The 86,700-nt window shown below is 61.3% G+C and carries 68 protein-coding genes and 3 pseudogenes; 42 read left to right on the top strand and 29 right to left on the bottom strand.

Annotated features, from left to right (window positions below; translation table 11 throughout):
• Nucleotides 1-311: 311 nt before the first annotated feature.
• A complete protein-coding gene (locus ACFPTO_RS20450) occupies nucleotides 312-815 on the top strand; it encodes a hypothetical protein (RefSeq protein ID WP_377714201.1) in 504 nt (167 codons plus the stop codon).
• 231 nt (nucleotides 816-1,046) lie between these two features.
• On the opposite strand, the gene ACFPTO_RS20445 is transcribed toward ACFPTO_RS20450, so the two are convergent.
• On the bottom strand, nucleotides 1,047-1,565 hold the full coding sequence (locus ACFPTO_RS20445) for an SRPBCC family protein (RefSeq protein ID WP_377714200.1): 519 nt from the start codon (nucleotides 1,563-1,565) through the stop codon (nucleotides 1,047-1,049).
• Between the two features lie 87 nt (nucleotides 1,566-1,652).
• On the opposite strand from ACFPTO_RS20445, the gene ACFPTO_RS20440 reads away from it, so the two are divergent.
• Entirely contained in the window at nucleotides 1,653-2,558 is a 906-nt protein-coding gene (locus ACFPTO_RS20440; protein ID WP_377714207.1) for a LysR family transcriptional regulator, read from the top strand.
• A 467-nt stretch (nucleotides 2,559-3,025) separates the two neighbouring features.
• Nucleotides 3,026-4,114, top strand: coding sequence for a radical SAM protein (locus ACFPTO_RS20435; RefSeq protein WP_377714198.1), 1,089 nt, complete (start codon nucleotides 3,026-3,028; stop codon nucleotides 4,112-4,114).
• 169 nt (nucleotides 4,115-4,283) lie between these two features.
• On the opposite strand, the gene ACFPTO_RS20430 is transcribed toward ACFPTO_RS20435, so the two are convergent.
• From ACFPTO_RS20430 to ACFPTO_RS20420, 3 genes are read right to left on the bottom strand one after another with little or no spacing between them, the layout of a single operon-like run.
• Nucleotides 4,284-5,657, bottom strand: coding sequence for a sensor histidine kinase (locus ACFPTO_RS20430; RefSeq protein WP_377714196.1), 1,374 nt, complete (start codon nucleotides 5,655-5,657; stop codon nucleotides 4,284-4,286).
• Nucleotides 5,654-6,316, bottom strand: a complete 663-nt coding sequence (locus ACFPTO_RS20425) for a response regulator (protein WP_377714194.1) — start codon at nucleotides 6,314-6,316, stop codon at nucleotides 5,654-5,656. Before ACFPTO_RS20425 ends, ACFPTO_RS20430 begins: the two co-directional genes overlap by 4 nt.
• Nucleotides 6,317-6,339: 23 nt before the next feature.
• Nucleotides 6,340-6,657, bottom strand: coding sequence for a DUF4148 domain-containing protein (locus ACFPTO_RS20420; RefSeq protein ID WP_377714192.1), 318 nt, complete (start codon nucleotides 6,655-6,657; stop codon nucleotides 6,340-6,342).
• Nucleotides 6,658-7,139: 482 nt separating this feature from the next.
• Here ACFPTO_RS20420 and ACFPTO_RS20415 point away from each other — a divergent pair, with 482 nt between their 5' ends.
• Together ACFPTO_RS20415 and ACFPTO_RS20410 are read left to right on the top strand one after the other, a co-directional pair.
• A complete protein-coding gene (locus tag ACFPTO_RS20415) occupies nucleotides 7,140-7,583 on the top strand; it encodes a hypothetical protein (RefSeq protein ID WP_377714190.1) in 444 nt (147 codons plus the stop codon).
• A 322-nt stretch (nucleotides 7,584-7,905) separates the two neighbouring features.
• Nucleotides 7,906-9,627: a SulP family inorganic anion transporter gene (locus tag ACFPTO_RS20410; protein WP_377714188.1), complete on the top strand. Its 1,722-nt coding sequence runs from the start codon at nucleotides 7,906-7,908 to the stop codon at nucleotides 9,625-9,627.
• A 68-nt stretch (nucleotides 9,628-9,695) separates the two neighbouring features.
• Here the strand turns inward: ACFPTO_RS20410 and ACFPTO_RS20405 are convergent, their stop codons facing one another.
• Together ACFPTO_RS20405 and ACFPTO_RS20400 are read right to left on the bottom strand one after the other, a co-directional pair.
• Nucleotides 9,696-10,679 carry an aldo/keto reductase gene (locus ACFPTO_RS20405; protein ID WP_377714186.1) on the bottom strand — a complete coding sequence of 328 codons (984 nt, stop codon included), beginning with the start codon at nucleotides 10,677-10,679 and terminating at the stop codon, nucleotides 9,696-9,698.
• An 11-nt stretch (nucleotides 10,680-10,690) separates the two neighbouring features.
• A complete protein-coding gene (locus ACFPTO_RS20400; protein ID WP_377714184.1) occupies nucleotides 10,691-11,101 on the bottom strand; it encodes a (R)-mandelonitrile lyase in 411 nt (136 codons plus the stop codon).
• A 100-nt stretch (nucleotides 11,102-11,201) separates the two neighbouring features.
• On the opposite strand from ACFPTO_RS20400, the gene ACFPTO_RS20395 reads away from it, so the two are divergent.
• Complete coding sequence (locus ACFPTO_RS20395; RefSeq protein WP_377714182.1) at nucleotides 11,202-12,095, top strand: LysR family transcriptional regulator; 894 nt, start codon at nucleotides 11,202-11,204, stop codon at nucleotides 12,093-12,095.
• 99 nt (nucleotides 12,096-12,194) lie between these two features.
• Here ACFPTO_RS20395 and ACFPTO_RS20390 read toward each other — a convergent pair whose 3' ends face one another.
• Both ACFPTO_RS20390 and ACFPTO_RS20385 read right to left on the bottom strand, forming a co-directional pair.
• Nucleotides 12,195-13,634, bottom strand: a complete 1,440-nt coding sequence (locus ACFPTO_RS20390) for a DEAD/DEAH box helicase (protein WP_377714180.1) — start codon at nucleotides 13,632-13,634, stop codon at nucleotides 12,195-12,197.
• Between the two features lie 145 nt (nucleotides 13,635-13,779).
• Entirely contained in the window at nucleotides 13,780-14,019 is a 240-nt protein-coding gene (locus ACFPTO_RS20385; RefSeq protein WP_377714178.1) for a GDCCVxC domain-containing (seleno)protein, read from the bottom strand.
• Nucleotides 14,020-14,311: 292 nt separating this feature from the next.
• Between ACFPTO_RS20385 and trhP the strand changes: the two genes are divergently transcribed.
• Entirely contained in the window at nucleotides 14,312-15,643 is a 1,332-nt protein-coding gene (gene trhP, locus ACFPTO_RS20380; RefSeq protein ID WP_377714176.1) for a prephenate-dependent tRNA uridine(34) hydroxylase TrhP, read from the top strand.
• Nucleotides 15,644-15,843: 200 nt separating this feature from the next.
• On the opposite strand, the gene ACFPTO_RS20375 is transcribed toward trhP, so the two are convergent.
• The 3 genes from ACFPTO_RS20375 to ACFPTO_RS20365 form a co-directional block, all read right to left on the bottom strand.
• Nucleotides 15,844-16,446, bottom strand: a complete 603-nt coding sequence (locus tag ACFPTO_RS20375; protein ID WP_377714174.1) for a cation efflux transmembrane domain-containing protein — start codon at nucleotides 16,444-16,446, stop codon at nucleotides 15,844-15,846.
• Nucleotides 16,447-16,537: 91 nt separating this feature from the next.
• Nucleotides 16,538-17,833, bottom strand: a complete 1,296-nt coding sequence (gene dmeF, locus ACFPTO_RS20370; protein ID WP_377714172.1) for a CDF family Co(II)/Ni(II) efflux transporter DmeF — start codon at nucleotides 17,831-17,833, stop codon at nucleotides 16,538-16,540.
• Between the two features lie 9 nt (nucleotides 17,834-17,842).
• Nucleotides 17,843-18,115 (bottom strand): metal/formaldehyde-sensitive transcriptional repressor, encoded by a 273-nt coding sequence (locus tag ACFPTO_RS20365; RefSeq protein WP_377714170.1) that lies wholly within the window; start codon nucleotides 18,113-18,115, stop codon nucleotides 17,843-17,845.
• A 263-nt stretch (nucleotides 18,116-18,378) separates the two neighbouring features.
• On the opposite strand from ACFPTO_RS20365, the gene ACFPTO_RS20360 reads away from it, so the two are divergent.
• A complete protein-coding gene (locus ACFPTO_RS20360) occupies nucleotides 18,379-18,702 on the top strand; it encodes a DUF4148 domain-containing protein (RefSeq protein WP_377714205.1) in 324 nt (107 codons plus the stop codon).
• Nucleotides 18,703-18,750: 48 nt separating this feature from the next.
• Nucleotides 18,751-19,185: a pyridoxamine 5'-phosphate oxidase family protein gene (locus ACFPTO_RS20355; protein ID WP_377714168.1), complete on the top strand. Its 435-nt coding sequence runs from the start codon at nucleotides 18,751-18,753 to the stop codon at nucleotides 19,183-19,185.
• A gap of 350 nt (nucleotides 19,186-19,535) precedes the next feature.
• On the opposite strand, the gene ACFPTO_RS20350 is transcribed toward ACFPTO_RS20355, so the two are convergent.
• The 3 genes from ACFPTO_RS20350 to ACFPTO_RS20340 form a co-directional block, all read right to left on the bottom strand.
• A complete protein-coding gene (locus ACFPTO_RS20350) occupies nucleotides 19,536-19,724 on the bottom strand; it encodes a hypothetical protein (protein ID WP_377714166.1) in 189 nt (62 codons plus the stop codon).
• A gap of 422 nt (nucleotides 19,725-20,146) precedes the next feature.
• Nucleotides 20,147-22,009 (bottom strand): dihydroxy-acid dehydratase, encoded by a 1,863-nt coding sequence (ilvD, locus tag ACFPTO_RS20345; RefSeq protein ID WP_377714165.1) that lies wholly within the window; start codon nucleotides 22,007-22,009, stop codon nucleotides 20,147-20,149.
• Nucleotides 22,010-22,339: 330 nt separating this feature from the next.
• Nucleotides 22,340-22,561, bottom strand: coding sequence for a hypothetical protein (locus ACFPTO_RS20340; RefSeq protein WP_377714163.1), 222 nt, complete (start codon nucleotides 22,559-22,561; stop codon nucleotides 22,340-22,342).
• Nucleotides 22,562-22,826: 265 nt separating this feature from the next.
• Here ACFPTO_RS20340 and ACFPTO_RS20335 point away from each other — a divergent pair, with 265 nt between their 5' ends.
• From ACFPTO_RS20335 to ACFPTO_RS20295, 9 genes are all read left to right on the top strand, one after another.
• Nucleotides 22,827-23,462: a LysE family translocator gene (locus tag ACFPTO_RS20335; protein ID WP_377714162.1), complete on the top strand. Its 636-nt coding sequence runs from the start codon at nucleotides 22,827-22,829 to the stop codon at nucleotides 23,460-23,462.
• Between the two features lie 74 nt (nucleotides 23,463-23,536).
• The gene (locus ACFPTO_RS20330) at nucleotides 23,537-24,598 is read left to right on the top strand and encodes a DMT family transporter (protein WP_377714160.1); all 1,062 of its coding nucleotides are present in this window, start codon (nucleotides 23,537-23,539) and stop codon (nucleotides 24,596-24,598) included.
• Between the two features lie 118 nt (nucleotides 24,599-24,716).
• Complete coding sequence (locus ACFPTO_RS20325) at nucleotides 24,717-25,145, top strand: SRPBCC family protein (protein WP_377714158.1); 429 nt, start codon at nucleotides 24,717-24,719, stop codon at nucleotides 25,143-25,145.
• A gap of 120 nt (nucleotides 25,146-25,265) precedes the next feature.
• On the top strand, nucleotides 25,266-26,582 hold the full coding sequence (locus ACFPTO_RS20320) for a TolC family protein (RefSeq protein ID WP_377714157.1): 1,317 nt from the start codon (nucleotides 25,266-25,268) through the stop codon (nucleotides 26,580-26,582).
• Between the two features lie 16 nt (nucleotides 26,583-26,598).
• Nucleotides 26,599-28,074: an efflux RND transporter periplasmic adaptor subunit gene (locus ACFPTO_RS20315; RefSeq protein ID WP_377714155.1), complete on the top strand. Its 1,476-nt coding sequence runs from the start codon at nucleotides 26,599-26,601 to the stop codon at nucleotides 28,072-28,074.
• Nucleotides 28,075-28,138: 64 nt separating this feature from the next.
• On the top strand, nucleotides 28,139-31,339 hold the full coding sequence (locus tag ACFPTO_RS20310; RefSeq protein WP_377714154.1) for an efflux RND transporter permease subunit: 3,201 nt from the start codon (nucleotides 28,139-28,141) through the stop codon (nucleotides 31,337-31,339).
• 38 nt (nucleotides 31,340-31,377) lie between these two features.
• Nucleotides 31,378-32,058: a heavy metal response regulator transcription factor IrlR gene (irlR, locus tag ACFPTO_RS20305; protein WP_377714152.1), complete on the top strand. Its 681-nt coding sequence runs from the start codon at nucleotides 31,378-31,380 to the stop codon at nucleotides 32,056-32,058.
• Complete coding sequence (locus ACFPTO_RS20300; RefSeq protein ID WP_377714150.1) at nucleotides 32,058-33,473, top strand: heavy metal sensor histidine kinase; 1,416 nt, start codon at nucleotides 32,058-32,060, stop codon at nucleotides 33,471-33,473. The genes irlR and ACFPTO_RS20300 overlap by 1 nt, the downstream gene beginning before the upstream one ends.
• A gap of 356 nt (nucleotides 33,474-33,829) precedes the next feature.
• Nucleotides 33,830-34,738 (top strand): class I SAM-dependent methyltransferase, encoded by a 909-nt coding sequence (locus tag ACFPTO_RS20295; RefSeq protein WP_377714148.1) that lies wholly within the window; start codon nucleotides 33,830-33,832, stop codon nucleotides 34,736-34,738.
• On the opposite strand, the gene chrA is transcribed toward ACFPTO_RS20295, so the two are convergent.
• Nucleotides 34,716-35,966: a chromate efflux transporter gene (chrA, locus tag ACFPTO_RS20290; RefSeq protein WP_377714146.1), complete on the bottom strand. Its 1,251-nt coding sequence runs from the start codon at nucleotides 35,964-35,966 to the stop codon at nucleotides 34,716-34,718. The genes ACFPTO_RS20295 and chrA overlap by 23 nt on opposite strands.
• A 258-nt stretch (nucleotides 35,967-36,224) precedes the next feature.
• Here chrA and ACFPTO_RS20285 point away from each other — a divergent pair, with 258 nt between their 5' ends.
• From ACFPTO_RS20285 to ACFPTO_RS20260, 6 genes are all read left to right on the top strand, one after another.
• Nucleotides 36,225-36,884: a response regulator gene (locus tag ACFPTO_RS20285; protein ID WP_377714144.1), complete on the top strand. Its 660-nt coding sequence runs from the start codon at nucleotides 36,225-36,227 to the stop codon at nucleotides 36,882-36,884.
• The gene (locus ACFPTO_RS20280) at nucleotides 36,881-38,344 is read left to right on the top strand and encodes an ATP-binding protein (protein WP_377714142.1); all 1,464 of its coding nucleotides are present in this window, start codon (nucleotides 36,881-36,883) and stop codon (nucleotides 38,342-38,344) included. The genes ACFPTO_RS20285 and ACFPTO_RS20280 overlap by 4 nt, the downstream gene beginning before the upstream one ends.
• 31 nt (nucleotides 38,345-38,375) lie before the next feature.
• Nucleotides 38,376-38,678 carry a BrnT family toxin gene (locus ACFPTO_RS20275; protein WP_377714140.1) on the top strand — a complete coding sequence of 101 codons (303 nt, stop codon included), beginning with the start codon at nucleotides 38,376-38,378 and terminating at the stop codon, nucleotides 38,676-38,678.
• A complete protein-coding gene (locus ACFPTO_RS20270; protein ID WP_377714138.1) occupies nucleotides 38,644-38,937 on the top strand; it encodes a BrnA antitoxin family protein in 294 nt (97 codons plus the stop codon). Before ACFPTO_RS20275 ends, ACFPTO_RS20270 begins: the two co-directional genes overlap by 35 nt.
• Nucleotides 38,938-39,083: 146 nt before the next feature.
• Complete coding sequence (locus ACFPTO_RS20265; protein WP_377714136.1) at nucleotides 39,084-39,611, top strand: cytochrome b; 528 nt, start codon at nucleotides 39,084-39,086, stop codon at nucleotides 39,609-39,611.
• Nucleotides 39,612-39,917: 306 nt separating this feature from the next.
• A complete protein-coding gene (locus ACFPTO_RS20260) occupies nucleotides 39,918-40,490 on the top strand; it encodes a cytochrome b (protein ID WP_377714134.1) in 573 nt (190 codons plus the stop codon).
• A 14-nt stretch (nucleotides 40,491-40,504) separates the two neighbouring features.
• Here ACFPTO_RS20260 and ACFPTO_RS20255 read toward each other — a convergent pair whose 3' ends face one another.
• Nucleotides 40,505-40,756, bottom strand: coding sequence for a hypothetical protein (locus ACFPTO_RS20255; RefSeq protein WP_377714132.1), 252 nt, complete (start codon nucleotides 40,754-40,756; stop codon nucleotides 40,505-40,507).
• Nucleotides 40,757-41,392: 636 nt separating this feature from the next.
• Here ACFPTO_RS20255 and ACFPTO_RS20250 point away from each other — a divergent pair.
• Nucleotides 41,393-43,636, top strand: coding sequence for an NADP-dependent isocitrate dehydrogenase (locus ACFPTO_RS20250; protein ID WP_377714130.1), 2,244 nt, complete (start codon nucleotides 41,393-41,395; stop codon nucleotides 43,634-43,636).
• Nucleotides 43,637-43,778: 142 nt separating this feature from the next.
• Here ACFPTO_RS20250 and ACFPTO_RS20245 read toward each other — a convergent pair whose 3' ends face one another.
• Nucleotides 43,779-45,260 carry an MDR family MFS transporter gene (locus tag ACFPTO_RS20245; RefSeq protein WP_377714128.1) on the bottom strand — a complete coding sequence of 494 codons (1,482 nt, stop codon included), beginning with the start codon at nucleotides 45,258-45,260 and terminating at the stop codon, nucleotides 43,779-43,781.
• Nucleotides 45,261-45,562: 302 nt separating this feature from the next.
• Here ACFPTO_RS20245 and ACFPTO_RS20240 point away from each other — a divergent pair, with 302 nt between their 5' ends.
• The 8 genes from ACFPTO_RS20240 to ACFPTO_RS20205 all read left to right on the top strand — a co-directional run bounded on the left by ACFPTO_RS20240 (nucleotide 45,563) and on the right by ACFPTO_RS20205 (nucleotide 55,603).
• A complete protein-coding gene (locus ACFPTO_RS20240) occupies nucleotides 45,563-45,952 on the top strand; it encodes a hypothetical protein (RefSeq protein ID WP_377714126.1) in 390 nt (129 codons plus the stop codon).
• 149 nt (nucleotides 45,953-46,101) lie between these two features.
• Nucleotides 46,102-47,379 (top strand): bacteriohopanetetrol glucosamine biosynthesis glycosyltransferase HpnI, encoded by a 1,278-nt coding sequence (gene hpnI, locus ACFPTO_RS20235; RefSeq protein WP_377714124.1) that lies wholly within the window; start codon nucleotides 46,102-46,104, stop codon nucleotides 47,377-47,379.
• Between the two features lie 61 nt (nucleotides 47,380-47,440).
• Nucleotides 47,441-48,469, top strand: coding sequence for a lysylphosphatidylglycerol synthase domain-containing protein (locus ACFPTO_RS20230; RefSeq protein ID WP_377714122.1), 1,029 nt, complete (start codon nucleotides 47,441-47,443; stop codon nucleotides 48,467-48,469).
• 355 nt (nucleotides 48,470-48,824) lie between these two features.
• Nucleotides 48,825-50,336: a sugar ABC transporter ATP-binding protein gene (locus ACFPTO_RS20225; RefSeq protein WP_377714120.1), complete on the top strand. Its 1,512-nt coding sequence runs from the start codon at nucleotides 48,825-48,827 to the stop codon at nucleotides 50,334-50,336.
• A 19-nt stretch (nucleotides 50,337-50,355) separates the two neighbouring features.
• Complete coding sequence (locus ACFPTO_RS20220; RefSeq protein ID WP_377714118.1) at nucleotides 50,356-51,381, top strand: ABC transporter permease; 1,026 nt, start codon at nucleotides 50,356-50,358, stop codon at nucleotides 51,379-51,381.
• Nucleotides 51,382-51,490: 109 nt separating this feature from the next.
• Nucleotides 51,491-52,432 (top strand): ABC transporter substrate-binding protein, encoded by a 942-nt coding sequence (locus ACFPTO_RS20215; protein WP_377714116.1) that lies wholly within the window; start codon nucleotides 51,491-51,493, stop codon nucleotides 52,430-52,432.
• 151 nt (nucleotides 52,433-52,583) lie between these two features.
• On the top strand, nucleotides 52,584-53,882 hold the full coding sequence (locus ACFPTO_RS20210) for an L-fuconate dehydratase (protein ID WP_377714114.1): 1,299 nt from the start codon (nucleotides 52,584-52,586) through the stop codon (nucleotides 53,880-53,882).
• 137 nt (nucleotides 53,883-54,019) lie between these two features.
• The gene (locus tag ACFPTO_RS20205) at nucleotides 54,020-55,603 is read left to right on the top strand and encodes a Na+/H+ antiporter (protein ID WP_377714112.1); all 1,584 of its coding nucleotides are present in this window, start codon (nucleotides 54,020-54,022) and stop codon (nucleotides 55,601-55,603) included.
• A gap of 163 nt (nucleotides 55,604-55,766) precedes the next feature.
• Here ACFPTO_RS20205 and ACFPTO_RS20200 read toward each other — a convergent pair whose 3' ends face one another.
• From ACFPTO_RS20200 to ACFPTO_RS20185, 4 genes are all read right to left on the bottom strand, one after another.
• On the bottom strand, nucleotides 55,767-57,773 hold the full coding sequence (locus tag ACFPTO_RS20200; protein ID WP_377714110.1) for a c-type cytochrome: 2,007 nt from the start codon (nucleotides 57,771-57,773) through the stop codon (nucleotides 55,767-55,769).
• Between the two features lie 993 nt (nucleotides 57,774-58,766).
• Complete coding sequence (locus tag ACFPTO_RS20195) at nucleotides 58,767-60,860, bottom strand: Na/Pi cotransporter family protein (RefSeq protein ID WP_377714108.1); 2,094 nt, start codon at nucleotides 60,858-60,860, stop codon at nucleotides 58,767-58,769.
• A gap of 965 nt (nucleotides 60,861-61,825) precedes the next feature.
• Nucleotides 61,826-62,503 carry an MgtC/SapB family protein gene (locus tag ACFPTO_RS20190; protein WP_377714106.1) on the bottom strand — a complete coding sequence of 226 codons (678 nt, stop codon included), beginning with the start codon at nucleotides 62,501-62,503 and terminating at the stop codon, nucleotides 61,826-61,828.
• A gap of 75 nt (nucleotides 62,504-62,578) precedes the next feature.
• Nucleotides 62,579-62,953 (bottom strand): NUDIX hydrolase, encoded by a 375-nt coding sequence (locus ACFPTO_RS20185; RefSeq protein ID WP_377714104.1) that lies wholly within the window; start codon nucleotides 62,951-62,953, stop codon nucleotides 62,579-62,581.
• 424 nt (nucleotides 62,954-63,377) lie between these two features.
• Here ACFPTO_RS20185 and ACFPTO_RS20180 point away from each other — a divergent pair.
• From ACFPTO_RS20180 to ACFPTO_RS20170, 3 genes and pseudogenes are all read left to right on the top strand, one after another.
• Nucleotides 63,378-64,492, top strand: a pseudogene (locus ACFPTO_RS20180) (sensor histidine kinase); the annotation flags it as partial.
• Nucleotides 64,493-64,800: 308 nt separating this feature from the next.
• Nucleotides 64,801-64,926, top strand: a pseudogene (locus ACFPTO_RS20175) (L-threonine dehydrogenase); the annotation flags it as partial.
• A 210-nt stretch (nucleotides 64,927-65,136) separates the two neighbouring features.
• On the top strand, nucleotides 65,137-67,485 hold the full coding sequence (locus ACFPTO_RS20170; RefSeq protein WP_377714102.1) for a TonB-dependent receptor: 2,349 nt from the start codon (nucleotides 65,137-65,139) through the stop codon (nucleotides 67,483-67,485).
• Between the two features lie 444 nt (nucleotides 67,486-67,929).
• Here ACFPTO_RS20170 and ACFPTO_RS20165 read toward each other — a convergent pair whose 3' ends face one another.
• From ACFPTO_RS20165 to ACFPTO_RS20140, 7 genes are all read right to left on the bottom strand, one after another.
• Complete coding sequence (locus ACFPTO_RS20165) at nucleotides 67,930-68,358, bottom strand: antitoxin Xre/MbcA/ParS toxin-binding domain-containing protein (protein ID WP_296650009.1); 429 nt, start codon at nucleotides 68,356-68,358, stop codon at nucleotides 67,930-67,932.
• A gap of 390 nt (nucleotides 68,359-68,748) precedes the next feature.
• On the bottom strand, nucleotides 68,749-69,117 hold the full coding sequence (locus ACFPTO_RS25185) for a YunG family protein (RefSeq protein ID WP_465262959.1): 369 nt from the start codon (nucleotides 69,115-69,117) through the stop codon (nucleotides 68,749-68,751).
• 426 nt (nucleotides 69,118-69,543) lie between these two features.
• Nucleotides 69,544-70,176 carry a LysE family translocator gene (locus ACFPTO_RS20160; protein ID WP_377714099.1) on the bottom strand — a complete coding sequence of 211 codons (633 nt, stop codon included), beginning with the start codon at nucleotides 70,174-70,176 and terminating at the stop codon, nucleotides 69,544-69,546.
• A gap of 403 nt (nucleotides 70,177-70,579) precedes the next feature.
• Nucleotides 70,580-72,247: a TnsD family Tn7-like transposition protein gene (locus ACFPTO_RS20155; protein ID WP_377714097.1), complete on the bottom strand. Its 1,668-nt coding sequence runs from the start codon at nucleotides 72,245-72,247 to the stop codon at nucleotides 70,580-70,582.
• A gap of 17 nt (nucleotides 72,248-72,264) precedes the next feature.
• Entirely contained in the window at nucleotides 72,265-73,755 is a 1,491-nt protein-coding gene (locus ACFPTO_RS20150) for an ATP-binding protein (protein WP_377714095.1), read from the bottom strand.
• Complete coding sequence (locus ACFPTO_RS20145) at nucleotides 73,752-75,959, bottom strand: Mu transposase C-terminal domain-containing protein (protein WP_377714093.1); 2,208 nt, start codon at nucleotides 75,957-75,959, stop codon at nucleotides 73,752-73,754. The genes ACFPTO_RS20150 and ACFPTO_RS20145 overlap by 4 nt, the downstream gene beginning before the upstream one ends.
• Nucleotide 75,960: 1 nt before the next feature.
• The gene (locus tag ACFPTO_RS20140) at nucleotides 75,961-76,641 is read right to left on the bottom strand and encodes a TnsA endonuclease N-terminal domain-containing protein (RefSeq protein ID WP_377714091.1); all 681 of its coding nucleotides are present in this window, start codon (nucleotides 76,639-76,641) and stop codon (nucleotides 75,961-75,963) included.
• A gap of 613 nt (nucleotides 76,642-77,254) precedes the next feature.
• On the opposite strand from ACFPTO_RS20140, the gene ACFPTO_RS20135 reads away from it, so the two are divergent.
• Entirely contained in the window at nucleotides 77,255-79,105 is a 1,851-nt protein-coding gene (locus ACFPTO_RS20135; RefSeq protein WP_377714203.1) for an acyl-CoA dehydrogenase, read from the top strand.
• A 171-nt stretch (nucleotides 79,106-79,276) separates the two neighbouring features.
• On the opposite strand, the gene ACFPTO_RS20130 is transcribed toward ACFPTO_RS20135, so the two are convergent.
• Nucleotides 79,277-79,687, bottom strand: coding sequence for a VOC family protein (locus ACFPTO_RS20130; RefSeq protein WP_377714089.1), 411 nt, complete (start codon nucleotides 79,685-79,687; stop codon nucleotides 79,277-79,279).
• Nucleotides 79,688-79,771: 84 nt separating this feature from the next.
• Between ACFPTO_RS20130 and ACFPTO_RS20125 the strand changes: the two are divergent.
• The 5 genes and pseudogenes from ACFPTO_RS20125 to ACFPTO_RS20105 all read left to right on the top strand — a co-directional run.
• Nucleotides 79,772-80,170, top strand: a pseudogene (locus ACFPTO_RS20125) (VOC family protein).
• Between the two features lie 1,626 nt (nucleotides 80,171-81,796).
• The gene (locus ACFPTO_RS20120; protein ID WP_377714087.1) at nucleotides 81,797-83,173 is read left to right on the top strand and encodes a replication initiation protein; all 1,377 of its coding nucleotides are present in this window, start codon (nucleotides 81,797-81,799) and stop codon (nucleotides 83,171-83,173) included.
• A gap of 897 nt (nucleotides 83,174-84,070) precedes the next feature.
• Entirely contained in the window at nucleotides 84,071-84,757 is a 687-nt protein-coding gene (gene parA, locus ACFPTO_RS20115) for a ParA family partition ATPase (protein ID WP_293036554.1), read from the top strand.
• Complete coding sequence (locus ACFPTO_RS20110) at nucleotides 84,714-85,748, top strand: ParB/RepB/Spo0J family partition protein (RefSeq protein ID WP_377714085.1); 1,035 nt, start codon at nucleotides 84,714-84,716, stop codon at nucleotides 85,746-85,748. Before parA ends, ACFPTO_RS20110 begins: the two co-directional genes overlap by 44 nt.
• Before the next feature lie 455 nt (nucleotides 85,749-86,203).
• Nucleotides 86,204-86,700: pyridoxal-phosphate dependent enzyme (locus ACFPTO_RS20105; RefSeq protein WP_377714083.1), on the top strand; the 497-nt coding region annotated here is incomplete at its 3' end.

Genomic DNA, 86,700 nt, shown 5'->3' with positions numbered 1-86,700 from the left:
CCACACGCGCCGCGGCACACTCACGGCCATGTGGTTGAGGGCAGACGTCCAATAACCCTTAACGACTGCAGTCTGATACGGTCGGCCGTAGCCAACCCGTAGCGGTCCTTCAAGTCGCCCGAAAGCGGTCGTTCTGCGTGAAGATCGAGGCCTACCCTAATTGCGACCCTCGGGGTACAGTGCCTATCGTGTTCAGGCGAAGGGGGTAAAAAGAATTGCGCGACCGCACGCCAATGTCCGCTCGGGTTGCCGAGGGATTCTTCAGCGGCTTGGCGAAGGGAACAATGGTAGTTGCGGTTGTAGCAGCCGTAGTGCCAGACGTCCTCGGCGGCGAGTTGCCATTTTACGATCTACCGACCACGCGAAAGCAGTGGGGCTATCTTCTGCTCGTAATTCTGATCGCCATTGTTGGCTTCATCTCCTTCGTCGGATTGAAGCATCGTTCCGAATACAACATGGTTGCGGCACGGACTGAGCACGAGCTAGTACACACGGCCGGTCGCATTACGCGCGTATCGGATCACATTCCGCACGTAGAAATTCGTTTTGACGATGGCCGCGTTGCACTTGCTACATTCGTTACCTTCCCGATTTATGAAGGAAAGTCGCTTTACGTGCGCGACACCGGTCCGTTCGACAGCAGCATGCTGCCACGCCTAATCACGTGCACGAAGACAACCCTCGAGTTGCTTCCGAATCCGGGTTCTCTAATGAGTTATTGGATTTATGCCGTTACGTGCGATGGGGTGGTCTTGCTTAGCTATTCCGACACAATGAACTACCTGCATGCTCAAAAACGACGAGTTGGTCAATGACGTGCGTTCGGCAAGCGTATGACCCAGTGTTGGTGGATCGTCGTAAGCATGATTGGTCGGACGTAAGTACAAGGTAGACAGCCATTTCGACTGACCGAAACTGGCTGTGGATTCAACCGGTTGATCCCTCGGATTGATCAACCAGGGGGGCGATAATAAACAAATAAGAAGGCAGCTGGAGGACGCATAAGCCGCGCGAAAATCAGATCGAAATCCACGCAGCCACAACCCTCACTTCACCTTAGCCTTCAAGGCAGCATCGACCAGGCCGTCGAGCCAATCCTGATGACCGTTGATCATGGGATTGGGGTGCGCAGCACGCAAATCCCGTGCTGGCTTACCCCGTTGCGTTTCCTGTGTAAGTACACGCACGCGGCCGCCATCGAGATCCTCGACCAGCCACGCATGATGCACGTCCAGGCGCGTATCGCCCCCCTCCTCGCCAGCCCAGCCGTGCCACGCCACGCGCCCCGGTCGACCATCAGCCGGCGGCACATATTCGTTGCAGCGCGCCTCAACCGGAAAGCCGAAAGTCTCGAAGTAGAACCGTGCACCGTCTTCCAATGCCGGACCTTTACCGCCGTAGAAGCGGACATGCGCGGCATTCCGGTAATAGGTTGGCCAGCACGACGGCGTACTCAACAGCGGCCAGACGTCGGCCGCGCAGAGACCCGCAACGATAACCTCGTTGGAAGCGAAATTGTCGGTCAAGCCCGGCACATAGCCTTCGGGCCAGAGGATGGCGTTCATTTGCATGTTGCGGCTCCGTGATGGACGGATTTCATGATGGCTATTATTCTGAAATCAATCCAATCGTGGATTTGTATCTCTGCCATCATGAAAGCTGATATCAGAACGCTGGACCTGAATCTCCTCAAGGCATTGGACGCCCTGCTCGACGAGCGTAACGTCACGCGTGCCGCGCAACGGCTTGCACTGACGCAGCCAGCGGTCAGCGGCATGCTCACGCGCCTGCGTGAGCGTTTTGATGATCCGTTATTCGTCCGTACGCAGCGCGGCATTATCCCCACGGAGCGGGCGCTCGCACTGGCGGGGCCCGTCAAGCAGATCCTCAGTGAAGTCGAAAATCTGCTGCGTCCACAGGTCTTCGAACCAGCCACCGCGGACATGGTGTTGACCCTGGCGGCGACCGACTATGCACTGCAGGCGGTCGTAGTGCCGTTTCTCTCTCTGTTGCGACGCGAGGCACCCGGTATCCGCGTGGCCGTGCTCCCCGTGCAGGACAAATGGTTGCATGCACAACTGGAGCGCGGCGAGATCGACCTCGCGCTCGTCACACCGGACGACGCTCCAGCAGATCTGCACGCGAGACGTCTTTTTGACGAGCACTATGTTTGCGTTACGCGCGCCAACCACCCTGCGATTCGACGCGGCAAGCTCACGCTCGATCGCTTCTGCGCGCTCGATCACGCGCTCGTGTCATATACAGGCGGCAGCTTCCAGGGCGTCACCGACGATGCGCTGGCCAGACTCGGGCGCACGCGCCGCGTTGCGCTATCGGTGACGAGTTTTCTCGTGCTGCCCGAGATCTTGCGTCAAAGCGATCTGATCGCCGTTGTGCCGAGCCGACTGGTTGCCCATGCCGATGGCCTCGCGCAAATCGCGCCGCCATTGGACATACCCGGCTTCAAAAAATCCATGGCATGGCACGAGCGCACACATCATGATGCGGCGCATCGGTGGGCGCGAGAAGCGTTGTTCAGGACGTCCGCCACGCAATGAATTAACTGGGCCTGATACGTCACTGCTGTATGTGAAAGATTTCTGACTGGCCTCCGCGATAAGGCCACGCCGTGGTGGAGTCAATCGAGCTATGAGCGGCGCGTGGTGAACCTGAGTGGACGAGCAACAAATGCTGCATCGCGCGCGGCCAGACTTCATGGGCGAGCGCGGATCCGCCAACTGAAGGATCTGCGTTTTCGTCGGGAAACCTTGCAATTGCATTAAATAGTTTTCGTCGAACTCGTGCCTATCAGTACTGCAAATTTACCAATTTTATTTTCTTGATTGACATCAATATATTCAAATAACAGATTGTTGGTGGATGAGCCGATGCTCTACCCTTCCGTCCGCTCTCACAACCACCAAAACAAGCAGATTTACCCTTCATGAATTCCACCCCGCTCGTATTTTTCCCGACGCAACCGAAGCCGCAGGCCGACGACCGGCCGCCGATTGTTGGCAGCCGCGTGGAACTGCAATTGCTGACGACGCTGCACTGCAACCTCAAATGTACGTATTGCTCCATTTCCGAGGGTGGCGTGCTGGAATCGCAGGGCAATGTGACCTATTCGATGGAAGCGCTGGACAATTTCATCCAGAAGCATCTGGATGGGTACGACGTCTATGTCACCTTTTACGGCGGCGAACCGACCTTGAACAAGGCGTTCATGCAGGAAGTCATGACGCGTTATCCGAATTTTCGCTTCCAGCTCCAGTCCAACGGCACCCTGCTCGACAAGCTGCCTGACAATATGCTGGCGAAGCTGTCGAACATCCTCGTCTCGATCGACGGCGGCGAACAAACGACCGATGGTTATCGCGGCCGGGGCATTTACCGCCAGGTACAGAAAAATCTCAGGGAAACCCGCGACCGCATCGGCGGCACGGTGACCGCTCGTATGACGTGGAGCAACGACGCGATCACGTTCGAGGAAATCGACGCACTGGCTGAGGCCTTTGACTATGTGTATTTCCAGTTTGTGGCTGGCGAAGCTTATACCGCGCAAGCCGTCGAAGGCCGCAAGGCCGTTCTGTCGAAGCTGATCGAGCGCTTCTTTGCTTCCACCGAACACGTCTATCCGATCATCCCGCTCATGGGTGCGGTCCGGAACAAGGTCATGCCCAAACGCGCGGCGGAACTGTATGACGGCAAAACCCAATGCCGCGTATCGACGCACATCCTGAACGTGATGCCGGACGGCAAAATCTATCCCTGCCCCGACATGATGCACCTGCCGGAAATGCTGCAGGGCGATCTGAATGGAAACTGGCTCCGGCCGAGTCCGTTGCAGCCGCATCCGAATATGCCCTGTAGCAGTTGCGAAGCCTTTTCCTGGTGCCGCGGCAACTGCATGAAGAATCTTTACATGGCATACGTCAAAGGCGACGAGCGCTACCGCAAGAATGTGACCGACCCGATCTGCGAGCTGGTGCGCTTCATGGGCCAGGAAATCGACAGACACCGTCCGGCGGAATGGTTTGCCGCCTTGCCGCTCGCCGCGCGCAAGCAGATTACCGACTGCGAAGTGTATGAGTATGTCGAAATCATGCCCTGAACACGTCACCCGGTTTGCCGGGTGAGTAACGTACCCGCTTCAGGGTAATAGCGATATCCGCACCGTGCAAGAGTGCCCGGCCGCAGCGATCCCAGTACGGCGATGAATTACGCGCACGTGCTGAAGATCGCTACCGGCAAGGCTGCCGGCCCGCGGGACAGGCCAGTCACTAACCGACTATCGCGCCGTGCCGTCTTCCCTGCTCCGCGACACTCGGTGTGGTCGGCGGAAAACGCAGGCTCACCACCAGCCCTCGATCGTTTTCTCCGCTCCCGAGCGAGACGATGGCTCGATGCTGTTCGGCGATGCGCCTGACAATCGACAGGCCCAGTCCACTACCCGACGCTGCGTGACCACTACCGCGATAAAAACGCTCCCAAACAAGCTCCCGGTCTTCCTCGGGAATACCGGGACCGGTATCGGATACCTTGAGCGTCGCGCAGCCATCTTCGCGATTCACGAGGACGTCAACGCGTGCTTGCAGGCCTGCATAGCGAATTGCATTGTCGACCAGGTTGTTGAGCAAGATGCGAAGACTGTCGGCATTGCCCCTTGTCTTCACGACACCCGACGCAACCAATCCCAGATCGATCTGGTTCATCTCCGCGTACCGCACGCGGTCGCTGATCACGCCCCGCGCGAGTGCGGTCAGATCGACCTCGCTGAAGTCGGGCGTAGGCGATTCGGGCGAAAGTCTGGCAAGCGTCAGCAATTGCTCTGCGAGATGGGCAAGGCGCGCGGTGCCTGTGCGAATCTGCGCGGTGATTGCGTCGCGCTCCGTGGCGCTCGCGGCCCGTGGCAGCAGGTCAGCCTGAAGCGTCAGTCCCATGATGGGCGTACGAAGCTCATGCGCAGCATCGGCGATGAATTGACGTTGGGCCGTAAACGCATGATCGAGACGCCACAGCAGATCGTTGATTGCATCAACCAGTGGTATGACTTCCCCCGGCATGGCCGCCGTGCCGATCGCATGCATGTTGTTCGCATCGCGTCGCTTCAGGTTGGCGGCGATCTTTCGCAATGGCCGCAAGCCGTAACCGATACCAAACCACAAAAACAGCGCAAGCACGGGCACCAGCGATAGCACGGGCCAGAGCAGATGCATCGCAATCTCTGCCACCGCCTCCCAGCGCGCCCGTCGCGCCTGGGCAACCCGTACGATCACGTCGCCATTACGGGTGGCATAGGAATGCCACAGTTGGCCATTGACCGAGAGATCGGCGAACCCGGCGCCAGTTGGCGGCGGCAGGGGCGAATCGCGGTCGCTGCTGAACACGGCCGTCGATCCACGCCAGACCTGAAGCAGCACTGCGTGCGATTGCTGTCCGGATAGCCGGTCCTCGTTGGCGCCCTGCATGCCTCTCAATGAGAGTCGTCCATCGGGTTCGACCACGACGTGCTGCGCAATGCCCTTGAGCTGGTCGTCGAGTAGCTCGTCCAGTTCCCCGAGCGCGCCCCAGTAGGTCGCTGCGCTGGCAAGCAATCCCGCGAGCAGCGCGGCGGGCAGCAGCCAGATCAGCAGACGCCGACGCAGAGATATCACGCAATCTCTCCCATCTTGTAGCCCACGCCGCGTACATTACGAATCGCCCCTGTGCCCAGCTTGCGGCGCAGATTATGGATATGTACCTGGATCGTGTTGCTCTCGACTTCTTCGTTCCAGCCGTAAAGGCGCTCTTCAAGCTGCTCACGGGAAACGATTGTATTCGGATCCTGCATCAGCTCCTGCAACAGCGCGAACTCACGGGTAGTGAGGAATATCTCCTCGTCGCGCACCCAGACCCGATGCTGGGCCGGATCAAGCCGAAGCGATCCAGCCTGTAATGCCGTTTGTGCGCGACCTGCCTGCCGTCGATTCACAACACGCATGCGAGCAAGCAATTCATCGAGAGCAAATGGCTTGACGAGATAATCGTCGGCGCCTCCATCGAGACCGGCCACGCGATCAGGAACGGCATCGCGGGCGGTGATGATAATGACTGGCGTATCGTCGTTTCGCTCGCGCAATCGCGTGAGCAAGGTGAGCCCATCCTGTTTTGGCAGGCCAAGGTCGAGCAGGACGAGCCCGTACGATGTCGTACGCAAGGCGAGGGACGCCGCGTCGCCGTCATGAACCCAATCCACAGCGAAGCCCTCGCCCTGCAGCCCCTGCTGCAGACCACTTCCAATCAACTCATCGTCTTCTACCAGAAGTATCCGCATACACTCGTTCTAATATCGGTACCTCAGCGATGACGGTACTCTTCATTCCACGCGCGACGCGAAACGCGGTCGCCAGTTTGCGACGTGCCGATCGCAGCGCCACCGTAGCTAGTCGCACCAGGATTGGACGCAGTGGCCTGTTGCGCGGCCATGCGCGACTCGGCGGCCTGAATATCCGCAGGATACTGGTTCTTGCTCGACTTGTAACCGGCATCTTTCATTTGTATCAATTGTTGTTCGACCTGCGCGCGGGTTAATGGACCGTTTGTCGATTGAGCGAACGACACGGCTGGTGCGGCGATAGCAAGCGCAAGAGCAAGCGTCTTGATGATCGTGTTCATGAGAAATACCTCCGTGTTTAAGCCCTTCTGGGCGTACTGGAATGCTGGCTCCCAGTGATCACAGTTTGATGCCGCAGAATTAAGCCACGGTTAACGCCCCGCTCATCCCAGGCGTCGGGCGCAATCTCTCAATGACCTGACGAACGTGCCATAAGGGTGACCGATCACCGTTTATCGTATCCACGATGTGGCGAGGGCCTGCGTCCGATAGCGAGTAATGATTCCACTGTTCGCCGTTTCTATTATATTTTTTAAATTTCCTGGTTGTACTTTGAGAATCTGAAATCGACAGCGGTCATAAGCCAACCTTAAGCCAAATAGCCGTACCTTGGTCACCAAATCCATTTGTGGAGCGCCGGAGCTTTCGCGCCGAAAGCATCAGGTCCGCCGTGTTGCGTCAACGGCAATCGCATCAACCGGCGTCGCGCCTGCGGCGGTAGCTCGGACACACGGAATTATCGTAGTCAAATGGGAGGGCGATCATGCTGACGAGGAACGTGTTTCAAACACTTTTGACTGTCTGTCTCTTCGCGGCGTCAGCAGGTGCACTTGCTGCCGAACCTGCCGCGGTGAAGGTCCGCCTTTCAGATGGAGCAAGCGCTGGCATGTCGTTGACGTTGGTGCCGTCCACCGTACCAGCCGGACCGGTCGAGTTCACAATCCTGAATGAATCGCGCACGATGAAGCACGAATTCATGATTTTGCCGTGGTCCGAAGCCGGCGCCGCGCTGCCGTATGATCAAAAGACGCAGCAGGTCAACGAAGCACGCCTGCGAGCACTGCAAGGCGTTGAGGACCTCAATCCCCGGGAGACGGTAACTGCACGGCTCATGCTCAAACCAGGCCGCTATATCGCGTTCTGTAATGAACCAGGACACTTTCGCGACGCCATGCACGCCACATTTATTGTCAGCCCGACCAAATGACTGGTTTTGACAAAAGCCAATCATTTCGCGCGCGCCTGAATTCGACCGGATTGACGCCTCCTGAGCGCCCAGGGGCAGACGGACGCCTTTCAGCCGGACACAGACTCCATTATTCGCACACCGCCCCCAACGCGTTGCGCCTCTGTTGCCTGCAGGGTGCGCTATCGTAGGGAATGTCGTTTCTCGCCCGGTATGGCGCAGTGCGACATTTCAACGGAGGTGCGTCCATGCAGTTGCGTTGGGTGACCGGAAATCGCCGCCAGCCCTTCCGTTTTGGGGCGAGGCGTTGAGTCGCTCGCCAGCCCGAGCGGATACCACCGGCGTGCAGGAAAGGCGCTATCTGCGCCGCGTTCCCGGCATCGCGGTGCTCCTCGGATACCGGCCTCGCTGGCTGATCAAGGACATCGTTGCCGGTATCGTCCTGATGGCCATCGTGGTGCCTGCCGGCATGGGCTACGCGGAGGCTGCACACCTGCCGCCAATCAGCGGCCTCTATGCAACGATCGCGGCCATGATCGCATACGCGCTGTTCGGGCCGAGCCGCCTGCTCGTTCTCGGGCCCGATTCGGGCCTCGCTGCGCTGATCGCGTCGATTGTCGTTCCGCTCGCCGCCGCACATCCTGAACGTCTGATGGCGCTCGCCGGCATGCTCGCGATACTGTCCGGCGCGTTCTGCGTCGTCGTTGGGCTGTTCCATCTCGGCTTCGTCACGGACCTGCTCTCGAAGCCGATTCGTGACGGCTACATCAACGGCGTCGCCCTCACGATCGTGATTGGCCAGACACCGAAACTGCTGGGCTTCGACGTCGGCGGCAGCAGTCTCGTGGAGGGCGTGGCCGGCCTCGTACGCGGCGTCGCCAGCGGCGCAGTCAACGGCGTGACCTGCATGCTCGGCTTCGGCTGTCTCTTCATCATCTTCGCGTGCAAGCTGTGGTTGCCGCGCGTGCCGGGCATTTTTATCGCTGTTGTGGGCGCAACGGCCGTTGTCGAGTGGTTCGACCTTGCGTGGCGCGCGCATGTGGCTGTCGTCAGCAGCTTGCCGCAAGGGCTGCCGCCGCCCGCGCTGCCGCTCGTGCCGCTCGACGACATCATTGCCCTGTTGCCGGGTGCGGCCGCCGTGGCACTGATCTCACTGACCGACATCAGCGTGCTCTCGCGCGTCTTCGCGACCCGCGACAGCGGCAGGAATGTCGATCGCGATCAGGAGTTGGTCGCCCTCGGCGCGGCCAACATCGTTTGCGGCCTGCTGCAGGGCTTCCCGGTGACCAGCAGCGCATCACGTACGCCCGTTGCGGAATCGTCCGGCGCGAAGACGCAACTGACGGGCGTTGTAGCCGCATTGTGTGTGTGCGCGTTGCTGTTGTTCGCGCCGAAGCTGGTTCGCTCGTTGCCGACCGCCGCGCTCGGAGCCGTGGTCGTGGCAGCCGGAATCGGGCTGTTCGAGGTGCGAAGCGTAGTCGGCCTGTTGCGTCTGCGCCCGAGCGAGTTCGTCCAGTCGGCTGTTTGCTTCGTGGGCGTCGCGCTGGTCGGCGTAGTGCATGGCATCTTCTTTGCGGTTGCCCTCGCGCTGCTTGCGTTCGTGTGGCGTGCGTGGCGCCCATACGATGCCGTGCTGGGGCGCGTTGACGGACGCAAGGGCTATCACGACATCGTGCGCCATCCGCAGGCTCGCTGCGTCCCCGGGCTTCTCCTGTACCGCTGGGACGCACCGCTCTTTTTCGCAAACGCGGAAATATTTCGTGATCGCGTTTTACAGGCCATCTCGAACGCCAGTACACCGACGCGCTGGCTCGTCCTCGCGGCCGAGCCGGTCACAGACATCGACGTCACCGCGGCCAGCGTCCTGACCGATCTCCACCAACTCCTCCGCAAGCGCGGGATCGACCTGAACTTCGCGGAAATGAAGGGCCCGGTCAAGGATCTGTTATCCCGCTATCAATTGTTCGACAAGATCGGTGCGGCCCATTTCTTCCCGACCGTGGGTGCCGCGGTGGCGGCGTACGTTGATGAATACGACGTCGAGTGGCGCGACTGGGAAGACTGACGTTGTGTGAGCAACGTTGTCGTCGGCGACCCTACCGGGCGCTTGCCAGCGCGTTGGGTGCAGACGCGTTACCTGCCGACGCGCGCCTGCAGATGTGCAGGGTATCGCTCGCCTTGCACGGGGATGTTCGAAAGCTGCGCATCGATGTCGCCCAGATTGCCGGGCGTTAGCTCGATCGCGGCACCGCCGATGTTTTCCCTCAATCGATGCAGCTTTGTCGTGCCCGGAATCGGCACTAGCCACGGCTTTTGTGCGAGCAGCCACGCGAGCGCGACCTGCGCCGGCGTCGCATTCAGACTCGCGGCGATCTGCTTGAGCACGTCGACGAGCGCCTGATTGGCCTTGCGGTTGTCTTCGGAGAAGCGCGGCACGACATTGCGGAAGTCGGTTTTATCGAAGCTCGTGTTTGCGTTAATCGCGCCAGTCAGGAAGCCCTTGCCGAGCGGGCTAAAGGGCACAAAACCGATGCCGAGTTCTTCGAGCAGGGGCAGGATTTCTTTTTCCGGTTCGCGCCACCACAGCGAATATTCGCTTTGCAGCGCCGCGACCGGCTGCACGGCATGCGCACGGCGGATCGACTCGACGCCCGCTTCCGACATGCCGAAATGCCTGACCTTGCCCTGTTGAATCAGGTCTTTGACCGCGCCGGCGACATCCTCCATCGGCACATCCGGATCGACCCGATGCTGATAGAGCAGATCGATGCGATCCGTGCGCAGCCGTTTGAGCGCCGCGTCCGTCACCGCGCGGATATTGTCCGGCCTGCTGTTGACACCCTTCTGAACGTCACCGCCTTCGAAGCCGAACTTGGTTGCGATCACAACCTGGTCGCGAAACGGCTCCAGCGCCTCGCCGAGCAGTGTTTCATTCGCGCCCTGCGCATAGGCTTCGGCGGTGTCGAAAAAGGTCACGCCCTGATCGAAGGCGGAGCGAATGAGTTCGATTGCGTCGGCCTTCTCCGTTGCAGGCCCATAGCCATAGCTGAGCCCCATGCAGCCGAGACCGACCGCGGAGACTTCAAGTCCGCTCTTTCCAAGCATACGTTTGTACATTTCCCGGCTCCTTAGCTTGCGGTGACACCCGCTTGATACTGCTCGTCCGTAACCTTCTCCATCCATTCGACCGGACTGCCGTTCTGGCTTTCAGCAATGGCGATATGCGTCATCGCCGTGGTGGCGGTCGCGCCGTGCCAGTGCTTTTCCCCAGGGGCGATCCAGACGATGTCGCCTGACCGGATTTCCTCGACCGGTCCGCCATCGCGCTGGACCCAGCCGCAGCCTGCGGTCACCAAAAGCGTCTGACCGAACGGATGCGTATGCCACGCGGTCCGCGCACCCGGTTCGAATGTCACGGTTGCGCCGCCAATGCGGGCAGGCTGCTCGCCTGCGAATGGCGCGTCGATCCTTACCGTTCCGGTGAAATAGTCGGCCGGTCCAGTCACAGACGACTGAGAACCGCATCGGGTGATCTGCATGAGTGCTCCTTGCAATAGTTGCTGCGACGTTCAATGTAGCAACGTGGCTTCTTGCGATAAAGAGCTAAAATCCGCATAAAGCTAGAAGGTGGGCTTATAAATGGCGCGCTCCGATCTCTCCGATATCTCCGCATTTCTGTCCGTCGCACGCGAGGGCAGCTTTACCAGGGCAGCCGCGAAACTCGGCGTTTCACAGTCTGCGCTGAGCCAGACCGTGCGTAACCTGGAAGCGCGGCTCGGACTTCGCCTTTTGACGCGGACAACGCGCAATATCGCACCAACGGAAGCGGGCGAACGGCTGATACAGTCGGTCGGCCCCCGGCTTGACGAGATCGAGGCGGAGTTAAATGCGCTCACCGCCTTGCGGGATACACCGGCGGGCACTGTGCGCATTGCCGCCGGAGAACACGCGACAGAACTGCTTTTGTGGCCGGTTATTGAAAAGCTTCTGCCCGACTATCCGGACATAACGATTGAAATCATCATCGACAACGGACTCACGGACATTGTCGAACAACGGCTGGATGCAGGCGTGCGGCTCGGAGAGCAGGTTGCGAGAGACATGGTTGCCGTTCGGATCAGCCCCGACGTGCGCATGGCCGTCGTTGGCACGCCAGGTTATTTCGCCACGCATCCCAAGCCGAAGACACCGCGAGATTTGACGGCGCATAACTGCATCAATATCCGGCTGCCAACGGCCGGTGGCATTTACGCGTGGGAGTTCAAGAAGGGTGAGCGCGAGTTGAACGTGCGCGTCGAAGGGCAACTTGTCTTCAATAGCGCGACGATGGCGACGAAAGCCGCGCTTGCTGGCGTCGGTCTCGCCTACGTTCCCGAACAACGGGTCTTGTCGCAGCTCGAAAGCGGGCAGCTAGTGCGGGTGCTGTCCGACTGGTGCGCGCCGTTTCCCGGGTTTCACCTGTATTACCCGAGCCGCCGCCAGCCGACGCCAGCGTTCGTTGTCGTCGCTAACGCACTGCGTCGAGGGATCTAGGTTCAGCGGCCATTCGGCCCCGAAGTTGGCACGGATCCTGATTCAGTGCGCCATTACCCGCCAGCCTGTTGCAGGGCTGCCGTTACTCATCTCCATGAATCACGGTTGGCGTTTGCCCCGGCCACCAGCGGGTTTGCCAGCCGGCTTACGTGAGCCCGCAACTGGCTTGCTAGCGGGTTTGCTGCGTGGCTTTTGCACGCTGAATGGATTAGCGCTGGACGGGCCCGTTCCTATACCCTTGGCCGCAGCGCGCTGCGCAGCAGGTTTGCGTTTGTTTTCGCCACCTTGCAGGCTTTTACCGGGCACCTGCGTCGCACCCGATGCAGCTTGCGGCACTTTGGGCTTCTTGGGCTTTTTCGGTTTCTTGATGATCTCGCCCGTCGCGCTGGTTTGCGGCACGCGGTGTTCCGCTTCAAAACCCGGCTCTTCTTCACGGCGCAGCGTTTGCCGGATCAGCGCTTCAATCGCGGCCAGTTGCGGTGCTTCATCGGCACACACAAGTGACACCGCCACGCCGCTCGCGCCCGCGCGGCCGGTACGGCCAATGCGGTGCACATAGTCTTGCGCCACGATCGGCAGATCGACGTTGATCACCAGCGGCAGATCGTCGATATCCAGCCCGCGCGCAGCCACATCGGTGGCGACCAGCATATTCACTTCGCCGGTCTTGAAGCGCTCCAGCGCACGCAGGCGCGCGGGTTGCGGTTTGTCGCCGTGGATAGTGTCGACCGCATAGCCCGCTTCATCCAGCATGCCCGCCAGGTATTCCACGCCATTGCGGGTTTTGACGAATACCAGCGCGTGCTCCCACTTGTTCTCAGCCACAAGGTGCATGAAAAGGTCCGGCTTGTTCCTTTTATCCACCGTCACCACCCACTGCTTGATCTTGCTGGCCGTGGCATTGGGCGGGCTGACGCTGATATTGACCGGGCCGCGCAGAATGTTCGCCGCCATGGCGCGGATATCGTCGGTAAACGTGGCCGAGAACAGCAGCGTCTGGCGCTGAGCGGGCAAAGCGTCAAAGACGGCGTTGAGTTCGCGTGCAAAGCCCAGATCCAGCATGCGATCGGCTTCATCGAGCACCAGCGTTTGCACCTGATCGAACTGCACTGCGTTCTGGCGATTGAGATCCAGTAAGCGGCCCGGCGTGGCAACGAGCACATCCACGCCTTTGCGCAACTTCATCATCTGCGGGTTGATACTCACACCGCCGTAGGCAGCCAGAAATCGCAAGTCGAGGCCTTTGCCGTAAGCGATAAAGCTCTGTAGCACTTGTTCGGCCAGTTCACGCGTGGGCACCAGCACCAGAACACGCACGCGGTTGCTGGACACCGCCGGGCCGTGTTGTACCAGCCGTTGCAACAGCGGCAGCGCAAAACCAGCCGTTTTGCCCGTACCGGTTTGCGCCGCAGCCATGACGTCCTTGCCACTGAGCACAGCAGGAATCGCCTTGACCTGCACCGGCGTAGGTGTCTGGTAATTGAGCTCCTGCACATTGCGCTGCAACGGATCGATCAGGCCAAGCGAGGCAAAAGACATGGACATTTTCCGGGCTAAAACCGCAATTCTAGCGGTTACCCGCAGGGCCGTAGCCCTTGTTGATGTCGCCTGCTTTTACGCTATGGCTTCAACCCGATCTTTCTGCGGCGGCGCGAAATCATTCGCTTTTTCGGAAAGCGGGCGCTCAACGTTCGGATTGAGGGACAGACTTTGCGCAGCACGCGCGTGCGTCTTGCATGGGCGGACACTTGACCGAGCCATACGAACAGAAGACGCAACAGTCGCCAGACTTGGGAGTCAGCAGGGCCTTGCAACTCGGGCATTCGTAGAAGTAGGTACAGGCGTCGGTCGGCATGACGACAACCGACACGTCCCCGCACTTCGGACAGGTCAACGCGGACTCAAGGATCGGCGAGGTTTGCATCGATAGCACCTGCATCTGTATGGAGTGGATATGATAGGCCGTCCGCGGGAGTACAAGCACCGTCGTGACCAAGTCTACTTGCGTCCACAATTTCCTCGCCGTTGAACCGCGCGAACGGAGTGCGAGTTGTATCAATCTGAGCGAGCACGCATGCAGAACGCGCATAAGCCAGTAGCTGATCCGGGCGATCCCGCCACCTTCTGGATAAAAGCCACACTCCGACGCGGGCCGGCACAAGGTGCGCCCAGGAAACACTGGTATCCTTGCGGGTTTTGTCCTGCAGGCCTACGCCATGAAGCGCCCCCAACTCCTCAGCCCCGCCGGCTCGCTACGCGCCTTGAACTACGCTCTCGCATACGGCGCCGATGCGGTGTACGCGGGCCTGCCACGCTACAGCCTGCGTGCGCGCAACAACGAGTTCCGCAACACGGACTTCCTCGGCAAGGGTATCGAGGCGTGCCGGGCCGCCGGCAAGCACTTCTACTTGACCGTCAATCTGATGCCGCATAACCGCAAGGTCGACACCTTTATCAAGGACTTGTCGGGTGCGGTCGCCCTTGGGCCGGATGCGCTGATCATGGCCGACCCCGGACTGATCATGATGGTCCGCGAGGCGTGGCCCGACATGCCGGTCCACCTTTCCGTGCAGGCCAACACCGTCAATTACGCCAGCATCCGTTTCTGGAATTCGATCGGCGTATCGCGGGTGATCCTGTCGCGCGAACTCTCGCTTGACGAGATCGAGGATATCCGCCAACGGTGCCCCGATACCGAACTCGAAGTCTTCGTGCACGGCGCGTTGTGCATGGCGTATTCCGGCCGGTGTTTGCTCTCCGGCTATTTCAATCACCGCGATTCGAATCAGGGCACCTGCACCAACGCGTGTCGCTGGAGCTATCGCATGACCGAATCCACACTTACGCCCGAAGGCGAACACGTGCCGCGCCACGCGGCAGCGGATCGCGTGTATCTGCTGGAAGAAGAAGAGAACCGCAGCGGCGAATGGATGGAGCTGTCCGAAGACGAGCACGGCACGTATCTGATGAATTCGCGCGACCTGCGCGCGATTGAGCATGTGCAGCGACTGGTCGATATCGGCGTCGATTGCCTGAAAATCGAAGGCCGCACCAAGTCGCACTACTATGTCGCGCGTACCGCGCAGCTCTATACGCGCGCCATCAACGACGCGATCTCCGGCCGCCCGTTCGACGCGGGGCTCATCGGCCGCCTCGACGGCCTCGCGAATCGCGGCTACACCGATGGTTTCCTGCAGCGGCATCACTCCGAGGAATATCAGAACTACCTCAGCGGCGCCTCGGGCAACGCGCGTCAGCAATTCGTCGGCGAATGGCTGGCTTATGACGCGGCGACCGGGCTCACGACGCTCGACGTGAAAAATCGCTTTACCGTTGGCGACACGCTGGAGATCGTGACTCCGGATAGCACGCGCGACCTGACCTTGACTCGCATGGAAAACATCGAAGGACAAGCCTGCGATATCGCGCCTGGGAGCGGCCACACCGTCCGCGTCGACATCGGCGAAACCGGGCCGATGACCCTTGTGGCCCGATATACCGCCGATGACCACGAAGTGCAAAACACGTCTGCCAACACCGCTGCGTAACAACGACACTGCATGGCGCTGCGAGTGGACACATTTGCGTCCGCTCGCAGCGCAATCAAAATCGCCACGCTTCCCGGTCCGAATTAACACGGCAACTAAAAACCGTGCGGGGGGAATGAAAAACTGTTAGCCCGGTTCGTGAAGCGTCTCGTGCAGGCAGTGGTCGATGGGAGCGGAGTCTGCGTCGTCAAGGTCGGCGTTCAGATCGTAGCGCTCGCCTCATTTGCTTCTCGCAGGATCTCGACCGCCTCTCTCAGCACATAGAGCCCGATGACAAACCCGACCAGCAGGTCAACCGCACGAAAGCCTGTCGCCAGCACGATGCCGCCCGACAAGAACACCGCGATGTTGGCCAGGACATCGGCACGCGTGCAGATATAACTCGCGCGCATATGAATCTCGCCGCGCCGGTACTTTGCCAGTTGCGTAAGGACGTAGAGATTGACCGCGAACGATACAACCGAATAGGCCAGCATCACCATACCGATCGGCTCACTGCCGGCGTACCAGCGCCGGATCACCTCGGCTATCATGCCCGCCCCCAGTAGCACCAGGATGCCGCCGGTCCATCTGGCGGCATTCCGCTTGAACGCCATCCCGCGTGTGAATGCCATCAGCGCCAGCGCATAGGCAGCCGCGTCGGTCAACATGTCCAGCGCGTCGGACAGAATTCCCACCGATTGCGCACGCCATCCCGCCACGATACCGACCACGAACATCGCCAGATTCAGAACCAGCGCAATCTTGATCGTCTTCCGTTGGGCGGCCGTATTGGACGAAATCCGAGAACACTCACAGCTCATTCCTGTTCCCCGGTTACCGTTTGTCTGAATGTCGGATGCACTGAAACACTTCGCACCACGCTTCCATGAAAGGCAATTTGACTGCCATCGCTCACGTGGCCGGGCGGGCCGGATTGACTTCGACCGTCAAATGCGACAGCCCCTTGAACCGCTTGAGCACCGCGTGATAGAAACCTGGGCTACGTTGCGCGTCTCGTGTGACAACTGAAACCGCCGCACTCATGTGCCCCGGCCCGACGCGCCAGACATGGAGATCGAGCACGGTGTCGCCGTTGTCTTCGATGACATGACGAACGTTCTCGGCCATGCGCCTGTCCAGATTCATGTCGAGCAAAATACCGCCCGTATCGCGCATCAAGCCCCACGACCAGTTTGCAATCACCAGGGCGCCGATTACGCCCGCAAGCGGATCCATCCAGACCCAGCCAAACGTACGCGCCAGCAGAAGGCCGATAATCGCGAGCACGGAAACCGCCGCGTCGGCAATGACGTGAATGTAGGCCGAGCGGATGTTGTGGTCGCGATTTGCGGCCGCCTGTGCATCGTCGTGATCGTGATCGTGCTCCTCGAACGCAATCTGATGCTCACCATCAGGCAACCGGACGATGGCCCTGAACGCGTGCGGCTCGGGAATGTCGTCCGTCGACTCCAGATAGCCACCGTGATCGGCGAATGCGAAGGTCTGTCGCGTGCCATCGGGGCGAATCGTCGTAACTGAAACAGCATCGGCGCTTAGCTTCGCGGAAACCGTTTCGGGCGTAATGCGAAATACCGGCGGTACACAGTCTTCGAAAACCGACAAAGCAATCACGCCCGTGCTGCCGGAGATGCGATGGACTTCGTCTTCGTGACCGTGATCGTCTTCATGGCCATGACCGTGACCATGGCCGTGTCCGTGGCTGTGCCCATGACTGTGGCCATGGTGGTTGCCGCTCAGCAGCCAGACGCTCGCGAGATTGACGAGCAACCCAAGCACGGCGATAGGAATCGCCTGACCGAAGTGGATGGGCACGGGCGAGAGAAAGCGCAGCACGGCTTCGTACCCAATCAGCAGCGCGATCATGGCAAGCACGATGGCGCTGGTGAAGCCTGCAAGGTCGCCCAGCTTGCCGGTGCCGAATACGAAGCGATTGTCGGCCGCGTACCTGCGCGCGTAGGTGTACGCCAAAGCAGCGATAAGCATCGCGCCGGCATGTGTCGACATGTGCAGACCATCGGCGACGAGCGCCAGCGAGCCAAAAAGACTGCCGCCGACAATTTCAGCCACCATCATCGCGCTGCACAGCGCAATCACCATCCAGGTCCTGCGCTCGTTGTCTTCATGGCCCGCGCCCAGAAAGATGTGATCGTGCCCCGCTCCGAAAGCGGAATTTTCAAAACTGCTCATGATTTCCTCTTACTTGAAGTAGCTGCGGACTACCTCAATCAGCTGCTCGGTGCCGCTGCCGTGCTCGTCGTCCGGCTCTGCGTCGACGAGATGCGTTCGGATGTGATCTTCAAGTACCACGGCAAGCAGGCCGTTCATCGCGCCTCGCGTACTGGTAATGAGTTGGAGCACATCCATGCAGCCGCGCTCTTCTTCGAGTGCGCGCTCAACGGCCTCGACCTGCCCCTTAATGCGGCGAACCCGGTTAAGCAGCTTCTGTTTTTCGCGAATCGTATGGCTCACGACCACCTCCTGAATACGGTAGGGGGCTATATTACGCCAGATAGGGTACCGGGGTATAGGTATCGGTTGAACAGAGTTTGATTGGAGCGTTGCCGGTTCGGCTCTTACGCCGGTCATTCGAGGCGCCGGCTCCTGACTTTTTTCTCTTTGTACAGTGCGCCTCTTCCGGTGACGGGCCTGAGGCAAAATAGACGTGCAAGTCACACGTGACCGGCGGCATCGCGCCGCTTGCGTTGCGCCAATCAGATGCGTGGAGATGCATGATGGAAAACCTCCCGAGAAATTGCTCGACGTTCACTGCGATGGCACTGCTGCTGACGGGTTGTGCCGTCGGCACCGCGCCACAAGGCTGGCAACAAGGCGGGCCACATCTGACCCCAACGGAGTGCCGTGACCTGGCCGCGCTTAGAAGCAACGCGCCTCCGACGATGGCGGAACACCAGAGCGAACTCGTGGCCCTGAGGAAAGCGGGCTACAACCCGTCACCATGGGACGACGATCCATACTACCCAGACGATCTACAGGCGGCGCAACGCCTGGTCAATTACTGGTTCGATACAGAGTGCCAGCAGTTTCTACCGCGGTGAAAAACCCCGGAGCCACGACGGAATATTTTTTCAGAAAGGATCTGAAAGATGAATCAGGATATTGTCGCCAGGGCATCAGAAATCATTAATGCGAAAACGGGCTATATTGGCGGCGGCATGGAGGGATATGCTGCTCTTGCGCTCATCGATGAAGACGGCTATCCCACGGCCTCGACATTAACCATCGCAAAAGCAGACGGCATTAAATGGCTTACGTTTGCCACTTCACTCGATAGAGATTCAGTGCAGCGAATTAAAAACTGCAATCGCGCCAGCGTGTGTGTCAACACCAGCGAATACAACATAACGCTTGTGGGAACGGCTGAAATACTGAACGACGCTCAGACCAAAAATGATATGTGGTTTCCGATCATGGGAAGCGAATGGAGCGGCCCCGATGATCCGGAGTATTGTGTTATACGCTTTACTACAAAACGCTATAGCCTTTTTGTTGGATACGAAGAAGTAAAAGGCACTTTATAGTGGGCTGATTCCTGGGATTCAGCGAAAAAGACAAGGCTGGACCAGAACGTCGAGTGACAGGAACTGGCCGCGCTGCACTCCTCGATCGAGCACGACGATGATCTCCGGCTTGCGCTACACCCAATGCCCTCACGTTGCATTGGGTGCAGCAGTTTTGCGTTGAAGCGACGGCCGGGCTTGACGGTCGCCGCTTCAACGCAAGCGTAGTTATCGGCTAGCCCGGTTTTTTGTGTTTCTCGACCGCAACGCGCTGAGTGACGGAATTAGAAGCGCTCAAGATCGCAGGCAACACGTAGGCGCCAGCAAAAATGCTGGCGCCCTCTTTTAGCGAGCGTCCAGCGAACTCAGCGTTAGTGTGGGGTAACGACGATGGCCACGATTTCGTATCCGGGGTCGGCGTGCACGTGCGCAACTTTTTCCGCTTCTTCATACGAGAGAAAACACTTGGCATCTTCAGTCGCCGGCGCCATGCCGATGTCGCCATCCTCGGCAGCGCAGAGGAACTGGTCACCGGTTTTCACGACGTAAACGGTCGTCATGTCTTCCTCCATGGTTTACCGGGAGACTTTAAGTCTAGCAGGCCGGAACGGTTGCAGACGGCTCGCTCTGATTCTGTTTTCCGGGTGTCATTCGACGATTCCGCTTCCCCGTGATTACGGTTTCTTCACAGGCCGTCAAGCATGAGAGGGCGGCCAAACCCCGCAACAAACCGAACCCCGCCGATGCCGATTTGATTCGTAGCGCCACTCCTCCAGCTGCAATATGAATTGCAGTCCAGATTACTCAAGAACCGGAAAGCCGCTCTCCCATCGCAAACAATACGATGCGGCGCGAGGCAAACGAAAGCGGCGAAAACAATTCGCGGATCGCCCAAACGGCGACGGGACCGATATGCGCTACTGGCATATCGATCCCGTCATCCGTTATCGCCCGATCGATGGCGACAGTACCGCGCGGCTCTTTACTTGCGCTTCAGTTGCGAGATATCCCGCACGGCGCCGCGGTCGGCCGAAGTGGCCAGCGCCGCGTAAGCCTGCAACGCAGCCGAGACCACGCGCTCGCGATTCGCCGGCTGCCACGCACGCGCGCCGCGCGCTTCCATGGCGGCACGGCGGCGCGCCAGTTCCTCGTCGGAGACGTCGAGGTGGATCTTGCGGTTAGGGATGTCGATGTGGATGGTGTCGCCATCGTTGACGAGCGCCACCGTGCCGCCCTCCGCCGCTTCCGGCGATGCATGGCCGATCACGAGACCCGAGGATCCGCCCGAGAAGCGGCCATCGGTGAAGAGCGCGCAGCTCTTGCCGAGGTCCTTGGACTTCAGGTACGAGGTCGGATACAGCATCTCCTGCATGCCCGGACCGCCCTTGGGCCCTTCGTAGCGGATGATGACCACGTCGCCCGGCTGCACCTGGTCGCCGAGGATGCCTTCGACGGCATCGTCCTGGCTCTCGTACACGCGAGCGCGGCCGGAGAACACCCACTGCGACTCGTCCACGCCCGCGGTCTTGACAATGCAGCCCTTCTCGGCCAGGTTGCCGTACAGCACGGCCAGGCCGCCGTCTTTCGAGTACGCGTGTTCCTTGCTGCGGATGCAGCCGCTCTCGCGGTCGAGATCCAGCGAATTGAAGGTGGCTTCCTGGCTGAAGGCGACCTGGGTTGCGACGCCGCCCGGCGCGGCGCGATAGAACTTGTGCGCAGCCTCGTCGGTGCTTCCGTTCACGTCCCAGCGCGCGATCGCAGCGCCCAGCGTGCCGCTGTGCACGTTGCCGCAATCCGGGTCGAGCAGGTCCGCGCGCAGCAGCTCGCCGAGAATGCCGAGGATGCCGCCCGCACGGTGCACGTCTTCGATGTGGTACTTGTCGGTCGCTGGCGCGGCCTTGCACAGGCAAGGCACCTTGCGCGAGATGCGGTCGATATCGGTCATCGTGAAGTCGACGCCCGCCTCCTGCGCCGCCGCCAGCAGGTGCAGCACCGTGTTGGTGGAGCCGCCCATGGCCACGTCCAGCGCCATGGCGTTCTCGAAGGCGCGCTTGGTCGCGATGCTGCGCGGCAACACCGACGCGTCGTCTTCCCGGTAATAGCGGCGGCACAGATCGACGATCAGGCGGCCGGCCTGCTCAAACAAACCGCGGCGCCAGGCGTGCGTCGCAACGATGGTGCCGTTGCCCGGCAGGGCCAGGCCGATCGCTTCGGTCAGGCAGTTCATCGAGTTGGCGGTGAACATGCCGGAGCAGGAACCGCACGTCGGGCACGCGTTGCGCTCGGCTTCCTCGGCCTCGGCGTCGCTCACCTTGGGATCGGCCGCCTTGATCATCGCGTCGATCAGGTCGATCTTGGCGATCACCTGGCCGTCGGCCGGCGACTTGATCTTGCCGGCCTCCATCGGGCCGCCGGAGACGAACACCACGGGGATGTTCAGGCGCATCGCGGCCATCAGCATGCCGGGGGTGATCTTGTCGCAGTTCGAGATGCAGACCATGGCATCGGCGCAGTGCGCGTTGACCATGTACTCGACCGAGTCGGCGATCAGCTCGCGCGACGGCAGCGAATACAGCATGCCGCCGTGGCCCATGGCGATGCCGTCGTCGACCGCGATGGTGTTGAATTCCTTGGCCACACCGCCAGCGGCCTCGATCTCGTGCGCCACCAGTGCGCCGAGGTCGCGCAGGTGAACGTGGCCCGGCACGAACTGGGTAAAGGAGTTGACCACGGCGATGATCGGCTTGCCGAAGTCGCCGTCCTTCATGCCGGTGGCGCGCCACAGGGCGCGCGCGCCAGCCATGTTCCGGCCATGAGTCGAAGTTCGCGATCGATAGTCAGGCATGTGTGTCCTCGAATTTTGTGGTTATCAGGATTCGGCGTTGTGTCCGGGCCTGCTCACGCGCCGTTACGCCGTTTCCGGCGGCGGCAGGCAGTGCGCAAGGGGGCAGGAAAACAAGGAATGGTGCGAGAGGGCCGGTAAGACGTCCAATATATTTTTTCGCGTCGATTAGGTCGGAAAAAATATCAATGGCGTGCGAATCAGGCGAGGACGCAGAGGGTTCGCCTGCCGCGTGCGCCGGGCCCCAAAAAGGAAAAAGCCGCGGTCGTCAAACCGCGGCCTTCGATCTCCAGCGTTCGGCGCGCGAGCCGCAGCGCCGACCAACCCGAGCCGTTACGCCTGCGAATCGGAACTGTCGGCTTGCTGGGCGTTCTCGTCGTCCTTCTTCTCTTCCTCTTTCTTTTCAACCACCTCTTCCAGCTTGCCCGCGCCCTCGAAACCCGCGATGGCCGCGGCAGCCTTCGTCAGGAAACCTGCGTCCGGGTCCAGTTTTTCCGTCGCTTCGACTGCGGCCACTGCACCTACAACCTCGCCTACCTTGTCCAGAATGCCCATACGATCCTCCAGTTGTCAGCTTCCATCGCCGCCGAAAGGCGCCTGCGCGCCCGTTGCGCGCATGCCGCCAGCCACCCGCCGCGCGCCTTCGCACACGCACGAATCGTTTTATTCTGGTCGAGCGACACCAGCCTATCAATCACAATCACCCGCGGTTGACAATATTTAACGATTGAAACGTTTCGCAATTATTGCAGTGCACCGACGGGCAGAGCACTGGCGCTGGCATAATCTCCGTTCCGCCCCACTTCTGTCCGCCGTCGTCATGAGTCTGCATACCTGGTGGCTCTATCTCGCCACCGTCTTCGTGATTTCCGCCATCCCCGGCCCCAACATGCTGCTCATCATGTCGCACGGCGCGCAATACGGCCTGCGCCGCACCAGTGCCAGCATGGCCGGGTGCCTCTCCGCGCTCGTGCTGATGCTCTCGGTGTCCGCAGCCGGACTCGGTGTGTTCCTGAAAGCCTGGCCCGCCATGTTCGACGCCCTTCGCCTGATCGGCGCGGCCTATCTTGTCTACCTCGGCATCAAGGCCTGGGGTGCGCCCGTGCACGACGACGGTGCCCACGAAGCCGATTCGCCTGTCGCGGCGGTTGCGCGGCGCCCCGGCGCGCTCTTTCGCAACGGCTTCCTCGTCGCGAGCAGCAATCCGAAGGCGATCCTGTTCGCCGCCGCGCTGCTGCCGCAATTCATCGACGCCAGCCGCCCCACGTTGCCGCAGTTCGGCATTCTGGTCGCGACGTTCGCCGTCGTCGAGGTGAGCTGGTACCTGGTCTACGGCGGCTGCGGCACGCGCATCGGCACCGCGCTCAAGAACCGCCGCGTCGCGAAGGCCTTCAATCGCCTGACGGGCGGCGTGTTCGTGGGTTTCGGCGCGATGATGGCGCTGATTCGGCAGTAAGCACCCCGCTGCCGAGGCGCCACACTGGCCGCCCGCGTAAAATCGCGCACATCGACCGCTGCTTCGTCCCGACCATGAAGTTCCATCAGAACGCTATCGTCACGGCCCTGCTCGCCGCGACCCTGTTCGGCGTCACCACACCGCTCGCGAAAGCCCTGCTCGGCACGCTTCCGCCGTTCATGGTTGCGGGGCTTTTCTATCTGGGCAGCGGTCTCGGCCTCGCCTTCACGATCGCCGTGCGGCATGGGCGCGGCAAGGCAAGCGCGCCGCACGCCGATAGTCTCCTGAAGGTCGCCGAATTGCCCTGGCTGCTCGGCGCGATTGCGGCGGGCGGCATTGCCGGACCGGCGCTGCTGATGCTCGGCCTGAGCACCGCGCCCGCAGCCGCCAGTTCGCTGCTGCTCAATCTCGAAGGCGTCTTTACGGCGTTGATCGCGTGGCTCTGTTTCCGTGAGAACGTCGACACGCAGATCTTCCTCGGCATGGCGGCCATCGTCGCCGGTGGCGTCCTGCTTTCGTGGCCAGCGTCTCACGCCGGCGTAACGCCGGGAGAACTGCTCGTGGCCGGAGCGTGCCTGTGCTGGGCCATCGACAACAATCTCACCCGCAAGGTCTCGACCAACGACGCGATGGTCGTCGCGTGCCTGAAGGGACTCGTCGCGGGTCCCGTGAATCTCGCCATCGCGTTCGCGCTCGGCGCGCACTGGCCCGATGCGGGCCGGATGGCCAGCGCCATGGCCGTAGGCTTCGCGGGCTATGGAATAAGTCTTGTGCTCTTCGTCGTCGCGTTGCGCCATCTCGGCACGGCGCGCACGGGCGCTTATTTTTCGGTTGCGCCGCTGTTCGGCGTGGCGCTTTCGCTCACGCTGTGGCCCGAGCGTCCCGCGGCAACCTTCTGGCTCGCGACTGCGCTCATGGCGCTCGGCGTGTGGCTGCACGTGCGCGAGCGCCACGAGCACGAGCACACGCACGAGCCGCTGGATCACACGCACCAGCACCGCCACGACGAGCACCACCTGCACGAACACGATTTCGAATGGGACGGCACCGAGCCGCATACCCATGCGCATCATCACGCACCCGTGACGCACAGTCACCGGCATTTCCCGGACGTGCACCACCGGCATTCGCACTGAGGCGCATCGAGCGAAGCGAATCAACGCCAGGTGCAGTTTTTCCCAGGAATGGCGCCTCGCGCGCGTGCACAATGCGACCAGGTCCGTTCGGCGCACGCCGTGAAAAGGAGAGGCCGCAATGACTTCGCTCTTTCGGGAACTCAGACTGGAAACGGATGCGGCCCACGCATGGCGCGCGCTGCGCAATCCGGGCGACGCTGCCCACGCATTCGCGGGCGTGCTCGTGAGCTGCACCTTCGACGGCGATACGCGCACCGTCACGTTTGCTAACGGCGCGGTCGTTCAGGAGCGCATCGTCACAATCGACGAAACGCGCATGCGGATCGCTTACACGGTCTTGAGCGACCCGTTCGAGCATCACCATGCGTCGATGCAGATCGTGCCGGACGGGCCGGGTCACTGCCGCTTCCTGTGGCAGAGCGATTTCCTGCCCGAAGCGCGTCGCGAGATGGTCGAGCCGCTCGTGGACGCGGGATGCGCTGCATTTGCGCGCAATGTAGCGTTTCCCGCACAAGAGCGATACAGACGCACGCAATTAAAGTTGTGACTCCGTAGACGTCACTCCGTCTCGCCGTCGCACATGACAGAAATCTCATCTAGCCGTCATGTTCGCACTCCGCCGCAGCCTTAGGATCGCTCGCAACATTCACGATCCTTGTCTTCCAGCATGCCCACACGCTTGTTGATCACGCTGCTGCTGACTACCGCCGTTGCCACGGTCAGCGCGCAGCCAGTGGTTCCACCCGACAGTAACGTCCCCGAGTCACCCACCGCTCAAGCCACGGCCATCCACCGCCCATCGTCCGATGCCCTGTCGCTCGACGACATCCTCGGCCTCGCCGCGCAGGCAAATCCCATCCTGCGCGGCGCACGGGCTGACGTCGATGCGTCGGCAGGCACCTTGATGCAGGCGGGCACGCGCCCCAATCCGGAGCTGTCGTTCCTGCAGGAAGGCTTCGGCGGAACAGAGCGCACGTCGACGGCGCTCGTCAATCAGACCATCGAACTGGGCGGCAAGCGTCGCGCGAGGCTCGATGTTGCGTCGTACGGCCGCGAGGCCGCGCTCGCGACACTCGAAGATCGCGATGCCGCGCTTCGCTCGCAGGTCATCGCGGCTTTTTATGAACTGCTCGCTGCGCAGCGCCAGCTTCAGGTCGCCGAAGACGCCGCCGCCATCGCCGCCCGATCCGCGGACATCGCAGAAAAACGCACGCGTGCCGGAAAGGTGTCGCCGGTCGAGGCAACGAAAGCGCACGTTGCATCCGTCGGTGTCCAGATCGAACGGGATAACGCAAAGATCCGCGTGGATAGCGCTGCGGAGAAGCTGCAGAACGCCACGGGCAGCGATGCGCTGCGCGGGCGCGCGGTTGCGGGCGATCTGGAAAGCGTGCCTGAGGCGGAACCGCTAAGTGCGCTCGTCGCGCGCCTGAACGATTCGCCGCTCTCACGCGCCGCAAAAGCCGAAATGCTTCGCGCCAACGCGGCAATATCGGTCGAGCGTGCAAAGCGCATCCCCGACGTCACGGTCAGCGCGGGAATAAAACGCGTCATCGCGGGCAGCGTGCGCGATAACCAGGCGGTGGTCGGCATCTCCATACCGTTGCCCCTCTTCGACACGAACAAGGGCGCGATTCTCGAAGCCTCACACAAGGCGCAAAGCGCGTTGGCTGCGATGGACGCGGAAAGCGCCGCCCTTCGGATGGCGCTCGTGCAGGCCTACGCGAGCTTCGAAAGCTCGGCTAGGGAGGTGCAGCGTCTGAAGACCGATGTGCTGCCCGCCGCACGGGGTGCACTCGACGCCATGTCGCGCGGCTACGAACTCGGCAAGTTCAGCTTTCTCGACGTGCTCGACGCGCAGCGCACGCTATTCGAGCAACAGTCCCGCTACGTGCAGTCCCTGGCTGCCGTTCACCTTGCCTACGCAGAGCTGGGCCGCCTCGTGGGCACGCCGATGCCGGGCGTTGCCGCCCACGCAATCAAATAATCTGGAAGGAAATCCTATGCCACGCAAAAAGATCGTGGTCGCCGCCACGGCCGTTGCCATCGGGGCAAGCGCCGCGCTCGCCGTATACGCGCTCACGCGCGACCATTCCCATGACGAGACTTCCGCGATAACGGCAGGCCACGGCCACGACGCGGCAGAAGAGGCTGGCCCGCACGGCGGGACGCTTTTGCACGCCGACGACCTCACCCTCGAGGTCGTATTCACGGAGAAGCCCGATGATGCGCGCCTCGTTGTCTATCCGAGCTACAAGGGCAAACCTCTGGCAGCGGGCGCGCAGCTTTCCGGCACGCTGACCCGCATCGACGGCACAACGGAAAAGCTGCAGTTCGCCGCCTCCGCCGATGGCTACACATCGGTCCGGCCGATCGCGGAGCCGCATGTTTTCGATGCTTCGATCAGCGTCGCGTCGCAAGGCAAGACGACAAGCTTTGCCTGGTCGCGCAGCGATGGCGTTGTCGCCCTCACGCCGGAGCAGATCCAGACCGCCGGGATCACGCTGGCCGAAGCCGGACCCGCAGAGATCGAATCGACGGTGCAGGTGCCAGGCGAGATCCGCTTCAACGAAGACCGCACCGCGCACGTTGTGCCCCGGGTCGCGGGGATCGTCGAACGGGTCGCGGTTTCCGCGGGAGAGCGCGTCGAAAAGGGGCAACTGCTCGCGGTCATTGCGAGTACCGATCTCGCGGACCGCAGGAGCGAACTGCTCACCGCCGAGCGCAGGCTCGCCACCGCCCGCACCGCTTACGAGCGCGAAAAGACGCTGTGGCAGGAGCGTATTTCCGCCGAACAGGATTATCTGCAGGCACAGATGCATCTGCGCGAAGCGGAGATTGCCGCGCAGAACGCGCGCCAGAAACTGCTCGCGCTGAATGCTCCGGTCAATGGCGGGCCGCTCAACCGCTACGAACTGCGCGCGCCATTCGCAGGAACGATCGTGGAAAAGCACGCCACGTCCGGCGAGGCCGTTGCTGCCGACGCGAACATCTTCGTGTTGTCGGACCTTTCGACGGTGTGGGCGGAAATGGCGGTGCCCGCGCAGCATCTCGACGACGTGCGGGTGGGACGCGAAGCGACGGTGAAGGCCGCGGCTTTCGAATCCAGCGCGGCGGGCCGCATCGCCTATGTCGGCGCACTGCTCGGCGAGCAGACGCGCTCGGCGCCTGCGCGCGTGGTGCTGACCAACCCGCAAGGCGTGTGGCGGCCGGGCATGTTCGTCAACGTCACGGTCAAGGCGGGCCAGCAATCGGTGCCGATTGCCGTGAGCAGCGACGCGATCCAGGACATCGACGGCTCGCCCTCGGTGTTCGTGCAGACGGAGAAGGGCTTTGTCGCCCAGGCGGTCAGCACCGGGCGCAGCGACGAGCGGGTCGTGGAGGTGACGAGCGGCGTGAAGCCCGGGCAGCAGTACGTGGCGTCCAACAGCTTCTTGCTGAAAGCGGAGCTCGGCAAAGGCGATGTCGACGAACACTGATATTGCATGCGATTCACAGGTGGCCCGCAACTGGCCGCTTCGAAACAGTTCATAGGAACGTTCCATGTTTGAACGACTGATCCGCTTCGCGATTGCCCATCGCTGGCTCGTCATGCTCGCCGTCGCGGCCATCGCGGCGCTGGGTGTGTTCAGCTACCAGAAGCTGCCCATCGACGCTGTGCCCGACATCACGAATGTCCAGGTGCAGATCAATACGTCCGCGCCCGGCTATTCGCCGCTCGAAGCAGAACAGCGCATCACGTACCCGATCGAGACGGCCATGGCCGGCCTCCCCGATCTCGACGAAACCCGCTCCATCTCCCGCTATGGTCTGTCGCAGGTCACGGTGATCTTCAAGGAGGGCACGGACATCTACTTCGCCCGCCAGCTCGTGAACGAGCGGATTCAGGAGGCGAAGGAAAAACTGCCCGACGGCATCGCCCCCGCGATGGGACCGACCTCGACCGGCCTCGGCGAGATTTACCTCTGGACCGTCGAAGCCGATACTTCGGCGCGCAAAGCCGACGGGACGCCGTACACGTCAGCGGATCTGCGCGAGTTGCAGGACTGGGTGATCAAGCCGCAATTGCGCAAGGTGCCCGGCGTCACCGAAGTCAATTCCATCGGCGGTTACGTGAAGGAATTCCGTATCGCGCCCAATCCGACCCGGCTCATGTCGTATGGCCTGACGCTCGCGGAGGTTGTGCGCGCAATCGAACGGAACAACGACAACGTGGGCGCGGGCTACATCGAAAAGCGCGGCGAGCAGTACCTGGTGCGCGTGCCGGGTCAGGTGGGATCGGTCGACGATATCGCCAACATCGTGCTGACGAACGTGGGCGGCGTTCCGGTGCGCGTGAAGGATATCGCCCAGGTCGATATCGGCAAGGAGTTGCGCACGGGCGCGGCGACGTCCAACGGCGAGGAAGTGGTGCTCGGCACCGTCTTCATGCTGATGGGCGAAAACAGCCGCACAGTCTCGAAAGCGGTCGCGCTCAAGATGGACGACGTGAACCGTTCGCTGCCGCCGGGCGTGAAGGCCGTGCCGGTGTACGACCGTACCGTGCTGGTGGAAAAGGCGGTCGACACCGTCAAGAAGAACCTGCTCGAAGGCGCGGTGCTGGTCATCGTCATCCTGTTCCTCTTCCTCGGCAACATGCGCGCCGCGTTGATCACGGCGCTCGTGATTCCGCTCTCGATGCTCATGACGTTTACCGGAATGGTGAACGCGAAAGTCAGCGCCAACCTCATGAGTCTTGGCGCGCTCGATTTCGGGATCATCGTCGATGGCGCGGTGGTGATCGTCGAGAACTGTGTACGACGGCTCGCGCATGCGCAGACACTGGCCGGGCGGCCCTTGACCCGTGAAGAGCGTTTTGCCGAAGTGTTCGGCGCATCGCGGGAGGCGCGCCGCGCGCTGATCTTCGGTCAGTTGATCATCATGGTCGTGTATCTGCCGATCTTCGCGCTGACCGGCGTGGAAGGAAAGATGTTCCATCCGATGGCGGTCACGGTCGTCATGGCGCTGGTTTCGGCCATGGTCCTGACGGTCACGTTCATTCCGGCTGCTGTCGCGCTGTTCATCGGCAACCGCGTGGAGGAGAAGGAAAACCGCCTGATGGGCTGGGCGCGGCGCGCCTACGAGCCGATCCTCGCGCGCGGCCTGGCCCGGCCGAAGCGGGTACTGGCAGGCGCGGCGCTGATCGTCGGCTTGACGCTTGCGCTTGCAACGAGACTCGGCAGCGAGTTCATTCCGAGCCTCAACGAAGGGGATCTGGCGGTCGCGGCGCTGCGCATTCCGGGCACGAGCCTCTCGCAGTCCGTGGAGATGCAGAAAACGATCGAGCGCACGCTCAAGGCGCGCATCCCCGAGATCGAGCGCGTGTTCGCCCGAACGGGCACGGCCGAGATCGCAGCCGACCCGATGCCGCCGAATCTCTCCGATGCATACGTCATGCTTAAACCCACTGATACGTGGCCGGATCCGAAGAAGCCGCGCGAGCAGCTGATCACGGAAATCGAGGCCGTGCTCGAGTCGATCCCCGGCAATGCCTACGAGTTCTCGCAGCCCATCCAGTTGCGCTTCAACGAACTGATCTCGGGCGTTCGTAGCGACGTCGCCGTGAAGATCTTCGGTGACGACATGGACGTGCTCAACCAGACCGGCGAGAAGATTGCGGCGGCGCTGCAAAAGGTGCCGGGCGCTTCCGAGGTCAAGGTCGAGCAGACGACCGGCCTGCCCGTACTGACGATCGAACTCGACCGGGAGAAGCTCGCCAGATACGGCGTGGCGGTCACGAACGTCCAGGACACGGTCGCCGCCGCAGTGGGTGGCCAGAAGGCGGGAACGCTCTTCCAGGGCGACCGGCGATTCGACATCGTCGTGCGGTTGCCTGAGGAACTGCGCTCGGACGTCGAGGCGATCAGGCGTATTCCGATCGCATTACCGATCACGGCATCCGCGGGCACGAGCGGCCCGCTGGTGCAGGCGCCCTATGTACCGCTGGCCGAACTCGCTACGGTTCAGGTCAGGCCCGGTCCGAACCAGATCAGCCGCGAAGACGGCAAGCGCCGTGTGGTGGTCAGCGCGAACGCGCGGGACCGCGATGTCGGGTCGTTCGTCGCGGCGGCCCGCGAACAGATTGCACGGGACGTGCCGATTCCGGCCGGATACTGGGTATCGTGGGGCGGTCAGTTCGAACAACTGCAAAGCGCAAGCGAACGCCTGAAGGTGGTCGTGCCGCTCGCGCTCTTCATGGTGTTCGTCCTCCTCTTCGTCATGTTCAACAACGTGAAGGACGGCCTGCTTGTATTCACGGGCATTCCGTTCGCATTGAGCGGCGGCATTGTGTCGTTGTGGATGCGCGGCATTCCGCTGTCCATTACCGCAGCAGTCGGGTTCATCGCCCTTTCCGGGGTCGCGGTGCTCAATGGTCTGGTGATGATTTCGTTTATCCGCAACCTGCGCGAGGAAGGGATCAGCCTCGATGCCGCCGTTCGCGAGGGCGCGCTGACCCGCCTGAGGCCCGTGCTGATGACGGCGCTGGTCGCGTCGCTCGGCTTCCTGCCGATGGCGTTCGCGACGGGAACGGGTTCCGAAGTGCAACGCCCGCTCGCAACAGTCGTGATTGGTGGCATCCTCTCGTCCACGGCGCTCACATTGCTGGTGCTCCCGGTGCTGTACCGCGTATGCCATTCGATTTCGCTGCGTGACGCATTCGGCGCCCGCATGGCGCGGGGCCTTCGTGGTGAAATGCCGCGCTAGACGCGATACAAGAGACATCGATTTCAAGGTAATAAGTAATGCGAATACTGCTTGTGGAAGACGAGCAAAAAACAGGCTCCTATCTCCGGAAGGGATTGACCGAGGCGGGCTATATCGTCGACTGGGTCGAGGACGGCATCTCGGGTCAGCACCAGGCCGAAACGGAAGACTACGACCTGCTGATCCTCGACGTGATGCTTCCCGGGCAGGACGGCTGGACGCTGCTGCGCAATCTCCGGCGCAGCAGATCCACGCCGGTGCTGTTCCTGACCGCGCGGGACGACGTAGGCGACCGCGTGAAGGGACTGGAACTCGGTGCGGACGACTACCTTGCAAAGCCATTCGATTTCGCCGAGCTGACCGCGCGGGTGAAGTCGATCCTGCGCCGCGGCCAGCCGCGCGACACGAACACGCTGCGTGTGTCGGATCTCGAACTCGACCTGACCCGCCGCAAGGCGACGCGGCAGGGCGACACCATTCTCCTGACCGCGAAGGAATTCGCCTTGCTGTGGCTGCTCATGCGGCGCGAGGGCGAGATCCTGCCCCGGGCCACGATCGCTTCCCAGGTGTGGGACATGAATTTCAGCAGCGACACCAATGTCGTCGATTCCGCGATCCGGCGCCTGCGCTCGAAAGTGGACGATGCCTACGAGCCCAAGCTGATCCATACAGTTCGCGGCATGGGTTACGTGCTGGAACAGCGGGCCGGCGCTGCCTGATGCTCTCGCGATTGCTTCCGAAGACGCTGCGCGCGAGGTTGACGGTTCTCATCGTCATCCCGACATCCGTGGTGCTCGCGCTAAGCGGAATCGCCCTGTATGAAGCGTTGCGCAGCCGGATCGATGCGACTGCATCGGAGCAGATGGAAAGCACGATGGCCGCGCTCAAGGCACATCTTTCCGACGCGCAGTCGACGGACGAGGTCGCGCGCAATGCCGAGGTGTGGATCGATCAGTTGCATGGTCACGAAACCATGGAGATGGCGATCTTCGATATGGCGGGCAACCGCTTACTCAGCACGAGCGGATTTCCGTTATATCCCGAGGCACGATCGTTGAAGGCCGACCGGCCGACCGCGCTCACGCCGCAACAATCGGGAATCCGCTATCTCGTCGCGGTCACCCGCCTCGGAACGGATAACTTCGTGCGCGTGGTTATCCAGTACGACGGTTCAAGCGATGCCGCGCTGTTACGCGCCCATGCGTGGACAATCGTGCTGATCGAGGTCCTCGGCGTCGTGCTCACGGCGGGCCTGGCCTACGGCATTGCCATGGTGGGGCTGAGCCCGCTTCGCCGCCTCGTCGCGCGGGCCGAGGCACTGTCCTCGAGCCGCCTCGCGCAGCCGTTGCCCGAACTCGATACATCGGGCGAACTCAAGGAACTCGAACACGCTTTTAACGGCATGCAGCAGCGCTTGCACGAGTCTTTCACGCGTCTGAGCCAGTTCTCCTCGAACCTGGCGCACGACATGCGCACGCCGCTGACGAACCTGCAAGCCGCCGCCCAGGTGGCGTTGTCCGCACCGCGCACGTCCGATGAATACCGCGAGGTGATCGAGTCGAGCATCGACGAATACCAGCGTCTGTCGAGGATGATCGAGGACATGCTGTTTCTTGCAAGAGCGGAAGACGCGAGCGCGCTGGTCGCAATCAGGACCCTCGATGCGGCCGCGCAGGCACAGCGCGTCGCGGGCTTTTACGAGTCGGTGGCCGAAGACGCCGGCGTCACCATCGAAGTTCGCGGGCAAGCCGAACTCGATGCCGACCTGCTGCTGTTCCAGCGCGCACTGAGCAACCTGCTGTCGAACGCGCTCCCTCACGCGCCACACGGCTCGACGGTGCTCATCGAGTGCGGCGAGGACAACGAAGCCGCGACGATCTCGGTGTCCGACTCGGGCGCGGGCATCCACGCCGCGCATCTCGAACGGATCTTCGAGCGCTTCTACCGGGTCGATCCGTCCCGCCACAACTCCGCTTCGGGCACGGGGCTGGGGCTCGCGATCGTCAAATCGATCATGGACAGTCACGGCGGGCGTTGTGGCGTCGACAGCCAGCCCGATGTGCGTACAACCTTCTGGCTGCGCTTTCCCCGTGTGCAACACGCACAACGCCACGACACTGCCGCTGCTGGATAGGGACAGCCGGGACGGTCGCCAGACGCGCGCCGTTCTCGTTGCCGAACCGCAGCTGGAGCCTGTGCAGGAAGATCGGCTCACAGGTTCATCTGCCCGTCGAAATACCGTGCGTGTCGCATGTGTCGCATGTGTAATTGGGCGGCGAACGCCGGACTTGACAGTTAGTTGCATTCGCATGCTTTATATGCGTTTGCAACGACTTCCTATTGATAATCGACAACGACCATTGCGGTGCTGGGGCGACCGGCGTCAGGCGACGCGCATTGCCGCCGCGTCCTTAAGGTTTCCGTCAGGTTTTCTCTATAAGATCGCGCACCGCGCACACGCGCATCCTGATCGACCTGACACCGCCGAACGTGAACGATACGACAACCGACATCTGGTCCGAGTGGCTGCTTCATCATCGTCATGGTGGCGACGCGTCTTACGAGCGGCATATCCGCACCGAGACGACGAAGTACGCCGATCGTGTGCTGGACTTCGTCCGCCTGAGTCCGCGGATGAAACTGGCCGACATCGGAACCGGCGATGGTCTCGTCGCGTTTCGCGCCATCGAGCGCGCGGGCGACGCCTTGCAGGTGATCATGACCGATGTCTCCGCACCGTTGCTGCAACACACGAGCGAGCGAGCCGATGCGCTCGGCGTTCGTGGCCAGTGCGAATTCATTCAAGGTTCGGCAGACAGGCTCGACGGCATCGCCGACGAATCCGTCGACGCCGTGACGATGCGCGCCGTGCTCGCCTATGTCGCCGACAAGCCTGCGGCAATGCGCGAACTATTCCGGATTCTCAAGCCGGGCGGCCGCTTCTCGATTGCGGAACCGATCCTGCGCGACGACGCGCTCGAAGTCTGCGCCTTGAAGACGATCGTCGAAACGCGCGGGCAGAACGCGGACGACCCGTTTCTTGCCCTGCTGCTTCGCTGCCGCGCCGCGCAGTTTCCCGATACGCACGAAAAGGTCCGAGCGCTTCCCATCACGAATTACGGTGAGCGCGATCTGGTTCGTTACGCCATCGACACCGGATTCACGGCCATTCATCTGGAACTGCACATCGATGTCGCCACCGACGACGCGCCGTCGTGGCAGACCTGGCTGCGCACGTCGCCGCATCCCTTGGCGCCTTCGTTCGAGTCGATATTCGACACGCAATTTACGCCCGAAGAGCGGCAGTTCATGGAAGCGCGACTGCGTCCGTTAGTCGAAAGCGGCCAGCAATTCAACGCCCAGCGCATTGCATACCTCACAGCGCAAAAGCCGTTGTGACAAACGCTGTGCCGATGGCCGCCGCGATACAAAGCACAACGACGATCAGCGGCGGCAGGCGCCAGCGGACCAGAAGAAAAAATGCGCTCGCCGCAATCGCGAAGTCGACCGGCGACCAGACGGCACTAATCCAGACAGGCGAATACAGCGCGTGAGCGAGCAAGCCGACAACGGCTGCATTGACCCCTGCGAGCGCGGCAGCGGCGGACGGTCGGGCGAGCAAGGTCTGCCAGCACGGCACGGCGGCAATGACGAGCAGCAAACCCGGCAAGAAAATGGCCACAGTGGCCAGCAGCGCGCCCGTCCAGTGATTCGGCGGCGTGGCCATGATCCAGCCAAGAAAGGCCGCGAAGGTAAAGAGCGGGCCGGGGACGGCCTGCGCCGCGCCATATCCGGCAAGAAAATCGTTCGACGATACCCAGCCGGTTGCGACCGTCTGTTGCTGGAGCAACGGCAGCACGACATGACCGCCCCCGAAAACGAACGCGCCCGACCGGTAAAACGCCTCGAACAAGCGGACGTACTGTGCGGCACCGCTTTCGTGCAGCAGCGGCAAGCCCAGCAATAGCGCAACAAACAGCGTCAACGCTGCAATGGCGGCCTTGCGGGTCACAGCAAACGCGGGAATGTCGTAAGAAGCTGCGGGCACAACATCGTTCGCCTGCATGCGGCAGAGCGCGAGGCCAAGCACGGCGCCCGCCGCAATGACGGCAAGCTGCGCATACACACTGGTGAGCAGGCTGAGCAACGTAAGGGCGATCAGTGCAATCGCCACGCGGCGACGGTCGGTGCACAAACGGCGCCCCATGTCCCAGACGGCCTGCGCCACGACGGCGACCGCGACGAGCTTCAATCCATGGACGAGTGCAACACCCGTTGGCCCCGCAACGTTCGGCGCCGCGATCGCGAAGGCGATCATCAGAAGCATCGACGGCAGCGTGAATCCGCACCAGGCGGCAAGGCCGCCAGCCCATCCGGCCCGGAGCAACCCTATCGCAAAGCCCGTCTGGCTGCTGGCTGGCCCGGGCAAAAACTGGCAGAGCGCGACGAGATCGGTGAACGCCTCGTCGTCCATCCAGCGACGTCGTTCGACGAATTCACGTCGAAAGTAGCCGATGTGGGCAATCGGGCCGCCAAAGCTCGTCAACCCGAGCCGCAAGAACACCAGAAACACTTCCAGCGTGCGCTCGACACACGACGACTGTCGCGATGACGTCTGCTCCCCCATTCGCTGCCCCCTGTTCATCGCAACTTCGACTCGACGCCAACACTATTCGCCGTGGCCACCGGAACGAGCGCTGGCGAACCCGATCCGGTGTGCTTGACGAAAATAAACGAAGCGAACGAATCACAGCTCAAAAACGCGCGGCTTAAAAGCACGCACCTGCACGCGGACCACTCGCATACAATCACAAACAGCGCAAAACCGCTATTACCGGCATGAATGTTTCCGGTCCACCCCGAAGCAACGCGGTGTCACTTGTCCATGAAAATTCTCCTCGTTGAAGACGACGACCTGATTGGCAGCGGCGTGGAAATCAGCTTGCGCCAGGCCGGATACGACGTCGAGTGGTTACGCGACGGGCGCGACGCCGCCATCGCGCTCGCCACGACGCGCTACGCGCTGCTCGTGCTGGACCTCGGCTTGCCGGGCCGGTCGGGGAACGACCTCCTTCGCTCGCTGCGTGAAGCGGGCGACACCCTCCCTGTGCTGGTTCTGACCGCGCGCGGCACGGTCGCAGACCGCGTCCGGGGCCTCGACGCCGGCGCGGACGACTACCTCGCCAAGCCCTTCGAGCTTTCCGAAATGCTCGCGCGCTGCCGCGCGCTCGTGCGGCGTTCGCAAGGGCGCGGCGGCGAGGCGCTCGTCTGGCGCGACATTAAAGTCGATCTGACCACACATACCGTCACGCGCAACGAGAGCCGCATCTCGCTCACGTCCAAAGAATGGTCCATCCTGGTTCAGCTCCTCACGCATCAGGGCATGCCGCAATCGCGCACGCGTCTTGAAGAGCAGCTTTACGGCTGGCAGGAAGGCATCGAGAGCAATGCGATCGAAGTGCACGTTTCGAACCTGCGAAAGAAGCTCGGCACGGAGTTGATCCGCACCGTTCGCGGCATTGGTTACGTTATCGAAAAACCATGATGTCGCGCTCGATACGCCATCGCCTTTCGTTGACGGTGCTGTCCTGCGTCTGCATCGTCTGGATCGTGGCGGTGTTCGGCAGCTTCCGGCACGCCTCGAACGAGGTTCAGCAATGGGAGGATGCGCGGCTTGTCGAATACGCCTCGCTCATCATCCGGTTCGATCGCGCGGATCTGCACCGGTTCGCGGATATTCCCCTCAATGTGCAGATCGAGCTCGCGAAACCGGACGACCAGGGTATTGCCGAATCCGATAGCGACGTGCTGCCACGACGCGTGCTCTTCGAGGTACTCGACGCAACCAGCAGCAAGATCGCATCTAATATCCCGCAGGACAACGCCACGCAGGACGCGTGGACCGGCGTGCAGCCGCAGCCCTGGACGGCAGACATCGACGGCACCGCGTGGCGCCTCTACGCGCTGCACGACGATGCCACCGGCCGGACGGTGCGGGTGATGGTGGCCTCCAACACGGGCAGCGACTTCGCGGCGGGCACGGCCCGGCAAATCGTCTGGCCGGTACTCGCCGCCCTGCCTGTGCTTGCAGCGCTGCTCTGGTATGCCATCGGTCGCAGCCTCACACCGCTCAAGACGCTGTCCACCACGATCCGCGCGCGCGACGCCGATTCGCTCGAACCCATCGGCATCGCCGCCGTGCCGGCCGAGGTGCGAACCCTCGTCGACGCCATCAATCGCTTGCTCTCGCAACTAAGCCAATCGATCGTGCGCGAGCGCGCATTCACGTCCGACGCCGCACACGAATTGAAGACTCCGCTTGCGGCCATCAAGATCCAGGCGCAGGTCGCACTGGCCGCGAACGATCCTTCGATTCAGCGGCTCGCGATGCAACGCGTCGTTCAGGGCGTCGACCGCAGCGCCCGCCTCGCCGAGCAGTTGCTCCTGCTCGCGCGGCTCGACGAGTACGAGCGCATTCCGGCCAGCGCCGTGATGACGGGCGAACTGGTGGACGAGGCCGTCGCCCGTCACGCCGCGAGCGCGCGCGAGAAGTCGATCGCGATTGCGGTCAGGCGCGAGGGCGCGCGAGCCATTCACGCCGACCCGGTGCTCATCGCCATCCTGCTCGACAACCTGCTCGATAACGCCGTCAAATACGGCACGCCCGAAGGGCACATCGAGATATCGCTGTTCGGGCGCGGCGCGATGCAATGTCTTGCTGTTCGTGACGACGGACCCGGGGTGAGCGATGCCGAGCGCGCACGGCTGACCGGACGCTTCTATCGCGGCGACGCTGTGCAATCGCCTGGCAGCGGACTCGGACTGTCGATCGTCGAACGCATCGCGCAGTACTTCAACGGTGCCGTGCAATTCGATACGGGCCTCGAAGGGCGAGGCCTCGCGGTGATCGTCGAATTCCCCGCAGCGGAGCACGACCTTGACGATACGCAAAGTGCCTCGATTCACGACGGCGAATACGTACACGGCGAGAAGCTGCCTCCTTAATCAAGGGGGGAAATGTACTAACAAAAATTCATTGCTACCCGATATTTTTGTTAGCACAATTATCCGCACGCAAATCGAGTTCGATACCGGCAAGCGCGACAGAACACTCGCCGAACGCGGACTGGATTTCGCGCGCGCCGCCGAGGTCTTTGCTGGTCCGACTGTGACATTGCAGGACACCCGGCAGGACTACGGTGAGCCGCGGTTTATTACAGTGGGCGCGCTCGATGGCCGGATGGAAGTTCTGGCCTGGACGCAGCGTGGCGAGCGCCGTCGCATCATCAGCATGAGGAAAGCAAATGAACGTGAGCAAGCGCAATTCAACCTGGGTTGACCCGGACGACGCCCCGGAACTGACCGACGAGATCTTCGAGCACGGCGAGTGGAAGATTGGCGACAAGGCGGTTCCCCCCAAAGAGGGGAAAGCCGCACTACGCGCCGCAGTCGGACGCCCTGTCGGTAGCCACAAGACTGCCACGACCATCCGGTTTGACGATGACGTCATCGAGGCCTTCCGGGCAACCGGCAAGGGCTGGCAAACGCGCATGAACGCAGCCTTGAAGGACTGGCTCAGGACGCATTCACCGGCATAAGGCGGGGAGTGTGCCCATCAGCCGCAAGCATTCCCGGTCACAAGGTTCTTAATCTTTCGTTAAGTGTCCCTGTGTAGGATCGGAGCCTTCAATCGAAACATTCAATCGAAGCCAGCAATTAAGCACCTCCTTCTACCGGGACCGCCATGCAAGCCACCTTACGATACGACGCCGTCTCACGTTTTTTGCATTGGCTAGTCGTTGCGCTGGTCAGCGCGCAGTTCGTCGTCGGCTGGACGATGCCGGACGTGCATCGCGACACACAACCGGTCGGACTGATCGCCTGGCATCTGATTGTCGGCACCGCACTGCTGGCCGCGATGGCGTGCCGCGTTGTCTGGCGCGCGACGCATCGCCCGCCTGAAGAAGCGTCCTCGCACGCCTTGCGCGCAGTGTCCAGGCTCACGCATTTCGCTCTTTACGCGCTGCTGGTCGTCATCCCGCTGCTTGGCTGGATCAATGCTTCGTCGCGCGCCTGGAGCGTGAGCCTGCTTGGCGCTGTCCCGCTTCCCGCGCTCTCGTCCGCCGGTTCGTCGTTCGGTCATGCAATGGGCGACGTGCATGGCACGCTGGCGTGGGCACTGTTCACGTTGATCTGCCTGCATGTCGGCGCGGCCCTGCTGCATCGGTTCGTCCTTCGCGACCGTGTCCTGCAGCGGATGACACCGTGGTGACCCATTCGTGGTGGCCCGCTCGTTGTGCACCGTCGAGCGGGCCGATCCGCCAGCGACGATAGCAAACCCATACACACGATAAACACAACCAACACGATAAACAGCCGGTTGCCGATTTCACGTCCACCGCACCAGGGCCGGCGCCGAGGGACCACCTCCAGCCCGATCAAAAGCGCTCGAGGTCCAACCAGGACATGGCGCATGGAGAAATCGAGGTCTAAGATGGGGACCCGATCGCGCGCCGCGAGGTCTGCACTCACGCAGATGCCCTTTTGACGCGCGGCTGACCGGAAAGGAGGCAGCATCATGGTGAACGGCTCCGGCACTCGCTACGGTGCGATTGCGCAATTCTTCCACTGGTGTACGGCAATCCTTGTCCTCGTGGCCTTCATTTACGGGCCCGGCGGCCCCGAACAGCGCGTCTACTCGTCGGCGCACGAGTTCGACCGGCGGCTTCACGAGACGTTAGGGCTCTGCGTATTCGCGCTTGCCGTCATCCGTTTGCTGTGGCGGGCTTTCGATACGCGCCCTGCGGCTCCGGACGGTCCACGCTGGATGAGTGTGCTCGCAACCGTCGTCCAGTGGGTGCTCTATCTGCTTCTCCTTGCACTTCCGCTGACCGCCATTACCGGCGCGTGGCTCCAGGGGCATCCTCTGACGCTCGTCGCCGGAATCGAAATCTCTCCTCTGTTCGCAGCATCACATGGTGCGGGCGCAACCTTCGCATCGGTCCACGAGTGGCTCGGCGACCTGATCATGTGGCTGGCCGGACTGCACGCGCTCGCGGCGCTTTTCCACCATATCGTCCTTAAGGACGACGTCCTGACCACCATGCTGCCGCGCTGGTTTCCCACCGGGCGCACACGTTCCAGCCGATAAATCCCGCACGCCGCTCAGAACCGCTTCGAAAAGCCAACGGTCAGGCCGTGCGGAAGGATCTGGACGAACAAGGGTGTATTGATCGTAGTGGACACGTAACCCACCGCCGTGACGGCGACGGCCGAATACTCGATGGCGAGCTGGACGTTCGGGTTCCAGACGCCGCTCCGGTCGTACGCCCAGACATGATCGAAACCAGCGTGCACCGCGATGCTGACGACGCTCAACGCTGCCGGGGCGATCAGCCGTGCGCTGATGCGACTCAAGAATGCCGGTGACCTGGTGGACATGTTCACCCACCCTTTCGTTGCGCATGGCTTGTGGACCAACGATCGCCGCAACGGCTCACGCCGTAGCGGCGATTACCTGTGACCGGTGCTTGTTTGCCATGCAGGCCCGCCCGTTCGCGATGAACGCGCGCACGTTCAGGTTGTAGTGTGGGTATGCGTGCGCACAGCCGCAGAGCCGCACAGCTTGTCGCAGCAAAAAGCGGTCGCGCTGTCCTTTCGAGTGCCCGTGCCCGGGCTCCGGTGTCTTTCCTGCTCTACTGCCGACGCCTGAAGGAAAGGTTAAGCCGGCTTGACAATCTCGCGCCCATCCGACCCATAAACGCACGCTCGTTCTATATTGAACCGATCGATCCCCGGTCGTGAAATCGCGGCAGCGTGCACGCGCTCACCTACAGTCGCCTGCTCCCAGATCCGACAGGCAACACGCGCGCCTTCGCCCCCCTATTTCGGGTCGAAATTGTTAAAAAACTGCGATATTACATCCCACCATGTGAAATTTTCCGGCGGCTCGGCCCCGCCGGGCCCCGAAATCAGGCAAAATCCTCTTGTTTTCGCCGACTGTGCGCAGCCGGTGGTGTTCCCACCCCGTTTTTGGACCCCGCCAAGAAGCCGATGAGTACTCAGCAACCCACAATCGTTTACACCCTGACTGATGAAGCGCCGCTGCTCGCCACCAGCGCGTTTCTGCCCATCATCCGCACCTTCGCTGCGCCGGCCGGCGTGAACGTCGAGACCAGCGATATTTCGGTGGCGACCCGTATTCTCGGAGAGTTCCCCGAATTCCTGACGCAAGAACAGCGCGTGCCGGACAATCTGGCCGAGCTCGGCCGTCTGACGCAGCTGCCGGACACGAACATCATCAAGCTGCCGAACATCAGCGCATCGGTGCCGCAGCTCATCGCCGCGATCAAGGAGCTGCAGGGCAAGGGCTACAAGATCCCCGACTATCCGGAAGATCCGAAGAACGACGAAGAGAAGGCGATCCAGAAGCGCTACTCGAAGTGCCTCGGCAGCGCGGTGAACCCGGTGCTGCGCGAAGGCAACTCGGACCGCCGCGCGCCGGCCGCCGTCAAGAACTACGCGCGGAAACACCCGCACAGCATGGGCGAGTGGAGCATGGCTTCGCGCACCCACGTCGCGCACATGAAGCACGGCGACTTCTATCACGGCGAAAAGTCGATCACGATCGACAAGGCGCGTGAAGTCCGCATGGAACTCGTCACGAAGAGCGGCGAGACGATCGTGCTGAAGCCGAAGCTCTCGCTGCTCGACGGCGAGATCATCGACAGCATGTTCATGAGCAAGAAGGCCCTGGTGGCGTTCTACGAAGAGCAGATGGAAGACGCGCGCAAGACCGGCATCATGCTCTCGCTGCACGTGAAGGCCACCATGATGAAGGTTTCGCACCCCATCGTGTTCGGCCACGCGGTCAAGGTGTTCTACAAGGACGCGTTCGCGAAGCACGCCAAGCTCTTCGAAGAACTCGGCGTGAACGTCAATAACGGCATGGTCGATCTGTACACGAAGATCGAAACGCTGCCGGAATCGAAGCGCGAAGAAGTGATCCGCGACCTGCACGCGTGCCACGAGCACCGTCCGTCGCTCGCGATGGTCGACTCGGCCAAGGGCATCTCGAACCTGCACGCGCCGAACGACGTGATCGTCGACGCCTCGATGCCCGCGATGATCCGCGCCGGCGGCAAGATGTGGGGCGCCGACGGCCGTCCGGCCGACACGAAGTGCCTGATTCCCGAAAGCACGTTCGCGCGCATCTACCAGGAAATCATCAACTTCTGCAAGACCAACGGCGCCTTCGATCCGAAGACGATGGGCACGGTGCCGAACGTCGGCCTGATGGCGCAGAAGGCCGAAGAGTACGGCTCGCACGACAAGACCTTCGAAATCACGCAAGACGGCACGGCGCGCGTCGTCGACAACGCCACGGGCGAAGTCATCGAAGCGCTCACGCAGGAAGTCGAGCAAGGCGACATCTGGCGCACGTGCCTCGTGAAGGACGCGCCGATCCGCGACTGGGTCAAGCTCGCCGTCGCGCGCGCGAAGAACTCGGGCATGCCGGTCGTGTTCTGGCTCGACCCGTATCGTCCGCACGAAAACGAGTTGATCAAAAAGGTCGAGACGTACCTGAAGGATTACGACCTGACCGGCCTTGACATCCACATCATGTCGCAGGTCCGCGCAATGCGTTACACGCTCGAGCGCGTGATCCGCGGTCTCGACACGATCTCGGCCACCGGCAATATCCTGCGCGACTACCTGACCGACCTGTTCCCGATCATGGAACTCGGCACGAGCGCGAAGATGCTGTCGATCGTTCCGCTGATGGCGGGCGGCGGCATGTACGAGACGGGCGCGGGCGGTTCGGCGCCGAAGCATGTCCAGCAGCTGGTTCAGGAAGACCACCTGCGCTGGGATTCGCTCGGCGAATTCCTCGCGCTGGCCGTGTCGCTGGAAGACCTCGGCATCAAGACGAACAACGCGAAGGCGAAGCTGCTCGCGAAGACGCTCGACGCCGCCACCGGCAAGCTGCTCGACAACAGCAAGGGTCCGTCGCCGAAGACCGGCGAGCTGGACAACCGCGGCAGCCAGTTCTACCTGGCGATGTACTGGGCGCAAGAGCTGGCCGCGCAGAAGGACGAGCCGGAACTGGCCGCTCACTTCGCACCGCTCGCGAAGGCGCTGGCCGACAACGAAGCGGCCATCGTCGCGGAATTTGCGGCCGTGCAGGGCAAGCCGGTCGATATCGGCGGCTACTACCAGCCGGACGTCGCGAAGCTCACCGCTGTGATGCGTCCGAGCAAGACGTTCAACGCTGCGCTCGAAGCGGCTGCGAAGTAAGCATCGTTCGTAGCGGGGACCGCGCAAGCGGCCCTCGCTTCATCGAAACGTGCAAAACGCCCTTGCGGTTTTAACTGCAAGGGCGTGTTCTTTTACGCGCTGTTCTCTTATGCGCGTGAGTTGTGCCGTGCGATGCGTGCAGCTAGATCGCTTCGCTCGCGGACACCTGATGCCGCGCGCTCAGCTTGAACGGCGGCACGAACAGCAAGGACACGACCACGGCCAGCGCAATCGCCATCAGCGCGAGAAACGTCAGGTGCAGCGACTGATGCAGCGCGAGCCGGATCGACAGATCGCCCGCCACGTGCCCGCCCGGCGCGTCGAGCACGTGGCGCAGCGCATCGGCACTGCCGGCCGGAAGATACGGCGTATGGCGCAGCCCGAAATTGAGCACTGCGCCGAACAACGTCGCGCCCAGCGTGCTGCCCAGATTGCGCGAGAAAAGGTTCGACGCCGTGGCGCTGCCGCGCGCCGAAGGACTGACGATCTCCTGGATCAGCACGAGCGAGCACACGCTCGACGTGCCCATGCCCAGCCCCATCACGAGCGAGCCGACCCCCGCCACCACCGGCGAGCTGTGCGGATTGAGCAACAAGAACGCGATGGCGCCGAGCGGCATGAAGAAGCTCCCGCCGATCAGCACGCGGCGCAGCCCGACACGGTGGAACGTGCGCGCGGCGAGCGTCGCGCCCGCCGGCCAGCCGACCATCATCATGGTCAGCGCCAGCCCCGCCACCACGGGCGAGCGTTCGAGCACGCCCTGGACGTACATCGGCAGGAAGGTCGTGAGCCCCATCAGCACCATCCCGCAGAAGAGCGTCGCGGCATTGGCCGCGGCGATGGGCCGGTGTGTCCACAGCGCAAACGAGATCATGGGCTCCGCGGCGCACCGCTCCTGCCACACGAAAAGCGCCCCGCACACCAGAAAGAGCGCGAATTCGAGCATCGCGCGCAAATTCGCGGCGGCGCCCGCGTCGGTGAGCGCCGTCATCAGTGCGCCGATTGCAACGGTGAAGAGCGCAGCGCCCGCAAGATCGATGGACGGCCGCGTATGACGCTCGTACTCGTGCAGAAATGCGATGAATCCCGCTGCGGACACAATGCCGATCGGCACGTTCATCCAGAAGATCCACGACCACGAGAACGCGTGAATGATGAATCCGCCCGCAATCGGGCCGAGCACGGCCGAGATCGCCCACACGCTCGCGATCCAGCCCTGTACCTTGCCGCGCTCGTGAACCGGAAAGAGATCGCCGACGATGGTGACCGTAATCGGCTGGATCGCGCCCGCGCCTATGCCCTGAATCAGACGAAAAACGATCATCGCGGCCATCGACCCGGCGTAACCGGCGAGCACCGAGCCGAGCAGGAAGATCGCGATGCCCGCGAGCACGACGGGTTTGCGCCCGTAAAGATCGGCGAGCTTGCCGAACACCACCGTCATGGCGGTCTGCGCGAGCAGGAACGACGAGAACACCCAGCTATAAAGGCGCAGGCCGCCGAGTTGCGTGACGATCTGCGGCATCGCCGTGGAAACGATGGTGGCTTCGATCGCCACCATGGCGCTAGCGGCCATGACGGACGCGACAACGAGCGGACGAGAGGTTTTCGGATGCGGTGACATGGGTGAATTCGTGAGAAAGCGAGCCGACCGCCGCGCATGCGCAAGCACGCTGCCTCACCACGCTATTGCGACGGGTGGCCGCACGGCCGGAAGCGCGATTATGGCCTGTTTGCGGCCCGCGCGCCGATGGCCGACACTGCAGGAGCTACGCGCGCATCGCGGTATTCGTTTTCGCTTCGAAGGTGGCGCGCCGACCGGCGTGGACGGGCAACCCATATCAGGCAACCTCAATCCGTTTTCCGATGTGGCACTCGCCGGAATCGGAATTGCGTGAGCGCACTCATTTAATGAGGAATACGAATATGGCGCCCGATATTGACGCTTGCTTCACTAATCGCATTCGTACCAGAGCGCGCATCAGCTTAAGGTTTTCTTCATATTCGATCGTTATGATCGGTCCACGGTTTGCGCACGACCTCATCCTTGCGAAGTTGCACGGCAATCATCCTGAAGGTCATCCGCAGGCGTCTCGCAAGAATCAAGCATCTCGCAACGCAATCGCCAGCCGGCACGCCCGCCTCGCGGGTTCGCAGCAACGCACCGCGGTGCTCTTCGAGCACGGTCCGCGGCGCGCCTGTTTGTTCGTTCGTGCCCGATTCAATCGGCAGATATGCGATCCGGCGCTATACTGGTGCGCCTATGCGAATCCGGTCACGTTAGACGCCCAAGCGTCATACCAGCGTCAATGCTGACCCCTATACTCCCGGCCGGTTCGCGACACGCGTCACGGGGGCATTCCTCACATGAAATGGTTGCATCTGCAGGTTTCGTTCCACGGCAGCGCCGGTTTCGCTGTCCGGGCCAGTTTTGCTCAACGCCGTACACTCTGCCGGCGCGACGCATGATGAACGTCACGCGCGCGAGAAAACGCAAGGGACAGGCAGGCGCTGCGCGCGTGGCCTTGTTGATCGCACCCGTCGCCGCACTCGCGCTTTGGGCTGTGTCACCGCTCTCACTCCTGCAATTGGCGCAGCCGCTACTCAAGCTGCTCGCGTTCGTCTTCGCGGCGGCGGCGGTGCTCGGTATCGCCTACTGCTGCGTCGCGAGCGTGATGGTGCGCCGCTTCTTCGCGCAGCCCTGCCATGAGCCGGTCCAGTGCCCCAGCGTCACCGTCGTGAAGCCGCTGCACGGCGACGAGTGGAATCTCATCAGCAACCTCACCACCTTTTTCGAGCAGGACTACACGGGTCCCGTGCAGTACCTGTTCGGCGTTCACGACGCAGGCGATGCCGCGCTGCAAGCCGTCGAGGCGCTGCGCGCGCGCTACCCGCAGGCACACATTACCGTCGTGGCGGATTCGCGCCTCTACGGCCCGAATCGAAAGATCGCCAATCTCGTCAACATGCTCGAACGCGCCGAACACGACGTGCTGTGTTTCGCGGACAGCGACGTCACCGTCGAGCGCAGCTATCTGCGCCATGTCGTCGGCGCGCTGGAGCAGCCGGGCGTGGGGCTTGTCACCTGCGTCTATCGCGGTCTGTGCGCGCCGGGCTTCTGGCCGCGCGCCGCGGCGGCGTTGACGAATTACCAGTTCCTGCCGGGCGTCGTGACCGGACTCGCCATCGGGCTCGCCCGGCCCTGCTTCGGCCAGACGATTGCGATGACGCGCGCGACGCTCGAGCGCATTGGCGGGCTCGTGCAGTTCGCGCATCATCTCGCCGAAGATCACGCCCTTGGCGAAGCCGTGCGGCGCACAGGCGCGAGCGTGGCCATTCCGCCGTTCACGGTGCAGCATGCGTGCGTGGAAACCACCTTTGCGAAGCTCTTCACGCACGAGCTGCGCTGGAGCCGCACGATCCGGGCCGCCGATCGCTCCGGCCATCTGAGTTCGACGCTGATGCATCCGTTCGCGCTCGCGCTGGTCGCCGTACTGGCCTCGGGCGGCGCACCCGCCGCCGCTGCGCTCGCCCTGGCCGCGCTGCTCGCGCGCGCCGCGCTCAAATGGCAGACGGACCGCGCAATCGGCGAACGCTGCCGCGGATTGTGGCTGCTGCCGATGTGGGATATCGTGCAGTTCATGATTTTCGCCGCCAGCTTCTGGTCTTCGCGCGTGGTCTGGCGCGGCTTCAGTTTCAGCGTGGACGGCAACGGTCTGCTCTCGCCGCTGCACGACGACTGAGCGACGACCGGGCGAAGACTGACCGACGAATGAACACCACACGCGTGGCGGAACTGCACTCATGAAACACCTTGGACGCGCGGCGGCCCTGCTTGGCCTCGCAATCGCCGCCTGGCTCGTCTGGCGCGACCACCCCGAAACGATCTTCCGCCTTCTGCAAGGCGCGGGCGCGGGCCTCCTGCTCGCCGCGGCGGCGCACCTTCTGCCGATGCTCGCCAACGCCTGGGACTGGCGCACGCTGATCCGCCCCACGCAGCGCCCCACCTTCCTGACGATGCTGCGGCTCGTGTGGATCCGCGAATCGATCAACTCGCTCCTGCCCGTTGCGCGCATCGGCGGCGAACTGGTTTCCTTCCGGCTGCTCGGCCGCCTCGGCGTACGGCCCGCAACGGCGGCGGCGAGCCTCGTCGTCGACATGCAGCTCTCGCTCATCAGCCAGTTCGTGTTCGCGCTCGTGGCAGTCGGCTTTCTGCTCGAACAGGCAACGTCGGATACGGCGCGCGTGGCCGGACAGATCGCGTGGGGCATTGCAGCGCTCGCGCCCGTCCTGCTGCTGTTCGCGCTCGTTCAGCATGCGAAGCCATTCGAGCGCGCCGCGCGCACGCTCAATCGCGTCACGAGCGGCAAGGTTTATGAACTCGTCGGCAAATCCACGCGGATCGACCAGTCGGTCAAGCTCATCTGGCGGCAGACCGGCGTCATCGTGCGTTATGTGCTGATCTGGCAGACGCTGCAGTGCCTCGGTTACGCACTCGAAATCTGGATTGCGCTGTACGTCCTCGGCGCGAATCCGACCTTCGCGCAGGCCTTCGTGATCGAAGCGCTGATCCAGATCGTGAGCAGCGTCGCGTTTCTGGTGCCGGGCGGCCTGGGCGTTCAGGAGGGCGGCTTCGTGCTGATCGGCGGGCTGATGGGTTTCGATGCGCCGACCTGTCTCGCGCTCGCCGGTACGCGACGCGTCCGCGATCTGCTGTTTTACGTGCCCGGCCTTCTCGCCTGGCAGTTCGCCGAATCCGCTCCGCGACGTGCAAAGGCCCATGCACGCACGCGCGTGGACATGAGCGGCGCAAGCAGCGAACGCGCGCCATAATCCCCCCCCGCGCCACGTCGGCCCCGCCAGCGCCGCGCGACGGCGCCCCGCGCGACCCAAACTCGAAAAACGCACAAATAGTGGGATCGCGCGCTGCATACAGGTGACACAGCGGGCGACATAACGGGCGGCATACGGGCGACGTATCGGCGATTACCTTAGGTTGAGCCTGGGCTGGCTTCAGTCGTAGAATCGTCATACATCGGTTGTGGAGACCCTGGCAGTGCCCGGCATCAGGCTGCGATTGCAGCCTTAGATGTCGGCCATGCCCGAAGAACCGATATCCGACGTTTTTTCGACCCACTCCTCCCGACCAGGCCACCTGCTGCCGGGAATTTGTCGTGAAAACCGCGCCATGATCCCGCTCATTTCCGTTAGCAGGCTCAGCAAGCGCTTTCCGGGCGTTAGAGCGCTTCACGAAGTCCAGTTCGACCTGGTGGCGGGCGAAGTCCATGCGCTGATGGGTGAAAACGGCGCGGGCAAATCGACGCTCATGAAAATCCTCGCGGGCGTCTACACCCGCGATTCAGGCGAAATCCTCTACGACGGCCAGCCCGTCGCCTTCCTCAGTCCGCGCGAAGCACAATCCGCTGGCATCGGCATCATTCATCAGGAACTCCAACTGATGAATCACCTGAGCGTCGCGCAAAACATGTTCATCGGCCGCGAGCCGCGCGGCCGTCTGGGCGTGTTCCTCGATGAAGAAAAACTCAACGAACAGGCGCGCGACATCCTCGCGCGCATGCACGTCAAGATCGATCCGCGCGCAATTGTCGGCACGCTCACGGTCGCGAAACAGCAGATGGTCGAAATCGCCAAGGCGCTGTCCTTCGATTCGCGCGTGCTGATCATGGACGAACCGACCTCGGCGCTCAACGACGCCGAGATCGCCGAGCTTTTCCGCATCATCCGGCAACTGAAGAGCCGCGGCGTCGGCGTCATCTACATCTCGCACAAGATGGATGAGCTCAAGCAGATCTCCGACCGCGTCACCGTGCTGCGCGACGGCGAATACGTGGCGACGGTGGACGCGCAGGCCACGAGCATCGACACGATCATCAGCATGATGGTCGGACGAAAGCTGTCCGATGCCCCCTCTGTCCACGGTGGTGACAGCAAGGGCGATATCGCGCTCGAAGTGAAGCATCTGAATGCCGGTCCGCTCGTGAAAGACGTGAGCTTCGCCCTGCACAAAGGCGAGATTCTCGGCTTCGCCGGTCTCATGGGCGCAGGCCGCACCGAGGTCGCGCGCGCGGTGTTCGGCGCCGATCCGGTCGATTCCGGCGAAACCCTCGTGGGCGGCGTGAAGGTGACGATCAAGCGTCCGAGCGATGCGGTGGCGCGCGGGATCGGCTATCTCTCCGAAGACCGCAAGCATTTCGGCCTCGCGACCGGCATGGACGTCGAATCGAACATCGTGATGTCCAACCTCGGCAAATTCCTGTCGTTCAATTTTTTCCTGCGCCGCGCGCAGATCCGCAAGACCGCTGCGCACTTCATCAAACTGCTCGCGATCCGCACGCCCGCGGCGACCCAACAGGTGCGCCTGCTCTCGGGCGGCAATCAGCAAAAAATCGTCATTGCGAAGTGGCTCGAACGCGATTGCGACGTTCTCTTTTTCGACGAGCCGACGCGCGGCATCGATGTCGGCGCCAAGAGCGAAATCTACAAGCTGCTGCGCGCGCTCGCCGCTCAGGGCAAAGCCATCGTGATGATCTCGTCCGAATTACCGGAAATCCTGCGCATGAGCGACCGCATCGTCGTGATGTGCGAGGGGCGCATTACCGGCGAACTCGACGCGAAGGACGCGACGCAGGAGCGCATCATGCAGCTGGCCACACAGCGCGATACCTTAAAAGCAGCGTGATCTTCTAAAGGTCCACTTCATGACACTGCGATCGGATACTTCGGTACTGGCGAACAAGGAACGGCCGTCCGGCCTCAAATCGCGCCTCTTCGCACCGGCCACGGTGCAGAAGATGCTCGCCTTCGTGAGCCTGATCCTGCTGCTGGTGTTTTTCAGCTTCGCCTCGTCCGCCTTCATGCAGGTGGACAACATGCTCGGCATTCTGCAGGCGACAGCCGTCAACGGCGTGCTCGCCATCGCGTGCACGTTCGTCATCATCACGGGCGGCATCGACTTGTCGGTCGGCACGCTGATGACCTTCACCGCTGTCATTTGCGGCGTGTTTCTCACTTACTGGCATTTGCCGATGTGGACCGGCGTGCTGGCCGCCATCGGAACCGGCGCGCTGTGCGGAATCGTTTCGGGCACGCTGACCGCGAAAATGAAAATACCGCCGTTCATCGCGACGCTCGGCATGATGATGCTGCTAAAAGGTCTGTCGCTCGTCGTCTCGTCCGACCAGCCGATCTATTTCAACGACACCGAAAACTTCTACAGAATTTCGCAGGATTCGCTGATCGGTTATCTCGTGCCGAGCCTGCCGATTCCGAATGCGGTGCTGATCCTCTTTGCGCTTGCGATCCTGAGTTCGGTCATCCTCAATCGCACGGCGCTCGGCCGCTATACGTTCGCGCTCGGCAGCAACGAAGAAGCGGTACGCCTGTCCGGCGTGAATGTCGATCGCTGGAAGATCGCCATCTACGGACTCGGCGGAGCGATCTGCGGCGTGGCCGGCCTGCTGATCGCGTCGCGCCTGAATTCGGCGCAGCCCGCGCTCGGCCAGGGTTACGAGCTTGAGGCGATTGCTGCCGTCGTGATCGGCGGCACGTCGCTGAGCGGCGGCGCGGGCACGATTCTCGGCACCATCATCGGTGCGTTCATCATGAGCGTGCTGACCAACGGACTTCGCATCCTGTCCGTCGCGCAGGAATGGCAGATCGTGGTGACCGGTCTCATCATCATTCTCGCGGTCTACGCCGACATTCTGCGGCGCAAGAAGCTCTGACGCTCCATCGGACGATCACTGGAGAAGAACGGGAGCACCAAGGCACGAAAGTACGAACGCGCTCCCCATCGGCAGAAGGTTGATGTCCCACTCAAAGAGGAGAACCCCCATGTTGAAACGGAGACTTGTCGGTGTCGTGGTTGGCGTAGGCGCACTCGTTGGCGGCACGATGCTCGCGCGCGCGGACGAACCTTATATTCCGCTCATCTCGAAGGGCTTCCAGCACCAGTTCTGGCAGGCCGTCAAATCGGGCGCCGAACAGTCGGCGAAGGAGCACAACGTCAGGATCAGCTTCGAAGGCCCCGAAACCGAGGCCATGGTCGACAAGCAGATCGACATGCTCTCCGCCGCGCTCGCGAAGAAGCCCCAGGCGCTCGGCATCGCCGCGCTCGACAGCAAGGCGGCGATTCCGCTTCTGAAGCGCGCGCAGGCCGACAAGATCCCCGTGATCGCGTTCGACTCCGGCGTCGACAGCGACATTCCGCTGACGACCTGCTCGACGGATAACCTCGCCGCCGCCGCACTTGCCGCCGACAAGATGGCCGAGGCCATCGGCAATTCCGGCGAAGTCGCGCTGATCGTGCACGACCAGACGAGCCTCACCGGCATCGGCCGCCGCGACGGTTTCCTGAATCAGATGAAAGCCAAACATCCGAACATCAAAATCGTTTCCGTGCAATATGGCGGCGGCGACCATTTGAAATCGGCGGAAATCGCCAAAGCGATGATTCTGGCCAACCCCAATTTAAAGGGCATTTTCGCCTCCAATGAAGGTTCGGCGGACGGCGCGGCCATCGGCGTCAAGGAGTCCGGAAAGAAGATCGTCCTGGTCGGCTTCGACTCCGGCAAGGAACAGAAAGACGACATCACCTCGGGCCTGATGCTCGGCGCCATTACGCAGAACCCGGTGGGCATCGGCAAGTGCGTCGTCGATTCCGCCGTGAAGGCGCTCAAGGGCGAGAAACTGCCCAGGAAGATCGACACGGGCTTCTTCTGGTACGACAAGAGCAACATGAACGATCCGAAGATCGCCGCAGTGCTCTACGACTGATCCACAGCGAGCACGGCACGACCAATCAGGAAGGGCTACTGCCCTTCCCTTTTCTTTTTATCCCCGCGCACCGCGTAGAGCGGTATGGCGCATGTGATAGCACGTCACAGTAGCGGCCCGTCCAGCGGTCCTCACTCCGGAGCGTGACCCGATGACCACGATCACCAAGCTGTCCGTCAAGGACATCCGGTTTCCAACGTCGCGTTCGCTCGACGGCTCGGACGCGATGAATGCCGCGCCCGATTATTCGGCAACTTACGTGACGCTCGAAACCGATTCGCCGACGCCGCTTACCGGCCACGGGCTCACCTTCACGATCGGGCGCGGCAACGAAATCTGCGTGTGCGCCGCGCACGCGCTCGCCCCGCTCGTCGTCGGCAAAAAACTCGACGACATCGCGGCGGACATGGGCGCCTTCTGGCACGCACTGACCTCGGATAGCCAGTTGCGATGGATCGGCCCCGACAAGGGCGCGATGCATCTGGCGACGGCGGCTGTCGTGAACGCCGCTTGGGATCTGTGGGCGAAATCGCAGGGTAAACCGGTGTGGAAACTGCTCGTCGACATGAGTCCGGAAGAACTCGTGCGTTGCCTCGATTTTCGCTACGTCACCGATGCGATCACACCACACGAGGCCATCGCTCTGCTGCATCGCCATGCGAAGACGCGCAGCGTGCGCGAAGCGGAAATGCTCGCGCATGGCTATCCGGCGTATACGACCTCGGCGGGCTGGCTCGGCTACGACGACGACAAGATCCGCCGGCTCGCACGCGAAGGTGTCGCGAACGGCTGGACGCACTTCAAGCAGAAGGTGGGCGGCAATATCGAAGAGGATGCGCGGCGTGCGCGCATTCTGCGTGAGGAGATCGGCGACAACCTCAAGCTCATGATGGACGCCAACCAGGTGTGGGACGTGGAAGAGGCCGTGGCCAACATGCGGCGCCTCGCGCAATTCGACCCGTGGTGGATCGAGGAGCCCACGAGCCCCGACGATATCCTCGGCCACGCCGCCATCCGCGAGCGTATCCGGCCCATCGGCGTCGCCACCGGCGAGCATTGCCAGAACCGCGTGATGTTCAAGCAACTGCTGCAGGCAAAGGCAATCGACTTCTGCCAGATCGACAGTTGCCGCTTGGGCGGTCTGAATGAAGTGATCGTCGTGCTGCTCATGGCCGCGAAATTCGGCGTGCCCGTGTGTCCGCATGCGGGCGGCGTCGGGCTCTGCGAATATGTGCAGCACATCTCGCTCTTCGACTATATCTGCGTGTCGGCTTCGCTCGCAAACCGCGTGCTCGAATACGTCGATCATCTGCACGAGCATTTCGTCGATCCGGTCGTGATCCGCAATGGACATTACATGCCGCCGCAACGCGCGGGCTACAGCATCGAAATGCATGCGGCTTCGCTCGATCAGTACGCGTTTCCCGATGGTCCCGCGTGGCGGCCGTGAGTGCTGGCGTGATTGCGCTGCGGCGGGCGCGACCACTCTGACAACGCGTAGCGCGAAGCCGCGCTAGTATGCGAGTCGTCGGTCTCGCGCGGCCCATACCGCGTGCAGCGCCACCCCTCGATACCTGGGCGAACGAAATGAGCAACGTCGCGTTTTTTCATACTCTGCTCGTCCTCATCGTCGGCGCCGGCGCGCTGACGTGGCTCGCCGAGCGTCTCGCCATCGCGCCCGCTGTCGTGCTGCTGCTCGGCGGCTCGGCCATCGCGCTGACCGGCGGCCCCGCGCCCGATATCGACCCGAATCTCCTGCTCGCAGCGGTGCTGCCGCCGCTGCTCATGTCGAGTTCGTTCTACACCGCGTGGAAGGACTTCCGGCGCGAAATCGGCACGATCTCCTCGCTCGTGCTGGGCGCCGTGGTGTTCACGACCGTCGCCGTGGCGGTTGCCGTGCGCGCGGTCGAGCCCACGCTGCCGTGGGCCGCGTGCTTCGCGCTCGGTGCGATTGTCTCGCCGCCCGACGCAGTGGCCGCAAAAGCGATGCTCCAGCGCTTTCCGCTGCCGGGGCGGCTCGTCACCGTGCTCGAAGGCGAGAGCCTCGTCAACGATGCGTCAGGTCTGCTGCTCTATCAGATGGCCATTGCCGCAGCGCTCGCCGGACAATTCACGGTGCCGCGCGCCCTCGCAGTGTTCTCGATGCTGACCGTGATCGGCGTGGCCGTCGGCATCGCGTGCGGATACGGCATGACGTGGCTCATCAAGCGTCTTCGCGAACCGATGCTCAGCATCATGCTGACGTTCGTGATGGCGTGGGCAAGCTATGCGATCGCCGAGAAACTGGACGGCTCGGGTGTGCTCGCGGTCGTGTCCTGCGGACTCGTGCTCGGCATCCACCAGCATCAGGCGTTCGATGCGCCCATGCGCGTCAAGGCGGAGGCCTCCTGGGAAGTCATCGTGTTCGTGCTCGACGCGCTGGTGTTCATCCTCATCGGCCTCGCGCTGCACGGCATCCTCTCGCGCATGCATGCGCAGAACGCGCTGTTCGCGTCGGGCCTCGGCGTCGCGCTCGCCGCCACCGCGGCCGCGATCGTGGCGCGCCTCGCGTGGGTAGGCCTCGCAATCTGGCTGCCGTCGAAGCTCGCGGCGCGCCACCGCAAGGCGGTGCGCGCGTGGCGCTTCGACGAAGCCGTCGTGCTCGGCTGGGCGGGCATGCGCGGCGTGGTGAGCCTCGCGGCCGCGCTCGCGCTGCCGGTAAATTTTCCGGGGCGCGACACGATCATCTTCAGCACGTTCATCGTGATCTTCGCCACGCTCGTCGTTCAGGGTCTCTCGCTTGCGCCACTGATCCGGCTGCTGCGTTTGCGTCCCTTGCAGCGTACGACGATGTCCGAATTCGAAGCGCGTTCGCACGCGTTTCACGCGGCCCTGATCAAGCTGGAAAAAATTGCAAAAACGGCGCCGAGGGAAGAATGCGAGAGCATTGAACGCATGCTCGACGAATACCGCGTTCGCGTGCACTCCAATGAACGCGCGCATATGTCCGGCGCCGAGCACGTGGAACGGCGCGCGAAGTTGTTGCGTCTGGAACTCGAACTGGTGTCGAAATCGCGCGAAGCGCTGCTCGGCCTGCACGACAACAACCGCATCCAGGACAGCGTGCTGCACCGGATAGAAGCCGAACTCGATCTCGAAGAGTTCAGGCTTCAGCGTCTCCTCGAACCGTGAGCGGCACGGGCAAGCACTCACTCATGCACCCCGTCACGCGGTTTCGACTCCCGCGAAGCCTTTGCACTTCACGGGAGTCGTTGCATCGAATCCTGCATCCACCGGCCTTTGAGTCTGCTCCGGTTCGGCGGACGCGACCGGCTTCATCGCGACGGCATGTCCTTCAATAGCGCGAGTCCTTCGGCTTGCCGCCGTTCGGCCAGTCGCGGAGCTTCGGTGCGAAGTCCGCGCGCGGCTGCGTCGTGAAGTAGGCTGCGACGTCGACAGCATCCTGGTCGCTCAATCCGCCTTGCGCCAGCGGGAACTGGTTGCGCGCGCCGACCGGCATGTTGTTCTTCACGAAGGCCGCGGCCGTATAGAGCCGCGCCATCCCCGCGCCGATGTTGAACGACTGGTCGCCCCACAGCGGCGGATAGATGGACTCGCCGTCCGCTCGCTTCGCGCCTTCGCCGTTCGCGCCGTGACACGACGCGCATTGCGCCGAATACACGTCCTTGCCGTGCGCGAGATTCGGCTGGAGGCTGCTGTCGATCTTGCCCGCGCCGCGCCCCGCGATCTTGTCTTTCATGCGATAGCCGCCCTTCATCCAGTCGAAGTACGCGACCATCGCCTTCATGTCGGCTGAATCGACGGGCAGCGCCTTGCCGTTCATCGAGCGCAGGAAGCAGCCGTTGATGCGATCGGCCAGCGAGATGACCTTACCGGCGCGCGACGCGTAGCTCGGGAACTGTGCCGACAGGCCGACGAACGGCGAGGCAAACGCCACCGTCCCGGAATTCAGGTGGCAGCTCACGCAGTTCAGCGAATCGCCGACATGATCCGGCAGCAGCGCCTTCGTCTGCATGTTCAACCGCATGCCGCGCACAAGCTGCGCCGCGTTCGGCTCGTCGAGCATCGCGGCGAAGCGCGGCGTCCTGAAGGCCGGCGTGCGTGCCGGGCTCGTGACGACCTGGCTGCGCAGCTTGCCGACCTGCGACGCGGTGATCGCATCGGCATGGCCGCCCCAGCTATGGCGCACGAACGTCAGGATGTCGGCCAGTTCCCGATCGGACAACTGGTCGAAAGCCGGCATCGTGTAGGCACGCGGATAGGTCGCGGTCTGCGCCGACGTCCAGCCAGTCAGCGCGACGTGAATCAGCGAATCGGCATTGGCCGACAGCACGGCCGGATTAGCCGGGAGCGGCGGGAACACCGACGAAAAACCGCGTCCGTCCGTCTGGTGGCAGGAAGCGCAGAACTGCGCGTATCCGAGTCCGCCTTTCGACGTGAAGAGCGCGGCGGGTTCTGCCACCGCCGTGGTGGCTGCCGCTGCCGTCTGCGCGACGGCTGGACGCGCATCCGCGCCGCCCGGCAGCGACTTCATGTAGACGGCCATCGCCTTCAGGTCGGCGTCGCTCAGGTACTGCGTGCTGTGATGAACCACGTCGGTCATGCCGCCCGCCGCCGACGTATAGCGGTTTTGCCCGGTCTTGAGCAGCGTAACGAGGTCATCCTCCGTCCACAGATTGCGCAGATTGATCGCGTGCCACGACTCGACCGTCGAGCCCGAGAGAAAGAGGCTGCCTTTGGCGCCCGCATCGGACATCGCCTTTTCCTGGAAGCCGATGCCGCGCGGCGTGTGGCACGCGCCGCAGTGACCGAGGCTCTGCATCAGATAGGCGCCGCGATTCCAGTCCGCGTTGCGGGCCGGATTGGGCGTGAAGGGCGTGTCGTCGAGGAAGGCCTGGTTCCAGAAGGCGAGCGTCCAGCGCATGTTGAACGGCCACTTGATGCCGAGCGGCCGGTTGGCCTGCGAGACGGGCGGAACGCCCTGTTTCAGGTAGGCGTACAGCGCATGCATGTCCTCGTCACTGATCTTCGCGTACGACGGATAGGGCATCGCGGGATAGAGGTTGTGCCCGTCGGCGGCGACGCCCTTGCGCATGACGCGTTCAAACTCGGCGAAGGTGTAGCGGCCGATGCCGGTTGTCGCGTCGGGCGTGATGTTGGTCGAATAGACCGCGCCAAACGGCGTGGTCAGCGCGAGGCCGCCGGCCATCGGCTTGCCGCCGGGCGCCGTGTGGCACGCGACACAATCGCCCGCGCGGGCAACGTAGGCGCCGCGCACGACCGCGTTGGCGTCGGCGGGAGCGGCCGGAGCGGTGGCGGCCAGTGCAACGTGTCCAAGCATCGCCAGTGCCGTAAAGACCCAACCCTGAAGCTTTCCATGTCGCCGGGTGAGCCCGTTCATCAATCGATGATTCATGGTGTGAGAGGTTGTTGTTGTTGGACGGCCGAAACGCTCAATTGCCTTGTCCTGCAACGGCTGACGCATCGGGTCGATGGTGTGAACCGACAATAAAGTTTGACACAGGCAATCCCCGAGAATCAGTCGCTTATCCGCGTGCTTGAACACTCACTGGCGAAATAGAGTTTGACACTTCGGCTTCTCCACGCATAAAGCCATCGCCCTTGCGTCAATAGTGTTTGACACAACGCAAGCCGCGACGCCGATTGACCCACCTCCATTTCCCCGCCGGTTCTTCAGGCTGATTTTGACGCTCGAATTCGCGAGCACGGCTTCGATAGATTTTTTGCTCGCATTCTGATGGGAAGTGGTGCCGTCGCACGCGTGGCACCCGTCGCGCGCATCGCGTCCGCCTGCGTTATACCCTCACCCAGCACAACTCACGCGGTGCGGTTGGTTTCCTCTTTATGTACCATCATCGACCCGGGTATCGCTGTCGGTCCCAAACAGGCTAGCGAACGCTTCCCCCTGGGAACCCGGGACCTCAACTGGCAGTGTGGTCTGGGCGTGGTCGCGCAACCATGAGAAGCGATGCCATCCATCGGTGAAGCCTGGTGAGCCGTCAGCATCGAGGCACGCAACCGACATGTACAAAACAGGAACTGGCACCGCAGGCGCATGCCCGATTCGGGCGTACCGGTCACCACCTCCTACGCCGTTCTTCCCCGTACAGCTATCTGTCGTGGACCACGCAGTGTCGAGCATGGCAACGGATATCCAGACTACTTCATCCGGTTCGCGATGGGCGGGACAGTAACTCCGCCGCCATTCGAATTCACCCATCTCCCTGGAAGCCCCCTAAGCACTGATCGCCACAGCAGTCGATTTGCTGCCGCACCGAATGCGTCGGGGAATAACGATGCAACTGGGGTACCGTCAACGTCTTGCGAATACAAGAACAACAAGCAGCACGGCGATGAGTACGGCAAGCCATTTCACCAGGACGACCAGACTTCCCACTCTCTCATCAAGCGTGCGAACCGCCTCGAGTTCCTGAATGCCGCTGCGGCCAGGCCGCGCGTTATCGGTACTTGGGCGTACACCATCAGGATCGCAAAGCCTGATCGCAGCCTGCTCGAATGCCATATGAGTCACATATCCTGTCGCGACTTCGGGCAAACCGGTTGTGATGACGCTGTCCGGTCGGAGAAACACGCACGCGTCACCGTGTGCATTTGCAGCTTCCGGCGTGAGCAGATAAAGATTCTTCAGCGACAGCCCGAGCTTGACGTCCGTGAGACGCGCAGCATCGATGCCCTCGATGAGGCCCTGCATGCTGCTCGCCGGAATGTGGAACGATGCCCACCACCGTCCGGTCTCCTGCATCTCATGATCGGCAGCGTTGTAGCCAAGTCTGGCCGTACCGAGCGGAATGTCGGAGAACGTGATGCCCAATATATCCTGCCATTCGCGAAGGCCCCGATGATCCCCTTCAGTAAGTTCCCGGGCCGCAAACGTAACGCTGACGGCGCGCTGCCTGGTCCAGGGCTCTCCGATCACACACAGATATCCGTCGTCCAGATGCGCAGTCCCCTGTACGTAGCTAGTCAGGACCGGCTGCCTCTCCTCCCCGGTGGGTTCCGCCTGCCGCACTATCCGGAGGTCCTGGAGCGTCAACCAGATCGATCGGGCGGCCTCGTACTGCGTACGCACGCCGTCGCTCGTTGTGCTCGCAACCGTATCGCACCCGCACCCGGAAATACGACGCCCGATGGCCGGTGTATCGCCGTCGCGCATTCGAGACTCTGCCTGGGTGCTGTCTCGCAGTTCATCCTCCGCATGCTGGATTGCCTCGTGCACCGGCGGCGGATTCCCGGCGTTGGAATCGATCCGATCCAGAATGTCCTTGTGAGGAACGTCTCTATCGGCAATACGGCCGCGTTCTCGCAGATGCTGACGAATCTCAACCAGCAATTCACCTGGATCGGCCAGGCGACGCAATGTCGGACGCAATGCATGATCGCGTGTGCCCCTCGGAAGCGGCTTGCCCCTCTGGTCGCCGTGAACCGATTCAGACTGGCTCGAGACCTTGATAAACGCCGGCATCAGGTGGGCGAGAAAGTTGCCGTACGGAGAAAGCAGTGGCAGAAACAGCACGGCCAGGACGACGTTGAACAGCGTGTGGAAGTCCGCGACCACACGTCCGTTGTCGGCCTCGATGGTTACCATGAATATTCCGATCGGCCCGAGAGCGGCAAGCACCAGAGTGGCCCCGATCAGCAGGATAAGAAGGTTGCCCATCTGAAGCCGCCTCGATGCAGGATCGTCTGGATCTGCCGATTCGAGCACCGGCTTGATCGCTGCGCCCAGATTCGCACCGACCACCAGTGCGAATGCGGCATTCGGCGGCACGACGTTCTTGGCGCAGAGGGACGCGACCAGCAACACGGCAGCAAGGTTTGAGTCCGCTGCCCAGCTAAGGCTTGCAGCGAGCAGCACATCCACCAGCGGGACAGTCGACGCGGCACCCAGCAGCATGCGTAGGCTGGGCGCGTCTTCGTAGTCGGTCATGAGATCGAGCAGCTCGTGCATCGCAAACAGCATTACGCCCAGTCCGATGAACGCGCGACCCAGATCATGAGCCCTCGTATTCGATGTCTTTCGAAACATGGGCATACCGACCAGTATCAGTGTCGGCGAGACGGCCGGTACGTCGAACGACAGCGCCTGCACAATCAACGTCGCACCGATGTTCGTCCCCAGCAAGATGGCCAACGCCGGAACAAGTTCAGCGCGACCTGCCGCAGCAAGACCGGCTAGCATCGAGCCCGTTGCTGTACCGCTTTGCAATACGGCCCCCGCACCCACACCGGCAACTAATGCTTGCCCCCGATTGCGCAGGGAGTGCGCGAGTAGCGACTGAAGCCCCGCGCCGAAAGCCCGCCGCGTGCCCGTCTGAACCATCTGCGTGCCCAGTAGCAAAAGCGCGATGGAGCCTGCCAGATCAATCAGCGTAAATGTCGTCGGCATGCGCGTGCTCCCGTTGTGCCGTCGTGCCGCCGGTTTTCCTGAAACGCTCGGGCGTGTCGCCGCCCTCCATGTTCACAAGCGCTGCTGACGCTCGGGATCAACACACACCATTATCCAAAGGATTTTGGTGGAATTCGTGTGCGAGTGTACAGTCAGTTGCGTCCAGAGGGCGGAAGTGCGAATCATTCGCGCGAAGCGGGCTGGTGATGCGGGCGTGCGTTGCTAGCCGCAGCTTTTGTGTCGCAGACCGTCGATCAAACAACGTCCAGTGGAAAAGCCCCCCATCGGCGCGCCTGCGTCGTTGCCACTCGTGCGCCCCATTCTCTTCTCCGTGTCGCGCAATGACGTGAAACTAAAACGGGCGTGCCTGCCTACGTGGTCGTCACAATAACCAGATCCCGAGTCAGTAGTTCAACTTGTCAGAATCGGTCCAGATCGTATTGCGCCGCAGCACTGACTTTGATTTCGAGTCCGAGGTCATCATAGACGCGTTTCATTTGGCGCCACCGGAAAACGCCCGCCCAGCCAGTTTTTCCCAAGGCTTACTTGTGCGCGGAAACGGCGCTCCTGATGAGATATGGGAAGCCTCTGGCGATCAACGGGCCTCGCAATAGCTGCATACGCGTGCGCCGATCTCGTTGATCCGCCTTTTGGCACTATGTTTGCGATACGTAGCGGGGCTCAATTCCGCTCGTGACTGAAGAGGTCGTCTACAATCTTTCGCGCCGCGCTGTATCCACCCATAAGCGCGTCAGCCTCCGTTGCGAACGCTCGGCCGCGGACCTCGCCGAAGCGCAAGGGTGAGAAAATCGCCACTGCACTGCGGTCCCTGAATACTCTGACGACAGCCACGTATCCGGGCACCGATTGCATCCCTTTCCCCGGTTGGATGCTGACGTCGACCTCGACGGAAACTTCCAGGGTAAAGCCGTTGTATTCGTAACTTCGCAGCATGTCTGTCCCGTTTATTGGTCGTGCCGGCACGCGCGCACGCCAGACATCTTCTCGAGCCGCAGGCAGATCGCCGAGAACTCACTTGTACTCACGCGCGACAGTGCGATTTGCACGTCGTCAAGTTCCGGATCGTCTTCGGATTGCTGGACGATGAACTGCTTGACCCGGACGCTCCCTGAACCGAGCGTGTGATGCACGGTGTCCAGAGACACGCTTCCACGCTCGACCAGTAGTTGTATGTTGCGCTGTTGCCGAACAGAAATGAAGCGGCGCTCGAGCGGCTTCACACCCGCAAGAATTACCAGGATGATGACGGTTGCACCGATGGCGGCCGTGTACATTCCGCCACCGACAGCAAGGCCGACGCCAGCGACGGACCACAGGCTCGCAGCCGTGGTCAATCCCCGCACAACTTCGCCGCGAAGCAGGATCGATCCCGCCCCGAGGAAGCCAATTCCCGACACCACCTGGGCGGCAACCCGCGATGGATCGAGTATGACGTTCTTCTCGCCCAGCACATCGGCAAAACCGTATGCCGACACCAGCATCATCAGGCACGCCCCGACGCACACGAGCATGTGCGTGCGCAAACCCGCAGCCCAGTTCAGTCTTTCGCGCTCAAAGCCGACCACGCTGCCCAATAGTGCCGCCATAAACAGTCGCGACAGAATCTCAAAATTCCCAATCATGGTCTCGATCTCAATAGCCAGCCATGTACTTATCTGCGATCCTGGGGCGGAGCACTGGATGCAGACGGCAGTTGGCTAGATTGTGGCGCTTTTGTGACCAAAAATGAGATTCACGATTTCGCGCGTGGGTACGCTGGTGAGAAGCGTGGCCACTTTCCGGGGGCGAAACCATCGGCATCGAAGGATTTCGCTGCTCGGTTCGGGACTCGCATCGGGGGGCACGACTGCGTAGAAGACGTAATGCCGCTTGCTCAGACCGCCGAACTGGAACAGGTAGCCGAGTTCGAGCCCGGCGAGGGTTGTTTCCTCGCTCAGTTCCCGTCTTGCCGCATCCGCCGGGGATTCGTCACGCCGGATTGTGCCACCGGGCAAGGCCCATCGTGAACGCCCCCGTTCGACGAGGAGGATTCTGCCGTCCTGCCAGCACACGACGGTCGCTCTATTTTTCATGCTCGCGGGTTCAGGTCTGGTACTGTAATTTTCGGGTGAATCGCAACGTTGCGCTGGTAGAAAGCTTTTCGTAACAAAACTGGCGAATGAACCACCTGAGCAACGATCGATCCCGGCGCGCGATGTGCCACCGACGATTTGAGCGTTGCATTCTGACGGGGAACAATAAAATTGGGAACCCACTTTTCACTCGAAGCTCGTAGGCCTCCCGGCCTCTTGTTGCTTCGGCTGTCGCAGCGCTGACGACTTCGCGCCCGGAGGCATCCCTGCGAAGCGGTTGGGCGAGTGCAACACGCCTGCCGGTTTTTCTATCACCTCGCGTAATGGCCATGGTACGTACGCGACGAACGGCATGAAACCCTCGCACATGCCCGATATATGTTCGCTTCAGACCGGCCGTCGTGGAAAAGATGCGCCGCATCCAGGCGAGGAACTGATCTACGTCGTGCGCGATGCGACCGGCAAAACGCTGCTGCAGTCGCGCGACGCGGACGAGACGGTTTTCCCGCCGAAACTACGTGCCGGGTTCGCCTCGACGGCGACGCATCGGGTCTACGCGGAAACCGGTCTGGAGGGCACGATGTCACTGCTCGTCGCGGAGCCGCTCAAAGCCCGCCGGCATGCCGAGATCAAGGCCACACTCGCGGTCGGCCGGGCAGTCGCGCTGTTTCTGCCGGTCGGCCTCGCGGGTATCTGGCTGATCGTGCGCACCGGTCTGCGGCCGGTCCGCCGCTTCTGCGGCGGTATTGCGACGCGCGGACAGAACGATCTGAGCCCGCTCGACAAGCAATCGCTGCCTGTGGAGATCGCGCCCATCGCCGATGCAGTCAACGATTTGATGGCGCGCCTCGAACGCGCGCTTGCTGCCGAACGCAACATCACCGCCAACAGTGCGCACGAGTTGCGCACGCCGATCGCGGCGGCGCTTGCCCAGACGCAGCGCCTGATCGCCGAAGCGCCGTCCGCGCCACTTCGCGAGTGGGCGCGGAACGTCGAGGGTGCGCTGCGCGCGTTGTCGCAGATCAGCGAGAAGTTGATGCAACTCGCGCGCGCGGAGGACGGGCGTGTCCTCGCGGACCCCCCCAGGATTTGCGGCTTGTGCTGTCGCTCGTCATCGATGACTTTCGGCGTGCCGCGAACGCGAGCTCAATCGAGCTCGACCTGCCGGAAGACCCCGTACTCTCGCGGATCGATCCCGACGCTTTCGCCATCGTTGTACGCAATCTGATTGAGAACGCACTGAATCACGGCGCGGCAGGTGGACCGATACGGGTCGTGCTGTCACCGGGCGGCACGTTCAGCGTGACAAATCACGGACAGGCGGTGCCGCACGACGTGCTCGGACGCCTGACGAAACAATTCGAACGCGGTACGTCGATGACGAAAGGCAGCGGGCTTGGTCTTGCCATTGTTGACGCGATCGCGAAGGGCGCGGGCGCGACGCTCTCGCTGCACTCGCCGGCGCCGGGCTGGCCGGACGGTTTTCAGGCAGTCATCGACGGCCTGCTTCTTGTTTCGGGCCGACACGGAACCGCGTGAGAAAAAAGACGGTAAGGCGCACTGCGGCTCATCAACGTCCGCGATGCGTAACAGACCTTTTGCCGCCTGGACAGCGGCCACGTATTCAGCCGTTCGGTATGCAACGTTCTGAACCGATGTTGCGTCGGTCAAGCGTGTGATATGTGAAGGTTTGGAACAGTACCCCAGGCGATATGTGTTGAATCGGTGCAGTCGTCAGTTGTGTCCCGCGTGATTACCGCTGAGGTATCGGCCTTTCATGTATTGGTACGGTTCGTGCTGCAAGCTTTCGGAAATGCAAGACAAACGACATAATCTTCGGAGACAACATGGGCTACCTGAGCATTGCGGATCGCACCGACAGCTTCTTCATTCCTTGCGTCGCGCTCATTGGTCCGGGCTGCGCACGTGAGACCGGTGATCGTGCGAAGTCACTGGGCGCCGGAAAGGCACTGTAAGACGTCCCTTCCCCCTCTCTGGCAATGCCAGGAGGGGATGCGTCACTTGCGTACTGAACTGTCCCGTCATTTCGGGAATAGTACCCACCGCACGCGAAAGGCCTGGTACAAGACTCAGCCAAACGCATGCGGCTCACAACAACAGCAGTCACCACGTTACCGGCTCGCCAGGCCGGCGTGTGGATGACATGACACGAGACACAAGCAATGTCCAGACACAATCACAACCCCGCGTGGCCCCGCTTCCGGCGGCGCGCCGGCCTCACGCTTGTCTTCGGCTCGGCGCTCGCTGGCGCTCCCGCAGTCGTTTTTGCGCAGGCCACCGCGCCGGATGCAGCGTCAACAGTTCCGGCCGCATCTGCCACGGACTCTGCTGCAACGGCGCCAACACAAAACGAACCGGTGCACCAGCTTGCACCGATCGTCGTAGTCGGCACGACGCCGCTGCTCGGCATCGGCACGCCGCTTACGCAGGTGCCTGCCAACGTGCAGACGGTACGCGGTTCCGACATCGCGAACCAGAATCGCATGGCGTTACCTGACTTCTTCGAGAAGAACCTGCAAAGCGTCGCGATCAACGAAGCACAGGGCAACCCGTTCCAGATTGACGTCAACTATCGCGGCTTTACTGCATCGCCTGTGCTTGGCACACCGCAGGGGCTATCCGTGTTTCTCGACGGCGTGCGCGTCAACGAGCCATTCGGCGACGTCGTGAACTGGGACCTGATTCCGCAACAGGCGATCGACACGATGCAACTGATCCCCGGCTCGAATCCGGTATTCGGGTTGAACACGCTGGGCGGTGCGCTCGCCGTCACGACCAAGAACGGTCGCGACCATCCAGGCGGTGAGGCGCAGATTATGGGCGGCTCGTGGGGACGCAAGAGCGCACAGATCGAACAGGGCGGTATGATCGGCCAGAACCTCGACTATTACGTGACCGGCAACGCGACGAACGATGACGGCTGGGCCGACCACAATGGCAGCCGTGTCCGGCAGGGTTTCGGCAAGCTCCGGTATAAGGATTCGGACACGACCCTGTCGCTTTCGGCCGGCGGGGCGGACAACAACCTGCAGGGCTCGCAGACGATACCGCGCTCGTTCCTCGACAACCCGCGCCAGGCGTATACGTTCCCCGACCAGAACCTGAACAGCGCCGCGTTCGTCACGTTGAACGGTGAGCACTATTTCAGCGACAACGTCGAGCTAAGCGGCAACGTGTACTACCGGCATTACGACAACACGAACATCAGCAGCAACACAAATGGCGATTTCGACCCGACCGATCCCAACTCGCCGCAGGGCACCAACCAGAAGTCCGATATAACAACGGACAGCTATGGCGCGAACCTGCAACTGACACTGCTCGGCAAGGTGCTCGGCATGAAGAACCAGTTCATTGTCGGCGGCAGCGCGGATATCGCGAATTCGCGCTTCGTGCAGTCGTCCCAGGACGCTTTCTTCACGCCCACGCGTGCGACGATCGGCATCGGCGACTTCAATCCCGAAACCGATGCGAAGACACACAACTCCAACTATGGCCTCTACCTGAGCGACACGCTCGCGCTTACCGAGCAGTGGTCGGCGACATTCTCCGGTCGCTACGACTTTGCAAGCGTCGACATCGGCGACCAGACGGGTCAACAACCGGGCCTGAACGGGCACCACACGTTCTCGCGTTTCAATCCGGCATTCGGCATCAACTGGAATCCGGTGCCGGGCTTTACCGCGTATGCAGCGTACAACGAAGGCATGCGCTCGCCAACCGCGATCGAACTCGCGTGCGCGGACCCGGCCGCGCCGTGCTCACTGCCGAACGACTTCCTCTCCGACCCGGCGCTGCGGCCGGTGATCGCAAAAACGTTCGAGATCGGCGCGCGCGGCCGTATCGGTTCGTCGACGACATGGAACGCCGCGGTGTACCGCACCACGCTCGATGACGATATCCAGTTCATCAGCAGTCCGGCGGCCGCAAACACGGGCTTTTTCCAGAACGTGGGCAAGACGCGGCGCCAGGGTTTCGAGCTGGGCGCGCACACGCAGTGGGGGCCAGTTGGCGTCGGCGCGAACTACAGCTATGTGGACGCGACCTACCAGTCCACGTGGACCGAGAGCGCCCGGAGCAATTCGAGTGCGGACGCGAACGGCAACATCACCGTGCATCCGGGCGACCGCATTCCGGGCATCCCGGCGAACACGGTGAAGATGCGGCTCGACTACACGCCGATTTCGCAACTCAATTTCGGTACGAACCTGACGTGGCGCGGCAGTATCTTCGCGCGCGGCGACGAGGACAATCAGGATGTGAACGGCAAAATCTCCGGCTACTTTCTCGTCGACCTCGATGCGACGTGGAACGTGACGAAACAGTTGCAGGTGTTCGCGCTGGTGACGAACCTGCTCAACAAGCAATACTCGAGCTTCGGCGTTCTTGGGCAAAACTTCTTCACCGGCCCGGGCCATACGTTTGACTTCGCGAATGCGGCCAACGAGCAGTTCCTCGGCATGGGAGCGCCGCGTGGTGCGTGGGTCGGATTGAGGTATGCCTGGAAGTAGTGCTGAAGATTCGCCAGCGCGCAGCCGCGCGTCAGCGCTGCGCGCTGGGCGCCCCGTGCGAATTTGCGGTTCGGGCGGTCGGACCACTCAGCACGAGGCGCAAGCAAAGTCGATTATTGATACCGGAATTCCACCCGGATTCAACGTCGAGACGACCAGACAGGTCCGTGCGGCGTGCCTGCCCGTATACCTCGCAGAAGAGAAAAGCCCGCAGAGGTGGCAGGCTGAAACCATATGCATGGAGATATGCAGGGGAGTTGATTCTGTGGGTGGTAGCCGTGAATGCATTGTGAAGAAGTGCATGGACTCCTTCACGAAGTAATTCTGTAGAGGTGGGCCCAGTAGATCATCGGGTGACCAAGGCCATTGAGACCACCTCCTCCAAAGCGCCGCGCCGCTCTTGCTTCGCACCGAATCCCTAGCAAACGATGGGAAATATTCTCATCATGCGGGTAGACCGTACAAGATCTGCGAGAGAAGTGCCTCGACGCGGCGCGCTCCGAGTTCGGTCAGAGCGACATCCAGCGGTCTGCGACCCTCAAGTAGCGGGTGAGCCGCGGCTAGAAATGTGCGCGCGTCTCCCGGGTCTCCCCAAACGTATGATGCAGTCGCGTAGATGCGTGCAATACGCTCTGTTTTCTCCGATTCTCCCATCGAGAGTCGTTCACGACGACGCTTGTAAGTTGCCTCGGGAACGACGCTTGCGCGCAGCGCCCGGCGGGTTTCAGCATCTGTAGCGATGTGCTGCACGCTCATGGCAAGTGCGGATTTTGGCAGACCGTCACGTACTCGGGCCTCGAGTTCCGCGAGTGAACGAGGAATTGGCGCCAAATTCATCACGGCGGCAACTTCGGCAGGGGTAACGAATTCCATGAGTGCCTCGTTCAATATCGTGTGAGTGCACTGTATGGCGTATGTGCCCGACGGAGTTGCGGTGGACTGGGTTAGAACAAAACAGATGTAAGCGCGGCCACCCACTAACACCCTTGTCCACGATCTGTTGTAGGTGTGAACGATCAATAGAGTCCGACGAAAGACAATAGACTTCGGCACAAAACGATAGTGTTTGACGAAAGCGAAGGTCGCATGGGCGCAGGTGCGACTACCGTGCTCCTGCACCTTCCGGCTAGGCGCCGACGTTCGACCTCGCCACCAATATCGTCAACAATCTTTTCTCCCGAAGTTGCGAACACTGCCGACGGTGATCATCACCGGCGGCCGGGTGCGATGAGAGATGGCAGAACATCTCACGCGCATTTTGTGCTATCTAACTCTTCCTTCCAGCCTCGACGTTAAAAGCTCGTATTTTTGTTGCGAGGTATCGGCCAATGCCTCGTCGCGGGTGGACAGCGTGTCCTCGTACGGCACCGGTTCAGCGAACTGGCTCACTGTCAGATCCCACTTTTTGCCGTCAATCAGATTGTAGAAGTGCGTGCCACCTGACGTTCGTGTAGTGAGAATCTGACCGCCGAAATAATCCTGGACAACGAGAGACGTCACACTGCAGTGATTTTGAGCCGGATTCGATGGTGACCATGCGTCGGTGGGACTTGACGTGTCTCCGGCCCAAACGCGTGAAATCGATCTGTACAAGTCGAGGGGTGTCGCAAAGGTTTTCGATACAGAAGTCATCTGATTTTGCTCTCTCGTTGAGTCGGCAACCGATGGGGCACCCAAAAACAAAAAGCCCCGTCGCTGCCGGCGGGGCTTCGAAGCGCATCTCGCTGCGAATTTCTAGCGCGCGCACATCCCCAGCGGCAGTCCGGAATGGGAATGCGCACAATGGTGAGTCGCGATGGCGAGGAATATGAACGCTTGCATAGGTAGGGAGTTTGCCGTCAGCTGTTGAAGCCGTCAATGAATGTCTTATCGGTGTTTGTTTCCCGTAACGAACGCTTTCGGGCTTGGCGACAAGCAGGTTGGGAACGTCTAATGCATGTTGCATGGAATGCGTGCCCGATGCTATCACCTCGGCCGAGGCGCGGGAATCTGTGTCGACATTACTCTGAAAACAGATGGTCGATGCCAGGCGCAGAATCCGCGTGCAAGTACGAACTGTCACGCCTGCCGCGCAGTCAACAGCTTCACGCTCAGTGCGACAAATATGAACCCGCTCAGCCGTTTGATCACACTTACCCAGCGAGTCGCGGCAAGACGACCATGAAGCCGTTTGACTCCCGTGGAGTAAGCCGAATGCACCACCATAACAATGACTGAAATGGTGAGATACATTGTGAAGAATTGCAGGGGCAAAGGGCGGCTGGCAGTGAGGAACTGGGGCATGAATGCGGAAAGGAAGATCAAGGTCTTCGGATTGCTGCCTGAGACAAGCAGCGCTTCCCGAAATACCTTTCCTTTGTCAGTCCTTCGCTCGAACTTCTCGGTAGGGATGGGGGTCGGTTGCCTTGACGCGTGTTTCAGTTGCTTCAGACCGAGATATGCCAAATAAACGGCACCGATGACTTTCATGCCGACGAAGATCGGAGGCATGGCGGCAAGTACCGCACCCACGCCTACCGCGACGAGGATAACGACGACGAGTTGCGCCAGGAGATTGCCTGCAATAGTCGTAACAGTACCCGCGCTGCCATAACGAAGCGTATTGCGGATGACAAGCAGAACGTTCGGCCCCGGCGATAGCGTCGTCACAACGTATGCGATTGCAAACAGTATCCAGGTATGGAATGGCATGCAGGATTCCTTGAGCACGGCCTGAGACTATGGTTGAAAGAGCAAAGTAGCACATGGATCCGTGCTGCACACATAAGGCGCGGTGCCTTGTTGAGCCGGCAGAATGGCTCAGTTGGAACCGGTACATACCGTATCAAGGGCCTCAAGATACTGCAACGGAGGGCGCGAGAATTTCAATGGCCACTGCTTCAGCGCCATGTATTTCAGCAAGTACCTGACAGACTCGACGACGAAAAGTACGCCAACCAAGGGCGTTGAAGTTGTGCTGTCAAAACGATGCCTTTTGTATGTTTTTGGTTGGCGTATATTTATTTGGCATACGAAATTTACTGCCCCTCTGCTCGGAATTGCCGCAGCATGACGAATAGCACCGACCGTCGATGATGAAGATTCTCGATTTGCCTCATTTCCGACGCTGATATGCACGCCCACCGATCGCTCGACCCTGCCACGCAGGTGGACCATCCCATTTGATCGTAATTCCCACTTCGGATAGTTTTCCCAGCACATCGATATTTGCAGCGAGTGGCAACAAATACTCCCATCCGCAGTATTCGATGATAGCCTGTGCAGCGTACAGACCTACGCCAGACAGAATGACAGCTTCGAGCATCGGAGGTGCGCTTCCCCGAGTGCTCAGCACAGCATACGCCCACCATAACCGCCTTGCCCTGAAATGCCACGTCGATTCCCGGTTGTCGGTAACCCGCTTGAGCGTGCCCGGATATCGTTCACGGTACCGTGGAGTGTCGGCGACAGGCACCGGGAGCGCTGCGAGCAGACGCGCCTTCGTAACCTGTTGCGGTTTGCCGGATCGGGTAAGTAACTCAGCAGCGGTCGCGTCGACGTGCGCCGCAAAACGCTCGTCGTCCGGAGACACGGCTTCTGCTGACGACGTTTTACCTACTCTGGTTGCTATCGGCGTGGACAGCGTTTCAACAAGCCATTTTCGGTCATGCTCGTAGAGCCATGATGTGATGCGATTCGCCCTCCGCCACAGGTCCTCAAGTGTCGTTTTTGGATTTTTTGATAACTCGTCCCGTATCCTGCCTCTATACGCTGTACGTGGTGTGGACGGCGATGCCAAAGAGCGCCCCGAATTGGACTCGGCAGCCTTCGTGCTACGAAGCGCATCCTCCTCGGATACTCGTTGCAGGGCCAACGCAAACTTGTCTCGCGTACCAAAAAGATACATCGCCACCAACAGGTGCCGCGTAATCGGCATATCCCACGTGCAGTTATCGCCACCTGTAAAGCGTATCCAGAAGCTCATCCTCTTTGAGGCGTATGCAGGATCCACCGCGGAAAGAAACGCGTCACCCAACTCTCCGATCAGGTGCTCCTGAAACGCTTTTGCCTGTACCTTTGATCCCCGTCTGAAGCCCAATTCGCGAATGCGGTTCTGATACGCAGCACGCACACGCAGCGGACCCACCTGGCCCAACGGGTAGTTAAGCAGATCATGGGCGAAACTCGCGTAATCAAGCATGCCCGGCATGTCCGAGGCACCCGTGTCTTCGACCCCTGTCACCTGCCAGCCGCAGTGGCAAGCGTGCCACGGTTGACGCAGCAGGCGTGCGCGAAACTGGAACGGTCGACGACATTGCGGGCAACTCGACAGCAAGCGCCCGCGGTGACGCCAACACACGCTGACGCCTGGCACATGGTGGGCACGGTGCCAGTAAGCCATGCCGAATGCGTGGACGTCCTCCTTCACACAGGCAGGACACAACTGCGCTTCCCCGTGATGCCCGACAACGCGCCGAGGCAGCCGACTCACCATAACGCTAATGTCAGTCGTTGTGGTTCGTTGCCCGTCGACCAGAAACGGCTCGAACAGCGGCCACAGGGTATTCTGTTCCAGAAGCCTTCGTCGCGCCGCATACGAACTGTCGCTCATGCGATCCGCAAGATGCAGCATCGCCGGTGACACGATTTGCTCAAGCGCGAACGGAATGCTGTCGAACAGATCAAGAAAGGTTTCAGCCTCACCCTGGTTGCCAGATAGCAGGTGATGCCGGGCAACACGCGACTGGATAGTCTCATCAGGCAGCGACGGAACAAAAAACAATAGTGCATGCATCAAGGTTAGGAGGCAGCATAGGCCGTCGAAAATTCCAGAGCGTCTTCCAGCAGCCAACCGGCATCTCGCAGGGCAGCCGGCGGCGCCTCATGCCCGGCAAGGCTGCGCGCTTCGGACGGAATCCGCTCGCTTGCCGTTGTAGCGCTGGTCGCCGGAATTTGGGGCATTTCGCACGCTTCGGGCGAGGGTTGCGCAGCGCTCGCATGTACCGGTCGCCGGATATCACGAAGCATCGACAACTGCGACGACACGCACGTCTCCCGGTCGAGCATGCCCATCATCGCGGCGATCTGGCTGTCGGGTGGGAGCAGGTCCTCGAATTTCGACATGCGCCGGGTGTCGCCGCTGCGCAAGGCATCAAGCGCTGGTTTAAGCAATTGCATCCGCGTGTCCGCAATGGTGCGCAACAGCTTGACCGTCAGGCGCTCTTCGCCTGTATGGATGGCATGCCGCTGGGCGAGCACGAGCAGCTTGATCAAGATGTCCGTCACGCCCTGTGTCAGGTCGTACAGTGCATCGCGTATCTCAGCGGTCATCGGCTCCACATGCTGAACCCACTGGTACTGCCACGCAGCATCCACCAGGAGTGCCCATGCCGGATCGTCATGCGTTGGCTGCCTGAAGTCGCTCAGTCCGAGTCCCGTGGCACGCCTTGCGTTGCGCATCACATCGGAGAAGAGATCGATCATCGAATTTGTGCCCACGAACACAACCGGTATGCCGATGCTGTTGATGAGGTTCACAAAAAAGTTGAGCATGTTTTCCTTGCCGCCCGTCTTCGCCACACGCAAATGCTGCAGTTCATCGATGATCAGCATGCCGACGAAGTGCGTGCTCGCGATCTGTTCAATCTGGTGAACAAGTGGGACGATTCCGCGTGCTGATCGGTAGCGTTTGGCATATCGTTCGTCCCCGATTGCTCGGTCAATGGCGCGAAAGAACGCGTGGCATAGCCCTGTGAGCGAGCCGTCGAACGGACATTCGATCTTCAGCCAGGGGATCTGCACCTGAACAAGCTCGTGCCCTTTGTACTGCTGGTGACGAACAGCTTGTGGATAAAGCCGAAGAATGGACTCCAGCGCTGTCGATTTGCCTATACCGCTCAGTCCCACGACGCTTAGCGTTGAGGCGGTGGACCGGAAGCCGCTTTCGGACGTCTGGCCGAGGGCAAGCGCATACATGTGTCGCCACGTCGAGTGGGCAAGTGGATTGCGACCGACGTATCCGCTACGGATCAGCGAAGACAGGGCAGATTCGAGCTCCAGGTGAATTGGCAGGGGCTGAACCAGTTGCAGCAGTCGGTCAATGCAGTGCAGCCGGACCTCCTTCGACAGTCCGACCTCACTCCCAGGCTCTTCCGGGAACAACGCCAGCGCCGCGGCGGCGTCGGCCTCCGAGCGGATCGGCGGTAATGCTTCGATGAGTGGATTGCCCTGATACTGCGCGATGGGAGACTCGATATATCCGGCGGCAACAAGGCGAGCAGGCGTTGTCATGTGCGATTACCCCTGTTACGCAGTCGACCGAGCAGATCCAGCACTTCCGCTCCGCGCTCACCAGCATAGGTATCGACGACGCCGGGGGTAGCCGCTGCTGGAACCGGACTACCAGCCGAATCAGCGCCGCCCACCGGCGACGTGTTACTTGCGCGGTGACGCTCGGCAGCCTTTTCGAAAGCCCGATGCATCCTGATATTGCCAAGCTGACGGCTATCAGGGACAGGCGTTGATGGTTTTGCCGCGCGCTTGTCGATGCGGGCCTGACCCACGGCTGCATCGATATGCGCGTCCAGACGGACCCGGTCGTTGAGGGCGGCATACGCGTTCTCGGTTGTCGGCGTTCCGGTCATGCCAAGCATATCGAGAACCTCCTCCAGACGACGGCCGGCGACCCGCTCCTCTGATGCGAGCAGATCGCAGCGGATAAAGTTGCGCTGCGGGTCCTGAAGCCAAACGTGAGTTGTATCGTTCGGGTCGTACCAGACCGTTACGCTGCGGCGTCCGTCCCGGCGCGCCCTGGCAAACCAGTTCTCCTCAACGGCGAGGGCGCACGAGTAATACATGCCCTTGAAGCAGATGCCACCACGCTGGATCGACGCATTTTCGCGCGGTAGCAGGTGCAGGTAGACGAGATTCTCCGGTTGCGTATTCGGCGTGGAGAGCCCGCGTTCCATTCCCCATCGCCAGAGATTGACCGGTGAGGGCTCGAGTTCCTCTCCGATCATGTCGGCCGTTAGCCGTTCAGGCCTGCGGCTGTGATGGTTGTAGTGCAGGACACTGCGAATCATGATGCGGGTGAACTCCTCCAGATCGAGAATTGCATCGAGGCGGTAATCGCGCTCGCCGCGTTCGGCGATTCGCTGTCTGACAGCGCCAGGAATCCAGTGAATCTGCGCAGTCTTGTTCAGCAGTCGGAATCGGCTCTCCACGATCGATTTCCAGTCTGGCCGGAATGGCGGCGCAATCGTAATGTCGATCCCGAGGCCGGATACGATGCCCTCGGCCGCTTGCCCCAACATCTCGCCCCGGTCGGCCATCAATTCGTGTGGAAGATGGTGCGACGGCCACGCCGACGGTTCGATCTCAACACCGTACGCACTACAGAACGCTACCTTGTCAGAAAATGCGTTGAACAGCGCGTGCCGCGCTCCGTTCCAGCTAGGGCCTTCCAGCCCGACAAAAATTCCTACGATCATGGTCGAGAAAACGTCGATCACAACGTAGACCACGGGGCGGCCAATAACCCAGTTGCGGTTGTATCTGCTCACCAGATAGATGTCGGCGATTGTCGCGTCGATTTCGAAGCGATGCCCCGGCCCGTAGACGCCGTCGGCTGCCCGCCCCGTCAATCCGCGATGATCTTTCTGCCACCGACGCTCGCCCACGCGTGAGCGATGGACCAGCAGGTCATCGAACGCCTTTTTCCCCCAGTAGCTGAACTGCCGTTGGCTGGGCAACTGGTCGAGGGGTTTGAGCGTGAGGTCGTCTGCTGACGCGCCCGGCACAACATGCTCCAGTACGTAAAATCGTCGCAGGGTTCGGTGATAGGCATCCGCGATCGACCCGACTTCGTTGTTCCTGTAGAGGGAGTACCCGACCCGTATAAAGCCCTTGTCGTCCTCACCAAGGACCTTTCCGCAACGCTCACCGACCGGCGCAGCATGCACAGGCGGACGGCCCGGGCGCTTGCCAGGGGCAAATACGCGATCCTTGCCGGGCCCACCCGCGTTCTCGTAGTTCGGTAGCAACGCGTTGCGGATCTGGCCAAACATCCAATACCGGTAGAGCAATCGATAAAGGGTCTTGCGCTGTGTTTTCGTCGCTGCGGCATGTCTTGCGACGAGCGCGCCCATCGCACCTTCAGCGAATATTTCTCCCGGTACGCCTGTCTCGACCAGGCCGGCAATACGTTTCCAGTTGCGATCACGTGATTCCCGGTCAGACTGTGAGACATCCTCTTCAACCCTAAGCATGTACCCGGGTAACCTGAGCTTGGCGCGTCGCACGTCGCCCCGCTCAAGCCACGCGAGAACCTCCTCTGCTTCGACGATCCACGGCCTGCGGGGCGTAGGCAAAATCGAAATCAGCGTGGCCGGTGCAGCAGGACCACCTATCCAGAGAATGCGCGCCAGGCCGTCGAACGGCAGTCCCTCGGACAGAGCCTCGATGACCGTGTTGAGCAGTGTCGTAGTTTCGATCATGTCAGGCTGCCCGCTTATAACGAACGGGACCGTTCGGAGCCACCTGTATCCTCGGCGCCTGCGATGTCACTTTCATCGGCGTTTCGAGATCAACGAGAATTACCTTGTGCCAGACCAGATGCCTGAACAGCCTGACAGCGTCCGGGTAACGCATGCGTAGCCGGTAACTCACCATGCGAAGCAGCGACGAAAGCGTCCTGTCGTGAGTGCCAGCGTCGGCAATACCCTCGACAAAATTGGTCTGCAGGCTGCTGTCTTGCAATTCCTGTGCGATTTCCGCACAACCGCGAAGCCAGATGAGATTGCTTGCCATCGTGGCGCTCATGCTCGCCTCAGTGACGAGCTTCCAGTCCACGTCACGCTGTGCCCAAAGAGCTTTTTCGAGTTCGAGCTTTTCGAGTGTGCGAGAAAGCCTGTTACTGGGCGCCAGTTCGTCGGCATATTTAACCGTCCGCGCGAATTCGCGAACTGAACCGTCATCTGATCTTACGGTGACGACGAAATCGGTCGTCATCACGAAAGGGACCGTTGTCCCCGCATAAAGTGGATAGCGGATGCCTCGCTGCCGGGCGATTTCCCGGACTGGCGCGATAGGAAGAAGAGGGAACTGCTCACGGATATCGACGACGCGCTCCGAAAATTCAAGCGCGACAAGGTAGCGATACTCGAGATCGGAGAGCACATGATGGATGCGCCCTGTCTTGAGTCCATGGACTTTTCGCGAACGACCACGTGAGGGAACGTCTTGTACACGAAGCCACGGATTGTAGTCCGCGCCGACGCCTTGCCCATAGCCTTGGGCTACATACCGCTCGATGTCCTGTTGTGTTCTGAAACGTCGTGCCCGCATGCATGCCCCGATGAATGAGAGGCAGGAGGATACCGGCAGGTACGCCGTTTGTGTCGATCTTTATTGTCTTGTGTCCAACTATATTGTCTCGTGTCGAACTCTATTGTTTGTTCACAGATGGGCCGTGGAGCTTAGGGTTAGCCCTACTCATAGTAACTTTCCTACATAGCGCCAGATAGCCGCCGGACTTGACGCAAATCAGATTTGGCGGTCTTTCATCACTTTCATTCATATGCATATATGCAAAAAGGAATAACTGAGCCAACTGAAAGATACCGATGAATGACGACCGAAGTCCGAGCGAGCGCCGGTCATGTCGCCTCGTTCGTCGGGGATGGCCGAAATCAGCGTGTGCCCCACAGGCGGGAGCATTCTCCAATAGCACGCTCGTTCTATTTTGTGTAGGCTCGTGGAAATCGATCTCTTCCACCGCGAGCGTGCCGCCATGTCGCTGATCCTTTCCCGCCGTGACCTGAACTTCCTGCTTTACGAATGGCTCGATGTCGAGCGCCTCATCCGCATCCCGCGCTACGCCGATCACTCGCGCGAGACCTTCGACGCCGCGCTCGACACCTGCGAGAAAATCGCCACCGATCTGTTCGCGCCGCACAACAAGAAGAACGACCGGAACGAGCCGCACTTCGACGGCAAGACGGTCACGATCATCCCCGAGGTGAAAGCGGCGCTGAAGGCGTTCAGCGAAGCGGGCCTGATGGCCGCGGGCCAGGATTACGAATATGGCGGGATGCAGCTGCCGCTCGTCGTCGAAAAGGCGGGCTTCGCGTGGTTCAAGGGCGCCAACGTGGGCACGAGCGCGTACCCGTTCCTCACGATCGGCAACGCGAACCTGCTGCTCGCGCACGGCAGCAAGCAGCAGATCGACACGTTCGTGCGCCCCGAACTCGCGGGCCGCTTCTACGGCACGATGTGCCTGTCCGAGCCGCAAGCGGGCTCCTCGCTTTCCGATATCGCCACGCGCGCCGACTACGAGGGCGAATCGGCGCTCGGCGCGCAGTATCGTCTACGCGGCAACAAGATGTGGATTTCGGGCGGCGAACACGAACTCGCCGACAACATCGTGCACCTCGTGCTCGCCAAGATCCCCGGCCCCGACGGCAAGCTCATTCCAGGCGTGAAGGGCATCTCGCTCTTTATCGTGCCGAAGTACCTCGTCAACGAGGATGGCTCGCCCGGCGAGCACAACGACGTCGTGCTTGCAGGCCTCAATCACAAGATGGGTTACCGCGGCACGACGAACTGTCTGCTGAACTTCGGCGAGGGCACGCAATACGCGCCGCGCGGCCGCGCAGGCGCGATCGGCTATCTGGTGGGCGAGCCGCATCGCGGGCTGGCGTACATGTTCCATATGATGAACGCGGCGCGCATCGGCGTGGGCCTCGGCGCGACCATGCTCGGCTATACGGGTTATCTGCATGCGCTCGACTATGCGCGCAACCGGCCGCAGGGTCGTCCGGTGGGCGCAGCGGGCAAGGATCCGGCGTCACCGCAGGTGAGGCTCATCGAACACGCCGACGTGCGCCGCATGCTGCTCGCGCAGAAGAGCTACGTGGAAGGCGCGCTCGCGCTCAATCTCTATTGCGCGGCGCTCATCGACGAAGCCGATGCGATCGAAGACAACGCCGCGCGCGCACGCCTCACGCTGCTGCTCGACCTGCTCACGCCAATCGCGAAGAGCTGGCCGTCCCAGTGGTGCCTCGCCGCCAACGACCTCGCCATTCAGGTCCACGGCGGCTACGGCTATACGCGCGAATACAACGTCGAGCAGTTCTACCGCGACAACCGCCTCAATCCGATCCACGAGGGCACGCACGGTATCCAGGGGCTCGACCTGCTGGGCCGCAAGGTCGTCATCGAAAACGGCGCGGCGCTGAAGCTTTTCGGCGAACGCGTGGGTGCGACGCTCGAGCGCGCGCGCAACAGCGGTGACACGACGCTCGGCAACCACGCACGCGCGCTCGATGCGGCGCTCCACCGCCTCGTCGACGTCACGCAGAAGCTGTGGTCGGCACTCGATCCGGCGGTGACGCTCGCGAATGCTTCCGTCTATCTCGAAGCGTTTGGCCACGTCGTCATGGCGTGGATCTGGCTGGAACAGGCGCTCGTGGCGCGTGCGGCGCTGTCGCAGGCCATCACGCACGAGGCAGATTTCTATCGCGGCAAGCTGGCCGCCGCGCAGTATTTCTTCGCGTGGGAACTGCCGAAAACGGGCGCGCAGTTCGATCTGCTCGCCTCGCTCGATCGCACGACGCTCGACGCGCAAGACGCCTGGTTCTGACGCGCTGTCCGCATCGACAAAAAAAAGAGCGGCGCGACTTCGGTCGCGCCGCTTCTTCATTCAGGGCTGTTGTTAGTGCAACGATTAGCCGACTTGCGGCTTGAAGCGGTGCAATAGCTTCTCGAAGGAACCCTGCTGGCGCATGCGCTTGCTCAGGTGGCATGCAGGCCGCTATTGCGCCACCGCGTCGTGGCAGCAAATACCGATCTTGTTCCCTTCGGGATCGTGAAAGTAGGCGCCGTAGTAGTGAGGGTGATAGTGAGGCCGCAGGCCTGGGGCGCCTTCGCATGTCCCGCCATGGGCGAGCGCGATGGCATAGACGGCGTCGACGCGGTTTCTATCGGGTGCAAGCAGCGCGACCATCTGGCCGTTGCCTTGCTGTGCAGGGTTGCCGTCGTATGGCGTGCCGACGATGAAGAGCGGACGCGGCGTCCCCGGCGCCATCCAGCCCGCCCACCCACCTGACCACGGCGTATCGCACTCGCAGAACTTCAGCGTATGCCCGAGCCCGTCCATGATGGCCGAATAGAATGCGAAAGCCTGATCGAAATCGTTGATCCCGATAACGACGTGCGAAATCATCTGGTCCCCTCCCCTCTGTGCGAATAGCGCGATGACGGGGCCAGCCAGAATGAAGCCGGTTCGACACCCCACGATGGCGAACGCATGCAACTTCTCGATCACGTATCAATCGGTGTACCCGACCTTGACGCCGCGCGGCCATTCTACGACGCGATCATGGCGGCGCTCGGCGCATCGAAGGTCTACGACCGTGCCCATGCGCTTGGCTATGGCGATCGCTGTTCGCGGGACGACACAGCGTCCACCTGACTCGCCGTCTATCTCGACACGAGCGATATCGGTGCAAACAAGCGACATTGGTGTTTCAAGGCGCAAATGCGCAAGCAGGTCGATGCATTCTTTGCGGCAGGTCTCACGAACGGCGGACGCTCTGACGGCGAACCTGGCCTGCGCCCGCATTACCACGCGAGCTACTACGCGGCCTTTCTGTTCGATCCGGCAGGTAATCGCGTCGAAGCCGTGTGTCATGCGAGAGAGGACTGAGCACTGACACGCGCTACGGCGACGAAGGCGACCGGATCGCGTGCAAGGCGATTTTCCCCGCGCAAATACCTCGGAGCCGCGCACCTCAACGGGGCGATAGGTCACATCCCGTACGGCTGCGGCACGCGATTAAGGTCCTTATGCCGACGGCGCCGGGTTACCGGATGTCTTGCCGCAGTGGACCTTGAAGCCCAGATGCGTAAATGCGTCATTTGCGCAAACTTCCTCCCATGGTCGGTGACCTGACGTCGGTAACCGGATATGGGAAGTCGTTACCTTAAACGGGGCGAGGCCCATCCCGGGCTCGTCGGGAGCTACGTGCCGACATGCCGACGAGTCGGCAATCTTGCGTTCTTCTTCGATTCTTTCCGGCAAAGGATGCCGTAGACAGCTCGTGTACCGAATGCGATTCCCATAACACGATACCTTGAAGCCCTCCGTGCTCCCATAGATGGAACCCGATAGACGGGTTTTGTTTTAAATTCATCGGCTTGTACGACATTTAAAATGTAAATTATGAAGAACTGGTACTCGATTGAGATGATCGTCAGGGTTACCGAACGGCGTGCGGACGCCAAGGTACCCATGGATGGGAGTTACTGAGGTTGGTGACCACTTACCTGGCGACAGGGTCCCGGTTTTGGGAAACGTCTTTCTCATCGGACACGGGTTTTAGTGTTTACCTTTAACGCTTTAACAACTTTAGTAAACCTTTAGGCGGCGCAAAGCCTTACGTGGCAAGGCTTTCCGGGCGATTTGGTCGCCCGTTATGGGATTTCGGGTACCTGGTATGGGACGTTTGGGTTGTGGATATGGGAATTCGGTATCCGCGGATGGGTTTTTGGGGCTGTGGATATGGGGAAATGGTGCCGCGCTATGGTCCAGATGCTCGTGACACGCTTAGGTTGCTGGCTATGGGAAGCGTGAAAGGTCGCCTTCCATGGGACGTTGAGCACATCGAGGGGCTATTTCCGGAGGGCCGGGCCATACGTCAGGTCGCCTGTTATGGGAAGTTCGCCAGGTAGCCGAATATGGGAACGATATGGGAGCTGCCTGCATGGGTCCCCAGGGTGGATTTTTGTGGTGCCCTTGTCCAGGTTGGATGCTCCAGCGGCAAACGCTCAAGGGTAACCGGTTATGGGTGCGATTTATGGTGACCAGATATGGGAGCATATAGCGGTGCTGGTAGCCGATTCACGCACTCCGCCTGTCCAGTTGGGTACCCAGTTATGGGGCAACGGCCAGGTAACCATTGATGGGGAATATCTCTCAAGGTATGCAGTGGGTCCTTGTGGATAAGTCCACTGCACCAAAACTCCCATATCCAGGTACCTTCGTGGCGAAATATATGAGAGTACGCACTCACTCTCGCTGAGTTGGTTACCGGTTATGGGAGTTTTGCAGCGCGCACGACCCATAAAAGTTCCCATTTATGGGAGCGTCCATTGGCCGTTCCGGTTGCCGCTCTGGCGGGTTTCAGCTCCGCACATGCGGTTGTGACGCGCCTGTCAACCAGCCAGACACGGAAATGTCGTACGGCGGCACGGCCTTGATTGCGACCTTGAGTCACCAGGGCGCTTGGTATACAGTTACCAACCGATCAGGTTCCCTTCAAACGTGGATCACATGGCAAGAAAAAAGGCCGATGCCGGCGATGCCGACAAGCAAGGCGCACTCGTATTTCAGCAAGGCCAGCCGCCTGATCTGTTTCGCAAGGCCGTCCCGGCGATTCATATTGCGCCAAAATCCGGGTCCATCAGCCTCCAGCAGCGCAAGATGTTCAGCTCGCTGATCAAAAACGCGATTCGCCAGGATTCGCTCGAGACGGGCCGCTCGTCATTCGAGATCACGATCTCCGCCCTCTCGCAGGACGTCGATCTGAACAGCAACAACACGGAGTACGTCAAGGAGACGATCAACTCGTTGATCAGCACGGTCGTCAACTGGGACTACCTTACGCAGGATAAGCGCAGCATCTGGAAGGCCTCCGGTCTGCTCGCCGGTGCCGAACTCGAGCGCTCGGTACTCCGCTATACGTTTTCCGAACAGATTCGCGGCGAGCTGCTGAACCCCGAAATCTACGCGATGATCGATATGCGGATCACACGCCAGTTCAGGAAGGCGCATTCGCTCGCGCTGTGGGAAAACGTCGTACGTTATGAGGCAGTCGGCATGACGGCTCGCTTTCCGTTGGCGACACTCAGGGATCTGATCCTCGGCCAGGATACTTCGGCGCAATCGTACAAACTGTACAAGCAGTTCAAGAGCCGTGTGCTTGTTCCCTGCATCAAGGAAGTGAACGAAATTTCGGATCACATCTTCGATCTCATCGAGCACAAGGTTGGACGTTCCGTCGTCGCACTTCAGTTTCGCGTAACCCGCAAGCCCGAGACGGACCCGTCGCAGGAATTGCGGGCGAACGAGACGGTGCTGATCGGCGAAATGTCGAAATTCAGCATTCCGGTGTCCGAGGCGAAGCGTTTGCTGAAACAGTACGGCGAGGAGAAGATCCGGACGGCGGTCGCCTACACCGCGGCGCGCGTCGCGCAGAAAAACGCCGCACCGCTTGCGAACGTAGCAGCCTATTTCCGCAAGGCGCTCATGCAGGGTTACCAGTTGCCAGGCGCCAACGCGGCGGCAGGTACTGCGGCCGAGTCGGCCAAGGCGCGTGAAAGTCAGGATCAGGTCAAGGATCGCTACATCGCGGCCAAGATCGCCGAGGCGCGCTCGTACTTCAACGAACTTGAGTACGACGATCAGACCGCACTGATCAAGCGCTATAACGAGACCGTCGGGATGGACAAGCTCAAGGTTTCGACGGCGAAGGTGCCAAGCAAGATGGCATCGACGAATTTCTTCCGCTGGGTCGTCCTCGATACCTGGGGTCAACCGACCGCCGCGGATCTGCTTGAATTCCTGTTGAGCGGTCAGCAGGGTGCGGGCGCTGTGGATGGCCAGGCTACCGTTGATGTTGAGCTTGCGTTGAAAACCCGCGCCGAGTGAGGTAGCAGGCTACGGCTCTGCCGCTGCATTGCCCAGCGTTGTCATTTGGCCGCGTACAGTAGCAGGATTTACGAAATATTCCGAATAAATAGCAGCAGATAAATATACGCTGCCTGCTCTTCTCGTTTGAACGCTCGTTCAGACTCACTTCCCCTTCTTTAACATGAGCCCGGTCATATCAGATATGGCTGGGTTCATGCCTTCAGTATTGCCCGGATGCAAGAAATCTCCACGTGGAGATCTCACGATGATGGTTCGCGCATCGGCATGACGATACGCTAATGGAATAGATAACTGAGCAGATAACCGATGGTGTGATGCTTGGCGGTTTGGTTGGGCAATTTCATACGCTGGCTGGTTTGGGATTCACGGAGCCACGCAGTCACGGACCTTGAAGGTTGTGTTGAATGAATCTCCACGTGGAGAGAGCGATGCCTAGCCACGGGTCAATACTTGGCGGCTCCGCCGCGCCAACAACCGTGTTTTGAATCTAATCGCGGTCGGATTTGCATCGACAAGCATGCACCTAGCTCACGTAAAGCCTACACCGTAGATTCAACGACATACATCTGAATCAGACTGGCTGAAACGCCAATCACCACCGGTCACACCTATTAGCAGAAGAAGTGGCACCGCAGGACACGCAATCTCCACGTGGAGATCCGACAATGACCGCGGGCGTCTCCCTGATACGCGCTACTCCTTCGCTTTTAGCTAACGATTCACCTCCCGCCACCTATCCTTTCGGCCAAACGGTTGTGACTCGGCAACGGATTGGGCGGAAAACCTAGAATTTACTTTAACGTCCCGTTAGACTCCCACTTGGCGTGCGAAGTCTCCACGTGGAGAGTGCGTGAGGACGATCGCCAGCGGATTGAACATTGCATGGAGAACCGAATGGGACTGGTCATAGCAGTAGCGAACCAAAAGGGTGGTGTGGGTAAAACCACCACCACCATGAATCTGGCTGGGGCGTTTCAGTCCGAAGGGTACAAGGTCTACGTTGCGGATGCCGACGGCCAGCAATCGTGCATGAGTTGGTGCGCCGCCGCTGGTCCCGATACACCGCTTCCCTTCCGGGTCGGCAGCATCCACAAGCTGGAAAAGATGATTGGCCCCGAAGTTGCCGCACTCGCCGACGATTACGACGTCGTGATCGTAGACTGCCCCCCCAACATCAACGACCTCACGACTGCGCGCGTACTCGCCGTGGCCGATGCCACGATCATCCCAACCGATGCCTCGCCTATCGATATCTGGAGTAGCGAAGGGATGATGGAATTGGTCGAACGGACGCGTATCGCAAATCCGGCTGGGAAGTTCGCCATTTTGCTGAATAAGTCGAATTCGAAAACGCTGCTGCACACGCAAATGAGTGCGCTACTGGCTGAGAGTAACGTGCGCGTATTCACGTCCACGATCAAGCAGCGGGAGCTTTATCGGCAGACCGCCGCGCTGGGTCGCACCGTTTTCGACGTTCGTGGCGTACGTGGGACGAAGATCGCGAAAGACGAAATCAACGCGGTCTACAACGAGATCATTGCGCTCGTTCAGGAAGAGGAGGAGACCGTCGATGGCCGCTAAGCTCAACTTCACCAGCAAGGTCCGGGCGGGCATGGCCGTAGAACGAGTCTCTGCCGGAGAGCGTCTTGCCGAAGCCGATGTCGTCAGCATCGCCCAACGCGACGCTGGAGCCACCAGTCAGCCGGTGGAGGACGCATCGACACCCGGATCGTATTCTGTCAGCAAGATTCTGGTCGAGGATGTTGTCTCGAATCCGTACAATCCGCGCTCGTTTTACAGCGCGGAAACGATCGACGAGCTGGCCGGCAGCTTTGAGACGCAAGGTCAGATCACACCGATTCTGGTGACGCGCCTGCACGAATTCCCGGGCAAGTACGTCATCGTGGACGGCGAGCGACGCATCCGTGCCGCTCGCTCGCGCGGCGACAAGACAATCGACGCTGATATTCGCGATGGCCTCGATAACCAGAACCTGTACTTGCGTGCGTACCACGCGAATAAGGAGCGCGAGGAACAGACGGTTTTCGACGATGCGCTCGCCTGGAAAAAGCTGCTGGACGATCGAATCTACGTCGACCAGGTCGAGTTGGGTGTGGCCGTTGGAGAGGATCCGAAGCACATCAGCAAGGTCATCTCGCTCACGTCGCTTCCGTCGTTTCTGCTGCAGCGGATGGCGCAGAACAAGAAGGATGTCGGGCTTGGGCATGCCTACAACATCAAGCTGATTTTCGATCGCGCTGGCGCGACCGTCGCTGAGCATTGGCTCCAGCAGGTCGTAGAAGGGAAGGCGAGCGTTCGCAAGCTCGAAGCTGCCGCGTCCGCTGAAGCAGGTGCGCGACGGATCGGCCCGCGCCGGACACACTACCAGTCGCGTGTGCAGTTCAATCGTCCCGATGGCGTCGCGCTCGGCGAACTCAAACTCTTCGGCGACGGACGAGCCGAGCTCAGTCTCAAAGGCATCGCACCCGCGGATCAGCAACGGCTCGTTGAACGTGTCAAAACCGTGATCGAACAATGGGCGTCGGAGATGGATACGCCCGAAAGTGTGTAGTTTTACGTGCAAACCGGCCGCAGGGTCGAATCCGTGAAACAAGAGGGAGCGATCGTATCACGCGCGATATGATTTAAAAATCAACGCGATACGACGGATTTCATAGAATGTTTCACGATTTGACCCTGCGCCGATCAGACAAAAACGGGTTTTGGGGGCAAGGCTGCGGCTCTCCACCGGTATCACATACAATCTACGTGAAAATGTACTGAACATTACGTAAATGGCGTTTTGTGTACAAACCGCATTTGACCGACAGGATTGACAAACAACCGGTGCCCAGGCGATGCTTACCGCCATGAACCGCCGCCAATTTCCCATCGCGCTGATTATTCGCACCATTCCTCGAATGGTGGGTTAGTGCGTATCTGATAGCAGTAACAACAACCCGCCCCAAGAGGCGGGTTTTTTGTTACCGCCTCCTGGCTTAACGTACGTCAGCACAGGAGCAACCCATGTCGGCCAACCCGAGCCGTGTCGCAGTCGAAGTCCCCACTACCGCGCAGAACGATTACCTTCGAAAAATCCTCACCGCCCGCGTCTACGACGTGGCCCGCGAGACCGAGCTGGAGCGCGCGCCGAACCTCTCGGCGCGCCTCTCCAACCGCGTGTTCCTGAAGCGCGAGGACAACCAGCCGGTGTTCTCCTTCAAGCTGCGCGGCGCCTACAACAAGATGGCGCATCTCACGCCCGCGCAGCGCGAGCGCGGCGTGATCACCGCTTCGGCGGGCAATCATGCGCAGGGTGTGGCGCTGTCGGCTGCCAGACTCGGCGTGAAGGCCGTGATCTGCGTGCCGGTGACCACGCCCCAGGTGAAAGTCGATGCCGTGCGCGCCCACGGCGGCCCGACCGTCGAGGTCGTGCAGGCCGGCGAATCCTACAGCGACGCCTACGCCCACGCCGTGCGCCTGCAGGCCGAGCGCGGCCTGACCTTCGTGCACCCGTTCGACGA

This window comes from Paraburkholderia denitrificans (assembly GCF_042655705.1).
Taxonomy (GTDB): domain Bacteria; phylum Pseudomonadota; class Gammaproteobacteria; order Burkholderiales; family Burkholderiaceae; genus Paraburkholderia; species Paraburkholderia denitrificans.
Note: the sequence above shows the minus strand (reverse complement) of the source record. Positions and strands in the feature narration are given on the sequence as shown.

Excerpts from the sequence above, each read along its gene's own strand:
- ACFPTO_RS20445 (WP_377714200.1), bottom strand. The coding sequence starts at position 1,565 with ATGAACGCCATCCTCTGGCCCGAAGGCTATGTGCCGGGCTTGACCGAC.
- ACFPTO_RS20440 (WP_377714207.1), top strand. The coding sequence starts at position 1,653 with ATGAAAGCTGATATCAGAACGCTGGACCTGAATCTCCTCAAGGCATTG.
- ACFPTO_RS20425 (WP_377714194.1), bottom strand. The coding sequence starts at position 6,316 with ATGCGGATACTTCTGGTAGAAGACGATGAGTTGATTGGAAGTGGTCTG.
- ACFPTO_RS20420 (WP_377714192.1), bottom strand. The coding sequence starts at position 6,657 with ATGAACACGATCATCAAGACGCTTGCTCTTGCGCTTGCTATCGCCGCA.
- ACFPTO_RS20415 (WP_377714190.1), top strand. The coding sequence starts at position 7,140 with ATGCTGACGAGGAACGTGTTTCAAACACTTTTGACTGTCTGTCTCTTC.
- ACFPTO_RS20405 (WP_377714186.1), bottom strand. The coding sequence starts at position 10,679 with ATGTACAAACGTATGCTTGGAAAGAGCGGACTTGAAGTCTCCGCGGTC.
- ACFPTO_RS20400 (WP_377714184.1), bottom strand. The coding sequence starts at position 11,101 with ATGCAGATCACCCGATGCGGTTCTCAGTCGTCTGTGACTGGACCGGCC.
- ACFPTO_RS20395 (WP_377714182.1), top strand. The coding sequence starts at position 11,202 with ATGGCGCGCTCCGATCTCTCCGATATCTCCGCATTTCTGTCCGTCGCA.
- ACFPTO_RS20390 (WP_377714180.1), bottom strand. The coding sequence starts at position 13,634 with ATGTCTTTTGCCTCGCTTGGCCTGATCGATCCGTTGCAGCGCAATGTG.
- ACFPTO_RS20385 (WP_377714178.1), bottom strand. The coding sequence starts at position 14,019 with ATGCAAACCTCGCCGATCCTTGAGTCCGCGTTGACCTGTCCGAAGTGC.
- trhP (WP_377714176.1), top strand. The coding sequence starts at position 14,312 with ATGAAGCGCCCCCAACTCCTCAGCCCCGCCGGCTCGCTACGCGCCTTG.
- ACFPTO_RS20375 (WP_377714174.1), bottom strand. The coding sequence starts at position 16,446 with ATGAGCTGTGAGTGTTCTCGGATTTCGTCCAATACGGCCGCCCAACGG.
- dmeF (WP_377714172.1), bottom strand. The coding sequence starts at position 17,833 with ATGAGCAGTTTTGAAAATTCCGCTTTCGGAGCGGGGCACGATCACATC.
- ACFPTO_RS20360 (WP_377714205.1), top strand. The coding sequence starts at position 18,379 with ATGGAAAACCTCCCGAGAAATTGCTCGACGTTCACTGCGATGGCACTG.
- ACFPTO_RS20355 (WP_377714168.1), top strand. The coding sequence starts at position 18,751 with ATGAATCAGGATATTGTCGCCAGGGCATCAGAAATCATTAATGCGAAA.
- ACFPTO_RS20350 (WP_377714166.1), bottom strand. The coding sequence starts at position 19,724 with ATGACGACCGTTTACGTCGTGAAAACCGGTGACCAGTTCCTCTGCGCT.
- ilvD (WP_377714165.1), bottom strand. The coding sequence starts at position 22,009 with ATGCCTGACTATCGATCGCGAACTTCGACTCATGGCCGGAACATGGCT.
- ACFPTO_RS20340 (WP_377714163.1), bottom strand. The coding sequence starts at position 22,561 with ATGGGCATTCTGGACAAGGTAGGCGAGGTTGTAGGTGCAGTGGCCGCA.
- ACFPTO_RS20335 (WP_377714162.1), top strand. The coding sequence starts at position 22,827 with ATGAGTCTGCATACCTGGTGGCTCTATCTCGCCACCGTCTTCGTGATT.
- ACFPTO_RS20330 (WP_377714160.1), top strand. The coding sequence starts at position 23,537 with ATGAAGTTCCATCAGAACGCTATCGTCACGGCCCTGCTCGCCGCGACC.
- ACFPTO_RS20325 (WP_377714158.1), top strand. The coding sequence starts at position 24,717 with ATGACTTCGCTCTTTCGGGAACTCAGACTGGAAACGGATGCGGCCCAC.
- ACFPTO_RS20320 (WP_377714157.1), top strand. The coding sequence starts at position 25,266 with ATGCCCACACGCTTGTTGATCACGCTGCTGCTGACTACCGCCGTTGCC.
- ACFPTO_RS20315 (WP_377714155.1), top strand. The coding sequence starts at position 26,599 with ATGCCACGCAAAAAGATCGTGGTCGCCGCCACGGCCGTTGCCATCGGG.
- ACFPTO_RS20310 (WP_377714154.1), top strand. The coding sequence starts at position 28,139 with ATGTTTGAACGACTGATCCGCTTCGCGATTGCCCATCGCTGGCTCGTC.
- irlR (WP_377714152.1), top strand. The coding sequence starts at position 31,378 with ATGCGAATACTGCTTGTGGAAGACGAGCAAAAAACAGGCTCCTATCTC.
- ACFPTO_RS20300 (WP_377714150.1), top strand. The coding sequence starts at position 32,058 with ATGCTCTCGCGATTGCTTCCGAAGACGCTGCGCGCGAGGTTGACGGTT.
- chrA (WP_377714146.1), bottom strand. The coding sequence starts at position 35,966 with ATGGGGGAGCAGACGTCATCGCGACAGTCGTCGTGTGTCGAGCGCACG.
- ACFPTO_RS20285 (WP_377714144.1), top strand. The coding sequence starts at position 36,225 with ATGAAAATTCTCCTCGTTGAAGACGACGACCTGATTGGCAGCGGCGTG.
- ACFPTO_RS20280 (WP_377714142.1), top strand. The coding sequence starts at position 36,881 with ATGATGTCGCGCTCGATACGCCATCGCCTTTCGTTGACGGTGCTGTCC.
- ACFPTO_RS20270 (WP_377714138.1), top strand. The coding sequence starts at position 38,644 with ATGAACGTGAGCAAGCGCAATTCAACCTGGGTTGACCCGGACGACGCC.
- ACFPTO_RS20265 (WP_377714136.1), top strand. The coding sequence starts at position 39,084 with ATGCAAGCCACCTTACGATACGACGCCGTCTCACGTTTTTTGCATTGG.
- ACFPTO_RS20260 (WP_377714134.1), top strand. The coding sequence starts at position 39,918 with ATGGTGAACGGCTCCGGCACTCGCTACGGTGCGATTGCGCAATTCTTC.
- ACFPTO_RS20250 (WP_377714130.1), top strand. The coding sequence starts at position 41,393 with ATGAGTACTCAGCAACCCACAATCGTTTACACCCTGACTGATGAAGCG.
- ACFPTO_RS20245 (WP_377714128.1), bottom strand. The coding sequence starts at position 45,260 with ATGTCACCGCATCCGAAAACCTCTCGTCCGCTCGTTGTCGCGTCCGTC.
- ACFPTO_RS20240 (WP_377714126.1), top strand. The coding sequence starts at position 45,563 with ATGGCGCCCGATATTGACGCTTGCTTCACTAATCGCATTCGTACCAGA.
- hpnI (WP_377714124.1), top strand. The coding sequence starts at position 46,102 with ATGATGAACGTCACGCGCGCGAGAAAACGCAAGGGACAGGCAGGCGCT.
- ACFPTO_RS20230 (WP_377714122.1), top strand. The coding sequence starts at position 47,441 with ATGAAACACCTTGGACGCGCGGCGGCCCTGCTTGGCCTCGCAATCGCC.
- ACFPTO_RS20225 (WP_377714120.1), top strand. The coding sequence starts at position 48,825 with ATGATCCCGCTCATTTCCGTTAGCAGGCTCAGCAAGCGCTTTCCGGGC.
- ACFPTO_RS20220 (WP_377714118.1), top strand. The coding sequence starts at position 50,356 with ATGACACTGCGATCGGATACTTCGGTACTGGCGAACAAGGAACGGCCG.
- ACFPTO_RS20215 (WP_377714116.1), top strand. The coding sequence starts at position 51,491 with ATGTTGAAACGGAGACTTGTCGGTGTCGTGGTTGGCGTAGGCGCACTC.
- ACFPTO_RS20210 (WP_377714114.1), top strand. The coding sequence starts at position 52,584 with ATGACCACGATCACCAAGCTGTCCGTCAAGGACATCCGGTTTCCAACG.
- ACFPTO_RS20205 (WP_377714112.1), top strand. The coding sequence starts at position 54,020 with ATGAGCAACGTCGCGTTTTTTCATACTCTGCTCGTCCTCATCGTCGGC.
- ACFPTO_RS20200 (WP_377714110.1), bottom strand. The coding sequence starts at position 57,773 with ATGCTTGGACACGTTGCACTGGCCGCCACCGCTCCGGCCGCTCCCGCC.
- ACFPTO_RS20195 (WP_377714108.1), bottom strand. The coding sequence starts at position 60,860 with ATGCCGACGACATTTACGCTGATTGATCTGGCAGGCTCCATCGCGCTT.
- ACFPTO_RS20190 (WP_377714106.1), bottom strand. The coding sequence starts at position 62,503 with ATGATTGGGAATTTTGAGATTCTGTCGCGACTGTTTATGGCGGCACTA.
- ACFPTO_RS20185 (WP_377714104.1), bottom strand. The coding sequence starts at position 62,953 with ATGAAAAATAGAGCGACCGTCGTGTGCTGGCAGGACGGCAGAATCCTC.
- ACFPTO_RS20170 (WP_377714102.1), top strand. The coding sequence starts at position 65,137 with ATGTCCAGACACAATCACAACCCCGCGTGGCCCCGCTTCCGGCGGCGC.
- ACFPTO_RS20165 (WP_296650009.1), bottom strand. The coding sequence starts at position 68,358 with ATGGAATTCGTTACCCCTGCCGAAGTTGCCGCCGTGATGAATTTGGCG.
- ACFPTO_RS25185 (WP_465262959.1), bottom strand. The coding sequence starts at position 69,117 with ATGACTTCTGTATCGAAAACCTTTGCGACACCCCTCGACTTGTACAGA.
- ACFPTO_RS20160 (WP_377714099.1), bottom strand. The coding sequence starts at position 70,176 with ATGCCATTCCATACCTGGATACTGTTTGCAATCGCATACGTTGTGACG.
- ACFPTO_RS20150 (WP_377714095.1), bottom strand. The coding sequence starts at position 73,755 with ATGACAACGCCTGCTCGCCTTGTTGCCGCCGGATATATCGAGTCTCCC.
- ACFPTO_RS20145 (WP_377714093.1), bottom strand. The coding sequence starts at position 75,959 with ATGATCGAAACTACGACACTGCTCAACACGGTCATCGAGGCTCTGTCC.
- ACFPTO_RS20135 (WP_377714203.1), top strand. The coding sequence starts at position 77,255 with ATGTCGCTGATCCTTTCCCGCCGTGACCTGAACTTCCTGCTTTACGAA.
- ACFPTO_RS20130 (WP_377714089.1), bottom strand. The coding sequence starts at position 79,687 with ATGATTTCGCACGTCGTTATCGGGATCAACGATTTCGATCAGGCTTTC.
- ACFPTO_RS20120 (WP_377714087.1), top strand. The coding sequence starts at position 81,797 with ATGGCAAGAAAAAAGGCCGATGCCGGCGATGCCGACAAGCAAGGCGCA.
- parA (WP_293036554.1), top strand. The coding sequence starts at position 84,071 with ATGGGACTGGTCATAGCAGTAGCGAACCAAAAGGGTGGTGTGGGTAAA.